This is a genomic window from Citrobacter sp. Cb028 (assembly GCF_030336705.1).
In the GTDB taxonomy this organism is placed as follows: domain Bacteria; phylum Pseudomonadota; class Gammaproteobacteria; order Enterobacterales; family Enterobacteriaceae; genus Citrobacter; species Citrobacter braakii.
The window spans coordinates 117276-216777 of sequence record NZ_JAOWCZ010000035.1 but is presented as its reverse complement, the minus strand read 5'-3'; the positions used below and the strand labels follow the sequence as shown (position 1 = coordinate 216777).

Sequence of the window (99502 nt, the reverse complement as noted above, 5' to 3'; positions counted from 1 at the left end):
GGCTTACAGGTCATGCACCACCCGTTAAGCCCGGTAAGCGCAGCGCCACCGGATGATAACTATACGAATTAACCTATCAGGCACTTTGCGCCAGGGCAAGTTCCTCTTCACGCGTTTCAATACGCTGGTCGCCATTATACAAACGCGCATTTTGCAGCCCAACAAACAGACGTTCGCCGCGGTTCGGAGAATCATCGCCCTGCATAACCACCGTCAGCGGTTCGTTATACCACCCCAAGGGTTGCACAACTAATTGGGTGTAGTGTCCTTTCGGGCTGGCTTCCAGCACCTGTACTGGCAACGGTGAATCCAGACTGGTACGGCGGCTGACGTCCACTTCCCACGGACGCAGGAACAGATCCACCGGGCCCTGATAGCCAGGCGTATAGCCCAACGGCCAGCGATGTGCGCCCACGTGGAATTGTCCACCGCGAATCGTCCCTTGCAGGCGGTTAACTTCACCCATAAATTCCAGGACAAAACGGGTAGCCGGTTCGCGCCATACCTGATCGGGCGCATCGGCCTGCTCGATATGACCCTGGCTCATCACCACCACGCGGTCTGCGACTTCCGTCGCTTCTTCCTGATCGTGGGTAACAAACACGCTGGTGAACTTCAGCTCTTCATGCAACTGACGCAGCCAGCGACGCAGTTCTTTACGCACCTGAGCATCGAGCGCGCCAAACGGCTCGTCGAGCAACAAGATCTGCGGCTCTACCGCCAGCGCACGCGCCAATGCCACGCGCTGCTTTTGCCCTCCGGAAAGCTGTGCCGGGAAACGGTCCGCCAGATGAGCCAGTTGAACCATCTCCAGCAGTTTGGTCACTTTTGCTTTGATCGTCACCGCATTCGGGCGCTCACGCCGTGGCAGAACAGTCAGACCAAAAGCGATATTGTCGAAAACGGTCATATGACGAAACAGCGCATAGTGCTGAAACACGAACCCCACCTTACGGTCGCGGGCGTGCAAACGACTGACGTCAGTGCCGTGGAAACGGATATGCCCGCTGGACTGATGCTCCAGCCCGGCGATGATGCGCAGCAGCGTAGTTTTGCCCGATCCGGAAGGCCCCAACAGGGCGACCATCTGACCTGAAGGAATATCCAGCGAGATATCGTTCAGCACCTGTGTGCGACCAAAAGACTTCTTAATATTGGCAATCTCAATGCTCATGATTTTCCTCCTGCTGCGCGCGTTTCTCCTGGTTTTCCAGACGCCATTGCAACATGCTCTTCAAAAACAGGGTAATAATCGCCATCAGCGTTAATAGCGCCGCGGCGGTAAAGGAGCCGACTGTGTTGTAGTCCTGCTCCAGTAATTCAATCTGTAACGGCAAAGACAAGGTTTCACCGCGAATCGAGCCAGAAACCACCGATACCGCGCCGAACTCGCCAATCGCACGGGCGTTGGTCAGCACCACACCGTACAGCAATGCCCAACGGATATTCGGCAGCGTAACGCGACGGAACATTTGCCAGCCGGATGCGCCAAGCAGAACCGCCGCCTCATCTTCATGGCTGCCCTGGCTTAACATCACCGGCACCAGTTCGCGCACCACAAACGGACAGGTCACGAACACCGTCACCAGCACCATTCCCGGCCAGGCAAACATAATTTGCAGGTTGTGTTCATCCAGCCATCCGCCAAGCGGGCCGTTAGAGCCGTAAAACAGCAGATAGACCAGGCCAGCGACCACCGGTGAAACGGCAAATGGAATATCCAGTAATGTGAGCAACAACTGGCGTCCAGGGAAGTTAAAGCGGGTCACCAGCCAGGCCAGTAACACGCCAAACACCAGGTTCACCGGCACCGCAATCAGCGCAATCAGCACCGTCAGCCAGATGGCGTGCAGCATGTCCGGATCAGCCAGGTTCTGTAATACCGGCATCAACCCCTTGCTGAACGCCTGCACGAAGATGTAAACCATCGGCACCAGCAAAATAAAGGCGGATACCAGCATGCCCGTGCCGATCAGAAACCATTTCCCCCAGTTGATGCGGGGTGCGCCATAACGTTTCAATTGGGTAATGTCTGCCATCAGTGACCTACCACGCGTCGACCAAAGCGACTTTGCAGGGTGTTAATTGAAAACAGCAGCAGCAACGAAGCCCCGAGGATCACAGATGCAATCGCGCTGGCGGCCGGGTAGTCAAACTCCTGCAAACGAACAAAAATCATCAGCGAGGTCACTTCCGTTTTCCATGCGATGTTTCCGGCGATAAAGATAACCGCGCCAAACTCACCGAGGCTGCGGGTAAACGAGAGCGCAACGCCCGCGACTAGCGCGGGAGACAGCTCAGGCAGTACCACTTTACGAAAGCTCTGCCAGCGCGTAGCGCCGAGCGTTTCCGCCGCTTCTTCATACTCCGGACCTAACTCTTCCAGCACCGGCTGCACGGTACGCACCACGAATGGAATGCTGGTAAAAGCCATCGCCACCGCAATGCCAAGCCAGGTGTAGGTCACTTTAATATCCAGCTTCGCCAGCCACTCGCCGTAGAAACCATTGACCGAAAACAGCGATGCCAGCGTCAGACCTGCTACCGCCGTAGGCAGCGCAAACGGCAGATCCATCAGCGCATCCAGCAGCGTACGGCCCGGAAAGCGATAGCGGGTTAAGATCCACGCCATCAGCAAACCAAACACGCCGTTAAAAATCGACGCCACAAACGCCGACAGCAGCGTCACTTTATAAGCCGCCACCACCTGCGGGTTGGTAATCACATCCCAGTATTGCGCCCAGCTCATTTGCGCCAATTGCATCACCAGCGCGCTAAGCGGCAGCAGCAAAATCAGGCAGACAAACAGTAAGCTGGTGCCCAGGCTCAAGGTGAAGCCGGGCAGTACGCGTCGGGAAGAAACAGCAAACATTTACTTACGCCCCGCCGCCAACAGTTTGTCCAACTCACCGCCGCTGACAAAGTGCGTTTTCATTACCTCAGGCCACGAGCCAAACCTGTCTTCCACGCGGAAAAGTTCGGTCTGCGGGAATTTATCCTGCAGTTTGTCCATCACCTGCGGGTTATTCACGCGGTAGTAGAAATCGGTAATGATGGTTTGCGCCTGCGGGCTATACAGCCAGTTCAGGTAAGCTTTTGCCGCTTTTTCAGTACCGTTAGCCTGCACATTTTTATCTACCCAGGCCACCGGGAACTCCGCCAGAATGTTGACCTTCGGCACTACCACTTCGAAGCCCTGGTCTTCATACTGTTTACGGATGTTGTTCACTTCTGATTCAAAGGTGATCAGCACATCGCCCAGGCCGCGTTCCACGAATGTGGTGGTTGCCCCGCGACCGCCGGTATCAAACACTTCCACGTTTTTCAGAAACTGGGTCATGAACTGTTCAGTTTTGGCTTTATCCCCACCATCCGCTTTATCTGCCGCGCCCCACGCAGCCAGATAGGTATAACGCGCGTTACCGGAGGTTTTCGGATTCGGGAAAATCAGTTTCACGTCCGGGCGAACCAGGTCGTTCCATTCGTGGATATTCTTCGGGTTACCCTTACGCACCAAAAATGCCATGGTGGAATAGAATGGCGAACTGTTATTCGGTAGACGGCTTTGCCAGTCGGTCGGGATCAGCTTGCCTTTGTCATGCAGGATCTGTACATCGGTCACCTGGTTATAGGTCACCACATCGGCTTTCAGCCCCTGCAGAATCGCCAGCGCCTGTTTTGATGACCCGGCATGAGATTGTTTAATCGTCAGTTTGTCACCGCCGTTATCCTTCGCCCATTGCTGTTCAAACGGCGGGTTAAGGGCGGCAAACAGCTCGCGAGAGACATCGTATGAACTGTTCAGCAGCTCCGTTGCCTGCGCCTGACCCACCAGCAACAGCATTGCTGCCAGCGTCAGGGTTCTTTTTTTCAGTAAGTTAACGGCCATTGCGCACCCTTATAAATTTAATGACTTTCTTATGGTCATCATATTTATAACCAGTGCTAAAGGAGTAACGGTTTTATATACCGTTTGATGATTTGAAAGTTGAAAAGAGAATAAGGGTACCTCCTCCCCAGCGCACGGGGAGGAGACCGGCATCAATCAGACGCCGACGCTAACGCTTTCAGGCAGGGTGCTGCCACCATCAATCACGTTTTGCGTGCCAGTCAAGTAACTGGACTCATCCGACGCCAGGAATGCCGCCAGTTCACCAACCTCAAGTGGGCAGGCCAAGCGGCGCATCGGGATCGCTTTTGCCATTTCGACTAATACGGATTCAGGATCCTCCGGATTAGACTGACGAGCGATATTTTCCGCCATCGGCGTACGAACGTAGCCCGGGCAAATGGCATTAACGCGAATGCCGGACTGCGCGTATTCCACCGCCAGAGATTTGGTCAAACCGATGATTGCGGCTTTCGACAGCGCGTAGGCCGTTTCGCCCGGATCGGCAACCATATCGCCGGTCACAGATGACATCATCACGATGCGCCCGTCTTTGCGCGCAATCATCTCCGGCAGAACGGCTTTCGTCACGTTCCAGACACCTTTAATGTTGATATCAATGTGGAAATCGCGATCTTCATCGCTCATATCAAGGAAGTTGCCGAGGCGACATACGCCCGCATTGTTGACCAGAATATCGATTTTGCCTTCAATCTTCTTCGCGCGTTTTACCGCTTCCGTGACCGACGCAAAATCTCTGACGTCAGCGTGTACGGCGGTGCAACGGTGTCCGCGCCCAGCCAACTCATCCGCCAGTTTTTCAATCTCATCGGAGATATCCAGCAGGATTAGGTTCGCGCCATGGCGGGCAAATGTTCTGGCGATCCCTTCGCCAATACCCTGAGATGCGCCCGTAATCAATGCTGTTTTGCCCGTGAGTTTTCCCATTTCAATATTCTCCTTTTGAATATGAAGCATTCGCTTCATTCACGCAGAAGATACAGCAATAACAAATAAGTGCTGAGGAATAGCTCACTAAATCAGGTTAATCTCAGGTAAAAAAAGTCCCCGGCATTGCGGGGACCCAACGGTAAACATGCTCTGACCAGGTTAACAGAAGACTTACAGCCGTTTTTCCAGCAAATGGGCTCTCATCAACTCCGATGCCATCTGCGCATCCCCTTTTTTAATATGAAGCAGTATTTCCCTCTGTTTTGCCGCCGTATCAAGAAAATACTGACGATCGTTCGCAGGTAACGACTCCCTTGTTTTCTCAAAATAAGTAATGAGGACATCAGAGAAAACCTGCAGCACCCGGTTGCCACTCGCCTGTAGCAAGAGCAAATGAAAATCTCTATCGTGACGATCGGCCACCTGGGGGTTATCCGCATTCTCTTCAATAAGCCTTAGCTCATTTTCAAGTTTGGAGAGCATCGCCGGGAAAATTCTACGCGTTGCCAGAGGGATAATCGCGCATTCAATCAGGATCCTTGCCTCTGTAAATTCTGTGATATCAAACCCAGACAAATCAAACTGCATTAACAACTGGTGATTTATGTTGTGCTGTTCCAAATTCTTCAAGACGCTGCCACGACGAGGAGATCGTTCCAACATTCCCATCTGCACCAGTGTGCTGAGCGCCTGACGAACTTTATATCTTGATGTATTAAAACGAACGGCAAGCTCAGTTTCAGTTTCAATGCGACCATCAGCATTGCGGTTAGCATCATCAAGCAGATAATTTTTAATATTTTCAAACAGTTCGTTTTTGTTATCCATAAACACTCTCGGATTAAAGTGCTGCAAAACTGATGAGTATAAATAATCTAATAAGTTAGATTGCTTAATATACTGTTATGGTAAGATTATAGCCCCTATTATTCAAATTATACCAAGCCATTTGTTAATAAAAAGGAATTAATTATGGTGTTATTCGTAACTCAGTTTGCGATAGTACTTATATGTATCGGTATAGGTGGGCGTTTTGGTGGGATTGGCCTGGGGGCTGCTGGCGGGTTAGGACTCGCTATCCTGACTTTTGGTTTTGGACTCCCTCCCGACTCACCTCCTTTCACTGTTATTTCTATTATCCTTGCGGTTATCACTTGCATCACAATCCTCCAGGCGGCTGGCGGGCTTGATTTATTCGTTACGATGGCAGAACGGATCCTCAGAAAGTGGCCGGGCGCGATCACTTTCCTCGGCCCCGCAGTCGCTTACCTTTTTACTGCTATCTGCGGAACAGGATATGTTGCCTTTTCGGTTTATCCAGTCATTGCTGAAATTGCAGCAGATGCCAGAGTACGGCCAGAGAGAGCCATGTCGATGTCAGTAATCGCTGCCAATTTTGGGCTTATTGCCAGCCCGGTCAGTGCGGTCGTTACAGGGACAATTGCTGTCCTTGCTGGATTACATGTCTCTGCTTTAGATATCTTGTTAGTCACCGTTCCCGGAACGTTCCTTGGCTGCGTTGTCGGCTGCCTGTTCGTCTTTAAAAGAGGTCATGAGCTTAAAAATGATCCGGAATTCCAACGCAGGGTTGCTGAAGGTGAGTTTGAATCAGTAAAAGCTGAAGAGCGAACAGCCAATATAGTGACAAAAGAGGCGAAGAGAGGATTGCTGATTTTCCTTACCGGTATCATTCTGGTCGTACTTATGGGTTCAATTCCTGAATTACGTCCTGAATGGAATAACGGTACCGGAATGGAGCGTATGAGTATCCCTACCACGCTGCAAATAGTTATGCTGACAACAGCATGTATTATTATGATGGTATGTCGAATTTCTCCGTCAAAACTCGATTCAGGTTCTGTTTTTAAAGCTGGTCTTGTGGGTGTTGTCGCCATATTTGGTCTGTCATGGATGATGAACTCCTTTTTTGAGGCATGGCACGAATTATTTAACACGGCTTTCCACGGTTTCCAGAATCCAGTCTTGTTCGGCATTATTGTTTTTGGTCTTTCAGCCGTAATTTATAGCCCCGCAGCGACTGCCGTAGCGCTACTCCCCGCTGGCGTGTTAATGGGATATCCGGCAGAAACCCTGGTCGCCCTGCTCCCGCTGACTTGTGGATCATTCATTATTCCAGGGGGGGCACAGATTGGCTGTGTGGCGTTTGATCGTACCGGGACAACTCGAATTGGCAAGTATGTGGTTAATCACAGCTACATGCTACCTGGTCTTGTCACCGTTGTAGCATCAACTCTTTTTTGCTTCCTTTTTTCCAAAATGCTGATGTAGTGAGAGAGCAATTTAATTGTGGTAAACCTTTTCTTCATGGCATCCCCCCTGAATGAATTCAGAGAGGATGCCTGGTACTCACTTCTGAATAGCACCACTGCAATTTTCCATAGAATGTACTTTACAGAACAACCTGAGCAATGAGATAAGCAAAAATTACCTGAGAGATAACCATCACAAAGCCCGGACGAATATAGCTATGGTTGACAACAAAGCGTCCAATCTTTGTGGTACCTGTTCGATCAAATGCAACACAGCCGATTTGATTTGCTCCAGGTATAATAAAGTCACCACAGGTACAAGCAAAAATAGCGATAAGAAACGGGGCTGGAATACCTAAGGTAACACCGAGTGGCATGATAGCGGCTACCGTCGCCGCCGGACTCATAATGACCAGCGAGAACAAGAATACAACCACACCAAATAGCATTGGTGCATCATTGACAATGCCACCAAAGACCTTAATCAGTTCTGGCTGATAGGCATCAAAAAACGTCGCCGTCATCCATGAAACGCCGAGTATTGCTACCACTCCCATCAAACCTGCACGGAAGACTGAGCCGCTATTCAAGGTACTACTTGGTACTTTACTGACAATCATAATAAACAAAGCGGCTGTCAACATGACCATCTGAATAACCATTGGGGTTGACAGTCTTTTTCCATCCCAGGAAGGGAGTAACTCAGTAAAAGAACCTAAAATAAGTACCAGTACCACACCAATCGCAAAGATAACGACACCTTTTTTAGCGCCAGTTGAAGCAACAAATTCTTTTTTCTGCTCAGTATGCATGAACTCATATTCACCAGCAGCAACTCTCCTCTGGAATTCCGGATCATCCTCCAGCTCTTTTCCGCGTTTATAAACTGAAAAGCTGGTAACAATAGCAGCCATAAAGAATGATGGGAGAGCAATCGTCAGTATTTGCCCAAGGCTAATCCCGGCATATTCATGCAGAATAGCCAGCATCCCCGCGGTTGCCGCACTCATCGGACTGGCAGCAACCGCGACACTGGCCGCAATAACCGTTGCGGACAACGCTCGCTCCGGACGGACCTTTGCTTCAGCAGCAACTTCAGCGACAACCGGATACAAAGAGAAAGCAACGTAGGTAGTTCCACAGAATAGCGTAAATATGGAAGTTAATATGGGGGCAACAAAAGTAATTGCCTGTGGTTTTTTACGGAGTAATTTTTCAGCCACGCGCACAAGATAATCAAGCCCACCAGCGGCCTGTAATACGCTGACAGCGCCAATCACACAAATAATAATTAGCATTGCAGTAATAGATGGTGCGGAGGGTTTTAGTCCAAAACCCAGAACTAATATTGCAACACCAAGTCCTCCACCAGCACCCAGCCCCATTCCGCCATAACGTCCGCCTATACCAATACAGGCGAGTACAATAAATAATTGTATAAAAAATAAAGCATCCATTTTTCACCTCAAAGCGTCTCCCGGATATTGCATCCGGGAGATATTAATTACTATGCTCGGGATTAGTTTAAATATGATTTAGCAATTTCGATCTGTTTTTTAACAGCATCAGTCCCTGTGCCACCATAAGACATTCTTGATTTAATACATGCTTCGAGAGATATACTCTCATATATATCATTTTCGATTTTATCATCAAATGTGTGGAATTCATTCAGAGTAAGCTCTTCCAACATTTTTCTATGTTTTATACAGTAATTAACAGCGCTGCCAACAATATGGTGAGCTTCTCTAAAAGGAATGCCTTTACGAACCAGGTAGTCAGCCATATCGGTTGCGTTTGAAAATCCTCTTGCCGCTGCGCTGCGAGTATTATCTGAAAGAATAACCATTTTTTCGAGCATCGGCGCCATAATTTTCAGACTGGTCTGTAAGGTATCCATAGAGTCATAGACCTGCTCTTTATCCTCACTCATATCAGTATTATAGGCCAGAGGGATACCTTTCATAATGGTCAACATCGCCATTAGATTTCCGTACATACGCCCCCCTTTACCGCGCATTTTTTCAGCCACGTCGGGGTTTTTCTTCTGTGGCATGATGCTGGAACCGGTACAGAAATCATCTGAAAGCTCAATAAATTTAAAATCCTGACTTGAGAATAAAACCAGTTCTTCTGACAAACGGGTAAGATGCATAAAGCACATAGCAGCGGCGGCAGTGAATTCAACCATATGGTCACGATCGCTGACAGAATCAATACTGTTTTCAGTCGGCTTGTCAAAGCCAAGCTCTTTAGCCGTGAAATCACGATCAATGGGGAAAGTAGTACCGGCAAGGGCTGCTGAACCTAAAGGGCATTCCCCCATGCGTTGATAAAGATCTGCAAAACGAGTCCAGTCACGGCGTAACATCCAATAATATGCCATTATCCAGTGCGACAGCAGAATAGGCTGACCGGTCTGTAAATGAGTATAGCCAGGCATGATCGCATTAATGTTATTTTCAGCTTTGCTGATAATAACTTTTTGTAGATGAACGATATCCTGCTGAATTTCACGAATAGTCGATCTCATGTGCATTTTCGAATCGACAGTCGTCTGGTCATTACGACTGCGGCCGGTATGTAGCTTCCCGCCTACAGGACCAATTATTTCTGTCATACGTCTTTCTATCGCCATATGAATATCTTCATCAACGGTATCAAAAACGAATTGCCCTTCCTCAATCTCTTTATTGACCTGCCTTAACCCGCCAATAATCGCATTCGCTTCATCCTGCGTGATAATCCCCTGACGGCCCAGCATAGTGGCGTGAGCAATACTCCCCTGAATATCAAAAGGGCAGAGACGTTGTTCCAGCATAATTGTCGCATTATAAGATTCGACCAGTTTATTTGTAGGCATATCAAAACGCCCACCCCATAATTTTGTAGACATAAAACCTCCAATGACCCTTTGTTGCAAAATGGTTAAATATAAATTCCGTTATTTTTCGGTCATTTTCAGATTACAAGACAGCCATTTTAATTGTCAACAAATGAAGACATTAAATCAATTTATAGCGAAATTAATTACACTTATTATTTATTTTATTTTCATAAATTGCATTAAAAAATCTGATCTTCCTCACATTTAAATTGTGATTTAATTCAGATATATTCAGAATTTTTAAAGTAATAAATTGGTATTAATAGTTTATTAATTCTAAATAATTCCATTTAATACCGTTCTCATAACCAATAAACTGGCAGGTAAATAATAATGAACGTGGGAGGTGATTTTTCAGGATGAGCGTCAACGCGAGTGCATCATCAGCATAGCGGACGTTGGGTGATTCGGGGGAGAGCTATATTGTGCCAGATGGCGGCATCAGCGCCATCTGGCATCAAAAAATTACAGGGCCAGCAAACGATCCAGCGATGGCGCGAAATAATAGCCGCCGGTCACCGGTTTAGTGAAACGCAGCATCGCATCGCGCTTGCCGTCAGTGTCGCCAAACATGCTCAGCAGTTGCTGCTCGATGTTGTGCAAACGGGCGCAATAGGCACAGAAATAGAGGCCGTGCGTACCGCTGGCGGTGCCGTATGGCAGGCTCTGGCGCACAATTTTCAGTCCTTTACCATCTTCTTTGAGATCGACACGGCTCAGGTGAGAAGTAACCGGACGGTCATCACCGTCGATCTCTTCGTTGGCTTCCTTGGTACGCCCAATCATCATTTCCTGGTCATGAATGCTCATGCGGTTAAGCTGCTTCAGGTTATGTTCCCAACGCTGCACAAACACATAGCTGCCACCAGCATCCACGCCATCTTTAATAACCGCGACTTCACGGCGCGTTTCAACGCCTGCCGGGTTTTCCGTTCCGTCAACAAAGCCGCTGAGATCGCGCTCTTCAACCCAACGGAAACCGTGGATCTCTTCTTTGACTTCAATACAGTCGCCAAAGGCTTCCATTGCCGCCTGTGCAACGGAGAAATTCACGTCATGACGCAAAGAGAGAATATGAATCAGCACATCATACTGGGTGGCTGGCGCAAGACCTTTACCGTAAGGGATAAAGTCTTTTAACTCTTCTGCGCCAACGCCGCCGCTCAGTGTACGCCAGGTGTTGTTGCCAAAAGCAACAACCGCGCCCAGATGCGCATCCGGGAACTTCGCTTCAAAGGTCGCCAGCTTATCGGCGAAGGTTTTGCTGGCCCCACGCAGAGCCTCAACGTCGCCTTTAACATTGGCTTCAATCCAAATCGCCGCACGGCAATGTTCTGGCAAAATGCCACTCTGAACCTGAGACATTGTTCCTCCTGAAAAAAAAGATGCCACGACATCGTGGCATTGATGGGCGCTATTCTACCTGTTTTTTTAACAAGCCGATTTGTTCAGACGCAAATTAACGCCGCCAGATAATTTTGCTTACTTTCCATGCTTTCAACGTATCGTCAGACGGCATTAAGCCCTCAGGCCCGCTCCACTCACCGGAAAAGACGTAGCTAATATGTTGACTTCCTTCAGCTTTGCATTCAACGCCCGCGCTGTCATCGCCAGTCGCCTTCTGACAATTACCAAAGGCTTTAGTGTAAAGGTCGCTAAACGGTGTACCGATTTCGACACCCGCAGAAGAGGGAATATCGCTGTCGACTACATCAATACGGCTAATCGTTCCCTGATTGCCATTGATGACCATCGCCAGCTTGTCATCTTTCATCGCTTCATAAAAGCGCACCACATTACCGTTATCGGTCTTCATCCCGCTACGCAGGCGGTAATCACCGTCCAGCGCATCAGCAATGGTTTTTTCATCCAGCGGCGTAGCGCCAGTCAACGCTCCGACGCCCTGCTCAGTGACCTGCGTTGAAGAACCAAACCAGTTCCACGGATTGGCGGCAGACCAGTTCACCGATGACAACGTTGAACACCCGGTCAATAGCAGCGGCATCGCGCATAAAGTCAAACGCAGTGATTTCATTTCACTTCCTTCCTTATTTATCAACGTTGCTTGGAGTCCGGTTTCGCCAAAAAGTGCCGTTATTCTTTCTCGAGGGAAAAACAGGCGCGCAGACGTTGATTAGTTAACAGCCAGATCAGCGCAACGACATCCGCCACCAGCAGCGCCAGCCCGACGCCGTTGACCGGATCGCCTGCCAGCCACATCACCGGCTGCCAACACAGTAGCACCAGTTGAGCGAGGATCAGTAATCCTCGCAGCCAGCGCCATACCACCGGAAACGCAAAGCGTCGCCCGCTGAGTAAAAATGCTAATACCGCGGGAACGCCGGGAAGCAAACCCAGCCAGAAAGCGTCGTGATCGGGATAAAACAGATTCAGCAACGTGTTGCCCTGCTCACGGGAAGAACCGGCAATCACAAACAGAACCCAGGTGCGCGCCTGCAGCAGCAGCACGCACCAGAAGAGAAAAGGCAGGCGCAGACGCCCATGAGCGTCATAGTCGGCCGGATGAAACTCAGTACTCTTCATCTTCGATCAAACGCTTGCCCAGATTGAGTACATCCGCATGTTCATAACCCAGACGTTCATACATACCCTGTACGACGTCATTATCGTCACGCACCATGATTTGAATCTTCGGACAACCACGGGCAATGAGCTTTTTCTCCAGCCGGTTGAGCAGCGCATTGGCAATGCCGCGACCGCGAAACTCAGGATGTACGCCCAGGTAATAGGCCGAGCCGCGATGCCCGTCATATCCGCCCATCACCGTACCGACCACCTCGCCATTCACTTCAGCGACCAGGAACAAGCTGACGTCATGATTGACTTTACGCTCAATGTCCATTTCAGGATCGTTCCATGGACGCAGCAAATCACAGCGCTCCCAGAGGGTGATCACCTCTTCGAAATCTTCCTGGCGAAAAACGCGTATTTCCATGGTATTGGGTACCTTTTCAGGACGTTAAAAAGCGATTATGGCGCGAACGGCTGATTTAGCCAATATCTGACGCGAAGCGGCGGAAAAAATGGCATAATACGGAATTGTCACGTATTGAAATGAAAAGTAAAACAATTCTTATCCCGATCCGTCGCAACGGACAACGCGATACGATATAACGTTTAGAACCTTTTTTTACAACTCAGGCCGTATGAGCACTTTTAAACCACTAAAAACACTCACATCGCGCCGCCAGGTGTTGAAAGCCGGGCTGGCCGCCCTAACGCTGTCAGGCATGTCGCAAGCCATCGCTAAAGAAGAAGCGCTTAAGACCAGCAATGGACACAGCAAACCGAAAGCGAAAAAAGCCGGCGCTAAGCGCGTTGTTGTCCTTGATCCGGGTCACGGAGGGATTGATACCGGCGCAATTGGTCGCAATGGGTCGAAGGAAAAGCACGTGGTACTGGCGATTGCCAAAAACGTGCGCTCGATTCTACGCAACCAGGGGATTGATGCGCGCCTAACGCGCTCCGGCGATACATTTATTCCGCTTTACGATCGCGTCGAGATCGCACATAAGCATGGCGCGGACCTGTTCATGTCGATCCACGCCGATGGTTTTACCAATCCGAGCGCTGCAGGTGCGTCGGTCTTTGCGTTGTCCAATCGCGGTGCCAGTAGCGCCATGGCGAAGTATCTGTCCGATCGTGAAAACCGGGCCGATGAAGTGGCCGGGAAGAAGACCACCGATAAAGACCATTTGCTGCAGCAGGTGCTGTTCGATCTGGTGCAAACGGATACCATTAAAAACAGCCTGACGTTAGGCTCGCATATTCTCAAGAAGATCAAGCCGGTACACCGTCTTCACAGCCGCAGCACGGAACAAGCCGCCTTCGTGGTGCTAAAATCACCATCAATTCCGTCGGTACTGGTCGAAACCTCGTTCATAACCAACCCGGAAGAAGAACGTCTGCTGGGTACGGCGGCATTTCGCCAGAAAATCGCCACCGCTATCGCCAATGGCATCATCAGCTATTTCCACTGGTTTGATAACCAGAAAGCACACTCGAAGAAACGTTAACCATGAAGCCCGATGCACAGCGCGTAAAACAGTTCCTGCTCAGCCTGCAAGATGATATTTGCCAGCAGTTATCCGCCGTAGACGGCGCCGAGTTTGTTGAGGATAACTGGCAACGTGAAGCAGGCGGCGGCGGGCGCAGCCGGGTGCTGCGTAACGGCGGTATTTTCGAGCAAGCGGGCGTCAACTTCTCCCACGTTCACGGCGAGGCAATGCCGGCCTCGGCTACCGCCCATCGCCCCGAGCTTGCGGGACGCAGCTTTGAGGCCATGGGCGTCTCGCTGGTGGTACATCCGCAGAATCCCTACATTCCGACCAGTCACGCCAACGTGCGATTTTTTATCGCGGAAAAACCGGGCACTGACCCGGTCTGGTGGTTTGGCGGCGGCTTTGACTTAACGCCCTACTACGGCTTTGATGAGGATGCGGTTCACTGGCACCGCACGGCGCGAGATCTGTGCCAGCCGTTCGGCGAAGACGTTTATTCCCGTTACAAGAAGTGGTGCGATGACTACTTCTTCCTCAAGCATCGCAACGAACAGCGCGGCATTGGCGGACTGTTTTTCGATGATTTGAATACGCCGGATTTCGACCACGGCTTCGCCTTTATGCAGGCGGTAGGTCAAGGCTATACCGAAGCGTATCTGCCCATCGTTGAGCGCCGCAAAGCAATGAGCTGGGGCGAACGTGAACGCAATTTTCAGCTTTACCGTCGCGGACGCTATGTGGAATTTAACCTGGTGTGGGATCGCGGCACGTTATTCGGTCTGCAGACCGGCGGCCGTACGGAATCGATTCTGATGTCGATGCCGCCGCTGGTGCGCTGGGAGTATGACTGGCAGCCGGAAGCGAACAGCCCGGAAGCCGCCCTTAGCGCGTTTATTCAGGTTCGCGACTGGGTGTAACCCCAGACAATACCAGCCCCCAGGCCGGATAAAACGCATTTGCGTCACATCCGGCACATTCATCGCATCATGCCCACTGGCGCATGCGCTGATGCAGCGTCAATGAAGGTTTTTCCGCAAACAGCTGCTGGTAGTCGGTGGCAAACTGCCCTAAATGCCAGAATCCCCACTGCATGGCGGCGTCTTTCACCGTCGTACTCTGCGACCACGGGCTTATCAGCTCGCGACGTACGGCATTAAGGCGAATGCGTTTTAACCAGGCATTCGGACCGATACCAAGGATCGCGTGAAAGGCGTTTTGCAACGTCCGGCGGCTGACGTGCAGTTGATTACACAGATCGAGCACGGTCAGCGGTTCTGACATATTTTCCAGCACATATTCCCGCGCACGCGACAGCAGGCGACGATAGCTCTGATGGCTGATGCTCTCAGCCGTGATAATCGGCTGCGCTTCTTCCAGCATAGTGCCCATCGCCAGCAGCAGGTTATCGCCCAGCACTTTGCGTACCGCAGGTTGATGGAGGTTTTCCGGATTTTCGCTAAACGTCGCCAGCGCCTGCTGCACAAAGCCCCATAACGCGGCTTTGTGTTGTTCTTTAACTTCCAGCGCCGACTGGTTGCGCAGCATATGCAGCACTCTTTCCGGGTTATGCAGGAAGTTGGCCTGACGGGCAATCGCCTCTTCCGAAATGACGACACCCAGAATGGTGTAATCATCCGGCGTACTCAGTTCAAACTCTGTCCCGCCAGGGCGGGTGGCAATTTCAGCGTTCCCCAGACACTGGGTGCCAATAAATCCCTGTTCGCCGCGCGTGGCCGGAATACCAAACCAGAAAGAGTTCGGCCAGACAAGACACGACTGACGCAACGCCAGTCCGGTGTATTCACGGAACACCTGAATATCATCGAGCAGGATTTCCGTGAACTCGCCATGAAATTTTCCCGGATGTAACTGGTCGTAGATCTGCTGCCATGCGGTAATCGTCAGCGCATGCTCATACACATCCGTTGTTCGCCGCTGGTGAACGTTGTCCACCTCCACTTTCGGCGTAAGTTTAACGTCTTCGGGTAATACTTCATGATAAAGATGGTGCAGGTTTGCAGTACGGTTCTTTTTCATGATCTTTTAAGCCGGAAGCTTCAACGAAGCCCCCGGCCCTCCGACAGGTTAATTTTTTAAGCGATAGCGACTACTGCGTTTACGCAACGCTCCGTCAGAAAAGAGCTGTTCCAGCGCCTTTCTGGCTTCATCAAGTGACCAGCCAAAGTGGGCAGCCACTTCCCCTGCCGTCATTCCTTGACGGACCGATGCCAACAGCGTCAGAAGTTGATCAGAGGATTCAGGCGTCAACGGGGCGTCCTGCGTCTTCTGCGTTTTTACATCTGTTTTCACTTCTGGCTTCTGTTCTGGTTTCTTCGGCTGGCGCTTAAAACCGCCGATCAGCCACTGGGTATCATCGTCCGGTCGGCCGATTTCCTTACGGCTGATAACACGGCCTGTACGCGCAGCAGCGGCGCTGCCGGCATCCAGCGCTGCGCGGCACGCCGCCAGATCGCCTTCCACCACCAGCGTCAACCGGCCAGGATCGAGCACTTCGTGGCTAAGCAGGCGCACGTTCGCGGCTTTCAGCATGGCATCCGCCGCATCCACGGCAGCGACCATGCCATCCACTTCCAGTAATCCCAGTGCATTGATCATCACAACCTCTCTTACGCGCGCTGGATTGGGTTACGGGCAATATCCAGAACGGCATCGGCAAAGGCGTTACATGCAGCTTTACAAGCGGCCTGGCTACCGGTCATAAACGCAGCCGAATAGTTGGTTTCTGACGGTGGCGGAACGTAAGTCACCAGTTGTACATCGGCCGATTTCAGCGCAGCATCAATACCAAATGTCGCTTCCAGCGGCGGCGCCACCAGATACGCCATCGGATCGCCAAGCCGGCATCCTGCGGTCGCCGAGAGATACGAGCCGGTACGCGAAACCACATGCGCCAGGAAGGCGGTATCTTCTGCGTCATTCGCCCACTGAAACGCCGCGCCGCTTTCAATATTGGCTACCATCGCGTCCAGACCTGCGCGAACTTCTGCCGGGTTGGGTCCACCGAGCATAATCAGCACTTCACCCGAAGTTGGAGAGGGACTGTGCGCCGCGCCGGCATACAGCGAGCGGCCATAAACCACTTCCACCATTGCCTGTTTTGTCGCTTCGTCTGCGGCAATATACGCCACGTCATCAGAATCTGCTGTGATGAGTCCGAGGCTACGTATATGTGGCGGTAATTTAAGTTCACGGGCAAAACCGTCATTTACCGAGGCAATCACGCGCATTGCGGTGACTGAAGGTCTAATCAAATCTAATGCTGGCATGATGCCTCCTTAACGGGTCATATTGATGCCGGATGCTTTTTGCTCCAGCATGCGCTTGGCCAAATCCACAATGACCGCCGCCGCTTCAACCGGTGGCGTACCGCCCTGGTGAATGTTCGAGATACAGGTACGGTCAGCTTCAACGGTCGTCGCCACACGCGGCGAATAGACGGCGTAGCAAGAAAGGCTTTCCGACTGGCCCAGGCCCGGACGTTCCCCAACCAGCAGGATCACCGCTTTCGCGCCCAGCAGTTCGCCGATCTGATCTTCGATTTTCACGCGACCATAGCGAACAAAGAACGGCGTCCCGACCTTCAATCCGGCCTGTTTTAAGCCAGACAACAGCGGCGGCAGGATCTCTTCGTAGTTTGCGGTGATAGCGTCCGTAGACAGGCCATCAGAGATAATCACCTGCACATCCGGGTTCATTACACACTGTGATTTCAGCGCTTCAATGGCTTCCGCACTCAGACGGCGCCCCAGATCCGGACGCGTCAGATACAGGTTTTTGTCACTGATTTCCGAGCGCACTTCTAGCAGCCCCTGGGCTTTTACCCACTCTTCCGGCACTTCTTTCAATACCGTATCTTTCGAACGCGAGTGGTCGGCCAGGAAGCGCAGCAGCGCCTGGGTACGCGGACGTGGACCGGCTCGACCGGTACATACACGCGCCGCAGTGCTGCGACGCAGTTCAGTCAACACCTCTGCGCGGTGCGGATTCTCAACGCCAATCCACGCTTTAGCCTCGGCTGAGCCTAAATCCATCGCACAGCTTTCACCGGTCGGCGCGGCGCACTGGGTGGTGCTGCATTGCGCTTGTACTGCCGGCGCTTGCGCCTGCGGCTGCGACTCACCCATTGACGCCATCACGCTGCGTACAATTTCTTCAATCTGTTTTTGATCCATCGTGTGTCATCCCCGCGTCATCAGAAGAACAGTGACGGATCGCCCGCCCGTTTGGTCAGGCTACCGTTTGCCATAATGCCCATGGTTTCCAGCCAGCGTTCAAACTCCGGCGACGGACGCAGGTTCAGCAACTGGCGCACGGTCGCGGTGTCGTGGAAGGCGGTGGTCTGATAGTTGAGCATGATGTCGTCACCGAGCGGCATGCCCATGATGTAGTTGCAGCCAGCGGTGGCGAGCAGAATCATCAGGTTTTCGTTGAGGTTCTGGTCAGCATCAGCATGGTTGGTATAGCAGCAGTCGCAGCCCATTGAGATGCCGCTCAGCTTGCCCATAAAGTGATCTTCCAGACCCGCGCGAATAATCTGACGGTCGTTGTAGAGATACTCCGGCCCGATAAAGCCGACAACGGTGTTCACCAGGAACGGATCGTAGTGACGCGCCAGACCGTAGTTACGTGCTTCCATCGTCACCTGATCGGCACCGAAGTTAGCGCCAGCAGAAAGCGCAGACCCTTGTCCGGTTTCGAAGTACAGGCAGTTTTCCCCGGCGATACGGTTAAACTCAGCGCCCACTGCACGCGCTTCATCCAGCATGGCCAGCTCAACGCCAAACTCTTTTAAGCCTTTCTCGCTGCCGCAGATACTCTGGAAAATCAGCCCGCCCGGCGCGCCGCGACGAATGGCTTCGATCTGGGTAGTAACGTGCGCCAGGACGCAGCCCTGGGTCGGGATATTGAATTTGTCGATGACGCCGTACACGGTATCAAGTACGCGGCTTAAGTTTTCCACGTCATCGGTTACCGGGTTAACGCCAATCACCGCATCGCCCGCCCCGAAGGACAGCCCTTCGTAGATTTGTGCCGCAATACTCTGCACGTCATCACGGGTGTCGTTCGGCTGTAAACGACAGCTGAAGGTGCCCGGCAGACCAATGGTGGTGTTGGCCTTTTTGATCACCGGCATTTTCTTACCGCCGTAGATAAGGTCCGCGTTAGAGCAGATTTTTGCTACCGCTGCGACCACTTCCGACGTTAATCCTTTGCGCGTAAACGCAATGTCATCAACGGAGGTTTCATCGCTCAGCACGTACTCGCGCAGCTCGCTGATACTCCAGTTTTTGATGCGGTTATAGGCCGTTTCGTTGACGTCGTCCTGAATCAGACGCGTCACGCAGTCCTCTTCATAGGAAATCACCGGGTTGTTGCGGATATCCGCTACCGTCATTTCCGACAGCACCTGTTTGGCCGCCACTCGCTCTTGCGAACTGGTTGCAGCTACCCCTGCCAGCACATCCCCCGAACGCAGTTCGTTGGCTTTTGCCAGCACCTCTTTAACATCCTTAAACTGATAAACATTGCCGAACAATGTGGTCTTTAGTTTCATAAGTCGTTCCCTCAGGAAGGAAATGCGAGTGATTTCACCGTCACCGGCACAACCGATCCGCCAAAAAGAGGCGTACCAATGTCGATATAGTCCCCCGCCCGGACAACCACCTCATCGATGACTGCCAGCGGGTGTTGCTGTAACTGTGGGCGTAACAGCATGCCCAGGGCTTTACCAAAATCCTGCTCGGCTACCACCAGCAGGGGATGCGGATTCGGATGGCGCGCGACAAAGGCCAGTAGCGCATCAATAACCGTTAACAGCGCGGCGTAGCGCACAGGCAGCGAACCGGGTAGCGCCAGCACGTAAGCGTCTGTTTGCGGGTCCAGATCGAGCTGCATCAGCGCTTGTTGCCAGGCGGCCACCAAATCAGCCTCATCAACCGGAATCGCCACCGGCAGATTGCGCAGCGGAAGCGCCACACCTTCCAGCCAGATGGTGCTGCCCGAAAGCGACAGCGTATGCGCACCGGCGCCAATCACCGTGGCACGCACGGTTTGCGCCGGGAACTGCACGTTCATCTCACGCAGGCGCGGATGTTCATGCAGCGCCGTCGCTAACAGCGGCCCAATATCGGAAAAACAGAATGGATCGGCAGGCTGGTTGCGGTAGCACTCGCCCACCCCGCCGGACAACGTAATCACTTCCGGCTTCACACCCGTCGGCAACAGACCGGTTTGCATCAGCGCCTGCGCCAGCGGTGACAGCGTGCCGTCAATCACCTCAACGATCAGCGCCGCCATCCGTCGGGCCACCTGAACAAGCTGCGCCGCATTGAGGGTCCGGGCGTCGGTGCCTGGACCAAATACGTCATCAACAATCATCTGTCCTGGCTGATGCGCATGCACCACCCGCCCCTGACCGTCCGTTTCCAGCAGCCGTCCGCCGACGTTCAGGCAGGCCGAACCGCTGACTTTTCCGGCATCGAACAGGACGTAGTTCGACGTCCCGCCACCGATGTCGATATTCAGTACGCGGCACAACTTCTGCTCTGACAGGGTTTGAGCCCCTGCGCCGTGACCGGCAATCACTGATTCCAGATGCGGACCGGCGCTGGCAACCACGAAGTCCCCCAGCGACTGAGAGAGCGTCATCACCGCAGGTCGCGCGTTGCGGGTTTTGGCACTTTCTCCGGTAATGATGATCGCGCCGGAATCGACGGTCTCAGGCGCAATCCCCGCCGCCTGATACTGGGCGAGGATCAGCGCCTTAAGTTCGGCCTCTTTCAGCCCGCCCTGCTTATCAACGGGGGTAAAGAACACCGGGCTTTGCCAGCTAATTTCGCGTTTGATGAATTCGTAACGCGGCACCTGCGACACTGCCGCACGGTTGACCAGCTCAAGGCGCGAGAAGATCACCTGAGTGGTGGTGGTGCCGATATCGATACCGACGCTGAGTAGCTGGCGAGTATTCACGATTGCGCCTCCGGGTTGGTTTCTGCTGGTGCCGGAACATCTTCGTCTTTCGGTACCAACAGCATAGCCACACCAATCGCCGTCACGCCGCCAATCAGCTTGCCGACAATCATTGGGAAGATCATCGCGTTCATGTTGGCCGCGGCGAAACCTAAGTGGTCACCCAGAGCGAAGGCTGCGGAGACCGCAAAAGCGCAGTTGATCACTTTGCCGCGGGTATCCATATTCTTCATCATGCCGAACATTGGGATGTTGTTCGCCAGCGTCGCCACCATGCCCGCAGCCGCAATATTATTGATTTTTAACAGGTTACCGACGCTCATCAGCGGCTTTTCAAACCAGCGGGTCAGCAGCAGTACCATTGGGTACGCACCCAGCAGCACGCAGGAGATAGAACCGATAACTTCGATGGCGCGCATCACTTCACCCGGCTTGTCACCCGGTGCCATGAAGATAGGATCAAGACCCGGAATCAGTTCCCAGCCGAGCAGGAATTTGATCACCGCTGCCGCCAGACCGATGGTGATCAGCGCCACCAGGAATTTCGCGAAGATCTGGAAGCCGTTGATCATTTTTTCCGGGATGAATTTCAGTCCCAGCGCCACCAGCACGGCAACGATCAGCACCGGGATCATGTTCATCAGGATCAGCGCGAAGGTGAACTCCACCGGCTGTCCGTTGATTTCGACACCGGAGTACATCGCGATCAAACCACCCGCAATACAGCCAATCGGAATGGTGACGATCCCAGCCAGCACGCCCAGCGCCAGATAACGACGGTCGGACGGCTCAATAATCCCCAGCGCAACCGGAATAGAGAAGACCAGCGTCGGCCCCATCATCGCCCCGAGGATCAGGCCAGAGTACAGCCACGCCGCAACGTCGCCGCCCGCCAGTTCTTTCGCCAGGAAGAAGCCGCCCATATCGCACGCCAGCAGCGTTCCGGCAAACATCGACGGGTTAGCGCCCAACATTTCGTACAGTGGAATAATCACCGGCCCGAGCACATGCGCCAGTACCGGTGCCAGCGCGGTCATACCGACCATCGCCAGACCCAGCGCGCCCATCGCCATAAAACCTTCTTCAAACTGGCCGCCCGATCCCTCAATACTCTTCCCGAACTTACCGAGGAAGCGTGCCGAACCGCCGAACTGCGACAGGATCCTGTCCACGGCGGCAATCAGCATAAAGAACATCATGATGTACATGATGATTTCGTTAATTCCCATAACCTTCACTCCCTGTCATATGTGTATTTATTGTGCCGCCGCATACAACGCGATAATGTCGGCCTGCGTGGCGGTGCGTGGGTTACTGCGAATACAAATATCCTCCAGCGCGGCGTGAGCCCATGCGCTGTAATGCTCGGGCTTTGCCCCAACGTCAGAGAGTCGTTTGGTCTGGCCCACTTCGCTAATCAACTCGCTGACGGCGTTGATGGCATCGCGATCGTCCGACTTCTTGTTGGTTAACGCCCGTCCGATATGGCTGAAACGCTCACGACACACCATGCGGTTGAAACCCATTACTGTGGGCAGCAGCATGGCGTTAGCCTGTCCATGTGGGATGTGCAGCGTCGCACCCGGCTGGTGCGCCATCGCGTGACACAGGCCCAGTCCCGCGCTGGAAAACGCCATCCCGGCCATACAGGAAGCCAGTAGCATGCTTTCTCGCGCCGCCAGATCCTGACCATAGCCAACGGCCTTCGGCAGCGATTTACCTATCATCGCAATCGCGCCAATCGCCAGACTGTCGGTAAACGGCGTCGCGTTCAGAGCGCTATACGCTTCAACAGCGTGCGTCAGCGCATCGATCCCGGTCATCGCCGTTACGTGTGCGGGCACACCTTCCGTCAGCGCGGCGTCAAGAATCGCCACATCCGGCATCAGGGTTGCGTGGGCCAGCACTTTTTTAAGCCCGGTCGCGGCGTCGATAATCACCGTGACATTAGTGGTTTCTGAACCCGTTCCGGCGGTAGTCGGTACGGCAATCAGCGGCAGACGCGGGCGTAACGCGCTGCTCTCATCCATGTCTGCCAGCGTCTGGGTAGGATTGGTCACCAGCAACGCCACAGCCTTTGCGGCATCCAATACGGAACCGCCACCAAAGGCCACTACGCCATCGCACTTCGATTCACGCAGTTGCGCGACCGCCGCGCAGACGTCCGTAATGCACGGTTCGCCCACCGGACATGGCCACAGCGTCATCGCCACGCCTTTCATCGCCAGGCTGCGTTCCAGTGCGGCGGTCATCCCCGCCTGGTGCAGGAAACTGTCGACCATGACGAACATATGCGTCAGGCCGCGCGTTTGTGCTTCCTGTCCGCAGGTACTGAGCGCTCCCAGTCCACACAACGTAACCGGTGGAACGCTAAACGTTTTTACGCGTTGCAGATTCAGGGTATCGAATGCCTGAAAGAGCGCGGTCTGCAATTCAGCTTGCATAGATTCCTTCCGCTTTTTCTTTTCCGCTATTTGCAATCGCCAGCGGGGTCATAAACAGGCTGTGCTGGGGTAAATGCACCTGCAGTTCCGGGAAACGCTTACGAAACAGTTCATCAACGCCCGGCTGCATACAGGAACCACCGGCCAGCCATAAATCTGCCACGCCCTGTCCGGCAATATGGTGAGCCACAATTTCCGCCATTTTTTCGTAGACCGGCTTAACCACCGGCCAGATTTCTTTACCGTTGCTGCGTTTGTACTGCTCCGCCTCTTCCAACTGGATGCGACGGTTCCCGGCAAGCGTCAGAGAAATGTGGTGCCCGCCGGTCGCTTCATCGGCGGAGTAAGTCACCTTGCCTCGCTTCACAATCGCAATCCCGGTGGTACCGCCACCGATATCCACCACGCCAGCGTTATCAAGCTGCAACAGGTCCGCCACCGCGGTCGGTTCGTCGAGCACATGACTGACTTCAAGCCCGGCAGATTCCAGCACGTTGATCGAGATCCGTGGGTCAGTTCCCGGTGGAAACGAGGTTGCCGCGTGGGTAAAGCGGCAACCCAACTGTTGTTCGAGCGTATCGAGATGGCGACGAACGATAGTCACCGCACCGAAGAAATCCCAGACGATGCCATCGCGCACGACGTCGGCCCAGTCCAGGCAAACCGCAACCGGCTGTCCGTCACTGTCGACAACCATCGACACCACATCACACGTCCCCAAATCCACGCCCAGCCACAGCGGTGAATCGCTCTTTACGGGCGTCTGGTTACATAGCGTTGCCGCTTTTAGCAATCTGGGTGTCAGCCAACGTTGTTCGTCGTGCGCCATGTCGTTCACTCCTTATACAATTCTGAAGGCGTCCACCAACACACAGCGACGCAGACGCACAAATGTGCGTGCGCTGGTCACCCCTTCCCCGGTTGGCGTGGTAATGGTCATCGTGGTCCAGCCTTCGCCGCCGAGTCCAAGACCGGCAATGCACGGTCCGTTCTTAACGAAAATGCTGGTATCAATGGCGTTTGCCATGCGGTTCATGTTGTCGATATTGCGCGAGTGCATCGCCGCCGTATGGTGACAACCGCCCTCAAGCTTGACCGCCAGTTCAATGGCCTCATCGACGTTGGCGACCCGCACGACCGGCAGAACCGGCATCATCAGTTCGGTTACGGCAAACGGGTGAGTCGCAGAGGTTTCGACGAACAACAGCCGGGTTTGCTCCGGTACGTTCAGACCAATCGCCGCAGCGATTTTTCCTGCGTCGCGGCCAACCCAGTCACGACTGACCGTGCCTTTACCGCGTTCATCGACATTTTTAAGCAGCACCGGTTGCAGCTGTTCGGCCTGAGCCGTGGTCAGCTTGACTGCATGCTGGCTTTCCATCAGACGCATCAGCTCATCAGCGACGCTATCGACCACGATCAGCACTTTTTCGTCGGCGCAGATAATGTTGTTGTCAAACGAAGCGCCTTTGACGATCGACTGGGCTGCGCGTGCCAGATCAGCCGTTTCATCAACCACCACCGGCGGATTTCCCGCACCGGCGGCAATCAGACGTTTGTTGGTGTGCTTACGCGCGGCATCCACTACGGCTTCACCGCCGGTCACCACCAGCAGGCCGATGCCTGGGTACTTAAACAGACGCTGGGCGGTTTCGATATCCGGATTGGCCACGGTAACCAGCAGGTTTGCCGGTCCGCCTGCTGCAACTACCGCCTGGTTAAGCAGAGTGATAGCGCGCTGAGACACGCCCTTGGCAGCCGGATGCGGTGCGAAGACCACGCTGTTGCCAGCCGCAATCAGGCTGATGGCGTTGTTAATAACGGTCGCAGCCGGGTTGGTGGACGGTGTCACCGAGGCCACCACGCCCCACGGCGCATTTTCAATCAGCGTCAGGCCGTTATCACCGGTCAGAACCTGTGGAGACAGGCATTCCACGCCCGGCGTGGCGCGTGCCTGCGCCACATTTTTGGCAAATTTATCTTCAACGCGTCCCATGCCGGTTTCTGTGACGGCAAGTTCCGCTAATTCTCGGGCATGTTTTTCGCCCGCCTCACGTAGAGCCGTGATAGCCAGTTGGCGCATGGCAACGCTTTTCAGCCCTTGCTGGGCCAGTTTTGCTGCCGCCACTGCGTCATCCAGGGAGGCAAAAACGCCCATTTCTTGAACGGCACTGACGGGTTGGCTGCTGTCTTTCATTTTCAGCAGTACCGCTTTCACGACCTGTTCAATATCCTGTTGATTCATGATTTTCTGCCTTATTTATGGAAGATCACCTGACCACCTGCCACCACTTCATCAACAATGCCAATCACGCACAGATCGACAGGTGATGATTCGTTACGGTGCGCCTGACGGGCTGAGCTTCCGCTGACCAGCAGCACCCACTCTCCGGTTCCCGCCCCAATGCTGTCGATAGCAACAGCACATTGCCCGTCGGGATTTCCGCAGGCATCAATCATTTCCACCATCAGCAACTTGTCGTGCGCGAGCCCCTGATGGCGTACGGTACAAACAATTTGTCCTGTGACGATTGCCAGTTTCATACGCGCCTCCGTGGCATATTTCAGGTAAAACCTCCCCCTACCCTCCGCAGAAGGTAATGTGAAAAGGAGAGAGGGTGACGCCAGCAATGAAGTCTGTGGCGTCACATGGACGACTTACATGTCGTTGCTGTCGCCTTTAAAGCTGATCGGGAACACTTCTTCCAGATCGCCATGCGGACGCGGGATTACGTGTACGGAAACCAGCTCACCAATACGCTGTGCAGCAGCAGCACCAGCATCCGTTGCGGCTTTACATGCCGCTACGTCGCCACGGACCATTGCAGTAACCAGACCGCCGCCGATCTGCTTCACGCCGACCAGTTTCACGCGTGCCGCTTTAACCATTGCGTCAGAAGCCTCAATCAGTGCAACCAGGCCCCGGGTTTCAATCATTCCTAATGCTTCCATTGTGTTTTCCTCTCATTAAGGGGTCCAGAACGGGACCTAAACAACCAGTGTGTGTGAGGCGTTTTCACGACTCATGTCAGTCTGACGCGGCACTGCTGCCACCAACGCCAGTTCGATAATTTCCTGTACGCTACAGCCGCGAGAGAGGTCATGAAGCGGTGCGGCAAGCCCTTGGATCAACGGACCTACGGCACGATACCCTCCCAGACGCTGGGCGATTTTGTAGCCAATATTGCCTGCCTCCAGCGATGGGAAGACCATCACATTGGCATTGCCCTTTAACGGACTGGCGGGCGCTTTTTGCGCGGCGACATCCGGAACAAAGGCGGCATCAAATTGCAGTTCCCCATCCACGGTAAGCTGCGGGGCACGCTCATGAACGATCTCCGTAGCCTGCTGCACGTTAGCGACGTTGGGATGACGAGCGCTGCCTTGACTTGAAAACGACAGCATGGCCACGCGCGGTTCTTCACCGGTGATCGCCTGCCATGTCTGCGCGCTGGCAATCGCAATATCCGCCAGCTGTGCGGCTGTGGGCTGCGGCACGACGCTGCAATCGGCAAACCCTAATGCCGGCCCGAGGTACTGCGGCAGCATCAGGAAAATTGACGACAGCGTTTTACAGCCTGGCTGTAGCCCAATAATGCGTAACCCAGCGCGCAGCACGTTTGCTGTCGACGACAAATTGCCCGCAATACAGACGTCAGCTTTACCCGCGCTAACCATGGCGGCGGCGAACATCAGCGGATCGTTGAGTTTTTCCAGCGCATCTGCAGGCGTTTTATCTCCCGCGCGGGCCAGCCAGCGCAGCGCAAACTCTTCACGCATGGACTGGTTGCTTTGCGGGTCGATAACCTGAATGCCATCCATCGCCACCCGATGGCTGAGGGCAAACTGGCGCAGCGCAAACGGACTGGCGACGAGAACAGGATGTGCCAGACCGTGCTGATGCAGGTAATTTGCCGCTTTCAACACCCGAACATCCAGCGCATCCGGGAACACCACCCGTGCAGGTGAGCGCTGGGCGAGTTGACGAGCACGTTCAATGATCATTGCTTCTCCCCCAGTCGCTGTTGAATTTGGCTAACCGTCAGTGGATGCTTCGCTACGCTCAGAATCATCATCACGTAGACCGTACTGGAAAGGCGATTGAGCGCCTGCATGATGTCCGGTCGCATCACGTCAAAACTACGGGTGATGAATACCTGGGCCGCCACCGTCTCCGTTTCACGAACTTTGGTACGCAGCAGATTAAGCAACGCGCAATCACGGCCATGACTGGCTTCAGGCACCAGATGGTCGTGGTCCAGATAGCGCAGCGGCTGATGCGAAAGCCGGTGTAAATCTTCGTCGCTTAAACCGACGATAGCTTGTGCTGCCAGCGGCTCGTCGATAGCGTCGGCGCGCATAATGTTGCCCAGACGCGAACGGATATCCGCCAGCCATGGCTGCCACGGTTCCGCCAGCTCTATCTGCAACCACACGGCCAGGGCGATGGTGCTGTCCAGCGCGGCGCGAAATCCCAGCCGCGGGTCACTTTTAGCGACCATCTTGTCCGCTGTCAGATGCGTCAGCGTGTCTGCTTTCTTCACCACCGGTTGATGACACAGTTCGCAACTGGCCTGTGGATGCGTATCGCTGCTGGTTAAACCATGCACCGGCTGCGGCTGCTGTGCTTCGTCATCAATAAACAGGCTGCCCTGCTCGTCGATAAACTTAATGCGCAGATGTCGGCTTTCCAGTAATTCCCGGGCAGATGGCGTCAGGCGAGCATCAGCGGGGAGATGAATTTCAGCCCCTTCGCTGAGCGTATGATTCGCTCTGAGCCATGCTTCGGTAATGAAATCCTTCATACATCCGCCTTAGCAGGACTGCCAGTTCGCAGGCCAGGCTACATACAGAAATTTCACCGTCGATGGCGTACCAAATTCGATGCTGGAGCCTTTCGGGATAAACATCACGTCCCCAGCTTTAGCAATCATGGTTTCGCCTTCGTGGCGAACGTGCAGCTCGCCTTCCAGAATCATGTCGATTTCGTCGTAGTTCAGCGTCCATGGGAAAAAAGCGTTATCCCACTGCATGAACCCGGCGGCCATGCTGCTACCGTCCTGGTCGGTCACCAGATCGGTTAAACCCACGCAGTGCGGCTGTGCGCCGTCAAAACGACCAAACTTCACGCTGCTGCCGTCGATGACTTTGACGCCGCCTTTGCCGGTCACCCAGTTAAAGCTCGGCTGCATTCCGCCCTGCTCCAGCGACTGTTTCTCCTTCATGACTTTGTCCATCAGTTGGGCGACCAGGCTTTCGGTAAACTGCCCTTCCGGTAACTGCGCAATGATGGTTTCGCGAATGCGCTGGCTTTCCGTTTTGCCATCATCCACCGCAACCGGTGCAGCAGCAGCGGTTGGCGCGGATTCATCGCATTCACTGATGGTGACGCCCAGCAGCTCCGCAACTTCGCGCGCCTCCGGGGTGATGATGCTGGCGCGCAGAACAACCGACATTTCCTGTTCGCCGCGTGCGTGGGCCGCACGAATATCGTTAGCTGTGATGAGTTTTTTCACCTGCCCTTTCCTCCTTTTGGCTGAGCTCAGTCAGATAATCCACCAGGTGCTGCACGCTGCGCGGGTCATGGCTGTTGAGTTCGAAAATCGGCTCCTGGAACCCTATCCCGCGAAGTAGTTGTCGCGTTGCGGCGACGTCGGCATCCGGCATGTCCGTTTTGCTGATAACGGCGATTTGTCGTTTACTGGCGCCGATATCCAACAGCCCGGCAGGTAAGCGACTTTCTTTATCATTTGCCGCGTGTATATAAATCAACGTATCAACATCCTGCAGCGTAGTAATTAAGGCGTGATACCAGCGCGGATGGCTAAAATATTCTCCTGGCGTGTCGATATCGCCATTTTCATTAAACTCCACGGCCTGTGTTTTTCTGGCGAGGGAATAATTTCCCTGTAGCGCATTAAAGAGCGTTGTTTTCCCCGCCCCCACCGTACCGACAAACGCAATACGTTTCATCGCCGCCTCTGATTAACTTTTTGTCAGGTTGCACAAAGTGAAATTTAATAACCGACCCAGACCGCTTACCGTCTGTAATAACGCTTCTTCTACCGCGCCTACCGAGCCGTAGATGACCAGCGCACCGCTGAATCGATCGAGAAAGCCGATATGTACATCTGCCGCCTTCATAGCTAAGTCACCGGCAATCATCGCGGTTTCGCCTGGCGTCAGCGTCATGATGCCGATAGCGCCCGCTTCGGGAACGCCGATCTTTTTCGCCAGTTCCTCACCAGGGTGCGCAATGAGATGCGCCAGCGTAACCTGTTTCCCCGGCACAAATTCCTGAATAATGCGTTCTTTTTCCATTGCTCACCGCCTCCGCTAAAACTGCCCTCATCGTGGCAATTTTTTGTCAGAGTAAATAACAAAATTCGGCAACCATGTTTAAAAGGTGAAGTGGATCACTAAGAAAGGGGAAATAAAAAGGCGCGGGAGAAACCCGCGCCGGAAATAAATTAAAGTGAAATTACAGCGGTTGAGTTTGGGCTTCTACGACCGCCAGCGCCACCATATTAACGATACGACGAACAGAAGCGATCGGCGTTAATACGTGAACCGGTTTCGCAACCCCCATCAGCACCGGGCCGACCGTTACGCCTTCAGAGCTGGAAACGCGTAGTAAGTTGTAACTAATACGGGCAGCTTCCATATTCGGCATCACCAGAATATTCGCTGAGCCTTTCAGCGGACTGTCCGGCATGCGGTCATGACGGATGCTTTCCACCAGCGCGGCATCGCCGTGCATTTCGCCATCAATCATCAACTCTGGCGCACGCGCCTTAATCAGCTCCAGCGCTTCGCGCATTTTGCTGGCCGACGGACAGTTAGATGAGCCAAAGTTGGAGTGCGACAGCAGCGCTACCTTTGGTTCGATACCAAAGCGACGCACGGTTTCTGCCGCCATCACGGCGATTTCCGCCAGTTGCTCCGGCGTAGGATCGTCGTTAACGTAGGTATCGGCGATAAAGGTGTTACCGCTTGGCAGCAGCAAGGCGTTCATCGCCCCGGCAGTATGCACGCCATCGCGATGACCAAACACCTCTTTCACCACGCTGAAGTGCTCATGGTAGTCGCCTATCGTACCGCAGATCATCGCATCCGCTTCGCCGCGCTGCACCATGATCGCGCCGATCACCGTGGTGTTGGCAATTACCGCACGCTGCGCCTGCTCCTGGGTAATACCACGACGTTTCATAATCTGGTAGTACTCGCTCCAGTACTCTTTAAAGCGCGGATCTGACTCATTGTTGACGATCTCAAAATCGACGCCCGCTTTGATCTGCAGACCCAGTTTCTGGATACGCATTTCGATAACGCTCGGACGACCGATCAGGATCGGTTTCGCCAGACCTAAAGTGATCAGCTCCTGCGTGGCATGCAGTACACGCGCCTCTTCCCCTTCAGTCAGCACCACGCGCTTCGGCGCTTTGCGTGCCAGGGAGAAAATCGGCTTCATGAACAGGTTGGTTTTGTAGACGAATTCGGTCAGCTTATCGATGTAAGCGTCAAAGTCGGCAATCGGACGCGTTGCCACACCGGAATCCATCGCCGCCTTCGCCACCGCAGGGGCGATTTTGACGATCAGACGCGGGTCGAACGGTTTCGGAATAATGTATTCCGGCCCGAAGCTCAGGTCCTGGTCGCCATAGGCGGAGGCCACCACTTCGCTCTGCTCGGCGTGCGCCAGCTCAGCAATGGCGTGTACCGCAGCCAGTTTCATCTCTTCGTTGATGGCAGTAGCGCCGACGTCCAGCGCGCCGCGGAAGATGAACGGGAAGCACAGAACGTTGTTAACCTGGTTCGGGTAGTCGGAACGGCCGGTGCAAATGATGGCGTCAGAACGCACCTCTTTCGCCAGCGGCGGCAGGATTTCCGGTTCCGGGTTGGCGAGGGCCAGGATCATTGGCGCACGCGCCATCTTCTTAACCATTTCCTGCGTCAGCACTTTCGGACCCGAGCAACCGAGGAAAATATCCGCGCCGTCAATGACATCATCCAGCGTACGCTTACCGTCATCCACCACTGCGTAAGCCGCTTTGGTTTCCGCCATGTTTGGTTCACGATCTTTGTAAATCACCCCTTTGGAGTCACAGACCACAATGTTGTGTTTCTGCATACCCAGCGCCACCAGCAGGTTCATACAGGCAATCGCCGCCGCACCTGCACCGGACACCACCATGCGCACATCAGAGATATTTTTCTCAACCACCCGCAGACCGTTAAGGATTGCGGCAGTACTGATGATTGCCGTACCGTGCTGGTCATCGTGGAATACCGGAATATTCATGCGCTCACGGAGTTTTTGCTCAATGTAGAAGCACTCCGGCGCTTTGATATCTTCGAGGTTAATGCCGCCAAACGTTGGTTCAAGCGCCGCTACCACGTTGATAAATTTATCCGGATCGAGTTCATCAACTTCGATGTCGAACACGTCAATCCCGGCGAATTTCTTAAACAGAACGCCTTTACCTTCCATCACTGGTTTACCGGCCAGCGCGCCAATATTACCCAGGCCCAGAACCGCAGTACCGTTGGAAATAACCGCAACCAGGTTGCCGCGTGCGGTGTATTTGTAGGCTGCCAGCGGGTCCTTTTCAATTTCAAGACACGGTGCAGCCACGCCCGGCGAGTAGGCCAACGCGAGGTCGCGCTGGGTTGCCAGAGGCTTGGTCGGAGAAACCTGGATTTTACCGGGTACCGGAAATTCGTGGAAATCGAGGGCGCTTTGTTTTAACTGGTCATCCATCTTGTTGTTCCTTTCACGTATCTATCAAAAAAGTGGCGCGGGTAACCATTCTACTGAGCCGCACATTATCACCTCAGTCAACGGCACAAACTTTGAAGGTCCCCATACTCTCACCATTCAAAGAAAGAATTTGTTATCAATTTATAACATCTATGTTACCTGCTTAAGCCAGCAATACCATGCTTGTCTGCTATGCTTTTTGCTGACAACGCCCGCAATTATCTCAAAAGTGTGAATCACAACACGCATCTAACACTTTACTTTTCAAGGAGTATTTCCTATGACCCGTAAAGAGCTTGCCAATGCCATTCGTGCGCTAAGTATGGATGCCGTCCAAAAAGCTAACTCTGGCCACCCTGGCGCACCAATGGGGATGGCTGATATCGCCGAAGTACTGTGGAACGATTTCCTGCGCCATAACCCGTCCGATCCCACCTGGTACGATCGTGACCGGTTTATTTTGTCCAATGGCCACGCCTCAATGCTGCTTTACAGCCTGTTGCATCTTTCCGGCTACAACCTGCCGCTCGAAGAGTTAAAGAACTTCCGCCAGCTCCATTCGAAGACGCCAGGACACCCGGAAATTGGCTATACGCCGGGCGTGGAGACCACCACCGGACCGTTGGGTCAGGGTTTAGCCAACGCTGTTGGAATGGCGATTGCAGAACGCACGCTGGCGGCGCAGTTTAACCAGCCAGACCACGAGATTGTTAATCACTATACCTGGGTCTTTATGGGCGACGGCTGTCTGATGGAGGGCATTTCTCACGAAGTGTGCTCGCTGGCGGGCACCCTGGGACTTGGCAAACTCATCGGCTTTTACGATCACAACGGCATCTCAATTGATGGCGAAACCGACGGCTGGTTTACCGACGATACCGCGAAACGCTTTGAGGCCTATCACTGGCATGTAGTGCACGAGATTGACGGCCATGACCCTGAGGCGGTGAAAAAAGCGATTCAGGAAGCACAGGCCGTTACCGATAAACCGTCGCTGATTATCTGCCGCACGGTGATTGGTTTTGGTTCACCGAATAAAGCCGGGAAAGAGGAAGCGCACGGCGCTGCGCTGGGTGAAGAAGAAGTGGCGCTGACCCGACAGAAGTTGGGGTGGCATCATCCTGCCTTTGAAATCCCCAAAGAGATTTACCGGGCGTGGGACGCTCGTGAAAAAGGCGAGAAAGCCCAACAGAGCTGGAATGAGAAATTCGCCGCTTATCGACATGCGCATCCGGATCTGGCGGCAGAGTTTACCCGCCGGATGAGCGGTGGACTGCCGGAAGAGTGGGAAGAAACGACCCAGAAATATATCACCGAGCTGCAGGCCAATCCGGCCAAAATCGCCACCCGTAAGGCCTCGCAAAATACCCTGAACGCTTACGGGCCGATACTGCCTGAGCTGCTTGGCGGTTCGGCGGATCTGGCGCCCAGCAACCTGACCATCTGGAAAGGCTCCACTTCTCTTAAAGAGGATCATGCAGGAAACTACATCCACTACGGCGTGCGGGAGTTTGGCATGACCGCAATTGCCAACGGTATCGCTCACCACGGGGGCTTCGTACCGTACACCGCAACGTTCCTGATGTTTGTCGAATATGCCCGTAATGCCGCACGCATGGCGGCGCTGATGAAAGCCCGACAAATCATGGTTTATACCCACGACTCGATTGGCCTTGGGGAAGATGGTCCCACGCACCAGGCCGTCGAACAGCTCGCCAGCCTGCGTCTGACGCCTAATTTCAGCACCTGGCGACCCTGCGATCAGGTTGAAGCGGCGGTAGGCTGGAAGCTGGCGGTCGAACGCCATGACGGGCCAACGGCGCTGATCCTCTCGCGGCAAAATCTGGCGCAGGTTGAGCGGACGCCTGAGCAAGTGCAGCAGATTGCCCGCGGCGGCTATGTGCTGAAGGATGGTGGTGGTAAGCCGGATGTTATTCTGATTGCTACCGGTTCAGAAATGGAAATCACGCTGCTGGCGGCGGAAAAACTGACCGGTGAAGGTCGTAACGTGCGAGTGGTTTCTCTGCCCTCAACCGATATCTTCGACGCCCAGGATGAAGCGTATCGGGAATCGGTCCTCCCCTCAAACGTCAGCGCGCGCGTGGCGGTAGAAGCAGGAATTGCCGACTACTGGTACAAATATGTTGGGCTGAAAGGGGCGATTGTCGGTATGACGGGTTATGGGGAGTCGGCTCCGGCAGACAAGCTGTTCCCGTTCTTCGGCTTTACGGTGGATAACATTGTCGACAAAGCGCATAAGGTGCTTAACGTGTGATCCACAGCGTGGGCCAGGCATCTGGCCCATGCCAGTTATCGCAGCTTGGCTCTTGGGCATAGCGCACCAGACGAAAACGCTGGCCGTCGTAGCGCCAGCGGGTCTGGATACCGCAATCTGCCAACCCTCGTCCTTTAGCGAGGGTTACCAGCTCGCGCGACTTCTCATCAAACGTGGCGTTGGTCAGCTCCATATCGCGACTTTCCGCATCCGTTTTAAAAGGCAGGCTTAGCCGTACCGCCCGTGACGTCAACGGGGTAGTACGTGAAACCACCCACGCCAGATCGATGGTGTTATATGCCCCGGCTTCACAGCCGATCATAAGCAGCGCTTTATCATCCGTTAAGGCCGTGACGCGCATCTCGCGACGCAGCGGATCGATCGAACAGCGAATACCGTTGATCCGCCAGTTACCGTAATCCAGCAATTCACTGCGCTCTTGTTGCGTGAGAGGCGTTGGCGTTGGGTTAATCACAGCCACGCCTTTTAAAGCGGGAGCGGGAGGTACGCTGAGCGGAGGCTCGTCGCCTTTTTCGATCCATGCGGTTTCGCTGCCGACCCGTTTTTGCTGGGCGTCGATAAAAAGCAGCGCGGCTTTTAGCCCGACCAGGGACAGGTTTTGCGCCCCTTTTTGCAGGGTTATCGCCTTCGCGTCCTGTACGGTTGTTAAAAATGCGCTGATGGTGGCCGGATCATCGGTCATCAGTTGCCAGGGGGTAATACGCCAGTGTTCGCCGCGAAGCGGGAGCGCTGAGCCATCCAGTAGCAGACGTGGAGCAATATCGCTCTCTTTGGCTGTGGGCGATTCCAGCCCACCCAGTTCAATACGCAACACGGCGTCGGTATGTGCCCCGGCACTGCGGCTCAAGGTCATGACCAGGCCGTGATGTTCTCCGGTATTGCGCGCCACGCAAAAGTTTTGGTTATTGCACGTCACCTGCCAGTCAGAAAACGTCTGTTGCGCGGGCGCGGCCCACAGCAAACGGACGGGTAACAACCCGAGCAGGAAAAGTAAAATAACGCGATAGCGCATGGACGGTACAACCCCGAAGTCAAAACACACAGCCTAAGCGGTATCTTCCTTGCGCGACTGATGTGGCTCAATAAGAATCGTCGGATTGGCCGAAAATTTGTAAAGAAATATAAATCCCGCGCATTAGTCCATGAGATGCGACGACTGCAAATAGTTCAGCAATAGCACCGTCTTACCGTCACGGATTTCACCCGTTTTAATCATTTCCAGCGCCTGGGTGAACGGCAGCTCCAGAACCTCAATATCTTCATCTTCCACCCCTCCGCCCGCATTTGCCCGCTGGCTGTCGCTGTATTGCGCAATAAAGAAATGAATTATCTCCGTCACGCCGCCCGGCGACATATAGAGCTCAAACAGCTTACGCACTTCACCCACTTCAAAGCCGGTCTCTTCAATGGCCTCTTTCCGAATGCACGCTTCCGGTTCGTCGTTATCCAGCAGCCCGGCGCAGGTTTCAATCAGTTGACCGCTTTCATTACCATTGACCCAGGTGGCGACGCGAAACTGGCGGATGAGCACCACCGTTTTCTTCTCCGGGTTATACAGCAGGATAGTGGCGCCGTTGCCGCGATCGTAAACCTCGCGTTTGTGGCGAATCACCTCACCATTGCTACAGGTCAGGTCATAGGTAATATTGCGCAGGATGAAGTAGTTATCGGAAAGGACTTTATCTTTGATGAGGGTAATTTTTTGCGACATACCGGCTCCACAGCAAGAAGTGAGAAATAATACTACGCCGTGAAACCGGGTTTGTCTTGGTGCAATGTCGGCCTGATAAGCGAAGCACCATCAGGCAATTATGCGGCACAGAGCCGGATAGCAACGCTAACGCGCCTTATCCGGCCTTCTTAGCGACTTAGTGAGATTTGACTGATTTTACGCCCAGCCAGTCGACGATCCCCTGGGCGGCATGCCGTCCTTCCGCCATGGCCGTAACCACCAGATCCGCACCGCGTACCGCGTCACCACCAGCGAAGATTTTCGGGTTACTGGTTTGATAACGGTATGCGCTTTCAACATTGGCGGCTATGCGCCCCCAGTTATCGACCTTAACCCCATGCGTCTCCAGCCACGGCATGCCATGTGGGTGAAAACCAAACGCCATGATCACCGCATCTGCGGGCATGACAAACTCACTCCCGGCGAGGGGAACCGGGCGACGACGCCCCTGCGCGTCTGGCTCGCCAAGCTGGGTACGTAAAAAACGCACGCCGCTGACTCGCCCATCATCATGTAACACCAGCTCAACCGGCTGGACGTTAAACTCGAAGTTCGCCCCCTCTTCCCGGGCGTTCTTCACCTCTTTTTTCGAACCGGGCATGTTGGCTTCATCACGACGATAAGCGCAGGTCACCTGGCGTGCGCCGTGACGCAGCGCGGTACGCACGCAGTCCATCGCCGTATCGCCTCCGCCCAGTACAACCACGTTCAGTCCGGCGGTATCGATGAACGGCTCTTCAGGCAGTTCATCCAGCCCCATCACCTGCTTGGTGTTGGCAATCAGGAACGGTAACGCGTCATAAACGCCAGGCGCGTCTTCATTCGGCAGATCCGCCTTCATGGAACGATAGGTTCCTACGCCCACGAACACGGCATCGTAATCCTCCAGCAGCGCCGACAGCGCCACATCCTTACCCACTTCACAGTTAAGTTCGAAATGAATACCCATGGCGCTGAAGATTTCACGGCGGCGGGCCAGCAGCGATTTGTCCAGCTTGAAGGCCGGAATGCCGAACGTCAGCAAACCGCCGATTTCAGGGTGGCGATCGTATACGGTGGCGCTGACTCCGCTGCGCGCCAGCACATCCGCGCAGGCCAGACCCGCCGGACCCGCGCCGATGATAGCAACGCGCTTATCCACTTTCTGCACGTGGCTTAAGTCCGGTCGCCATCCTTTGCTCAGGGCCCGATCAGAGATGTAACGCTCAATATTTCCGATAGTGACCGCCCCATGCTCGCTACGCACCGTACATGCCCCTTCGCAAAGTCGGTCCTGCGGACATACGCGCCCGGTCACTTCCGGCAGGCAGTTGGTCTGGTGAGAAAGCTCAACCGCCGCGTCGATATTCCCGGCTTTGACCAGTTCAATCCACTGCGGAATATGGTTATGCAATGGGCAGGTCCATTCGCAAATACTGTGGTCGCCGCATTTCAGGCAGCGGGACGCTTCCCGTTCCGCCTGCGCCGTACGAAACGGCAGATAGATCTCCTCAAAGCTGGTTTTACGGGCCTCAATTGCCAGCTTATCCGGCTCACCACGCGCAGGCGTCGCCTGCATTTGCTCACGTTTGGTAATTGCATGCGAAACGAAATCGGTGGCGTTGGCATGCCAGGGCTGGCTTTCCAGACTGGCGGTGCGTAGCCTGCGCGCTTTTGACAGACCGGTAAGCGAATTTTCCGTCACCAGTTGTAACGCTTGCGCCGGACAGTTCTCTACGCAGGCGGGTCCTTGTTCGCGTCCCTGACACAAATCGCATTTGTGCGCAGTGGCTTTCACCTTCCCTTTAGCGACAGGAGTGAGTACGATCTGCATCGTGCCGAAAGGACAAGCAACGACGCACGATTTACAGCCAATACACTTTTTCGGGTTCACCTGAACGCTGTCGTTATCATGGCTGATTGCCCCGTTCGGGCAGCTTCTGGCGCAGGGCGCATCTTCACAGTGATGGCAGGTTACCGCACTGCGCTGCTGCTGATGCTTGATGACGGTAATTCGGGGCTGGAAATGCCGTTGACTCAGGACATGCTGCTCGCCATTGTGAGCCATGACGCAGGCGACCTCACAGGCATGGCATCCCAGGCACTGCTGGCTATTAACCATAATAAAACGATTCATGGCTTCCTTCTTTTTTGGTTGCAAAAACCTTATTCTTTATATGAGTGTTGTTATTAACCGACACGGAAGGAAGCGGCAATGTTCATTTGCCCAGGAAGCACAACTATTTATCCAGAACCTGTGGCAGATCAATTTATTTCATCGCATATGAAATTGTGTTTCAGTTACCATCCAGTTTCATGGCGTTTTATTAACATTTATCAAATACACCGCATCGTTCGGGCTGTTTTAAGGCGCGACGTGTATTGTGTGAGGATGCACAAGTGACGGTAAAGCGTCCGGTCTCGGCCAGTCTGGCTAAAGCTTTTTTCTACATAGTGCTGTTGTCGATTCTCTCAACGGGTATTGCTCTGCTCACGCTGACCAGCAGCTTACGAGATGCCGAAGCCATCAACGTGGCTGGCTCATTGCGCATGCAAAGTTACCGTCTGGGTTACGATCTGCAAAGCCAAAGTCCACAGCTTAACGCTCACCGCCAGCTTTTCCAGCAGGCGCTAAATTCGCCAGCACTACAGAACCTGAACGCGTGGTACGTGCCTCAAGCGGTAAAAAGTCGCTATGGACGTCTACATGCAAACTGGCTGGAAATGAACGCCCGTCTGATCGATGGCGATTTAAATTGGTACCAGAGCAATATCAATAACTATGTCGATCAAATCGATCTCTTCGTGCTGGCGCTGCAACATTATGCCGAACGCAAAGTGATGCTGGTTTTTGGTATTTCACTGGCAGGCGGGATCGGCATTTTCACCCTCGTTTTCTTTACCTTGCGGCGTATTCGCCAGCAGGTGGTGCGTCCGCTGAATAAGCTGGTGGTGGCCAGCCAGCACATTGAACACGGTCAGTTTGACATCCCGTCGCTGGATACTGATTTGCCCAACGAACTCGGGTTGTTGGGCAAGACCTTCAGCCAGATGTCGAGTGAATTACACAAGCTGTACCGCTCGCTGGAAGCGTCTGTCGCTGAGAAGACCCACGATCTCCACGAAGCTAATCGTCGTCTGGAAGTGTTGTATCAGTGCTCTCAGGCGTTAAATACCAGTCAGATTGATGTGTACTGCTTCCGCCATATTTTACAGATCGTCCGCGAGCATGACGCCGCCTATTTCCTGGAACTCACCGTCGGAGATAACTGGCGAATTAGCGAAGGCGCAAAAAGCCCCGAGCTGCCGATGCAGATCCTGCCGGTCACCATGCAGGAAACCGTCTACGGTGAACTGCACTGGCAAAGCCCGAACGTCAATGCTTCTACCCCTCTGCTCAACAGCGTCTCCTCGATGCTGGGTCGCGGGTTGTACTTCAACCAGGCGCAAAAACATTTTCAGCAGCTGTTATTAATGGAGGAACGGGCGACGATTGCGCGCGAGCTGCACGACTCGCTGGCGCAAGTGCTCTCTTATTTACGCATTCAGCTCACGCTGCTGAAGCGTTCGATTCCCGAAGATAACGCCCCAGCGCAAAGCATTATGGCGGATTTCTCTCAGGCGCTGAACGATGCCTACCGCCAGCTACGCGAACTGCTCACCACCTTCCGCCTGACTTTACAGCAGGCCGATCTCCCCTCCGCCCTGCATGAAATGCTGGAAACGCTGCAAAATCAGACATCGGCTAAACTGACGCTTGATTGCCGGTTACCGACGCTGGCGCTGGACGCGCAAATGCAGGTGCATCTGCTGCAGATCGTCCGTGAAGCAGTGCTGAACGCGATTAAACATGCCAGCGCAACCGAAATTGCCGTCAGTTGCGTGACCGCGCCGGATGGTAATCACACGGTTTATATTCGCGATAACGGCATCGGCATTGGCGAGCCGCATGAGCCTTCGGGGCACTATGGGTTAAATATTATGCGCGAGCGGGCGGAAAGGCTGAGCGGCACGCTGACTTTCTCTCAACCCTCCGGAGGGGGAACGCTGGTGAGTATCAGTTTTCGTTCGGCAGAATCCGACGGAGAGCTAACGTAAAGAACCGCAAAGCGCCGTCGGTTCTCGATCCAGGCCTGACGGCGTTGGCACGAAAGGTATGCTGTAAACGGGCATGATAATTTACATTATCTTCTTTTTTTCTCCACGTTTGCCCCGTACCTTGCCGCTAAAGTGAAGCAATTCACACCCATAACGATACGCAGAAACACGAGGTCCCCTTTTAATGGCGAATTTTTTCATCGATCGCCCCATTTTTGCCTGGGTGTTAGCAATCCTGTTGTGCCTGACAGGAGCCCTGGCTATTTTTTCGCTGCCCGTTGAGCAATACCCCGATCTGGCACCGCCAAACGTGCGGGTAACCGCGAACTACCCTGGCGCGTCCGCACAAACCCTGGAAAATACCGTCACCCAGGTTATCGAGCAGAACATGACTGGTCTCGATAATCTGATGTACATGTCGTCGCAGAGCAGCGGGACAGGCCAGGCGTCAGTTACGCTGAGCTTCCTCGCGGGAACCGATCCTGATGAGGCCGTCCAGCAGGTGCAAAACCAGCTGCAATCGGCAATGCGTAAGCTGCCGCAGGCGGTACAGAATCAAGGGGTCACGGTGCGCAAGACCGGTGACACCAATATTCTGACCATCGCCTTCGTCTCCACCGATGGCTCAATGGATAAGCAGGACATCGCCGACTACGTCGCCAGTAATATCCAGGATCCGCTCAGTCGTATAAACGGCGTGGGCGATATTGACGCCTACGGTTCACAATATTCCATGCGTATCTGGCTCGACCCGGTCAAACTTAACAGCTTCCAGATGACCGCCAAAGATGTGACCGATGCTATCGAGTCACAGAATGCGCAGATTGCCGTCGGGCAACTTGGCGGCACGCCTTCGGTGGACAAACAAGCGCTGAATGCGACGATCAACGCCCAGTCGCTGCTGCAGACTCCGGATGAATTCCGCGCGATTACGCTACGCGTCAACCAGGACGGCTCAGAAGTTAAACTGGGTGATGTGGCGACGGTCGAAATGGGTGCGGAAAAGTACGACTATCTCAGCCGCTTCAACGGCCACCCGGCTTCCGGTCTGGGGGTAAAACTGGCCTCCGGTGCTAATGAAATGGCAACTGCGGAGCTGGTTATCGACCGCCTGAATGAGCTCTCTCAGTATTTTCCGCACGGGCTGGAATACAAGGTGGCGTATGAAACTACCTCCTTTGTCAAAGCCTCAATCATCGACGTGGTGAAAACACTGCTGGAAGCGATCGCGCTGGTATTCCTTGTGATGTACCTGTTCCTGCAAAACTTCCGCGCCACGCTGATTCCTACAATCGCCGTTCCCGTCGTCCTGATGGGTACTTTTTCCGTCCTCTACGCCTTTGGCTACAGCGTTAACACCCTGACGATGTTTGCGATGGTGCTGGCGATCGGCCTGCTGGTCGATGATGCCATTGTGGTGGTGGAAAACGTCGAGCGAATTATGAGTGAGGAAGGCCTCTCGCCGCGGGAAGCGACGCGGAAATCGATGGGGCAAATCCAGGGAGCGCTGGTCGGTATCGCCATGGTGCTATCGGCGGTGTTTATCCCGATGGCCTTCTTCGGCGGCACTACCGGGGCTATTTACCGCCAGTTCTCGATTACCATCGTCTCCGCAATGGTTCTTTCAGTTCTGGTGGCGATGATCCTCACCCCTGCCCTGTGCGCCACTCTGCTCAAACCGTTACATAAAGGCGAGCATCACGGGCAAACCGGTTTCTTTGGCTGGTTTAACCGGATGTTTAACCGCAACGCCGAACGCTACGAAAAAGGCGTCGCCAGGATCCTGCACCGCAGCCTGCGCTGGATACTGATTTACGGCCTGCTGCTCGGCGGTATGGTTTTCCTGTTCCTGCGCCTGCCAACCTCCTTCCTGCCGCTCGAAGACCGCGGCATGTTTACCACCTCGATACAGTTGCCCAGCGGCTCGACCCAGCAGCAAACATTGAAAGTAGTTGAGGAAGTGGAGAAGTATTACTTCACCCATGAGAAAGACAACATTACGTCGGTCTTTTCCACGGTCGGTTCCGGCCCTGGCGGGAACGGTCAAAACGTGGCGCGGATGTTTGTCCGCTTAAAAGACTGGGATGATCGCGACACCACCACCGGAACCTCTTTCGCCATCATCGAGCGCGCGACCAAAGCCTTTAATAAGATTAAGGAAGCCCGCGTCTTCGCCAGCAGCCCTCCGGCGATTAGCGGTCTCGGGAGCTCTGCCGGTTTCGATATGGAGCTGCAAGATCACGCCGGTGCGGGCCATGATGCGTTAATGGCCGCGCGCGACAAGCTGATTGAGCTGGCCGGGAAAGACGCGTCTCTGACACGTGTTCGTCATAATGGTCTGGACGACAGCCCGCAGTTGCAAATTGATATCGATCAGCGCAAAGCCCAGGCACTGGGCGTTTCCATTGATGACATCAACGACACCTTGCAAACGGCCTGGGGCTCCAGCTACGTCAATGACTTTATGGACCGGGGTCGCGTGAAGAAGGTTTACGTGCAGGCGGCGGCAAAATATCGCATGCTCCCGGACGACATCAATCTGTGGTACGTCCGCAATAATAGCGGCGGCATGGTGCCTTTCTCGGCCTTTGCCACGTCGCGCTGGGAAACGGGTTCACCGCGTCTGGAACGCTATAACGGCTACTCCGCCGTCGAGATTGTTGGCGAAGCCGCTCCCGGCATCAGTACTGGTACGGCGATGGACATTATGGAATCGCTGGTCCACCAGTTGCCGACCGGATTCGGCCTCGAATGGACCGCGATGTCTTACCAGGAACGGCTGTCGGGCTCTCAGGCGCCAGCTCTGTACGCCATTTCTTTGCTGGTGGTGTTCCTGTGTCTGGCGGCGTTGTACGAAAGCTGGTCGGTTCCCTTCTCCGTCATGCTGGTTGTACCGCTGGGGGTCATTGGCGCGCTGCTCGCTACCTGGATGCGCGGTCTGGAAAACGACGTGTACTTTCAGGTCGGGTTACTCACCGTGATCGGGCTTTCGGCGAAGAACGCAATATTGATTGTTGAATTCGCCAATGAGATGAACGAGAAAGGTCACGACTTGCTCGACGCCACGCTGCATGCCTGTCGCCAACGCTTACGCCCAATTCTGATGACGTCACTGGCGTTTATCTTTGGGGTGTTGCCGATGACCATCAGCAGTGGCGCAGGTTCCGGCGGTCAGCATGCGGTGGGGACTGGTGTAATGGGCGGGATGATTTCAGCCACTGTCCTGGCGATTTACTTCGTTCCTCTGTTCTTTGTGCTGGTACGCAGACGCTTCCCGTTGAAGCCACGCCCAGAATAATCGGACACAAAAAAGGCGACTTACGTTGAGTCGCCTTTTATTATCCTTTGCAGGATATGAATTTCTTCCAGAAAATTATTTACGAAGCATCACTTCGATAAAGTCTTTCCAGTTCCCCAGTTCACGTTCAATCATAACAACCTCTCTTATTATTATGGGCATTCTACGAAATCATCATCATAAAAAGAAGATCATTTAACCAATGGTTGCGATTACATCCTCCAGTGTTCGGGGGTATATGTAATCACTATGCGCTAACCCCATAAATTTTATGTGACTTACTGCAATATTTTGAAATATTCATACATCATCTACGACTTTGGCAATTCTGATGGAAAAACAGGCTGATGCAAACAGGCAAAATCTGATTTTCAGTTCCCCGTGAATTTTGGAACTTTCAGGAATCATTATTCACCATTCAACAACAATGTTATATTTTTCTATAACGGTTCGATGACAATATGTATTATTCATGTTTATAGAACACGAGAATAAATATTCAAATTACGTCAATAAGGATTCAAATGATCACCCTCTACGGCATTAAGAATTGCGATACGATTAAAAAAGCCAGACGCTGGCTGGAAGACAATGGGGTCGACTACCGCTTCCATGATTATCGCGTCGACGGCCTGGACAACGCGTTATTACACGCCTTTATCAGCGAATTAGGTTGGGAGGCGCTGCTCAATACACGTGGAACCACCTGGCGCAAACTGGATGAAGCCACACGTAACCAAATCACCGATGCGTCCTCTGCTGCTGCATTGATGATTGAAATGCCTGCAATTATCAAACGCCCATTGCTCTGCGCGCCGGGTAAGCCTATGCTGCTTGGCTTTAGTGAATCCAGTTATACGCAGTTTTTTAATGAGGTATAGTCTATGTCGTGCCCGGTTATTGAGCTGACACAGCAGCTTATTCGCCGTCCTTCCCTGAGCCCGGATGATGCCGGGTGCCAGGCGTTAATGATTGAACGCCTGCGCGCGGTAGGTTTTACCGTTGAGCGTATGGATTTTGGTGACACACAGAATTTTTGGGCATGGCGCGGCAAAGGTGAGACTCTGGCATTTGCCGGTCACACTGACATAGTGCCTGTCGGCGATGTCGATCGTTGGATTAATCCACCGTTCGAACCGACCATTCGCGATGGCATGTTGTTCGGGCGTGGCGCAGCCGATATGAAAGGCTCACTGGCGGCAATGGTCGTGGCCGCAGAACGTTTTGTCGCCCAGCATCCGAACCATCAGGGTCGTCTGGCGTTTTTGATAACCTCTGACGAAGAGGCCAGCGCCCAAAACGGCACCGTAAAAGTGGTTGAAGCACTTATGGCGCGCAATGAACGACTGGATTATTGTCTGGTTGGCGAGCCGTCCAGCACGGAAATCGTTGGCGACGTGGTGAAAAATGGGCGTCGTGGTTCACTGACCTGCAATCTGACCATTCACGGCGTGCAGGGCCACGTAGCCTACCCGCATCTGGCCGATAACCCGGTACACCGCGCAGCGCCAATGCTCAATGAACTGGTGGCGATTGAGTGGGATCAGGGCAACGAATTCTTCCCGGCGACCAGCATGCAGATTGCCAATATTCAGGCAGGAACCGGCAGCAACAATGTTATTCCCGGCGAACTGTTTATCCAGTTCAACTTCCGTTTCAGCACCGAATTAAACGATGAAATGATTAAGTCCCGGGTGCTGGAGCTGCTGGAGAAACATCAGCTGCGTTATACCGTCGACTGGTGGCTTTCCGGTCAGCCGTTCCTGACCGCACGCGGTAAACTGGTGGATGCGGTGGTGAACGCCATTGAGCACTATAATGAGATTAAACCGCAGTTACTGACTACAGGCGGGACGTCCGACGGGCGTTTTATTGCCCGCATGGGGGCACAGGTAGTAGAACTGGGGCCGGTCAACGCGACCATTCATAAAATTAATGAATGTGTTAATGCCGCCGACCTGCAGCTGCTTGCCCGTATGTATCAACGTATCATGGAGCAACTCGTCGCCTGATGAGTGTTCCTGTAAGAGGAAATGAGCATGGACTGGCTGGCAAAATACTGGTGGATTCTGGTGTTGGTGTTTCTGGTAGGCGTATTGCTGAACGTGATTAAAGATCTCAAGCGCGTCGACCACAAGAAATTTCTTGCCAATAAGCCGGAGCTTCCCCCGCATCGTGATTTTAACGATAAATGGGATGACGACGACGATTGGCCAAACAAGGATCAACCGAAGAAATAAGCCAACGTAGGCCGAATGGCGGTTTCACATCGCCATTCGGCCTGCGGGTTAAATCATCTCAATCACATCATCATCGTGAGGCTTACCGCCGCTCAGCGCTTCATCAAAGTAGTGCTTCGGTACGGTAAAACGCAAGTGGTCGAGCGCAAACTGCATACTGCGTTCATCAATAGCGTGCCCCAGATTTTCGACGATATCCAGCGTCACATCCCCACCGGCGCGAATTAACGCCTCCTGCGCGGCAACGGCATGAGATAACTCAATCACCCGGTCTTCACCGCCGTGAATCAAATGCACCGTCGTCGCGGTGGTTGCAACCTCCGGCAACGTGGCATAGCGACCATTAAAGGCGATGACCCGCGACGCCAGCCCAGGCTCGGCTTTAATACTCTCAAGCGACATAATCGAGCCCTGAGAAAAACCAATCAGCGCGGTCGCCTGAGGCGAAACGCCGCTTTGCTTCTGCCAGTAGCGAACGGTTTCGATAAAGACCGGCATAATCGCGTCAATACGCGCCTGGCGGTTCTCTTCCGTTATCCCCTGTACCGAAAACCACTGACGCCCGGAAGTCGTACCATAAGGCTCTGCCCCGCCAATGCTGACGATTAGCGCATCCGGAAACAGCGGCGCAAACCAGGAGCCAATTTCGCCCATGGCAACCGGGTTATCGCCGACGCCATGAAACAGCAACAAGAGCTGTTGAGCGGGTTTATCGGGACTTTGAACAACAAAATGGTCATGTTTCATGGCGATCTCCTTAACTGATGAGAATCATTCTACGCCGCTTAACCGCAATGACCATGCCAGGAAATTGAAGAAGTTAGTGAAAAAATTGCCATTGCATAATGCGATTATGTAGCCGTTGTTCACGCTCAGCATCCAGCTGTTTTAAGGCCTGCGCCGCCTCGGCGCGCTGAACTGCCAACAGCGCTTTGCGACCCGATATTTTCAGCTGTTGGCACAATTCAGCATCGCTGCGTTGAGCCTGTATACGCCCGCGTAATGCCGGAAGAGGCAACTCGCTGTGCTCAAGCAAACGACTCAGACAACCTAATGATGTAAGTAATGGTCGATGCGCGAAGGCAAACCCAGCCAGCTCACCCCAGTCATCCTCATTAAGCGTAGTCTCTTTCAGTGGTACCAGCGGAATGCGCTCTGCGTTCCACTGAGCAAGAATCTCCGCATCCCGTCGCAGGCGCTGGTGCGCCCGCCAGGCAAGGCGTTTTCCTGCTTCGCTGATGGGCAGCACCGCCATAGCGGTATAACAGCCGCTGCTGGCTTCCCGATGATTACCCATCCGTACCAGGACAAAACCGCAGCGCTGCCAGAAACGCCATAATTCAGCCGTATAACCAAAGCTGACGGACAGATAGTCGCACTGCGTGCAATAGTGCCGGGCCTGCAGAATCAGCTGTTGCCCAATACCTTCCCTTTGACGCGCGGGATGAACCGCAATTCGACTGACCCGCCGCCCGACGAGCGTCGCCGCCAATGGGTCTCCGCCGTGCGCCGCCAGTGACTGCGCAACCAGATTTCCTCTTGGTCGGCGATATCCGGCCCAGACGGCCTGGCTTAATTCTGCGGATAATCCCCCCTCGTCGACCAGCCAGACGGCGCCCGCCACCGAGTCAGCAGCCGAAGCCTGAAGAAAATGCTGACCCGGCGCGTCCATCATTCGCCGCAGATCCAGTGGCGAGGTGCGATAATGCGCACCGGAAAGTAGCTGATATACCGCTAACGGCAGCGCCGGGTTTGTCTGCCATGAGAGTTGATCAAATGCCGAGAAGTTAAGCTCCCCCAAGGGGGCATGCGCAAAGGTTTCGTCGTCAAACACCAGCGCATCGCTGACGATTTTCTCCAGCGGACATCTCTGCGCCCAGCGTACGGGTTGTTGCAACTCATAGCGTCGAAGATGAGGAAAGCGGGCGCAGAATTTCAGCAAAAAGCCTCTGCCGGTTCCCTCGTAGCCCTGTACGGTGGTGGTTAACAGCGTACGAGGGAAACGCGCAACCAGTTGGTGCAGCAGCGGCGCGGGGATCGCGGCGGCTTCATCCACAACCAGCCAGTCTGCGGTTGCAGAACTGCTTAACAGCGCATCGGGGGCCATAAAGCAGTATCGCTCTGCGGCAAATTGCGCCAGCACATCCGTTGCCGCTTTAGCAGGCGCGGCGACAATCGCGGTCCCGTTGATACGTGCTATCAATTGCCCTGCCAGAGCCGATTTACCCCGGCCACGTGCAGCTATGACCACAGCCACGCCGGGAGGCATATCCAGCAACTGGGTTAAAATCATCGCCTGTTCAGGCTGAGGATCACCGGTTGCCGCGTGCCAGACTGCACGAACAGGAAAACGCGGGCTGGAAACTGCGTGATGCTGCTGCCAGTGCAGCGCCTGTCCGTCACGGGAAATCACCCGTTTGACATGTTCAACAAAGTGCGGCGTTGGGATAGGTTCAGCACAGTCGCTCCAGCGCAGTGAATCCACGTCCGGATGCGTGTGCCAGGTATGCCAGGGGGGAGTCAGCAAAACCAGCCAGCTCCCGGCGATCAGCGTTCCGCTTAAGGCGGCAAATGCCGCAGCGTCAAATCCCTGCCCGGCGTCAAAAACCGCATGACGAAACTCGCGGCCTAATAACGTTTGCAGCACCTGTGGCGTACAGTTCGGCTCAGCAGGGGCTTGTGCGCCCACCCATAACCAGTCGCCGGGTAACGTGTCGCGTAGCGCTAAAGCCCGCTCCTGACACCAGTTCCCCTCACCACTGATAATCAGCAGACGACGGATCCCTTCGCGGGCCATCTGTTCGGTTAACGCGCTCAGCGCCGTATTATCAGACATCCCTGCCTCAGTAGCTTAAATGCCTTTACCAAAAGTATTACATTGTCCCGGATCGCCGCTGTCAAAACCGCGTTTGAACCAGCTAAGCCGCTGCTCAGAAGTGCCGTGGGTAAAGCTGTCCGGCACAACGCGTCCTTGTCCCTGCTGCTGCAGGCGATCGTCGCCAATAGCCTGAGCGGCGTTCAGCGCTTCAGCCAGGTCGCCGGACTCCAGCACGCCCTGCTGCTGCATACTGTTGCCCCAGACGCCGGCAAAGCAGTCCGCCTGCAGTTCCATACGTACGGAAAGACGGTTCACCTCAGCCTGTGAGGCATTCTGCTGCATCTGGCGAACTTTCGGTTCAATACCCAGCAGTTTCTGCACGTGGTGGCCCACTTCATGGGCGATAACATAGCCCTGAGCAAAATCACCATCGGCGCCCAGCTTGTTTTTCATGTCATCATAAAATGAGAGGTCGATATACACCGTACCATCCGCCGGGCAGTAAAACGGCCCCATCACCGACTGACCTGCGCCACAGCCGGTACGCGTCGCTCCGCGATACATTACCAGTTTCGGCTGTTGGTAGGTCCGGCCCATTTTTTCAAACTGCTGCCCCCAGGTATCTTCCGTGGTGGCCAGAATCACCGAGGTAAATTTTGCTGCTTCATCATCATTTGGGCTGATGGAGTGTGATGATTGCTGTTGGGAAACTGGCTGGCCGGTCATTAATCCGGTGAGATCCACGCCATAATATCCCGCCACCAGCACCACAATCAGCAGGATGATGCCGCCTTTACCACTGGGCAAACGAAAACCAGGGCCGCCTATAGAAGGGCCGCCACCGGAGCTATTTCGTCTGTCTTCCACATTGTCACTTTCACGACGCCCTTGCCAGCGCATAATCACCTCAACTTTTTATTCATTATGATGATGATCGTAGGCGGTTCGGAACAGGATTACCATAAGAAACAGTAATCAAAATCGGCGGGATTGATGAGCCGGAGAGCGATCGCCGGCTCAGGGGAGGGTTAGTCTAACTTCACACCCAGACGATGCGCGACGGCTTCATAGGCTTCGATCAGGCCGCCCAGGCTCTGGCGGAAGCGATCTTTGTCCATTTTATCCAGCGTTTCTTTGTCCCACAGACGGCTACCGTCCGGTGAGAACTCATCGCCCAGGACCACTTCACCTTTATACAAACCAAACTCAAGTTTGAAGTCGACCAGAATCAGACCGGCATCATCAAACATCTTTTTCAGCACGTCGTTGGCTTTGTAGGTCAGCTCTTTCATACGCGCCAGATTCTCTTTGCTCACCCAACCAAAAGTTTCGCAATAGGAATCGTTAATCATTGGATCGTGCATAGCATCGTTTTTCAGGAACAGATCAAACAGCGGCGGATTCAGTTCAATACCTTCCTCAACGCCTAAACGCTTAACCAGGGAGCCTGCTGCGCGGTTACGAACCACACATTCAACCGGTACCATCTCCAGTTTTTTCACCAGACATTCAGTATCGGAAAGCAGTCGCTCCATCTGGGTAGGAATGCCCGCTTCTTGCAGTTTAGTCATAATGAAATGGTTGAACTTGTTGTTCACCATGCCTTTACGGTCAAACTGTTCAATGCGCGCGCCATCCCCTGCTGACGTATCATTGCGGAATTCGAGCACCAACAGGTCCGGGTTTTCCGTGCTGTATACGGTCTTCGCTTTACCACGATACAACTCAGCTTGCTTTTGCATCTTTATTACTCCTGGGTGTGAATTAACGATAAATATTGCGTTTTTCTGCCGACGCACACGTTTGCGTATCATATCAGAAATAAAGGGCTGGAGTTATCCAGCCCTTTATTTTTACTTACTGAACGCTGCCTGGAAGACGGCGACCAGCGCGTCGTTCTGGCTTTGCGTCAGGGTATGCCCCTTCGGATCGATAAACTGCAAGCTACTGCGGTTGTCTAAATCACCGACCTGCAGTTTATAGTCGCCGGATACCAGACCCGGATCGCTTGCGCCCAGCTCCTGCCAGTTGCTATCAGACAGTGGTTTGTAGGTCACGGCGATGCTGCCCTGAGAACGGGTGCTGTCGGTCACTTTCATCCCCACTTTCTCAAGCGCTGCCGGCAGACGTTGCCATACCACGTTGAACGGTCCACGTACCACCAGCATCGGTAAACCGGTGTCATCGGCAGCACTCTGAACATCCATGGTGGCGGCAGAGCGGTTCTGCGCGGCATTCGCGGCGTCAGTGGCGTTCTTATCCAGACCTGCGGAGATAACGTTCATCATCTCAGCGCTGTAACGCTGCATTGATGCTGGATCAGCTACGGGTTTACCCGCCTGCTCGAGGTTAATCAGTTTCACCGTTACCGCTTGCTGATAGCCCTGCGGTTTAACCGAGATTTGATAACGTCCACGGTACTGCTCGTCTTCATCCAGACGGTTCCAGTTAACCCAGTCGGTGGTCAACGTCTGGCTGGCATCATCACGTTTGGTGATCGTGTAGTTTTTAGACTGAATGACGCTAACGACCTGTGGCCACAGCGTGTTGCCACGACCATTTTCCACCAGCAATGTCGACGTATCACCCGCGATCTGAGTGCGAGCACCAGTGACTAGTGCTAACGGCTGAGCCGGCGGGCGAATGTCCAGCGCTTTACCAACGGCACCGCTGCCGTTGGTGACCGGGATATTATAGTCACCCGACATAACCGGCAGAATCATCCCAGCTGGAGCGTGAAGCTCAGCAAGCGGTGCGGCCTCCAGATAGGATTCATCACCGCTCACCTGGCGCTTATAACGCGAGTCAGAACTACAGGCCGCGAGCAACATAACAAGCGAAACACCCGCAACCTTGGCCAGGCGCGACTTTTGTACTGAGTAAGCCATCAAATCTCCCTAAACTTTACAGCAAACCGGCATGCTTAAGCGCCGCTTTGACGATTTCACGAGCATTATCCGTGATTGGCGTCATCGGCAGACGTAGCGTATCGGTCGCCACAAGTCCCAACTCCTTACACGCCCATTTCACTGGGATAGGATTGGGTTCGACAAATAGTTTGTTGTGTAACGGCATCAGACGCTGGTTAATCACCCGCGCCTCGGCAAAGTTCCCGGCTGCCGCCAGTTTGCACATTTCGGCCATATCGCGTGCCGCAACGTTAGACGTCACGGAAATCACACCATGACCACCGAGCTGCATAAAATCCAGTCCGGTCGCGTCATCACCGCTGAGCAGAATAAAGTCGTCTGAAACCAGCTCTTTGATCTGGTGAACGCGACTTAAGTTCCCCGTGGCCTCTTTAATAGCGATAATATTTTTTACTTTCGCCAGGCGACCAACGGTTTCCGGCAACATATCGCAGCCGGTACGGGACGGTACATTATACAGAATTTGCGGCAGGTCAGTATGTTCAGCGATGGCTTTGAAATGCTGGAACAAACCTTCCTGGGTTGGGCGGTTGTAGTAAGGCGTCACCGTCAGGCAGCCGACAACACCACTGTCGTTGAAACGCTGCGTCAGACTAATGGCTTCCGCGGTCGCATTAGCGCCGGTTCCGGCAATCACCGGAATACGCCCGTCGGCCAGCTCCAGGGTCATCATCACCACATCGCCATGTTCATCATGACTCAGGGTGGCAGACTCACCGGTGGTGCCAACCGAAACGATCGCCGAGGTGCCGCTGGCGACATGATAATCAATCAGTTTTTTCAGGCTCGACCGGCAGACTTTACCTTTCTCATCCATCGGCGTAACAAGCGCGACAATACTTCCCGTGAACATGGGCCATCCTCTGTGCAAACAAGTGTCTCAATGGTACGTTTGGTACGACAATAAAAGCAAGCGACCAGAGCCGTTCTGATTGTTGTATGCATGTTTTTTTTATGCTTTCCTTATGATTACCTCACCGCTCAAAGGAAGAACAGGTTTGACATCGTCATCGCAACACTATCTGGTCATTACTGCGCTGGGTGCTGACCGCCCGGGAATTGTGAACACCATCACACGTCATGTCAGCAGTTGCGGCTGTAATATCGAAGACAGCCGACTGGCCATGCTGGGTGACGAGTTCACGTTTATCATGTTGCTGTCGGGCACCTGGAATGCCATTACCCTAATTGAATCAACCTTGCCGTTGAAAGGTGCAGAGCTGGATTTACTGATTGTGATGAAGCGCACGACCGCACGCCCCCGTCCGGCGATGCCCGCTACGGTATGGGTGCAGGTCGATGTTCCTGATTCTCCGCATTTGATTGAACGCTTTACCGCCCTGTTTGACAGCCACCAAATGAATATTGCGGAACTGGTTTCACGCACGCAACCGGCTGAGAACGAAAAGTCGGCACAGCTGTTTATTCAAATTACCGCACATAGTCCTGCGTCACATGATTCGGCAAATATTGAAGATGCGTTTAAAGCACTCTGTACAGAACTCAATGCGCAAGGCAGTATTAACGTCGTCAATTACTCACAGCATGATGAACAGGATGGAGTTAAGTAATGAACCCACTGAAAGCCGGTGATATCGCACCGAAATTTAGCTTGCCGGATCAAGACGGAGAACAAGTAAATTTAACCGACTTCCAGGGACAGCGTGTTCTGGTTTATTTTTACCCGAAAGCCATGACACCCGGCTGTACCGTACAGGCCTGCGGCCTACGCGATAACATGGATGAGTTAAAAAAAGCAGGTGTTGAAGTGCTGGGAATCAGCACCGATAAACCAGAGAAGCTTTCCCGATTCGCGGAGAAAGAAGTCCTTAACTTCACGCTCCTGTCCGACGAAGATCACCAGGTTTGCGAGCAGTTCGGCGTCTGGGGTGAGAAGTCATTTATGGGCAAAACCTATGATGGCATCCACCGCATCAGCTTCCTGATTGATGCTGAAGGGAAAATTGAGCATGTGTTTGATGACTTCAAAACCAGCAACCACCACGACGTGGTAATGAACTGGCTGAAAGAGAACGCCTGATTTACATTTTGCCGGATAGCGCCTGATGGTGACGCCACGCGTCTTATCAGGCCACCATCCGCATAACTCCGTAGCCGGATAAGGCGTTTACGCCGCCATCCGGCATCAACGTCGTTTATTCAAACGTCCCTTTTACACAGGCTTTTTTCTCTCTGACGACGGCTTTGCCCTTCGCCCACAGGTGATGAACTTCAAGCGCATCATTGAGCACCAGAATGTCGGCATCGCATCCCACCGCCAGACGTCCTTTATGTTCCAGTCCCAAAAATTCTGCGACCGTTCGCGTCAGCGGACACAGCGCCAGTTCCAGCGGTATGGCATGAACCTTCACCAACTGGCGCACTGTTTCAGCCAGTGATTCAAACCCTGCGACACCGATGCCGGTAAGATTACCGTAGTCATCAAATTCCGGCTGGCTACCGTTGCCATCCGAACTCAAGGTAATACGCGACAGCGGCACGTTCTGGCGTAGCGCTGTGGCGATAGCCGTAGCCGGGTCGACGGGTTCATCAATGCTGCTGGTAATGTCGATATAACCGCCTTTGCGGGCATACTCCAGCGCCGACTGAAACAACGGTTCCGCACGATTGACGTGTGTGGGCAGCAGCTTGGTAATCGGTACATCGCAGCTGTCGAGGATCTGATACAACGGCTCCAGCATGCGCGGGCTGTCGCCCATATGGAAGACGCTAATCCCCGGCTTGCGCCCTAACAATCCGCCAACGCGCGACTGCGCCGCCATGTTTGCCAGCGCCGAGGTGTCCGGGGCTGAAGAACGATGGTCCGAAACAGCACATTTCACGCCAATGATTTTATCGATCAGCGCCACATCGCGATCGATACTGCCGGTGATGGTCGGGGAAGGCAGAGAATACGCCCCGGTCAGCATCCATGCGCTGATGCCTTCAAATTCCAGCGCGCGGGTTTTCGCCAGCAGCGATTCAGGGTGACGGGTAATACCATCTGTCCCCAGCAATCCCACCACCGAGGTGACGCCAGCTTCAACCAGCCGCGACAAGCGCACTTCCGGCGTGCGGGTGTGCGGCCCCGCTTCTCCGCCGCCGCCAATCAGATGGACGTGTTGATCGATAAATCCTGGGCACACAATCGCACCGTTAAGATTGATACACTCGCAGCCAGGAAAATCGTCAGGGGAAATCGACGGCGCGATGGCAACAATTTTGCTGTCAGACACCAGTATATCCTGGCGTCCTAAATCTTCCGGCGCGTACACGTGTCCCTGCAGGAACAACGTCAAATTAAGAATGGAACAGTTCATAACCTTCCTTGTCAGGCAATAACCTGCATAACCCAAATAGAGAGCAGCGCATTAATTACGCATACCGCAATAATAAGCGGGTAATAACGGGGATGGACTCCCGCGGTACCCAGACAGCGTCCCACATTTTGCACCGGATTGCCCATCAGGTAGATAGCCGGTAACAGCACCGTAGCATCATGTCCCGAAAGCGTACCGGCGACAACCAGGCTGGCGCAAACACCGACGCCGCCTCCCATACTCATCACCGCCGCCAGCAGTACGGTAGCAGATTCCCCCGGCAGTCCCCACAGCGCCATTACCGGCTCACATACCCGCCCGACAATCTCGAGCAGTCCCGTCACCTTCAGCGCCTGAATAATCACAAACGCCATTACCACGTTAGGCAACAGGCTGGTTGTTGCAATAGTGAATCCGCGCCGTGCGCCATCGATAAACATATCCATGACGTTTTTACGTACTTGCGTTGTCATCTCACGCCTCCTGCTGCGTACGGCGATTTTCCAGCTGCGCAATCCACAAACGCAGCAGGTTCGCACCCACAAATTTGAAGACAAGGATCACCGCCAGCGGCGTAATCACCGGAACGGTAACCATCGTAAACAGCGCGGCACCCGAGGAAAAATAGTTGGTAATACACGCACTGCCGCTGGTTTGCCAGCAGGCAAAAATGGCACGTTCCTGTTCAGTGATAATGCCCTCTTCCGCCATTTCTTTAGTCATCCCTGCCGCAGCATCGGTATTTTGCAAATTCGCAATCAGCGCCAACGAGCAAATACCCGGAATACCGAGTAACGGGCGCAGGACTGGCGTCATCAGTTGCTGTGCCGCACGCAACCCTCCCAGCCCTTCGGTGACGGAAATTATCCCGAGTGAAAGAATGACGGAAGGCGCCAGCTCAAGCGCGAATAAGAAGCCGTCTTTTGCGCCCATACCGCCCGTGCCGCGAAAAGAGACCGCCGTGTCCCCCGCCGCATTAATCTGCCCAAACGCACCGTTGAGAACGGTGAAATCAAAGACTCGCCACCATTCGGTACTTTTCGCAAACATGCCGGAAAAAAGAATAATCGTAATAAAAAAAGCGAGATATCCGCCCCATCCCACCTTCTGCTGCGTGTGTGTGTTGTGACCCATTTTGTTCTCCTGTTGGCCTTATTCCTTGCGTGACTAAAGACATCACGCGGGTTAAGTTAAAGACAAACGCAGAGAAAAACGACACCAGAGGAGATTATTCAGAATGTGTGGATAGAGGTCAGACAAGTTCGGCTCCGGCGACATTGCATCGCCGGAGCAAACAGATTAGGGTTCATCAACGACCTGACCATCCGGCCAGGCATGCATTACCGCTTTGATTAACGTCGCCAGAGGAATAGCAAAGAATACGCCCCAGAATCCCCACAGGCCGCCGAATATCACCACTGAGAGAATAATCACCAGCGGATGCAGATTTACCGCCTCGGAGAACAGCACCGGCACCAGCAAATTACCGTCCAGCGCCTGGATTATCAGGTATACGGCAAAACAGCTCCAGAACTCGGTGCCAAGCCCGAACTGGAACAATGCCACGCCAACCACCGGAATAGTGACCACGAAAGCGCCGATATACGGGATCAGCACGGAGAAGCCTACCAGCACCGCAAGCAGCAGCGAATAGTTGAGGCCAAACAGCAGGAAGCCGAGCCAGGTCGCCACGCCAACCACCACCATTTCCAGCACCTTGCCGCGGATATAGTTGGTGATTTGCTGGTTCATCTCTTTCCACACCTGCCCCGCCAGTCCGCGATTACGCGGCAGCACCCGACGCACAGCGTTCAGCATTTGTCCTTTATCTTTGATCAGGAAGAACACCATCAACGGGACGAGAATCAGATAGACCGCCAGCGTCAGCAATCCGACCAGTGAAGCTAGCGAATATTTCACCACCGAATCGCCCATGGTGAGCATTCGCGAGCGCATATTCTCCGCCATCGCATCAATAATGCCCGCATCCATCAGCGCCGGATAACGCCGCGGTAAGGTGGCGGCAAAATCAGACAATTTATTGAGCATGCCGGGCATATCGCGGATCAGGTAGATCCCCTGTTGCCATGCAACGGGCATTACCACAAACGCCATCAGCAGCAAAATACCGACAAACACCACCAAAACAATCGATGTCGCCCAACGCCGTGAACAACCAATATGTTCCAGCCGTACTGTCGGCCATTCGAGCAGGTACGCCAGCACAATGGCGACCAGCAGCGGCGCCAAAAGACCGCTAAAAAAGAACAGGATGCCAAAACCGGCAACCAGAATAATCAGCAAGGCGATGGCTTCGGGGTCGCTAAAGCGGCGGCGATACCATTGCATCAACATTTCGAGCATAAAACCCTTCCATGAATCCAATAGCGGGATTGCGATCCCGAATTGTATCGAAATGTCACAAAAAAGACTTCGCTTTTTATAGCGGATTACGCAAAGTGAAAAGACATTTTTCCTGGGTGTTCATCGTCAGGTTTCGCAGTTACACTCCCTAAGCTTGCGGAGTGTGAACGATACTTCACGGCATTGGTCAAATGGCTATCTCAAAAAAGAATACAGGACAGAGGTTATGTTCAGGCAGTTGAAAAAAAACCTGGTTGCTACCCTCATTGCTGCACTGACCATCGGTCAGGTTGCGCCCGCATTTGCAGAAACCGCGGACACCCTGCCTGATATGGGAACCTCGGCAGGGAGTACGCTTTCCATAGGACAGGAAATGCAGATGGGCGATTATTATGTACGCCAACTGCGCGGCAGTGCGCCATTAATTAACGATCCGTTGCTGACGCAATACATTAATGCGCTGGGGATGCGTCTGGTCTCGCACGCCGACTCGGTAAAAACGCCCTTCACCTTCTTTTTGATTAACAACGATGAAATCAACGCCTTTGCTTTCTTTGGCGGCAACGTTGTTTTGCACTCCGCACTGTTCCGCTATTCCGATAACGAAAGCCAACTGGCATCGGTTATGGCGCACGAAATTTCCCACGTTACGCAGCGTCACCTGGCGCGCGCAATGGAAGACCAGAAACGTAGCGCGCCGCTAACGTGGGTGGGTGCGTTAGGGTCAATTTTATTGGCGATGGCCAGCCCACAGGCGGGTATGGCGGCGCTGACCGGTACGCTGGCGGGTACACGTCAGGGGATGATTAGCTTTACGCAGCAAAACGAACAGGAAGCAGACCGCATCGGTATTCAGGTACTGCAACGCTCGGGATTCGATCCCCAGGCCATGCCGACGTTTCTGGAAAAATTGCTCGATCAGGCCCGTTACTCTTCGCGTCCACCAGAAATTTTGCTGACTCACCCCCTGCCAGAAAGCCGTCTGTCGGATGCCCGTAACCGCGCCAACCAAATGCGTCCGGCTGTCGTCCAGTCTTCAGAAGATTTTTATCTGGCCAAGGCACGCACCTTAGGCATGTACAACTCTGGTCGCAACCAGTTGACCGATGACCTACTGAGTAACTGGTCGAAAGGCAACATACGTGAGCAACGTGCGGCGCAGTATGGCCGGGCATTGCAGGCAATGGAGGCCAGTAAATATGACGAGGCACGTAAAGCACTGCAACCGCTGCTGGCGGCAGATGCTAACAATGCCTGGTACCTCGACCTGGCAACGGATATCGATCTCGGCCAGAAGAAAACCAGCGATGCCATTAATCGGTTGAAAAACGCCCGCGACCTGCGCACCAACCCGGTACTGCAGCTCAACCTGGCAAATGCGTATTTACAGGCCGGGCAAGCCAAAGAGGCAGCGACCATCCTGAATCGCTATACGTTTAACCATAAGGACGACCCTAACGGCTGGGATCTGTTAGCGCAAACGGAAGCCAACCTGAACAACCGTGATCAGGAACTGGCAGCCCGCGCGGAAGGGTATGCCCTCGCAGGACGTCTGGATCAGGCGATTTCGATGCTCAGCAGCGCAAGCTCACAGGTCAAGCTGGGTAGCCAGCAGCAGGCCAGATACGATGCCCGTATCGACCAGCTACGCCAACTGCAAGAGCGCTTTAAACCGTATACGAAAATGTAATTATCGAACACTTGCCGGATGGCGATATGTAGGCCAGATAAGGTCTTTTGGTCGCCATCCGGCAGGATTGTTATGCAAGGAGAAGTCATGTCAGACGCGATTAAAATCTACCATAACCCACGCTGCTCCAAGAGCCGTGAAACGCTGGAGTTACTGAAGTCTAACGGTGTGGACCCGGAAGTGGTGTTGTATCTGGAAACCCCGGCTGACGCCACAACCCTGCGTGAATTGCTGCAGATGCTGGGCATGTCCAGCGCGCGCGAGCTGATGCGCCAGAAAGAAGATCTCTATAAGTCACTTAATCTGGCGGACGTAAATCTGAGTGAAGATGCGCTGATTCAGGCAATGGTGGAAAACCCGAAATTGATGGAGCGCCCGATTGTGGTTGCCAAAGGCCAGGCGCGAATTGGACGCCCGCCGGAGCAGGTACTGGAAATCATCGGTTAACCTGAAACCTGCCGCAGTCTCTTCGGCTGCGGCGCTTACAGCTTCAGTATCTCTTTTACGAATGGAATGGTCAGCTTACGCTGGGCGGTGATCGATGCATGATCAAGCTGATCCAACGTCATAAACAGCGTACGCATTTCTCGATCCAGACGCTTGAGCAGGAAGCGTCCCACATCTTCCGGCAGTTCAAACCCACGAAGTCTGGCGCGTAATTGCAACGCCTGCAGCTTATCTTCATCGGAAAGCGGCTGCAGCTTGTAGATTTGTCCCCAGTCCAGGCGCGAGGCGAGATCCGGCAACCCCAGATTCAGCTGTCTTGGCGGGCGATCGCCGGTGATCAGCAGACGCGTTTTCCCCGACTCCAGGATGCGGTTGTAGAGATCAAAGATCGCCATTTCCCACAGCGAATCCCCGGCCACACATTCGATGTTATCGATGCATACCAGCGATAAATGCTCCATACCGTCGAGCACCTCGGGGACGAACCAGGTACGCTTGTCGAGCGGCACATAGCCTACCGCATCGCCGCGCGCGGACAGTTCCGCACAGGCTGCATGCAGCAAATGACTACGGCCAGCGCCTTCACGCGACCAGAGATAAATATACCCGCTATGGTCCTGACGCAGCACGTTTTGCAGTGCAGCCAGTAAAGAGGAGTTATCCCCCGGCCAGAAACTTGCGAAAGTTTCGTCGTCAGGAAGATAAAGTGGCAAAGAGAGCTGTGCCGGTGTGTTCAGAGATACCTCAACCCAGGATTTCATAAAATCGCGTTGAGTTTAACACAGAAATACGTCGTGATAGAACCGGGCAGCATCGCCACCCGGTAAGAGATTTACTGTTGCGTACTGTCGGCATCTTCCGCGTCAAGCACGACTTCTTCCGGACGCAGCAGGCTGATAACTTTGAAAATCAGGCTCAGACAAACGCCAACAATGGTCGCCAGCGCCATGCCTTTCAGCTCAGCGGCACCAATGTGAACTTTCGCACCACTCACGCCGATGATCAAAATAACCGAGGTCAGGATCAGGTTTTGCGCCTTGTTGTAATCAACTTTTGACTCGATCAGTACGCGAATACCGGAAGCACCAATCACGCCGTACAGCAGCAGCGATACGCCCCCCATGACCGGCAGCGGAATGATTTGGATCGCCGCCGCCAGTTTGCCCACGCAGGAGAGCAGAATGGCAAAAATTGCCGCGCCGCCGATAACCCAGGTACTGTAAACACGAGTAATCGCCATTACGCCAATGTTTTCGCCGTACGTGGTGTTCGGCGTAGAGCCGAAGAAACCAGAGATAACCGTAGACAGGCCGTTGGCAAACATAGAACGATGCAGGCCAGGATCGCGAATCAAATCTTTTTTCACGATATTCGCCGTTACCACCAGGTGTCCAACGTGTTCAGCGATGACCACCAGCGCCGCCGGCAGGATGGTCAGAATGGCAACCCATTCAAAGCGCGGCGTGTAGAACGTTGGCAGAGCAAACCAGTGGGCCTGCGCAATCGGCGTGGTGTCCACGACCCCCATCACGAAGGAGAGCGCGTAGCCGGCCAGCACCCCAATCAGAATCGGGATAATCGCCATAAAACCGCGGAACAGTACAGAGCCAAATACCGTAACCGCCAGCGTCACCATTGAGATGATGATGGTTTTTGAATCCGGTAATTGCCCCTCTGCTGGCAGTAACCCCGCCATGCCCGCAGCGACGCCAGCCAGCTCCAGACCGATGACGGCAACGATTGCTCCCATCGCCGCAGGAGGGAACATGACATCCAGCCAGCCGGTTCCTGCTTTCTTAACGATGAAAGAAACCAGGCAGAACAGAACGCCGCACATAATGAAACCACCCAGCGCCACTTCATACCCTAACGGCAGCAACAGCAGTACCGGGGAAATGAATGCGAAGCTGGAACCCAAATACGCAGGAATTTTACCTTTACAGATAAAGAGATACAGCAACGTACCAATGCCGTTAAACAGCAGAACGGTAGCCGGGTTGATGTGGAACAGGACTGGCACCAGAACCGTTGCGCCAAACATAGCGAACAGGTGCTGCAAACTAAGCGGGATTGTCTGTAAAAGCGGCGGTCTTTCACTCACCCCGATAGCACGGCGCGTCATAGTGTTTTCCTCTGAGTGTTGTTTGTTATTAGCCTTGGGTTGTTATATTCAAAAAAAAGCCGACTCTTAAAGTCGGCTTCTTTTCACTTATTCGTTTACTTGGTACCAAAAATCTTATCGCCGGCATCGCCGAGCCCCGGAATAATGTATCCGTGCTCGTTCAACCCCTGATCGATGGAGGCCGTGTACAGCTCAACATCCGGGTGCGCTTTTTCCAGTGCCGCGATACCTTCTGGTGCCGCAACCAGGACCAGCACTTTAATGCTGGTGCAGCCTGCATTTTTCAGCAGGTCGATGGTGGCGATAACGGAACCGCCGGTTGCCAGCATCGGGTCAACGATCAGCGCCATACGCTCATCGATGTTAGATACCAGCTTCTGGAAGTACGGAACCGGCTCCAGCGTTTCTTCGTTACGGTACATACCAACCACGCTGATACGCGCGCTCGGAACGTTTTCCAGTACGCCTTCCATCATGCCCAGGCCCGCACGCAGGATTGGCACAACGGTGATTTTTTTACCTTTGATTTGGTCAACTTCAACCGGACCGTTCCAGCCTTCAATGGTCACCTTTTCGGTTTCCAGACCAGCGGTTGCTTCATAAGTCAGCAGGCTGCCAACTTCCGAGGCGAGTTCACGAAAGCGTTTAGTGCTGATGTCGTTTTCACGCATCAGTCCCAGCTTGTGTTTGACGAGTGGGTGTTTGACTTCCACGATCTTCATACTCTTCTCCTTTCCTCAGACGAGTGGCAACCACAAAAAAAATCGCCGGATTATACCGCTTTTCGTCTCTGGCGCAACACTGGATACGCTTGATATGGATCAACCAAAGTCGTTTGCGTCTGGATGATGAGTATAAAACAAGCCCCGCATTATTGGCGGGGCTGGCTGTCAATACTATGAATTTTATAGATATTCAGCATTGGTCTGGATAACGTTTTGATACCATGAAAAAGATTTCTTCGGCGAGCGTGCTAACGTTCCGCTTCCGTCATTATTTTTATCAACATAGATAAAGCCGTAGCGTTTTTTCATCTCCCCCGTCCCGGCCGAGACTAAATCAATGCAGCCCCACGGGGTATAGCCCATCAGGTCCACGCCATCTTCCACTACCGCTTTTTTCATTTCGCTGATATGTGCGGCCATATAGTCAATACGATAGGAATCATCTACCGAGCCGTCGGCCTGCTGCACGTCAATCGCACCAAAGCCGTTTTCGACGATAAACAGCGGCAGTTGGTAATGATCCCAGAACCAGTTCAGCGAATAGCGCAGACCAACGGGATCAATCTGCCAGCCCCAGTCCGATTTCTGCACGTACGGGTTGGAAACCAGGCTTTTCGACTCGTCGTAGTCCAACTGTGGGTTGTCTGCCGTGGCCTGCGTTGCGAAAGACATATAGTAGCTAAAGCCGATGTAATCGACACAACCCTCAGTCAGCGCCTGACGGTCTTCCTCAGTGATATCAAGATCAAAGCCACGCCGGGCAAAGTAGTTGAGAAGATGCCGCGGGTATTTGCCGCGCACATGGACATCGGTAAACCAGTAACGCCGGTGCATGGCGTTCATCGCCATCATCATATCGTCCGGCGCGCAGGTCAGTGGATAGATAGGACACATGGCAATCATGCACCCTATCTGCAATGCAGGGTTAATCTCACGCGCAGCCTTTACCGCCAGCGCGCTTGCCACCAGTTCATAGTGCGCCGCCTGGTACATAACCGGCTCGCGGTCTTCACCGGGCTGGTATTTCAGGCCAGAGTTAGTAAAAGGCGCGAAGTCTTCGTGATAATTTGCCTGGTTGTTAATTTCATTAAACGTCATCCAGTACTTCACTTTGTGCTGGTAACGGGTAAAAACCACTGCGGCAAAACGGACAAAGAAATCGATAAGTTTGCGGTTGCGCCAGCCGCCATATTGCGTCACCAGATGGTATGGCATCTCGAAATGCGACAACGTAATCACCGGTTCAATGCCATATTTCAGGCATTCGTCAAACAGGTCATCATAGAACTGCAGGCCAGCCTCATTGGGTTGCGCTTCGTCGCCTAAAGGGAAAATACGCGTCCAGGCAATCGAAGTACGAAAACATTTAAACCCCATTTCGGCAAACAGTTTAATGTCGTCTTTATAGCGGTGATAAAAATCGATGGCGTCGTGGTTAGGGTAGTTTTTACCGGCAATCACACCGTCAGTGATTTCACGCGCCACGCCATGCGCCCCCGCCGTCATGACATCGGCAACGCTAATTCCTTTTCCACCTTCCTGCCAGCCACCTTCCAGTTGATGAGCGGCTACGGCACCACCCCACATGAAATCTGCTTTAAATCCTGACATACCCTTCCCCTATCGTGATTACTCTGTGCAAAACGCTGTTGATGAAGTCCGCAACAGAAAACAGAAACCGGTTTCAGTACGATACTGTGTATTCAGCAGACAGGTTTCAAGCACAAGACTGTACCCGGTTTCATTTTCGTGGCGCAGTTCAAACAAATAGATAAATGATTGTAAAATGCTGAAAAAATCAGCACATAAAACTTGATGCAGAGCAGGCTCGCAAACGTTTGCTTTCCCTGTTAGAATTGCGCCGAATTTAACTTTTACTGCAAGTAAACATGTGGGGAAGCAGGCAGTGACCGATAAAACCTCTCTTAGCTACAAAGATGCCGGTGTTGATATTGATGCAGGTAATGCTCTGGTTGATCGAATCAAAGGCGTAGTAAAGAAAACTCGTCGTCCGGAAGTTATGGGTGGTCTGGGTGGCTTCGGTGCGCTGTGCGCATTGCCGCAAAAATATCGTGAACCGGTACTGGTTTCCGGCACTGATGGCGTCGGCACAAAACTGCGTCTGGCGATGGATCTGAAACGCCACGACACTATCGGCATTGACCTCGTCGCAATGTGCGTCAACGACCTCGTGGTTCAGGGCGCTGAGCCGCTGTTTTTCCTCGACTACTATGCTACCGGCAAACTGGATGTGGATACCGCAGCCAGCGTCATTAACGGTATTGCCGAAGGCTGTCTGCAGTCTGGCTGTGCGCTTGTCGGCGGGGAAACGGCTGAAATGCCGGGGATGTACCACGGCGAAGATTACGACGTGGCAGGCTTCTGCGTTGGCGTCGTCGAAAAATCAGAGATCATCGACGGTTCAAAAGTGGCTGACGGCGACGTACTGATTGCACTCGGCTCCAGCGGTCCGCACTCCAACGGCTACTCTCTGGTGCGCAAAATTGTTGAAGTCAGCGGTTGTGACCCGGAAACCACCGAGCTTGAAGGCAAGCCGCTGGCCGATCACTTACTGGCCCCGACCCGCATTTATGTCAAGTCCATTCTGGAACTGATTGAGAAGGTTGATGTGCATGCCATTGCCCACCTGACCGGTGGTGGTTTCTGGGAAAATATTCCACGCGTTCTGCCAGATAACACGCAGGCTGTGATCGACGAATCTTCATGGCAGTGGCCAGCCGTCTTCAACTGGCTGCAAACGGCGGGTAACGTCAGCCAGCATGAGATGTATCGTACCTTTAACTGCGGCGTAGGCATGGTTATCGCCCTGCCAGCTTCTGAAGTGGACAACGCCCTTGCTTTGCTCAATGAGAAAGGTGAAAACGCATGGAAAATCGGTATCATCAAAGCTTCTGATTCCGAACAGCGTGTGGTCATTGAATGAAAAACATTGTGGTGCTCATTTCCGGCAACGGAAGCAATTTGCAGGCGATAATCGATGCCTGCGAACAGAATAAAATCAATGGCACCATACGTGCAGTATTCAGTAACAAGGCCGATGCGTTCGGCCTTGAGCGCGCACGCGAAGCGAATATTCCTGCACACTCGCTGGAAGCCGCCCAGTTTGCCAGTCGCGAAGCATTCGACCAGCAACTGATACAAGAGATCGACGCTTATGCCCCCGATCTCGTGGTGCTGGCCGGTTATATGCGCATTCTAAGTCCGACGTTTGTTGCTCACTATTCTGAACGATTGCTGAATATCCACCCGTCTTTATTGCCGAAGTATCCTGGCCTGCACACGCACCGTCAGGTTCTGGAAAACGGCGATGAAGAGCATGGCACCTCCGTCCATTTCGTCACCGATGAACTGGACGGCGGACCGGTTATTCTCCAGGCCAAGGTTCCGGTATTTGAAGGCGACAGCGAAAATGATGTCACGGCACGAGTCCAGGCCCAGGAACATACCATTTACCCGCTGGTGGTAAGCTGGTTTACTGATGGTCGCCTGAAAATGCGTGATAACGCAGCATGGCTGGACGGCGTTCGTCTGCCGCCACAAGGCTACGCCGCCGACGAAGAATAAAATCAACCTGTAAACCGGATCTCACCATCCGGTTTACAGGCATAAATACCTTTTCCGGTTAACATCTCCGGTATTCATCTACGCTCCCCCCTTTCTCTTTCCTATCAGACGGTTTATTGTCATATTTTTCTGGCACTGTTGGACATCTGAGAGCAATGCTCGCCATAATAAATCGGTAGTGTCCCGTGAATGAAACGGAGTAAAAGTGGTAATGGGTCAGGAAAAGCTATACATCGAGAAAGAACTCAGCTGGTTAGCGTTCAACGAACGTGTACTCCAGGAAGCTGCTGATAAGTCAAACCCGTTGATCGAACGGATGCGTTTCTTAGGCATCTATTCCAATAATCTCGACGAGTTTTATAAGGTTCGTTTTGCCGAACTGAAACGCCGAATCATTATTAGCGAAGAACAGGGTTCAAACTCTCACTCCCGCCATCTGTTAGGTAAAATCCAGGCCCGCGTATTAAAAGCCGATCAGGAATTTGACGGCCTGTACAACGAGTTGCTGCTGGAGATGGCGCGCAACCAGATTTTCCTTATCAATGAACGTCAGTTGTCGGTCAATCAACAGAGCTGGTTACGCCACTACTTCAAACAATATCTTCGCCAGCACATTACACCGATCCTGATCAACCGCGAGACGGATTTAGTTCAGTTTCTGAAAGATGACTACACCTATCTGGCGGTGGAAATTATCCGCGGCGATACGATCCGCTACGCGCTGCTGGAAATCCCTTCCGACAAGGTTCCCCGTTTTGTGAATCTACCGCCGGAAACCCCGCGCCGTCGCAAACCGATGATCCTGCTGGACAACATTTTACGCTACTGCCTTGACGACATTTTCAAAGGGTTCTTTGATTACGATGCGCTGAACGCCTATTCGATGAAAATGACTCGCGACGCCGAATACGATTTGGTGCACGAGATGGAATCGAGCCTGATGGAGCTGATGTCGTCCAGTCTGAAACAGCGTCTGACCGCAGAGCCTGTACGTTTTGTCTATCAGCGCGACATGCCCAATGCGCTGGTCGAGGTACTGCGTGAAAAGCTGACGATTTCTCGCTACGACTCGATTGTTCCTGGCGGGCGTTACCATAACTTCAAAGACTTTATTAATTTCCCCAACGTTGGCAAAGCTAACCTGGTGAACAAACCGCTACCGCGTTTGCGCCATATCTGGTTCGATAACGAGAAGTTTCGTAACGGCTTTGACGCCGTTCGCGAACGCGACGTGCTGCTATATTATCCGTATCACACTTTTGAGCACGTTCTTGAACTGTTGCGCCAGGCCTCTTTCGACCCGAGCGTGCTGGCGATAAAAATCAACATCTACCGTGTGGCCAAAGACTCGCGCATCATTGATTCGATGATCCATGCTGCGCACAACGGTAAGAAAGTCACCGTGGTGGTGGAGTTGCAGGCTCGCTTTGATGAAGAAGCCAACATTCATTGGGCCAAGCGTCTTACCGAGGCAGGCGTTCACGTTATCTTCTCCGCGCCGGGCCTGAAAATTCACGCCAAATTGTTCCTTATCTCGCGTAAAGAAGGTGATGAAGTTGTGCGCTATGCACATATCGGGACGGGGAACTTCAACGAAAAAACGGCGCGTCTCTATACCGACTACTCGTTACTTACCGCCGACTCACGCATTACCAACGAGGTTCGTCGGGTGTTCAACTTCATCGAGAACCCGTATCGCCCGGTGACGTTCGATTATCTGCTGGTTTCTCCGCAGAACTCGCGCCGTTTGCTGTACGCGATGATTGACAAAGAAATCGCCAACGCGCAGCAAGGACAGCCTTCCGGTATCACCCTAAAACTGAATAACCTGGTCGATAAAGGCCTGGTTGATCGTCTCTATGCGGCCTCAAGCTCAGGCGTGCCAGTCAATTTATTGATTCGGGGTATGTGCTCTTTGATTCCGAATCTGGAAGGCATTAGCGACAATATTCGCGTGATAAGCATAGTTGACCGCTACCTTGAACACGACCGGGTTTATATCTTCGAAAACGGTGGCGACAAGCAGGTATACCTCTCCTCCGCAGACTGGATGACCAGGAATATCGACTATCGCATCGAAGTCGCCACACCGCTGCTGGACCCGCGTCTTAAGCAACGGGTGCTGGATATTATCGATATCCTGTTCAGCGACACGGTGAAGGCTCGCTTCATCGATAAAGAACTCAGTAATCGCTACGTACCGCGCGGAAACCGCCGTAAGGTTCAGTCACAATTGGCGATATACGACTACATCAAATCACTCGAGCAACCTGACTAACGCTATGCCAATACACGACAAGACTCCACGACCGCAGGAATTTGCTGCGGTCGACCTTGGTTCAAACAGTTTCCATATGGTCATTGCCCGCGTGGTTGATGGCGCAATGCAGATTATCGGGCGACTGAAACAGCGCGTTCATCTGGCGGATGGCCTCGGCGAAGATAACAAGCTGAGCGAAGAGGCAATGGAGCGCGGATTAAGCTGCCTGTCGCTGTTCGCCGAACGTCTGCAGGGCTTTCCCCCATCAAGTGTATGCATCGTGGGAACCCATACTTTGCGTCAGGCGCTAAATGCGACCGAGTTTCTCAAGCGAGCAGAAAAAGTTATCCCCTACCCGATTGAGATTATTTCCGGTAATGAAGAAGCCCGACTGATTTTTATGGGCGTGGAGCACACCCAGCCGGAAAAGGGTCGTAAGCTGGTTATTGATATCGGCGGTGGTTCAACAGAACTGGTGATCGGCGAAGATTTCGAGCCCAAATTGGTGGAAAGTCGTCGTATGGGCTGCGTCAGTTTTGCTCAGATGTATTTCCCGGGCGGCGCTATTAGTCGGGAAAACTTCCAGCGTGCGCGCATGGCGGCAGCGCAAAAGCTTGAAACCTTAACCTGGCAGTTTCGCATTCAGGGCTGGAACGTTGCGCTGGGCGCGTCGGGCACGATTAAAGCGGCACACGAAGTGCTGCTGGAGATGGGTGAGAAAGATGGTTTTATCACCCCCGAACGCCTGGACAAACTGCGAACCGAAGTGCTGAAGCATGCGTCATTCGATGCGCTCAGCCTGCCGGGGCTGTCTGAAGAACGAAAAGCGGTGTTTGTGCCGGGACTCGCGATTCTGTGCGGCGTTTTTGACGCACTGGCTATCCGCGAACTCCGCCTTTCTGATGGTGCACTACGCGAAGGCGTGCTGTATGAGATGGAAGGTCGTTTTCGCCACCAGGACGTTCGCAGCCGTACTGCGAGCAGCCTGGCGAACCAGTACAACATCGACAGCGAACAGGCCCGGCGCGTACTGGAAACGACGATGCAAATGTACGATCAGTGGCATACGCAGCAGCCAAAGCTGGCCAATCCACAACTGGAAGCGTTGCTGCGCTGGGCGGCGATGCTGCATGAGGTTGGGCTGAACATCAACCACAGCGGTTTACATCGCCACTCGGCGTATATCCTCCAAAACAGCGATTTACCGGGTTTCAATCAGGAACAACAGCTGATGATGGCAACCCTGGTTCGATATCATCGCAAAGCGGTGAAACTGGATGATTTGCCCCGCTTTACGCTGTTCAAGAAAAAACAGTTTTTGCCGTTAATTCAGCTGTTGCGCCTGGGCGTGCTGCTGAATAATCAGCGACAGGCGACCACCACGCCACCGACGCTGACCCTAACTACCGACGACAACCACTGGACCTTACGCTTTCCGCATGACTGGTTTAGCCAGAATGCGCTGGTGCTGCTCGATCTGGAAAAAGAGCAGCAATACTGGGAAGCCGTTACCGGCTGGCGTCTCAAAATTGAAGAAGAGAGTTCACCCGATATCGCCGCATAAGCTCTCAGCAGGTGCCAGTTCTTCTGGCACCTGTTCTTCCAGCATTTCATGCAACGGCTGCGGTTTACCAATCAGATACCCCTGCATGTAATCAATCCCCAGCGAAATTACCGCACTGCGTATTTCTTCGCTTTCGACGTACTCCGCGACCACCAGCATTCTTTTCATCCGCGCCAGATGGCAAATAGAGGCCACGATTTGATAGTCGAGGCTATTCGAAACGATGTTGCGAATAAAGCTGCCATCAATTTTCAGGATATCGGCATTCACATTCTTCAGCCGCGCATAGCTGGCATATCCGGTACCAAAATCATCAATCGCAATCTGACAGCCCAATGATTGCAGCTGCAGTAACGTTGCCTGCGCCTGTTCCGCATTGGTTAAGGCATTACTTTCCGTTACCTCAAAAATCAGCTGCCACGGTTCAACTTTGTACTTAATCAGTAGCTGGTTGATGTCATGCGGAAGCCGGGCCCGGCATACCGATGTGGGAGATAAGTTAATAGCAAACCGACGGGCGGGCATTTTTTCCCGATTCTGCGCCATAAACTTCATCGTATTTTCAATCACCCACAGATCGATGCTGGATGACAATCCAAACTCATGCGCTACCGGTAAGAAGCTGTCAGGACCGATGGTTTTACCATCATCTCCCTCTAGCCGCAGCAGAATTTCGTGATAAACATCGCCGCGCACACCTGAAATCGGCTGCGCCATCAGGAAAAAGCGATGGTGCTCCAGCGCCAGCTGCAGACGATTCATCATCGCAACCTTATCTTTCAGGTCACGTTGCAGGTGCATCACGCCTCGGCGCTGCAAATTCTCTGGCGCATTGGTCGCCAGAGAAAGCTCGGCGATTGTGCTTAACTCCCCCAGTAACAAGTAGATGTGGTTAACAGGAGAACGGACATAGCAAAAACTAATCCCCACCTGCGGCTGTAAAGGCATGCCATCCCAGATAAAACGAAACTGCTTGATATGCCTGTCCAGCGCTTCAATACGCTCCTGATGCGACTCGGTGTTAAAACGCAGAACTAAATCATTACCCGATAACTGATAGACATGCTCATCTTGTTTCAGCAATGGCTTTACCCACTGGGCAAGTTTTTGCTTGTACTGGATACGCAGCATAATGCCATAATTTTTCACCAGCAGTTCCATACCCGGAACACTCAAAAAGCAAAGCACTGACCATGGCGCCTTTCTCAAATCCCGGTTCAAAGCGCGCAAATTCGGAATATGCACCATGGGGTCAAAGAAGGCCAGACGATGAGAATGTCTGGCGACAATTCTCTGGCGCGTTGCCAGTACGGCAATAAAATTCACGATGAAGGAGAAAACCAGGTAACTCGATGAGGTAATGGCAAGCTGCACATCGTAACCCGAATACCAAGGCATATAGCGTTGATAATAATGAATTGCTGTAATGAGTACGAGCATCCATATTAACGAAATAAATTTATAACCGTAACGCATTGCTCCCCATAGCATGACGGGCAGCATCAGTGACAAGGTATAATTCGTGCTAAATATTGAGCTTTTCTCATCTAGCGGCATACACAACAATGTCATTAGTATGGTCAATATAATCAGCCAGACCGCAAACTCTGTTTTGGTAACTTTGGTATCAAACTGCTGCTTTAATTGAGATAAATAGCCTCTGATATACAAAGGATTACGAATCGTGCGAATTATAAAGTAGCACAGTGGAACCCCAACCAGATTCCCGGCCAGCATGGCCTGATAGTTGATCAACGTGCCGGTATTAAGGGGCATAACGCCCACCATGCCGGATTTGCTCTCATAGACGCCCACAAACGCGGCGAAATGGAAGAATAGCAGAAACAGCGTTGCCGGGCAGAAAACCTGCCAAAACATGTGCTGAAACATCAGGTGGGAGTCACCGTAAGAAACGTTATTCCGCCGGGGAGCAAAAACTTTATACCCTCCCCAACTGAGCACTATCGTAACTATAAAGTGCGAAATTATTGAGAGCATTTCAAATAACCCAACCTGCGGATATTTGTACCAGATGATGGAAATGATAATTCCTGGTAATGCCGCCCAGCCAAAAAACAACATCAGGCTAATCATCAGCGCTAAAGGCAGGTAGAAAAGAATTACGTTCCCGGTACTAATATGGGCATAGGTGTTAGCAGTGCTCAATATAGGCAACAGCAAGGAAGGCAAGATGAGAGGTAACGCCCACCATCTATCTCTAATACCAATATAATTTTTATTGAGTTTCATAGATGCTCAGTAGAATCCCGCACATCCTGCAGGGGGTATTCGGACAGGCATCCCACCTGACGTTAAAACGATAAAGTTAAATACATTAAAATGACTCATCAATTTTAGTTGTCAGCAAAGGGTGATGCTTGATACACATCAATAAATAAGTCCCTCATTAATCAATTATTACTCTTTTCATGGTTTTTTATCGTTATCCCATTATTAATGCAAATAATAATATTAATTTCCATAACATAAATAGATAAAACAACTGAAGCAATTTTACATAACGAAAAATTGACCATTCCCTCACAGTATGCCTTAATGTGACTATCGCCCTCAGTTGGGTACACTACAAGGAACCTTTTGTGAGCCAGGTTACCAGCCTACGCAAACGACACCGATTTAACAGTCGCATGATCCGGATCGTACTGCTTATCAGCTTTCTTTTCTTCTTCGGACGCTTCGTCTACTCCGCCATAGGTGCGTGGCACCACCACCAGAACAAAAAAGAAACTCAGCAGATCACCCTGCCGCAACAGGCATCTCCTGCACAAACTGACGTACGCTGATCGCTCGCGCCGAGGATACCCCCAGCATTAAGATTCCTTACCGGATGGCTAATCGCCTGACATTTAACCATCCGGTAAGGGATTTGAGTGATGAAACTTGACGTAGTCTTGCCCGCCCACACGTGCTGATATATCGGATAATCAACCGTGTTTTTCGCACAAATACACCATCTTTTAATCCCACTTCACCGCGCCATTCGCGCTGATTTTTTTACGTTCCAGTGTACTGGATATAAAAAAGAGACACTGCGCTCAAATAGACGCTAATTAATATCGCTAGAAAATATCACTGACTAAAACATTCATATTTAGCATGAAATTAAATGCTTATCTGAATTGTTACCATTATTAAATTCCACAGGGTAATACCATGAGTACTTTTCATTATTTCCGTAAATAAGAAGCGGTGTTGAATGGATCGCAGACGTTAAGTGTGTGATTAACCCTACTATCGAGCAGGACTGTCGCATCGATAAAATTCGCGCAATAAAAAGCCCTCTGTAAACAGAGGGCTTTTACATACTACCGGTTCAGAAACCGCTAAACGGGAGGAATATTATTCCCACTCAATTATTTACGGCAAACATAACTAATTGACTGGTAACAACTTTCCTGAAAACGATTTTTACCGTACCGTTTTATATACCGTCACTGGAAATCAGTACCATGAAAAACGCCATGTCACCTGATCAGCGAATCGTACTGCTTTTCACAGACTCTTCCGGCTTCTGCTGCCCGATCAGCGTACTCTGCCAGTTGTCGGTTTCTCACGAGAGATTTGCTGAGCAAGTCGGCAAGCAAAACACCGGTGTCTGCGGCTGACGGCCCAGCGCCGACAATGGCGTTATACTGCCTGAGCTGCTGACGGATGGCAACGAGCTGTTGCTGCAACCTGCCAGCGCGAGCGGAAGCATCAAGAGCATCATTGCGCGCCTGGTCGATCCTCTGCTGCGCTTCACGTTCATTAGTCGCTTTCTCCTGTTCGTCGTGCTGACGAGCTTTATCATCTTCGGCTTTACGTTCTGTCTTTGCCTGCGCATACCCGGCGGCATACTGCCGGTCACCGTGAACATTCCAGGCAACAATGCCCCCCACCACCAGAGCAGAAAGCATCGCCACGATAAGCAACTGTTTCCAGTACGCTTTGACGAATGCCCAGATCATAACAGTGCCTTACGGGCAGCACCGTAACGCGCGCTCCGGTCGTCGATACCGTTCTGACCACCGTTAATGATCTGCGTGACGCGCACCAGATCGCCTGTATATTTCATGCAGCCTTTGGTGGCGAAGAACCACGCCGCGCTACGGACCGCATACTCATCCTGCGCCAGCAGTTCAGGCTGCGATACCAGATCAACCTTCAGGCCGTTACCGCAATCCCGGTAGTTGTTCAGACCGGTGATCTGGATAAGTCCTCGACCACGGTAGTTCCATCCGTCGCCCGGTCCGTTGTTGCCCATGCGCTTGCTGTACACCAGATTGGCGATCGCGCGCTGGCGTTCCAGCGGAAGAGACTTCTCATACGTTTTACGGCCCAGCGCGCTGGCCTGGTCTGGAGTGATACGCCCGGAACGGATGAAACCTGACAGTCCTGATACGCTGTAGTTGAAGTTTTCCTGCAACCGGGTAAACCCTCCGGACTCATGCCCGACCTGCGCAATAAACATCGCCTGGTCATCAGGCTTGGTAATGCCAAATTCATTCATGGCTGCAGTGATATGTGGGTACCAGCGCGTGGCCAGTTGTTCAGAAATACCGGCTGCGCGCCGGAACTGGTTAATGTCCATGTTGAGACCTCGATATTTTGAATATCTGCACGACGTTACCGCGCGTCTTCAGAACGGCGGCAAGCATGACAGCATTGATGATGACCTCTGATAAATCAGCGGCCATTGGTGTGTGATACCAGATTGCATATGCGGCGCGGACGGGGATGCTGGCTGATGCCACGATAAGGAAGTAGGCTATCCACCCACCCCACCGGCGGTGTTGCGATCCATTACGCCGGAAGGTTCCGACGCGGATTGCTATCGCAGAACAGATAACCGCATTGGCAATCAGTAAAAGCAGCTCATGAGTTGTCATCGTCTTTTCTCCCCGGGATTAAATCGCGTGGATTATCGGAACGGTGATAGAGCCAGATACCAATACGTACTGCGACGATTGCCGACACGAACGCGCCAGCAGAGAAGACGATCCCTTTCTCGAATGAATCCTGCGTGATAGTTGGGATCAGGCTGGCTACGCCGATAAGGATTGATGCAGTTGGTTTGTAGAAGAGAAGCCCGCAGAGGAAGCTGAGCATCGACAGGAGGACCCGGCGGCGTATTGGATACTCAACAGCAGAGGTAATAAATATTACCGCACCTGATAAAGCACCAAGAGCCACCTCGGGAGGAACCCCGGCGATAACCGCAGCCAGAGATCCCATACTAAGCCACTGATTTAACGACTCACTGGTTAACTGGGCTGACATATCAACCACCGTTTACTGTGCATAAAAACCCCCCTTAGTTGGTGAGTTCATCATACACAATAAACCATATATGGGTTAAGAAACCTATAAACGCATTTAACAAAATTACCCAAAAGGTGATAAAATATGCCTAACCATATCAACCCTGTAGAGTTTTAAGTGATCATAGAAAAGAGAAGAAGTTTAGATTACATACAAGCACTGCGTGGTATTGCGGCAATGCTAGTCGTCTTGTGCCATGCGCGGGATTTTTTAAGGCACTCCCCTCTGGAGGGTTTGGCTTACGATCTATTTTGGCCTGGAGCGTTCGGTGTTGACTTATTTTTTATAATAAGTGGATTTATAATAATATACACATCTATTGATTATGATAGAAAAGACACATTTAAATTTATCAGGAAACGCTTTCTAAGGGTTTGGCCTTTATATTTTATATGCACCATTATATATATTGCACTTGTTAATGGATTTGATTTCTCAGGAATGAAGGGGTTTTATTATAATCAAAACGGCTCTCCATTTGAGATTTTAAACATAATAAAAAGCCTTTTATTTATACCGTTAAATTTAGACTCTCCAATTTACCTTGGCCCTCCGACTTTATTTGTTGGATGGACTCTCAATTACGAAGTTTATTTTTATTTGATATGTGCAATTGGGATTGCATGCGGTAGATTCAGATATACCTTTTACATAATTTGGTTCTCAATAACTCTACTTGCCATTCCAGCAATTATTGGTGGGGTAAATTTTGACAGACCCAAAATAATAGGCGCTGGATATCTTAATTTAACAATGCAAAGCATTATATGGGAGTTCGTTTTTGGAGCAGTTGTTGCCATCCTTTACAAAAAAGGAGCGTTGAGCATATCCAAAAGCAATATTGCCATTCCTGTAATTATATTAGGCATATCAGTGCCAGTATATGCTTATGTAACTAAAATTGATGCTGGCCATGGCATAGCTCATTCAGGTAAGTTTTTTTGTTTTATGTTCCTGTGCTTAACCTCTTGCGCTGATTATATTCAAAATAACATTAAGATACCATCATTTATTATTTCAATCGGCGATGCTTCTTATTCACTATATCTTATACATCCTCTTGTTTTTATGTTGTGTTACAAAATAGCATCTTACTTTATAGATTGGAGTATGATGTCTTCATTTTGGTTTATAGGCGTAGTTTTCATTGCGTCGCTATTAGCATCAAATATTTCATACAAATACATTGAATGCAAAATACCAAGATAAAAACCAGCCCGGGAATGCCCGGGCTGTTTAATTATGCTGAAGCATTCATTTTAAGCCATGATGACCCGTTCCACTGCCACCCTACAACAGGATCAGATGGCACGGAAGCGGCATAGTTTCTTATCGCCCTTAATCCTATGGGTAGAACATTTGTTTCAAGTATTGCCGGAGTAGATGGTGTTCTCACCAATACTTTGCTCCATCCACAAAAAGTAGGTAGAACGCTTGCGTTATAACAGCTAAAATAAGAACAACCTAACAACCCAGTCTTTCCTGCATCAACAGTGATTCTTAACCTATATTGTTTAGATTTATCAAGTGTTGGGGCTGAGATTCTGTATAATTTCCAGTTGTTAGTTGTGCCCATTGAGGTATACATATTTACTGGTGCGTATATGATATTCCCACCTGATACATCTTCGATTACTATTTCTACTGGATCATCACCTCTAAAAAAGAAAGCTCCTCTTATATATCCGCTTTGTGTTTTGGTTAGGTTAATTAATAGACGACATCTAACAGAAGCATTATCGACACCAAAATATCTTCCACATCCACCAGGCTCTAAAGTGTCGCTTAAAACTTTAGCTTCTGCAGGGATAGTTAGCAGAGAATAATCTTCAGGATAACCACTTCCATTTAGAATAGACCAGTCTCCACTTGGGCACAGGTTTACTCCTGAGAGACTTATACTGTCTCCTCCCTGTGTTCCTGCGGTAGGATCTGTCCCTAAAACTGTATTCATGTGGCTTACTGTAGAAACCCACCCACCAAATTGAGCGCGAGCACCAAGAATTGTCCAAGGACCTCTAATTCTACCAGTCCCTGTTACCTCTCCGTACAACCCAATAACTGTGTTATGCTGAGCAGGAATAGACTGGTTATCAAGCATGTATGTTGAACTTCCTGATGTATCAACACCTATAAAGGTATTGGCATTACCCTCATAACCAGATCCGGTAATTGGATTGCTGCCTTGTCCAAGAATAACAAGACCACCACCTGCAATTTGGCTAAATGTGTTCTGATTAACAGATCCTTCATATATATTGACATTAAGCTTACCACCACCGGATGTAGTTCCTGTTTTTACCCTTACAATATTATTCCAGTAGCTTCCTCCACCCCACACCGCCATTCCAGGGATGGGGGATGGAGTAGTAGAACCTTTAAGGGTAAAATCTCCAGTTGTGTCTATGTTCTCAATGTGACAAAACTGTACACCTTGCGCTATAAAATCTTTACACGATAAACCTCTTAAATTGATACTTTTAACGTGAAGTAGTGTAAATTCACCATTAGGTACACGCCCCTCGCACCTCAGGTCACACCGTATAATAAATCTGCCAATTATTTTATGATTACCAGTTAGGTTCGCTGTTGAAGTTACATAGTCACCCTCAGGAAGAAACGCTTCACGCCTATATTGCCCATACTGTATTAGCTTCGAATAATCACCATTAACAGCATCAAGCCATGCACACATCTTTGCTGTTACGTCGGTACCATCAGGGAACACACCCCAGCCTCTTGCATCACCTTCATCACGCCAGCGTTGAACTTCGACAGAAGGTATATAGGTATATCCATTTGGTCCAGCCAAAAGAAGCAAAACGTCTGCCGCAGATCCAGATTCAGGGATCAGCATGATAGGTTGGCCAGCAGAATCAAAACCTATAATTTTATTTGCCCTAACATCGAATGCTGGAAGTTGAGATATTTTCTCAGGAGTTCGAAGTGTTCTTCCGAACAACAAATCAGTGTATGATTTATCACCAGCGCTTAACGCATCAACATAGTTTTTAGTTGCTGCATCCTGTGGTCGTGAAGGGTCACGAATATTGCGAATATAATTCCCAAGAGCATCATAGTAATTTGCCACAAAAGATGGCTTGCGAAGAGAAAGGCGCAACCAACTGATCGCTTGCTGAATCAGCATCGTCAGTTTATCAAAAGCATCTTCATGTACTTCTGCGAAGAACTTACCCTGATTTCTGAAATCTGTTTCCTGGGTAACTGGCAACTCTCTGGATATCGAAATTTGATAACCATTAGCAAGAGGAGCAGACAAAACAACATTTCCTCCAGTGTATCCACCGGCACCAGTAACGGTGTAATCAGTATCAAGAATCAGCTCTGTGATGTTCTCATTCAGGTCAACAACCTGCACAACCAGATCAGACTTCTTAAAAATTCGGAAGGTATATGGGAAGGAAGTCGTGACCTCGTTCCCGATGTAGTCGTTATGGTCAACTTCGGTTGAGACCGTCATGTAATTATCTCCAGGTTGCTTATGCGCCCGGCGCGCATGCACTCTGAATCATTGTATTACCATAAAAACCTTATATGAACCGAATGAGGAATGAACACTTGTTTTATTACCTTACAGGTAATTTGCATTCCGTGCTGGATAGTCATTAAATCTTCTGATACTGTATGTTTATACAGTGATTGCATGGAGAAGAAGAGATGCAACGGCAGTATCACCATCCGCTGGAAGAAGGATTTGAAGAAAGAATACACACGCCGGTAGGCGTTAGATCCCTGGTGGAGGACTCGCATCTGATGAAGTTACTGCGGGAACTCGATAAAGATGGCTTCAATGTTGATGGGCCACTGGCTGAACTGGTTGCGCTTGTGAATTACGTCACAAGTTCTCAAATGACTATGCAGGATCTGCAAACGCATCTCGATTACTGTGCCGAACAGTTACGAAAACAAACCACATAAGGTTGAAATATCCTACAACATGCGTTTATTATTACCTTTACGGTAAATTTACAACGCAGAATTCTTGTGCCATAGTGATCAGGCACTGGCAAAATCCAGTGCCGGGATTGGCGTCCCGGATTACTAAAAGGCGCATTCACCGCGCAAGCGGTTTTTTTATGCGTTAAGCACGGCCACATTCGCATTATGGTGGGCTGTGTGGGGGCACCGAAAGGTGCGCCGGGTCCTTTTAGCCGGTTACGCCAACCCTGCACAGCTCACCACCAACCGATTGGCGTCGGTAGTGGTGATTAACCAGACTAAAAGGTAATCACTATGACAACTCAAAGCAAACCATCCCCAGACGCAGTATTTAAATTCGAATCAGCATCCCCTGTACGCATGTTTAATATTGATGGTAACCCATGGTTTTCTGCTAAAGATGTGTCAGATGCTCTTGGGCTGAGAAACTCACGTAAAGCTATTGCGATGCTCGATGACGATGAGAAGGGTGTAACTTCAAGTTACACCCCTGGCGGGATGCAAGCAGTAAACGTTATCTCCGAGTCCGGCCTCTACACTCTGATCCTGCGCTGCCGCGATGCGGTTACTCCAGGCACTATCCCCTACCGCTTCCGCAAATGGGTAACTGGTGAAGTTCTCCCGCAGATCCGCCGCACCGGTCGCTACGTTCGTGAAGAATTATCCCCGGCAGACAAAGCACAAAAGGTTGTGGCCAGCTTTATGCCAGCCATTCTGGAAGCTATGAAGACGGGAGAAAAGCAGGAATACAGCGCTCCCCTGAAGCCGAACTACCGTGAGCACATCCATTCACCTGAAGGTGTTCTTGGCCTGTCTGAGCACTCCCTGATGATGAACCTGCTGCGCCAGTTAGATAGCGACGGACATGACGTTGAAGGTGCTGTAGCAGAGTTCACGGCGATGGTGAGTTACATCGTTGGTGCCAGTAAATGCCTGCGCGATATCCAGACGCACGCGGAGTACATCAACAGCATGGCTGGTAAGTTCTGATAAAATTAAGGCCGCTTCGGCGGCCTTTGTGACATGTCACGCTCTTTTTCTGAATGATAGCCATTCGAAAAATGATGACATTCCACCGCACGCGATAGCAAAGATTAGCCCACCAAAGAATAGAAGACCAGCCTGCCACCACTCCCACCGCCATACGTCGACAGCGCCAACCATTCCAACAATGGACCCGACCAGCGGGATATAACTAGCGATGAAAGCAATCGGCGCAGCTACTATCCAGTGCAGCCCCCACCACGATTCAAGACCTGCCATGATTGCTGCGAGCTGAAAAAGACCTACCACTATGTAAACGATAAAGCCGATAGCTTGCATTTTTTCACCTATCTTTTTTGCCATACCTATCAGAAACGATCTCTGCAAGTGAGCTGTCATATCCTTTCCTATACCTTTGAAGGCAAAGGATATCTAGCTGTTTATGCAGTTTTGTATATTTATCGAAGTGCATCCACCAATATACAATACCACCACCCAAAACAACGCCTTGAATGATTTGTGTTTCATGTGACCATCCAAGTATATTCACCACAATTAATATTACGCCAACAAAGATTATATAAAGACCTATAGTTGCACTACGCTTGTTTTCATAGTATCTGCCCTGAAGCTCAACAATTTTATCTAATTCCATATATCCTCACTGTGGCAGTGTATCCTGAGGTCGCCACCAGTATGTCTGGTTAAATTCTTTCTTCGAACGCTGCTCCATCTTACGCAGATAGCCAGGGGAAAAATATTCCTGCATCTGGTTAAAGATCATATGGTCAATCGCTGCCTTCAGGTACCAGATATTAGCACCAGGCGTCAGGCCTTTACCAAGCTTAACCAGATCACCGCCAGTTTGCTCGCTCTTACCTTCTACCGCATTCAGCGGGATGCCCTGCCCGATCTTAATGACATCATCTACGAGACCAGCCACCGGACCGAGCATCGAAGCCAGCGCTCCGCTTCCGTACCTGGTGTGGTCAGATAGCAAGAAATCACCGTACAGTCCGAGACCACCTCCTTTCAGCAATGCGCCAAGCCAGAATTTCGCGGCATCCTTACCTGCCATATCCCGCGGATTACGGCCTGATGCCATGTCATTTAGTTGCTGAGAAAGTGCGCCAAGTATTGTAGTACTGGCGATAAACGTCGCGATGTATGCAGCACGGCCACCAGCCGACGGCATGCCCATAGCACGAGACCAGTGACGCATGACAACAGATATGGGGAATGACTTGAAAAGGAATACGCTGCGGGTTAATTCCCCTTTCCAGGTTCCACGCTGGATTCCTGATCCGGTAATCATCTGTTCACGCGCACCTGGGGTTATAACAGCCATATCAACTTCTTCGTTGACGGCACCGAGCAACTTACGCATAGCCTCGAATTTCACACGCTCTGGTGCTCCAAGGTGCTGCACAGTAGAATCAGAAATGCGCATGATACTTTCCGGAGTAAGCATCGTATTGTTGCCTTTTCCCCAGTCCTCCTGCTGAGCCAGTTTCCACACGCTCCAGTCTGTATCGGTGATCCCTTTACTTTTCAGAATGCGAAAATCGTCATTTGAAGGACTTTTCAGATCTGGCGTTCTGTTAACAACATCGCCCAGACTACCCATCATTGTCACGCCATAGGCGCGCTTATGGGCGTCTGACCATGCAGTTAATCCACTGGCACGCATCACAGCCGTTGCAGCCCACCGGGAGACAGACGGCCCCATATTATCCATCGCCCAACGGTTCACGCTACCGAGCAGGGATTCCATAGCCAGACCAGCCCTGCGCGCCCTGGCCAATTCAGTACGGTTCGTTGGGTCCATAGCCTCAAGCTGGTTACGGAAAAGCTGATTCATCGGAAGGTTAGTAACCTTCGCCGAAAGATACATGGTGCCAAGGTCAGAGAAAGACGAAAGCAGTGCAGAACCAAGACGGCTGGCAACCATCCAGTTTCTGATGTTGTCAGACCAGCGCGCAATATGCGGGTTTGCAACAGGCTGAGTTTTACCAGAAATAAAGTTATACAGGTTCTCAGTATTGTTTGCCTGGCGCTCTATGCGACCGGTATCCTGGGGGTTTGCCGTGGCTGTCTCTGACTTCGTCTGATCCAGCAGTGAGCGGAACACATGATCCGGGTTTGGCCCGTATGTCTCCACCAGCGCGATATCTTTACTTATCCCTTCCAGATGTCCGACCATGATTTCCCAGAGTGACCTGTCGCCGTACATCTGCTGGTACTGAAGGTATGAATCAGCGTCTTTGAAGTGTATCTGGCGGGATGCGTTGCCACGGTTTCCGCGTGCGCCAGAAATACGCATACCGGTATCAGTAAGTTTATTCAGACCACCAGTGGCGATGGTGTTATATGCTTCACCAAGAAAGGCAGTAAGCTCAGAATCGCTCATCAACTGACCGTCGGCGCGGGTGTAATATTTTCTGTCAAGTTTGCCGATCACGTCACTGACCCATTTATCTTTCGATACCGCCCCAACCTTTTCCATAGAGTGATGTTGAGGTATGCCCCAGTTTTCCAGATATCCGATATCGCCACCGGCATCATTGAAGCGGCGGCGAAGTAGTTCTGTTACTTCACCCCAGGCTTTCGCCCCTTTTCTGGCCTTCGCATTGCCAGTTTTCTGTCCGCGCATTTCAAAGACAAGATCTCTAACACCAGCCTCATCTTCAAACAGCCCGAAGAAACGAGGATCAACAGCCTCGAACGCCTCCTGTAACTGGCTTAATGCGTAATCACGTGTCGCTTTCGTGCGTGACTCAACAGACAGAAAGTTTGATTTCCCGTCAGCGCTGAAGGCGATAGTGCGGTTGAGTGCGCCTAGCTTTCCGTCAGCACCCTGATAACTGTTAATGAATTTGTCCAGGCGCTGACGCGCTGCGATGGTAAGCGCGACACGGCGTTTTTTCAGTGCTGCCTCTCGCTGCAACTCTTCAGCGGCCAGTTGCCCGGCGCGGCGCAGGCGCTCAGCGTCGTTAAGTTGACGCCATGACATCGGATCGTCACGGGCAATAGATCGCATATTGCGGTAAATGCGGTCTTCGATATTCTGTATTTCTCTGGCTGTAAGAGTGCGCTGTGCTGCCTGTTGCACGGCCTGAATACATTCCTGTCTCATTCAATTATCCTCTCAAGAAACACGCTACAGCCACGTCAAAAAGGCTGGAATCCTGTATTGCCTGCTCATTCTCTTTGCTCGCTTCGTCCAGCACTTCCCGAGCGCTGCGCGACTGTGGGTTTCCGTCATCATCGAGAATGGTGATCATCATGTCAGGTGACTCAACCAGCGAGTCTTCAGCAATACGCAGATCCATATCTCCGGCCTGCTCCGCTGTTGGCCTTTGCTCTGCCTGCCGCAATATGGCACTAGGTTCAAAAGGTGCAACTTCGTCAGGAGTCCGGACCTCTGCCGTTTTGTAGAATGAAACAGCCTGAGCATTGAGATCGCTTTCTGCCTGCTGACGCCGTGCTAATTCCGCCCGCGCTTCAAAGTTAACTCCACCCTCAACATTCGCCGCCAGATTATCCTTTGCCGTCTGTAGTCTGACCGACTCGTCATTGATACGCTGGTCAATATCACGCAGCCTTTCCTGACGCGCTGCGCGTGCACGCGATAACTCACGTCCGCTGCCTGAAGGTTGTTCGTTCAGGACTCCGGAGCGTTCCTGGTTGAGTGTTTCAATGTATCGCTCAATACCGGCGATATCAGTCTGTAACTGATTAACCTGCTCAACGTCTAAAGCCTGTGCTGCCTGCTGCTCAAGCAATCTGGTGTCAACTGCAACCTGAGTGCTACCTTCATCTGTGCGATACAGGGTTTCATCGATCGCCTGAGAAATCAGGTTTCTGCGCCATGGAATTTCAGTGAATGAAGCCGGTTCGGCAATGCTGGCCACATCAACTGCACGGCCCTGGCTTACGTCATTCATCGCCTTCTGTAGCGCCTGTATATGCGCATCACGTGACAGAACATTAACCGGAACACCAGGAGCAACATCAATCTCAGCATGATGTGAGGCATTGGCTGCCAGCGCTGCATCCACCTCCGCCGGGGAAAACTCTGGAGTTGCAGCACTTTCACCGCGGGCATTAAGGAACCGGCCAACACCACCAAATGCCACACCAAGAACCGCATCGATGGCGATAGACTGGCGATCAAACACATCGTACTGAGCCGCCATTTCGTTATAACCACCATCACGCAGCGTCTTTGCAGTCAGCCCGCGCTGGGCCATCCCAAAGGCAATGTTAGTTCCGGCTGCGTATGCGATATCTGGAGCTGCGCGAACAGCAGTAGCTGCAACATTACGTACTGCGCTTTCACCTGTCCTCGCCAGTTGTGCGCCAACACTTTCTGCCAGCGCCCCACCGGCACGTAAACCCAGGCTCATAGGGATCAATGTGCCAGCGCCAGCAGTGACACCCTGCACCAGACCAGCCTCCTGAGCAGTCCTGAAATCTACGCCCTGAGCAGTCAAGCGTTCAAACTCAGAGAATCCCTGCAACGCAGTGACGGCCGCAGCGCCACCAGCGGGACCGGCCAGCAGCGTACCAACGACAGCCTGCCCGCCCATATCGAACAGACCATTCAGAACCTGACCAGCAGTTCCTGTTGTGGCGGCGTCAGGAGTCAGGCGCTTAACTTGCTGCTCTGCTAGTTTTCGCTGTTCGCCGATGTATTCAGCCGATGTATCATTGATGGAAGTGTTTTCGTTAACAAACTTAGCGATGGGTGAAACGATCTTATCCATTCCAGCCCAAAGAAGCTGGTCTGGTTTGGCAACCAGTCCAGAGTACAGGCCCGAAACAGCAGCAGTACCTGAGTTATCGAAGAAACCGACATCGGTATTAAACCCTGCTGGGTTAGATGCCGCTTCATCCAGTTGCTGATTCTGGTTAACTGCGTTGAGACCAAAGTAACTCATTGCGGGATCCCCTCTGAGAATCTCTGGCGTTGTTGGGTAAGGTCGATGACGACGGGAGTTCCATCATCTTTCAGCAAATACCCAGTGCCGAGTTTCACCAGATACTGGCTATCTCCATAGCTTTGCAGACCGTACTGGCCTGGCGGTGCTTTAATTCCTGCGCCAGTCACCTGAGTTTTCCATGCCTGATCAACTTGTTTATCAAATTGTTCGGCAGACATCCCCCAAGGCAACAGAACACTGCCCATGCCGTTATAATCGTGCACGCCACCAGTAGCTACGTTAACAGCCTGCTTCCATGTGTCACTGTCAATTTCACCCGAAACCACCCCCTTCTTCGCCATCACCCCAGCGTAATAGTCCTTTGCTATCTCATAGGCCATTGATGCACCCTGCGCGTCACCGGCAAACGCATCCTTCACCATGTCAGAGAACTCTAGTCGCAGATCGTTATCCTTCGGCATTGGGATGCCCTTAGCATCATCAGTTCCTTTACGCGCCGCGGCACCGGACAGGATGGTTTGCGCTGCTGTTTCTGGTGATACAGAAACATCAGGGTTAAACCAGTTTTTCTCAGCTACCACACCTCCTGGCTTATCCATCAGGATCCCAGCTACCGCTGCTGATGGCGCATTGGTGCTTATCTGCTGAAGCGCTGACATGTACACCTGCCCGCCTCCGGTGCTCTGCCGAATGGTGTCGAGATATGCAGACTGCTGAGAAACTGGTGCATCGCGGAAGAAAGCCCCGATCTGATTCGCCTCTTCTTTGGAAAAGAACGTCAGCGGAGTGCCGTATGCTTTTGCCAGATCATTAACCTGTGCAGCTCGCAACGCGATACTCTGACCGAAGTTTGCTTGGTTATTCATGTCGATCGGCTTCGTCTGCCCGGCGGCAAGTGAGAACTGCACCGGATCAGCCTTGCGCTGTTTGATTACCTGATTTGCAGCGGTAACCACATTGTCATAAAGCGCGGCGCGTGCTGCATATCCTTCACCAGTTTCACCGGTATCTGGCTTCAGGTTTTCTACTGCCGCCTGAATGCTGCTGGTCGGCATGTTGCGAAACGATCCGATGTACTGCCCAGCGATCTGCGTGTTGCGAAACTCGGTATAGCGTAGATTTCCCTCTCGCACGCCGTAGGCGGCTAGGAAGTCGTTCTGCGTAGGAGCATCAGGGAAGTCAACGCCGCGCATGTATGCTGCGCTGGCATCACGCACACGAATGTCGATATTAGTGCGATATTCTGCCTGCTGCTGCTTACGGATCTGGTCAGCCTGGCGAAGGAATGTCGCCTGGGCCTCCGGAGATGCAGCGTCAAATGCCGCGTTTCCCGTGTAACGCTTGGTGCTGGTAGGCAGTTGTGACAGACCGATAGCCGCGCTAACACCGGTAGCAAGTTGCTGATCACTGTACGGCTGGCTACCGTTCTCATGTTGGATAATGGAGGCACACAAAGCCTTTAGCGTATCAGGGTTTGATGCGTCAAGCGGTTGGTCAGGAGTCACGCCGAGTTGAGCACATACTGCCTGAATGTATGCTTCGGTGTTGTTATTGTCAGACGGCGGGGCCCAGCGATTAATGATGTCGTTTACAGTATCAATACCCTGACGCTGGTACGAAAGAAGGTTGCGACCAAGCGCCCGAATACCGTGTTCTGGAGTTTCGAATTTGGCAAAGCGACCATCATCACCGGTCTGGCCTACCCACGGATTGGTTTTGCTGTATTCCAGATTGCCGGGGTTATTGTTGCGAATACCACGGGCGCTATCACCAGAACCACCTTCTGATACTGCACGGCGGGAACCAGTAACCGTATCGCTTAACTCGCCGTTGCTCTGGATGAACTCAATCGAGTTGTTTGCCGACCACTGAGAAAGGGAAGCATCGGCGACCTTCTCTTTGAACTCAATCTTTTTGGCCTGAATCTGTTCAGAACTCCAGCCATGAGCGGTGCCATAATCTTCGATCTGCTGGAAAGTCTGCTGGTTGTAGAGAACATAATTGGCATTATCACCATAGGCGGCAGCAGCCAGTTTTCCGTTGTTCGCCAGAGTCGCCTGGAACTGACCTTCTTCATAGGCATTGAGTTGGCTTATCTCATGCCTGCCAGCCTGGGTGGTGAACTGAATGCGCTGCTGCTGAGCCTGCTGCATAAAACCAGCTCTGGCACCTTCCGGCAATGTCATCGCGATCTGCTCTGCCTGAGCATCGAATTGCTGAGTATAAACCTGCCCCTTGCCAAGAGCGTTCTTACCTTGCATGTTGAGCAGACCGGTATCAGGGTTAGTCAGCAGATCGCTGGAAATCTGGCTGAGTTGTAATGAGGCATCCTGAGCCTGAGCAACATCGGCACGCTGCTTTGCCTGAGCAAAAACATCAAGTGCTTTACCGCCTACCTGCGTCAGCGCATCACCAATGTTTGGCTGTTCGAAAGCCTGAAAACCTGGTGACTGAAATCCTCTGCTTTCTACCTGGCGACCGGTGACAGTTGGTACTGTTGGCATTTCGAATTCTCCTTATCGACCGGTTGGTGTGCCGATAGCAGCGCTAATCGGAGCCGCTTTGCTTTGAGTGAATGGTGACCACGTTCCGCCGCCCATCTGGTAAGCGCCGTATGCCTGAAGTGGAGCAGTCAGCAATGTAGTGAATGCACCCATATTCCCCTGCTTGCGTGCTGAGCTGGCCTGAGCTTTGTAGTTTTCAGCCTGAACCTGATAGCCATATGCTTCACGCTGAGCGTTATTAACTGTAGTCAGCGCATCAAGCGCGCCAAACTGAGCTGTATCGCCAAAGATATCAAGCGCTCCACCAGTGGAGAGATCAGCACCAGTTGCGCCCATTGTTGCCGCCTGGGTGCCAGCAGCCTGACGGTTACGACGACGAACCTCATCAGCCTGAGCATTGCCACGGTTGATAGAATCCTGTGCCTGTGCCGTGGCCACTTCTGCATTTTGCTCGGCAACAGCAGAAGAATACTTACCTTGCTGGTACTGGTTGTATGCTGAAACGCCACTTAATGCGACACTGGCGCCAGCGAGAGCGATAGCCGGGCTGCACATTATTTTCTCTCCATGTGGAAACGGTGAAACGGTAGGTTTTTAATGCCGTATGGCTGAGGTTCATCGATGGTGAATCCCAGCCAGTGAAGCCAGATGCGCGCTGTGTGGTTGCGTGCATCAACATAATTTTCAAGATACGGGTAAACAGTCAGCATTGCATTGACCACTTTTCCGCACCGACGCAGGAAAGTACGCTGGTATTTCTCCAGTGCGTCAGTGCCCACCAGCCATGGGATACCACTGCCGCCGATCATCGATGCTGGTGCTATGCCAAAGACAGTCACTACTTCACCGTTTATCAGCCCGGCGCAGCAGAATGTTGATGTACGCAGACCGGTTTCCAGAACGCGGCGCGGACTCCATCCATTGGTCGCCAGAAATTCATCGATATCAGCCTGGCGAACAAGCGGAATAATGGCTTCGATATGCTCTGCTGTAGCAGGTACGATCTGAGCTTTAATCATCAGAAGCCTCCGACAGTAAGGCGAGGCAATACAGCAAGAACAGAAAGCGGAAGCGGGTCGAGTTGCCGAACCTTAACGCGTCCGTTTTTATCCCAGTTGCTGTCAAGTTTCACTTCAACCTTGCCGGTAGCGTCATCAACAGGATCATCGTAGAACTCAAATTCACGCTGCGGGTATTCGTACCACGTCCCACCAGGAGTAGTGGCCCAGATTCCACGGCTTGCGTTGACTACCATCGTGACAGTAGGAATGACCTGCTTTTTATCCAGCAGTGTTTCCTGCCCGTTGATATTGATGTCCAGAGTTTCGAATTCAGCGGTGATAGGTAGCCCGATGTGCACCACTGCACCTGGTGACTCCAGCGTGACTGAACCACCAGTGACAACCTTCTGAGGCTCAACGCTGGCATCTGACAGGATATTTACTGTCTGACCTTCGAGGTGCGACAGGCCGCTGAACGTCTGGCGGGCCATCTGCCAGTTAGTTGTGGCCGCGCTGCGCAGCACTGCTGGAACGTTACGGTTAAAGCGCACCACCACCGCCGTGGTGCTGGTTATGGAGATAATGTCTCCGCGCAGCTCTTTCGCCACCACCTCAACAGTGTCGGGATCCGTCTCTGAATACGGGAACTGAATCTGAGCACCAACATCGGTATTAACGAAATAAGCACCACCGCTTACTGTAACCGGGTAATCAACCTGATAGCTCCAGTCACCTGTTCCCCCGCTGATGGTCATTGTACGTGATGATGTATTGCGCCCGTCATAGCTCAGACCACAGTCGACAAAGAACGCATCTTCATCGTGGGTGAACAGGCGACTGGACAGGCGTTCGATGTAACGTTTTGTTTGCCCGTTGATGGTACGGTTAACCACGAAGTAAACAGCATCCTCGCTTCCTTCACTGATAGAGCAGGTACTTTCGTACTTACCGGCGCTGGATTGTGGCGCCCATGCGAAAACCTGTTGATCGCGTAAATAGGTCAACACCAGCAATTTACCGTCATCACGAATGCAGAACGCGCTGCTGTACGGAACAATGCAGAATGACCAGTCAACAATGCTATGCTTCTGGAAAAGGTGGTTTGCCAGTATGGTCAGGTCGGTTCCCTGATACCCGTCTACATCGAAGGAGTAGGCCAGATCACGCACAACGCTACCTTTCTCCTGGATGAACAACGCGATGTTGGCCACGGCGATAGGTGGCACGTTACTTGATCCGTTATTCCCCTGAGAGCTGAACGAGAACGCCGATGGCGTGAGGACCTTATTCTGGTCCCCGGATATCGTATATTCCCCGCCAGATGTCAGAGCGACCAGGTTACCAACATCAATAAGGTGGCGGATCTCATTCACCTGACGCCCGGCGTAGGTGTAGATAATCCGATCATCATCCTGAATAGGGTTGTTCTTACCGAAGTCTTTATAGTCTCCGGTGCGGCTTGCCCAGATGGTTTGTGGATATGCGGTAGACGCGGCAAAGTACAGGCGCTGCTGGTAGTAAACAACGGTACTAGGGTAGCCGTTAACGCTGTTCCACGCATATTTAGCCCACTTATAGCTGGAGTTAGCGGAGCCAACAACCTGAGATGGAATGAACGAGATCACATCGGCGGTTGCGGTAAGCCCATCACCAGCCACTGCTGTGATTTTTGCAATGCCGAAACCGCTGTGCAGGTATTCCCACTGGATCCCGGTATCATCTGAACCGGTACCGCCCCAACCATCCCACGACATACCTTCAGTATGAGAAGGTCGAAGTGTTCCGGTCTTGCCAGCAGTATTGGCGCGATAGTAGTTGCTGTCTGCACGACGAACGTCGTTTATTGCTGTGGTTTTACTGGTTTCCCATACCGGGACGGAATCAACCGCAGGCTGCTCGAGATAGAACAGTTTTCCGACCTGCTCAGCACCGAAAATTGCAGAACTGGACGTCAGTGTAATTGTTCCGGTGCTGGCGCTGGCGTAGACCTTCACAGTATCGTCAACGTTGATATCTTCGAACGGTCCGTTTTTGGTGGTAACGTCGACGATCTGCCAGTTGTCGTGCGCATAGCGGCGCAGTTCTTTCGGCGGGTATGCAGGATGCACCAGCGTCAGAACATCGGCGCTCTGCGTGAATTTAATGCGGAAAAGGTCAGTGTCAGCATACGGCATCGCCAGCTCATAAATCACATTGCTGGTCGTCAGAACATAAGCGCCATCTTTGATAACGCGCATATAGTTGTGCCCGAACTCCAGAGCATAGGTCTGTACAGTCGAGAACTGAAACGGTATTAACCTGCACTTGCGATCAGGATATTTAGCCGGGCCAACGAAGCGCGTTCCAGGGCGATTCTCCACCCCGCCATACTGACGAACAATGAAGTTATCGCACTTGCGAAGCGCCACCTGATACTTTGACATATCAATGCGGCCGTACAGTGACGGACCAATTTCACCACCGGCAAAGCTCGGTTGAATCCAGCTAAAAGCCATTATGACAACCTCGCTGCTGTGAACTCATCTACCGGTGGTTGTGGCTCCTGCGATTCGTTCTGGCTATGTGAGCCAGCACTCAGGATCACGCGGTTGTACATCGTCAGTGCATTGTTACCGAGATCTGCGCTACCGGTCAGCGCCATGTTGATGGCAGCAGCCAGACGCCAGGAAAGCGCCTCCATAAAAATGGCGTCATACATATTGACGTCAGTTACTCGAGCTACGTACTTCAACCACGCTTTCGGCTGATCGGTGTAAATGAGCTTACCTGTCAGATCCTCATTGGAACCAACAACATATTCAATGCGCTGCGCAGCCGTAGGATTTCGTAGGCCGGGCGGCATGATCTCGGCTATGCGAACACAATCAGATGGGTACTGGTAAGCGTATTGCCAGTCAGGTGGCGGATTATTCGTATCAGCCAGCGCCACGCGCTTGGTAGCAAAGTTCCAGTCAAAGTCAGCCAGAGTAGCATCGCGGCAAGCATCAAAATGCAGGGAGCATTGCCCAGCCTCTTTACTGGCTTCATTCAAACTGTTTATGCTGCGGCTGTTGCCGATATTGCTCAGCGCACGGTTGCAGATCTCGATAACGGATGCCATTAATCATCCTCCCCACCGTAGAGAGTTTGCGCTGCTGTCTTCTGCTGTTCACTGGAATCAGGAGCAATACCCATATCGGTGATCTGCAATTCAGCGCGTCGATAGGTTCCATCGTCGTCCTGACGTTCTGATGTTGATTTGACGATCGCTTTGGCCATAATCATCACCACCCCGCCGACAGTAGGGGTAGCGACACCCAACTTGCTGAGCGTTTCATTATCAAGGCTGATGCACAGCCCCCACGGATAATCATCGCGGGTATGCGTCTCGCCCTTCTCGTCCTGAAAACTATCGGTGCCGGTTTTTAGGTTTACCAGATCCATAACTGACTCCTGCAATAAAGGGGCCGAAGCCCCTTGTTTGATTAGCGAGGCTTAAACGCCAAGTTCTTTACGCTTATCTGCGATCTTCTCGCGGAGCGTTTCGGCTTTGGCGTTGTGATGCGGTTTCTCGTTGAATAGGAACTCATACTCTTCGCGGAGTTTATCCAGACCATCATCAGCGCTATCCGCATCGTTCAGCGGCTCATGCTCAGCAACGACAACCGTTGGTTCTCCTTTGTGCTTTGCTTTAGCCTTTGCTGCACGTGCAGCATCGTTCAGCGGCTCCAGCGCCGTGCCCGGCTCACCGTCATACTCAACTTCAGAGCCTTCAGGCCATAGGTTGTTATGAATGTGTGATAAACGCAGGACTCGGTATCTTGCTTTTTCACCTGACATCGATATCCCCTTAGCCAGTCACTTTTGAACGAATCGGGTAGTACGGGCTGTTGTTATCAACATCCAGGTTAATTCCCGAGGTGAACGCGCCAGCCGTCAGTGGGCCAGTACCTACCGTGTAGTTCACGCGCAGATAGCGCTGAACACCAGCAGGAACCTTCGCAGAGAACAGGCGCTTGCCAGCAGTCAACGCAGCGAGTGCCAAAGCACCGCTATCGTAGATAGTGGTCCATGTGGAGTTGTCCGGGCTGGTCTGTAGTTGAACGTTAAGAGTCGCAGCACCGGCAGCGGTCGCTGTGGTGTCAACGGTTGCCCAGAACTCCAGCGGATAACCCACACCGATATCGCGGCGGGTGCCGTCGATAGGTCCAAGGTCAATCACATCCGTAGAAGAAGCAGAAGCTGTAACCGCCTGCTTCTCGGAGAACATCAACAGTTTGTCGAGGATCATTTTCTTTCTCCATTCATGGGCCGGTTAAGGCCCATTAGTTAATGACAGGCGTTAAACAACGCGCGCTTCTGTTTCCAGAATCGCATCGGTTTCACGGATTGGGATGCCACGGAAAGTGGTCCACCATTCGCCCTCAGTCTCTTTGACGGACAGGGCCAGAGAAGCTTTATCCAGAGATTGCAGATCGAGCGCCTGGGCAACGGTGCGGTTCATGTAGAAAGCCGCGCGGCCCATCTTCAGGTTAGGTACACGGTGAAGCGCTTTAACCATCATAGTGACGATGTTTGCAGCAGAAGCCGGAACAGACAGATCGCTAACATCGATGTTGGCAATGCGAACAACGTAACGCCAGTCGCGCAGGGCCAGACCGTTATCCCACTTGTAGTGGGTGCGATATCCCTGATATTTACCACCAGCAGAATCAGTAAGAGTCTGTTCGCCCAGGTTCTGAGTCTGCAATCCTGCCTTCTGGCCTTTAGGGAAAATACCGTGAACGGTGTTTTCACCCCATACCACCAGCCAGATAGAAGTGTTATCAGTGCCGGTACCGCCAGCATCGATAATGTTCTGACCGTTACCTGCAGATTTGCTGGAATAACGAGAAGACAGGCCCATGAACTGCTGAGGGTTAACGCTGGTATCGCCATAGAACAGCGTCTGAGCCATCTGCTGGTTCATTCCTTCGATGAATGCACGGTCTTCAGAAAGACGGAATTCAGGGGTGTTGCCGTTCAAATCTGCCAGTGACTTGTCAACTTCGGCATAAGTTTCCAGCATCCCGCAGGAGTCGGTTACCTGTACTGTAGTTGATTTGCTTGGCTGCACGCCGTAGTTAAGCAAACGCCAGGTAGCAGATGGCAAACCAGAGCGCACGGTAGTGCGGTGTCCGGTTGGCAGGTTACCCTCAACGAACATCATGTCCGTCAGGATTTCGTTGGTTTGGGAAAGGAGTTCGACGATCTTATCGACCTTCCCGTTTGGATCAGTACGCTTAGCCCAGTCAGCCAGCGTCAGCGCATTTACGCCTTTAACAGCCATGGTTATATCCTCTCTTATTAGCCATAAAGCACTTCGGCCGCACTACGCTGGCCTTGATTACTGCCATCGACCATGCCGTCTTCTGACATGGCTTTACCGATTTTGATGAAGGCCTTCACCAGTTCAGGGTGGTTACCCAGGCCAGTGCCTTCCAGATATTCTTTCAACTCAGGCGTACCGAACTGAGCAAGAGCACGCTGTGCAGCGCTCAGGTTACCGGTGAGCTTGTCGCCACCGATCTCCTTGTCTGCTTTAACATCAGCAGCCCACTGCTCGGTGGTCTTCTGCCAGGCTTCCGCCTGCTGCTGCTGGACCATTGGCATGATCTTGGTGCCGTACAGATCGACCATCTTCTGCGCCTGCTCATTGGTCAGGTTCAGTTCACGGGCGATAGGCTCGAACTGCTCCAGAGCTGCAGCATCAAGTTCCTGGCCTTCAGCTGGTTTGAAATCGTATTTCTCCGGCGCGCCTTCCTGCTTCTGCTCTTTTTCTTCGCCAGGCTTTTCCTCTTCTGGCTTATCACCATCAGCAGGTTTTTCTTCCTGAGGCTTGTCGCCTTCAGCACCAGGTTGTGGCTTATCGCCTTCTGATTTAGCCGGATCGCCAGCGGGCGCCGGATTATCACCAGTTGATGCTGCTGGTTCAGATGCAGCAGGAGCAGCGCCACCATCAGCAGGTTGTTCGTTGCAAAGGCGACGATGCAAAAGACGTTCAAAAAAATTCATTAGTTATCTCCTTAAACCGGGATCGTTTTGGCTTTCAGTTGAGCCAGAACAGCGGCAAGAGTGGTGCGCATTGCCGTGGTGTCAGTCAGCAGCGCGTTGTATTTGGAAACCAGGTCGTTGTGGTCTGCGAGAAGACCAGCAACATCAGACGCCGAAGAGGCTGTGTCCGCTGTTGCAGTCATGGCTGCTGGCGCCGCTATTGTCGCGCCCAGTTTTACGCCGCCGTAATCAGTTGTGGTTGGAGCGCCAATTACTGCCGGAGCAGGATCCGGAACCTCAACTAACTGGCTGGAACCATCGAGGCGCACGACGCGCTGGGTTTGTACCTGTGTCATAAATTGTCCTCTCCGGCCTCTGCTGCCATCTTCAGATACTGATCGGGGCAGTGCGCCATGACGCGCTGAAACAGAACCAGAGCCAGGTTGCGCTGCCCTTCGTTGAATGCTGTGATTTGCGGATCTACGTTGAAGCAAGCTCCAAATACCTGACCTTTCTCAAGCAGTGACCAGATCACGCGGCGGCCCTGCTCGCTACCCATAACGAACTGGATGTCGTCGATATCGCGCTGCGCCAGAAGTTGCTGTTTGGCGTCAAGCTCTGCTTTGCGGCCTTCGTCGTCGATATCAGTCATTGCTGCGGTGCTCCTGCTGCATTAGCGATAGCGGTTAATGCGCTAGGGTCAGTTGTCTGCGTTTCGCTGAGAGTCTTGGCTCCCTGCGCTGCGGCCTGCCCCATTGCCATTGCCTGTGCGGCTTGTGCCTGTTTGGCGCGCTCTTCACGAATACCCTGCACCTGCTCCTGCGGAACGATGACGGTAGGTGATACGCCTGACATTTCGGAGAACGCGTCGATAGCCTCATCAACATCGAGCTTGTCGAGTGCTTCAGGTTTGAACTGTGCCAGTTGACCGATGAAACCAACGGTCTGCGATAGGCTGGTGAGGCCGATAGACTTCTGTGCCTGCGCCATCACGGATATGTATTCGATACGCAGCGGCATACCCTGCATAACGTCAGGCGGTTCTGGCAGCATGTTCTTGCGCGCCATGATGGAGAACACGCGGTCAATAAGCGGGTTAAGTGCTTCGTCGTTCAGGCGCTCCAGCACCGGGCCAAGCATCAACAGCTTCTCTTCCTTCATCTCGATCACCGCTTCCACCGGCATAGAGCGGGTGTTGATGTTCTGCAGCATCATGAAGAGATCTACGAAGTAGGCGCTGTTGATGGTCTGGCGGGTGTCCTGAATGTCAGCAAGCAGGTCGGCGGTATTCGGGTTGACCAGGTATGCAGGCTTGAAACCGTCCTGACCGCTCAACACATCGAGGTACGTCACATCACCAGGCAGCAGGGAAACACGCTGTGTTTTTAGCGAGGTAGGTGCAACCATAGGCGGGTTAGTAGCTTTATCGATGAGCTGAGCTTTACGCTTCTGCTCAACCTGAAGGGCTTTAACCTGACCGAGTGCCAGCATACCTGGGCAAGATGAGGCGTAAACATCCTCACCGTTCACTTCCCAGCGCGGAGCCAGGATAGGGAATTCATCGAAGCCTGACTCACGCAGCAGCTTGTCGGAGTCGCCGCCAGTCTCAAAGTACACTGAGCGAAACGGCTTGTTCTTGCTGTCCATCTTCCCGCTGTCGCGGTTGACGTTAGGCGTGATGCAGTGGTTAACCTCCACCCATGTTTCATACGTGCCGTTTTCCCACATGCCTTTTACGGACGTGCTGACGTTATCCAGACCGAATTCCTGCACCATCTGGCGCACGGTCATGGAGAACTGGCGAATGCAGGTATCGACACTGCCGCGCGGACTGTTAGCCAGGTAGTAACTGCCAATAGGGAAAGGCATTGTGCGAATCACGTCCTGGTCATCTTCCAGAACAGCCATAGCACCGGTGCCGAAAGTACCCAGGCTTGCGTACATTACAGGCAGTGACTGATACAGATTCGATTTGTTGAACACTTCGTTCATGCGGCGCTGCACGACTTCCAGCCAGATTTTCACCGGGCCGTAGTCCATCATGTCAGGGTCAGGCGTTGCCAGCTTGAACCACGGACGGGCCGGACTGGTGATGCCTGACATCATGCCGCTGGACAGAATGCGCTGAGCCATTGAGCCAGTAGGATCAACAATCTTGGTGTTACGACGATCATCACGGTTTACATCAGACGTCAGAAAGCGAGAACCGCGCGGATTGATGAAATCACTCAGGTCGCGCCAGTGCGACTCGAACGATGTGCGCTCACTCTTCAGCTGTGCTAGCTGCTTCAGCAGACGCTCTTTTTCGGTTTCCGCCATCTCTGCCTACTCCGTTACTGACCGAGCAGCGTTTTACCGCTGGTGTTTGCGGTTGAGGTGTCGCCCTGCGCACCAGTCAGCAGAGTAGAACTGCGACCAGCAGCTGCACGGCGGCGGCGCTCTTCGTCATCACGAGAACTGACAACTGCTGCATCCTGCTCCTGTGGCGCGGCCTGTACTTCTGGTGCTGCTGGCACTGATGGCTTGCTGCCGATACACATAGCAATAGCTCCGTACGCAATTAAATTATTACCAATTTAACCACATATGATTTATTTAGCGTAGGCTATTGACACCTATAACATCAGATATTACCTTTTAGGTAATTGATGTTGATGTGACGCAGTGGATGTACGGCATATGGCACATGTGCCGCAGCGGTCCGGATGGGTTCCCTTGATGCTACTTCCCCAGCCGGGTAGCCGGAATGTGCAAGCCAGTGATCGGTATGCACGGACATACGACTCACCATCGTGGCGATACGGTGTGACACCTCGGAAGAGACGAGGATGCAACGATGAGAGCATTGGGGTGACCGGTTAAACCCGTGACGCTAACCGATACAGGCGCAGTGCTCTCTTCGTTGTGGTTAGCTCAGATAGGTTAGAGCTCCATCCATGCTTGCCATTGCTGCATGGGCGGGAAATGGGTTCCGAAAGGATCGCCGCGCAGGTTCGAATCCTGCACCACAACCCAATCACGCCTTAGGATCGTGATGCCCGTAGTACCAGTAACGATAGCTGTGTGATGTTTGGCGATGGCAGTTTCTTCCATGATGGACTGGCCACCGCCCTTTTTACAGCAGAACGCCATTGCGATGACGTTGCGCTGTAAACCCGTAAGCCATGGAAGGCGCCCTTGCTTCCAGTTCGCCCACTTCGGTGGGCATTTTTTTAAGGTGAGATTATGAAAACAGTTGATATGTTGGCTAAGTATCTAAATGAATGGCCATTAAAATATTCCCGTATCGTTCAGGCTAACGACTGTATTTTTTATGGCGTTTTTGCTGGCAATGAAATGCATTACGAAGTAATTCAGGGTGAGAAACTGGCCGGGTTAACTCTTAGCGAAGACCATGGCACTAGCGTTACGGTCCATGAATGGATGGCGGCACAACGTTCTGAAATGGAAAAAGGCAATGTGTTTGATATTTCTCGCGCTGCTTACGCTAAAGAAAAAAGTGATGATGATTACATCAGCGAACACTTATACAACATGAAGTTACAATGCCTGCATGCGGCGCTTATTCAGAATGGACAATTCGATAAAAAAAATGCCACCAATATTGCGGAAGCCATCAACGCTGGATTTGATGCCATTAAGTAACGCCGTGACATGTCACAATCAGCCCGCGCATCGGCGGGCTTTTTCATGCATAGGGATCGTACTCTGTGAGAGCCTTACCCTGCTGGCTTTGCTGTCCTGGTATATTTATGCGCTTCGACACCGGGAAAGCAAAGGTCAGCAGCAGCGCGTCACCCTTGCCAGGCGAGCGCCCTAACCGGTCTTTGATATCTTCCTTCGGCTCAATGACGATCTTGCCGTCAACCCTGACTTTGTACTCTGCTGCCGACAGGTCATCAGCCGTCTCCTGGTCATCCAGCATTCCGCCAAGTTTCAGCCACGTCTTGCAGCTGTTGAACATCTCGCCGCGCTTGTTGAGCATCTGCGGATCGGTCGAGCCTCCGCCAAACGGAATTAGCTGCCACGTCCGGCCCCAGCCGTCACCGATGGATTTCAGCCCGGTACCGTAACCGAAGTCGATGAACACCGCGTCAGCCTGGTACTGGTCCTCAAAGTCGGCGATGCGCTTCGCCATAATCAGATCGTCAGTGGTCTTGTTTCCGGTCCAGAGTACTTTGCTGTGCAGCCCCTGCCGCAGATATATCACTGCGTCATCCACGCCGGAATATGCTGGGTCGACACCGATAATCACCGGTGCGTGAGCAACCTGCGCGGCGGTCACTACGCGTTTCATCGCCTCGTCAGTGAGTCCGGTTGGGATAAACTGAAGTTCTGACGCATCAGGGAAGATCCCCCGCACTCGGACCTTTACAAAGTCGCTGTCTTCGCCGTGGTCTTCAATCCATTTCTGGATCTGCTCTTTGTTCGTTCCTTCGACGGTCCGGCTGTCGATCTGCTTCGTAACCCAGCGATGTTTGTACTTGCGGAAGCATTCGCGGAAACGCCCGGTGTTACGCGTCGGGTTACCGAACGCTACCCAGATGATTTCGGTGTCTTCGTCCGTCAGCGCCCCCTCAGCTACCTCCCAAACCTTGTCAGCAATGTTAGACGCCTCATCGAATACCACGATGATCCGCTTACGCTCGTTGTGCAGACCGGCAAATGCCTCGGTATTATGCTCAGACCATGGGATAGCATCTGCGCGCCAGCGCTTGTCATGACCAGAGTCATTGCTGTACATGGCTGTTGCTGGAGTAGAGAACCAGTCTTTCGTGATGGACAGGTTTGCCCACTTAATCACTTCAGGCCATGTCTTGGTGCGAAGCTGATTTTCGGTGTTGGCAGTCACTACTGCTTTGCAGTCTTCACAGGTGGACATACCCCAGTTCAGGAGCATGGAAATACCCGCACTTTTCCCTATGCCGTGACCTGAAGAAACGGCAATCATCAGCGGCTGGTGACGGGTGTCTGGGTTTCTAAGGTGCTCACCAACCGTATCGAGCATCCAGCGCTGCCAGTTTCTTGGACCAGCTGCGTGCGCCAGTTCTGTCCCCTCCTCGCCCCACGGAAATGCATAAAGCGCATAGC

95 protein-coding genes and 1 pseudogene (1 of these 96 running past the window's edge) are annotated in these 99502 nt (G+C 52.5%); 23 read left to right on the top strand and 73 right to left on the bottom strand.

What is annotated here, in order from left to right; translation table 11 throughout:
* Window positions 1-76: 76 nt before the first annotated feature.
* The 6 genes from cysA to OGV75_RS19850 form a co-directional block, all read right to left on the bottom strand.
* Window positions 77-1174 carry a sulfate/thiosulfate ABC transporter ATP-binding protein CysA gene (cysA, locus tag OGV75_RS19875; protein WP_137366955.1) on the bottom strand — a complete coding sequence of 366 codons (1098 nt, stop codon included), beginning with the start codon at window positions 1172-1174 and terminating at the stop codon, window positions 77-79.
* Window positions 1164-2039: a sulfate/thiosulfate ABC transporter permease CysW gene (gene cysW / locus OGV75_RS19870; RefSeq protein ID WP_053388614.1), complete on the bottom strand. Its 876-nt coding sequence runs from the start codon at window positions 2037-2039 to the stop codon at window positions 1164-1166. The genes cysA and cysW overlap by 11 nt, the downstream gene beginning before the upstream one ends.
* Window positions 2039-2872 carry a sulfate/thiosulfate ABC transporter permease CysT gene (gene cysT, locus OGV75_RS19865; RefSeq protein ID WP_003038061.1) on the bottom strand — a complete coding sequence of 278 codons (834 nt, stop codon included), beginning with the start codon at window positions 2870-2872 and terminating at the stop codon, window positions 2039-2041. Before cysT ends, cysW begins: the two co-directional genes overlap by 1 nt.
* Window positions 2873-3889: a sulfate ABC transporter substrate-binding protein gene (locus OGV75_RS19860; RefSeq protein WP_047358217.1), complete on the bottom strand. Its 1017-nt coding sequence runs from the start codon at window positions 3887-3889 to the stop codon at window positions 2873-2875.
* Window positions 3890-4045: 156 nt separating this feature from the next.
* The gene (gene ucpA, locus OGV75_RS19855) at window positions 4046-4837 is read right to left on the bottom strand and encodes an SDR family oxidoreductase UcpA (protein WP_016153934.1); all 792 of its coding nucleotides are present in this window, start codon (window positions 4835-4837) and stop codon (window positions 4046-4048) included.
* A 174-nt stretch (window positions 4838-5011) separates the two neighbouring features.
* A complete protein-coding gene (locus OGV75_RS19850) occupies window positions 5012-5668 on the bottom strand; it encodes a FadR/GntR family transcriptional regulator (RefSeq protein WP_103766601.1) in 657 nt (218 codons plus the stop codon).
* 144 nt (window positions 5669-5812) lie between these two features.
* Here OGV75_RS19850 and OGV75_RS19845 point away from each other — a divergent pair, with 144 nt between their 5' ends.
* Entirely contained in the window at window positions 5813-7129 is a 1317-nt protein-coding gene (locus OGV75_RS19845) for an anaerobic C4-dicarboxylate transporter family protein (protein WP_016153936.1), read from the top strand.
* Between the two features lie 121 nt (window positions 7130-7250).
* Here the strand turns inward: OGV75_RS19845 and OGV75_RS19840 are convergent, their stop codons facing one another.
* The 6 genes from OGV75_RS19840 to OGV75_RS19815 form a co-directional block, all read right to left on the bottom strand.
* Complete coding sequence (locus OGV75_RS19840; RefSeq protein WP_286481092.1) at window positions 7251-8567, bottom strand: anaerobic C4-dicarboxylate transporter family protein; 1317 nt, start codon at window positions 8565-8567, stop codon at window positions 7251-7253.
* Window positions 8568-8629: 62 nt separating this feature from the next.
* Window positions 8630-10006: an argininosuccinate lyase gene (gene argH / locus OGV75_RS19835; RefSeq protein WP_049041042.1), complete on the bottom strand. Its 1377-nt coding sequence runs from the start codon at window positions 10004-10006 to the stop codon at window positions 8630-8632.
* A gap of 456 nt (window positions 10007-10462) precedes the next feature.
* Window positions 10463-11362 (bottom strand): porphyrinogen peroxidase, encoded by a 900-nt coding sequence (gene yfeX / locus OGV75_RS19830; protein WP_016153939.1) that lies wholly within the window; start codon window positions 11360-11362, stop codon window positions 10463-10465.
* 94 nt (window positions 11363-11456) lie between these two features.
* On the bottom strand, window positions 11457-12032 hold the full coding sequence (locus tag OGV75_RS19825; RefSeq protein WP_016153940.1) for an RpoE-regulated lipoprotein: 576 nt from the start codon (window positions 12030-12032) through the stop codon (window positions 11457-11459).
* Window positions 12033-12091: 59 nt separating this feature from the next.
* Window positions 12092-12541 carry a DUF2919 domain-containing protein gene (locus OGV75_RS19820; protein WP_016157098.1) on the bottom strand — a complete coding sequence of 150 codons (450 nt, stop codon included), beginning with the start codon at window positions 12539-12541 and terminating at the stop codon, window positions 12092-12094.
* Window positions 12528-12953 (bottom strand): GNAT family acetyltransferase, encoded by a 426-nt coding sequence (locus OGV75_RS19815; protein ID WP_003038048.1) that lies wholly within the window; start codon window positions 12951-12953, stop codon window positions 12528-12530. The genes OGV75_RS19820 and OGV75_RS19815 overlap by 14 nt, the downstream gene beginning before the upstream one ends.
* A gap of 211 nt (window positions 12954-13164) precedes the next feature.
* On the opposite strand from OGV75_RS19815, the gene amiA reads away from it, so the two are divergent.
* Both amiA and hemF read left to right on the top strand, forming a co-directional pair.
* The gene (gene amiA, locus OGV75_RS19810; RefSeq protein ID WP_016153942.1) at window positions 13165-14034 is read left to right on the top strand and encodes an N-acetylmuramoyl-L-alanine amidase AmiA; all 870 of its coding nucleotides are present in this window, start codon (window positions 13165-13167) and stop codon (window positions 14032-14034) included.
* Between the two features lie 2 nt (window positions 14035-14036).
* Window positions 14037-14936, top strand: coding sequence for an oxygen-dependent coproporphyrinogen oxidase (gene hemF / locus OGV75_RS19805; RefSeq protein WP_200013507.1), 900 nt, complete (start codon window positions 14037-14039; stop codon window positions 14934-14936).
* A gap of 67 nt (window positions 14937-15003) precedes the next feature.
* Here the strand turns inward: hemF and eutR are convergent, their stop codons facing one another.
* The 18 genes from eutR to maeB form a co-directional block, all read right to left on the bottom strand.
* Window positions 15004-16056, bottom strand: coding sequence for an HTH-type transcriptional regulator EutR (gene eutR, locus OGV75_RS19800; RefSeq protein WP_200013506.1), 1053 nt, complete (start codon window positions 16054-16056; stop codon window positions 15004-15006).
* A gap of 48 nt (window positions 16057-16104) precedes the next feature.
* Window positions 16105-16635: an ethanolamine utilization microcompartment protein EutK gene (eutK, locus tag OGV75_RS19795; protein ID WP_016157100.1), complete on the bottom strand. Its 531-nt coding sequence runs from the start codon at window positions 16633-16635 to the stop codon at window positions 16105-16107.
* An 11-nt stretch (window positions 16636-16646) separates the two neighbouring features.
* Window positions 16647-17306, bottom strand: coding sequence for an ethanolamine utilization microcompartment protein EutL (eutL, locus tag OGV75_RS19790; protein WP_016153946.1), 660 nt, complete (start codon window positions 17304-17306; stop codon window positions 16647-16649).
* A 9-nt stretch (window positions 17307-17315) separates the two neighbouring features.
* Window positions 17316-18212 carry an ethanolamine ammonia-lyase subunit EutC gene (eutC, locus tag OGV75_RS19785; protein WP_016153947.1) on the bottom strand — a complete coding sequence of 299 codons (897 nt, stop codon included), beginning with the start codon at window positions 18210-18212 and terminating at the stop codon, window positions 17316-17318.
* A 20-nt stretch (window positions 18213-18232) separates the two neighbouring features.
* Window positions 18233-19594: an ethanolamine ammonia-lyase subunit alpha gene (eutB, locus tag OGV75_RS19780; RefSeq protein ID WP_286481090.1), complete on the bottom strand. Its 1362-nt coding sequence runs from the start codon at window positions 19592-19594 to the stop codon at window positions 18233-18235.
* Window positions 19595-19605: 11 nt separating this feature from the next.
* Window positions 19606-21009, bottom strand: coding sequence for an ethanolamine ammonia-lyase reactivating factor EutA (gene eutA / locus OGV75_RS19775; protein ID WP_016153949.1), 1404 nt, complete (start codon window positions 21007-21009; stop codon window positions 19606-19608).
* Complete coding sequence (eutH, locus tag OGV75_RS19770) at window positions 21006-22238, bottom strand: ethanolamine utilization protein EutH (RefSeq protein WP_016153950.1); 1233 nt, start codon at window positions 22236-22238, stop codon at window positions 21006-21008. The genes eutA and eutH overlap by 4 nt, the downstream gene beginning before the upstream one ends.
* 27 nt (window positions 22239-22265) lie before the next feature.
* Window positions 22266-23453: an ethanolamine utilization ethanol dehydrogenase EutG gene (gene eutG, locus OGV75_RS19765; RefSeq protein ID WP_016153951.1), complete on the bottom strand. Its 1188-nt coding sequence runs from the start codon at window positions 23451-23453 to the stop codon at window positions 22266-22268.
* Window positions 23443-24282 carry an ethanolamine utilization protein EutJ gene (eutJ, locus tag OGV75_RS19760; RefSeq protein ID WP_016153952.1) on the bottom strand — a complete coding sequence of 280 codons (840 nt, stop codon included), beginning with the start codon at window positions 24280-24282 and terminating at the stop codon, window positions 23443-23445. The genes eutG and eutJ overlap by 11 nt, the downstream gene beginning before the upstream one ends.
* 12 nt (window positions 24283-24294) lie before the next feature.
* Window positions 24295-25698: an aldehyde dehydrogenase family protein gene (locus tag OGV75_RS19755; RefSeq protein WP_016153953.1), complete on the bottom strand. Its 1404-nt coding sequence runs from the start codon at window positions 25696-25698 to the stop codon at window positions 24295-24297.
* Window positions 25699-25709: 11 nt separating this feature from the next.
* Window positions 25710-25997: an ethanolamine utilization microcompartment protein EutN gene (gene eutN, locus OGV75_RS19750; RefSeq protein ID WP_016153954.1), complete on the bottom strand. Its 288-nt coding sequence runs from the start codon at window positions 25995-25997 to the stop codon at window positions 25710-25712.
* A 114-nt stretch (window positions 25998-26111) separates the two neighbouring features.
* On the bottom strand, window positions 26112-26405 hold the full coding sequence (eutM, locus tag OGV75_RS19745; RefSeq protein ID WP_003835054.1) for an ethanolamine utilization microcompartment protein EutM: 294 nt from the start codon (window positions 26403-26405) through the stop codon (window positions 26112-26114).
* A gap of 36 nt (window positions 26406-26441) precedes the next feature.
* Window positions 26442-27458, bottom strand: a complete 1017-nt coding sequence (gene pta, locus OGV75_RS19740) for a phosphate acetyltransferase (protein WP_286481089.1) — start codon at window positions 27456-27458, stop codon at window positions 26442-26444.
* Complete coding sequence (gene eutT / locus OGV75_RS19735; protein WP_080859843.1) at window positions 27455-28258, bottom strand: ethanolamine utilization cob(I)yrinic acid a,c-diamide adenosyltransferase EutT; 804 nt, start codon at window positions 28256-28258, stop codon at window positions 27455-27457. Before eutT ends, pta begins: the two co-directional genes overlap by 4 nt.
* Before the next feature lie 9 nt (window positions 28259-28267).
* The gene (gene eutQ, locus OGV75_RS19730; RefSeq protein WP_286481088.1) at window positions 28268-28969 is read right to left on the bottom strand and encodes an ethanolamine utilization acetate kinase EutQ; all 702 of its coding nucleotides are present in this window, start codon (window positions 28967-28969) and stop codon (window positions 28268-28270) included.
* Entirely contained in the window at window positions 28947-29426 is a 480-nt protein-coding gene (eutP, locus tag OGV75_RS19725; protein ID WP_016153958.1) for an ethanolamine utilization acetate kinase EutP, read from the bottom strand. Before eutP ends, eutQ begins: the two co-directional genes overlap by 23 nt.
* 12 nt (window positions 29427-29438) lie before the next feature.
* On the bottom strand, window positions 29439-29774 hold the full coding sequence (gene eutS / locus OGV75_RS19720) for an ethanolamine utilization microcompartment protein EutS (protein ID WP_003037995.1): 336 nt from the start codon (window positions 29772-29774) through the stop codon (window positions 29439-29441).
* A 160-nt stretch (window positions 29775-29934) separates the two neighbouring features.
* On the bottom strand, window positions 29935-32214 hold the full coding sequence (maeB, locus tag OGV75_RS19715; RefSeq protein ID WP_016153959.1) for an NADP-dependent oxaloacetate-decarboxylating malate dehydrogenase: 2280 nt from the start codon (window positions 32212-32214) through the stop codon (window positions 29935-29937).
* Window positions 32215-32494: 280 nt separating this feature from the next.
* Here maeB and tkt point away from each other — a divergent pair, with 280 nt between their 5' ends.
* Complete coding sequence (gene tkt, locus OGV75_RS19710) at window positions 32495-34489, top strand: transketolase (protein ID WP_016157105.1); 1995 nt, start codon at window positions 32495-32497, stop codon at window positions 34487-34489.
* On the opposite strand, the gene OGV75_RS19705 is transcribed toward tkt, so the two are convergent.
* From OGV75_RS19705 to aegA, 3 genes are all read right to left on the bottom strand, one after another.
* The gene (locus tag OGV75_RS19705) at window positions 34479-35522 is read right to left on the bottom strand and encodes a DUF1176 domain-containing protein (RefSeq protein ID WP_029139621.1); all 1044 of its coding nucleotides are present in this window, start codon (window positions 35520-35522) and stop codon (window positions 34479-34481) included. The genes tkt and OGV75_RS19705 overlap by 11 nt on opposite strands.
* A 123-nt stretch (window positions 35523-35645) precedes the next feature.
* On the bottom strand, window positions 35646-36221 hold the full coding sequence (nudK, locus tag OGV75_RS19700; protein ID WP_094169401.1) for a GDP-mannose pyrophosphatase NudK: 576 nt from the start codon (window positions 36219-36221) through the stop codon (window positions 35646-35648).
* Between the two features lie 157 nt (window positions 36222-36378).
* Window positions 36379-38358 (bottom strand): formate-dependent uric acid utilization protein AegA, encoded by a 1980-nt coding sequence (gene aegA / locus OGV75_RS19695; protein WP_049270080.1) that lies wholly within the window; start codon window positions 38356-38358, stop codon window positions 36379-36381.
* 263 nt (window positions 38359-38621) lie between these two features.
* Between aegA and narQ the strand changes: the two genes are divergently transcribed.
* Both narQ and acrD read left to right on the top strand, forming a co-directional pair.
* Window positions 38622-40319: a nitrate/nitrite two-component system sensor histidine kinase NarQ gene (gene narQ, locus OGV75_RS19690; RefSeq protein ID WP_016157109.1), complete on the top strand. Its 1698-nt coding sequence runs from the start codon at window positions 38622-38624 to the stop codon at window positions 40317-40319.
* Between the two features lie 184 nt (window positions 40320-40503).
* The gene (gene acrD / locus OGV75_RS19685) at window positions 40504-43617 is read left to right on the top strand and encodes a multidrug efflux RND transporter permease AcrD (protein WP_213239483.1); all 3114 of its coding nucleotides are present in this window, start codon (window positions 40504-40506) and stop codon (window positions 43615-43617) included.
* Window positions 43618-43692: 75 nt separating this feature from the next.
* Here acrD and ypfM read toward each other — a convergent pair whose 3' ends face one another.
* Window positions 43693-43752 carry a protein YpfM gene (ypfM, locus tag OGV75_RS19680; RefSeq protein WP_001386977.1) on the bottom strand — a complete coding sequence of 20 codons (60 nt, stop codon included), beginning with the start codon at window positions 43750-43752 and terminating at the stop codon, window positions 43693-43695.
* A 389-nt stretch (window positions 43753-44141) separates the two neighbouring features.
* Between ypfM and OGV75_RS19675 the strand changes: the two genes are divergently transcribed.
* Genes OGV75_RS19675 through OGV75_RS19665 form a run of 3 tightly spaced genes read left to right on the top strand, consistent with a single transcriptional unit; the run spans window position 44142 to window position 45857 of the window.
* Window positions 44142-44498, top strand: coding sequence for an ArsC family reductase (locus tag OGV75_RS19675; RefSeq protein WP_016153966.1), 357 nt, complete (start codon window positions 44142-44144; stop codon window positions 44496-44498).
* Window positions 44499-44501: 3 nt separating this feature from the next.
* Complete coding sequence (gene dapE / locus OGV75_RS19670) at window positions 44502-45629, top strand: succinyl-diaminopimelate desuccinylase (RefSeq protein ID WP_286481087.1); 1128 nt, start codon at window positions 44502-44504, stop codon at window positions 45627-45629.
* Window positions 45630-45656: 27 nt separating this feature from the next.
* Window positions 45657-45857 carry a YpfN family protein gene (locus OGV75_RS19665; protein WP_003835080.1) on the top strand — a complete coding sequence of 67 codons (201 nt, stop codon included), beginning with the start codon at window positions 45657-45659 and terminating at the stop codon, window positions 45855-45857.
* Window positions 45858-45905: 48 nt separating this feature from the next.
* Here the strand turns inward: OGV75_RS19665 and ypfH are convergent, their stop codons facing one another.
* The 6 genes from ypfH to dapA all read right to left on the bottom strand — a co-directional run bounded on the left by ypfH (window position 45906) and on the right by dapA (window position 52458).
* Window positions 45906-46604 carry an esterase gene (gene ypfH, locus OGV75_RS19660; RefSeq protein ID WP_016157110.1) on the bottom strand — a complete coding sequence of 233 codons (699 nt, stop codon included), beginning with the start codon at window positions 46602-46604 and terminating at the stop codon, window positions 45906-45908.
* A 73-nt stretch (window positions 46605-46677) separates the two neighbouring features.
* Window positions 46678-48693 carry a tRNA(Met) cytidine acetyltransferase TmcA gene (locus OGV75_RS19655; RefSeq protein WP_286481086.1) on the bottom strand — a complete coding sequence of 672 codons (2016 nt, stop codon included), beginning with the start codon at window positions 48691-48693 and terminating at the stop codon, window positions 46678-46680.
* 15 nt (window positions 48694-48708) lie between these two features.
* On the bottom strand, window positions 48709-49575 hold the full coding sequence (gene ypfJ / locus OGV75_RS19650; RefSeq protein ID WP_016153970.1) for a KPN_02809 family neutral zinc metallopeptidase: 867 nt from the start codon (window positions 49573-49575) through the stop codon (window positions 48709-48711).
* A gap of 128 nt (window positions 49576-49703) precedes the next feature.
* A complete protein-coding gene (gene purC / locus OGV75_RS19645) occupies window positions 49704-50417 on the bottom strand; it encodes a phosphoribosylaminoimidazolesuccinocarboxamide synthase (protein WP_003835086.1) in 714 nt (237 codons plus the stop codon).
* A gap of 111 nt (window positions 50418-50528) precedes the next feature.
* On the bottom strand, window positions 50529-51563 hold the full coding sequence (bamC, locus tag OGV75_RS19640; RefSeq protein ID WP_016153971.1) for an outer membrane protein assembly factor BamC: 1035 nt from the start codon (window positions 51561-51563) through the stop codon (window positions 50529-50531).
* Window positions 51564-51579: 16 nt separating this feature from the next.
* The gene (gene dapA / locus OGV75_RS19635) at window positions 51580-52458 is read right to left on the bottom strand and encodes a 4-hydroxy-tetrahydrodipicolinate synthase (RefSeq protein ID WP_016153972.1); all 879 of its coding nucleotides are present in this window, start codon (window positions 52456-52458) and stop codon (window positions 51580-51582) included.
* Window positions 52459-52603: 145 nt separating this feature from the next.
* On the opposite strand from dapA, the gene OGV75_RS19630 reads away from it, so the two are divergent.
* On the top strand, window positions 52604-53176 hold the full coding sequence (locus tag OGV75_RS19630) for a glycine cleavage system transcriptional repressor (RefSeq protein ID WP_279273476.1): 573 nt from the start codon (window positions 52604-52606) through the stop codon (window positions 53174-53176).
* Window positions 53176-53646, top strand: coding sequence for a thioredoxin-dependent thiol peroxidase (bcp, locus tag OGV75_RS19625; RefSeq protein WP_003835095.1), 471 nt, complete (start codon window positions 53176-53178; stop codon window positions 53644-53646). Before OGV75_RS19630 ends, bcp begins: the two co-directional genes overlap by 1 nt.
* Before the next feature lie 115 nt (window positions 53647-53761).
* On the opposite strand, the gene iadA is transcribed toward bcp, so the two are convergent.
* From iadA to OGV75_RS19605, 4 genes are all read right to left on the bottom strand, one after another.
* Window positions 53762-54925, bottom strand: coding sequence for a beta-aspartyl-peptidase (gene iadA / locus OGV75_RS19620; protein WP_286481085.1), 1164 nt, complete (start codon window positions 54923-54925; stop codon window positions 53762-53764).
* An 11-nt stretch (window positions 54926-54936) separates the two neighbouring features.
* The gene (locus OGV75_RS19615) at window positions 54937-55398 is read right to left on the bottom strand and encodes a YjiG family protein (protein ID WP_003037948.1); all 462 of its coding nucleotides are present in this window, start codon (window positions 55396-55398) and stop codon (window positions 54937-54939) included.
* A 1-nt stretch (window position 55399) separates the two neighbouring features.
* Window positions 55400-56059 carry a nucleoside recognition domain-containing protein gene (locus tag OGV75_RS19610; RefSeq protein WP_016153974.1) on the bottom strand — a complete coding sequence of 220 codons (660 nt, stop codon included), beginning with the start codon at window positions 56057-56059 and terminating at the stop codon, window positions 55400-55402.
* Between the two features lie 165 nt (window positions 56060-56224).
* Window positions 56225-57289, bottom strand: coding sequence for an AI-2E family transporter (locus OGV75_RS19605; RefSeq protein ID WP_016153975.1), 1065 nt, complete (start codon window positions 57287-57289; stop codon window positions 56225-56227).
* A 226-nt stretch (window positions 57290-57515) separates the two neighbouring features.
* On the opposite strand from OGV75_RS19605, the gene bepA reads away from it, so the two are divergent.
* Window positions 57516-58979, top strand: a complete 1464-nt coding sequence (bepA, locus tag OGV75_RS19600; RefSeq protein ID WP_016157117.1) for a beta-barrel assembly-enhancing protease — start codon at window positions 57516-57518, stop codon at window positions 58977-58979.
* Between the two features lie 87 nt (window positions 58980-59066).
* The gene (gene arsC, locus OGV75_RS19595; RefSeq protein WP_046275209.1) at window positions 59067-59426 is read left to right on the top strand and encodes an arsenate reductase (glutaredoxin); all 360 of its coding nucleotides are present in this window, start codon (window positions 59067-59069) and stop codon (window positions 59424-59426) included.
* A 35-nt stretch (window positions 59427-59461) separates the two neighbouring features.
* Here arsC and OGV75_RS19590 read toward each other — a convergent pair whose 3' ends face one another.
* From OGV75_RS19590 to OGV75_RS19575, 4 genes are all read right to left on the bottom strand, one after another.
* On the bottom strand, window positions 59462-60163 hold the full coding sequence (locus OGV75_RS19590) for a DnaA inactivator Hda (RefSeq protein ID WP_200049399.1): 702 nt from the start codon (window positions 60161-60163) through the stop codon (window positions 59462-59464).
* Between the two features lie 95 nt (window positions 60164-60258).
* On the bottom strand, window positions 60259-61548 hold the full coding sequence (gene uraA / locus OGV75_RS19585; protein WP_047358228.1) for a uracil permease: 1290 nt from the start codon (window positions 61546-61548) through the stop codon (window positions 60259-60261).
* A 95-nt stretch (window positions 61549-61643) separates the two neighbouring features.
* Window positions 61644-62270: a uracil phosphoribosyltransferase gene (gene upp, locus OGV75_RS19580; protein WP_003835110.1), complete on the bottom strand. Its 627-nt coding sequence runs from the start codon at window positions 62268-62270 to the stop codon at window positions 61644-61646.
* A 183-nt stretch (window positions 62271-62453) separates the two neighbouring features.
* On the bottom strand, window positions 62454-63884 hold the full coding sequence (locus OGV75_RS19575) for a 6-phospho-beta-glucosidase (RefSeq protein ID WP_109018231.1): 1431 nt from the start codon (window positions 63882-63884) through the stop codon (window positions 62454-62456).
* Between the two features lie 295 nt (window positions 63885-64179).
* Here OGV75_RS19575 and purM point away from each other — a divergent pair, with 295 nt between their 5' ends.
* The 4 genes from purM (at window position 64180) to ppx (ending at window position 69682) form a co-directional block, all read left to right on the top strand.
* Complete coding sequence (purM, locus tag OGV75_RS19570; protein WP_016157121.1) at window positions 64180-65217, top strand: phosphoribosylformylglycinamidine cyclo-ligase; 1038 nt, start codon at window positions 64180-64182, stop codon at window positions 65215-65217.
* Window positions 65214-65858, top strand: coding sequence for a phosphoribosylglycinamide formyltransferase (purN, locus tag OGV75_RS19565; protein WP_286481084.1), 645 nt, complete (start codon window positions 65214-65216; stop codon window positions 65856-65858). Before purM ends, purN begins: the two co-directional genes overlap by 4 nt.
* A 211-nt stretch (window positions 65859-66069) precedes the next feature.
* Window positions 66070-68136: a polyphosphate kinase 1 gene (gene ppk1 / locus OGV75_RS19560; RefSeq protein WP_003835119.1), complete on the top strand. Its 2067-nt coding sequence runs from the start codon at window positions 66070-66072 to the stop codon at window positions 68134-68136.
* A gap of 4 nt (window positions 68137-68140) precedes the next feature.
* A complete protein-coding gene (gene ppx, locus OGV75_RS19555; protein ID WP_286481083.1) occupies window positions 68141-69682 on the top strand; it encodes an exopolyphosphatase in 1542 nt (513 codons plus the stop codon).
* Here the strand turns inward: ppx and OGV75_RS19550 are convergent.
* The gene (locus OGV75_RS19550; protein WP_286481082.1) at window positions 69662-71932 is read right to left on the bottom strand and encodes a bifunctional diguanylate cyclase/phosphodiesterase; all 2271 of its coding nucleotides are present in this window, start codon (window positions 71930-71932) and stop codon (window positions 69662-69664) included. The two genes, ppx and OGV75_RS19550, sit on opposite strands and share 21 nt — an antisense overlap.
* A gap of 350 nt (window positions 71933-72282) precedes the next feature.
* Here OGV75_RS19550 and OGV75_RS19545 point away from each other — a divergent pair, with 350 nt between their 5' ends.
* Entirely contained in the window at window positions 72283-72486 is a 204-nt protein-coding gene (locus OGV75_RS19545; protein WP_049041558.1) for a YfgG family protein, read from the top strand.
* A 681-nt stretch (window positions 72487-73167) separates the two neighbouring features.
* Here OGV75_RS19545 and OGV75_RS19540 read toward each other — a convergent pair.
* From OGV75_RS19540 to OGV75_RS19525, 4 genes are read right to left on the bottom strand one after another with little or no spacing between them, the layout of a single operon-like run.
* The gene (locus tag OGV75_RS19540; protein ID WP_286481081.1) at window positions 73168-73650 is read right to left on the bottom strand and encodes a DUF2514 domain-containing protein; all 483 of its coding nucleotides are present in this window, start codon (window positions 73648-73650) and stop codon (window positions 73168-73170) included.
* Complete coding sequence (locus OGV75_RS19535; RefSeq protein WP_286481079.1) at window positions 73647-74273, bottom strand: glycoside hydrolase family 19 protein; 627 nt, start codon at window positions 74271-74273, stop codon at window positions 73647-73649. Before OGV75_RS19535 ends, OGV75_RS19540 begins: the two co-directional genes overlap by 4 nt.
* Window positions 74263-74571, bottom strand: coding sequence for a phage holin family protein (locus OGV75_RS19530; protein ID WP_016046623.1), 309 nt, complete (start codon window positions 74569-74571; stop codon window positions 74263-74265). The genes OGV75_RS19535 and OGV75_RS19530 overlap by 11 nt, the downstream gene beginning before the upstream one ends.
* Entirely contained in the window at window positions 74558-74962 is a 405-nt protein-coding gene (locus OGV75_RS19525) for a putative holin (protein ID WP_001275998.1), read from the bottom strand. The genes OGV75_RS19530 and OGV75_RS19525 overlap by 14 nt, the downstream gene beginning before the upstream one ends.
* A 159-nt stretch (window positions 74963-75121) precedes the next feature.
* Between OGV75_RS19525 and OGV75_RS19520 the strand changes: the two genes are divergently transcribed.
* Window positions 75122-76213, top strand: coding sequence for an acyltransferase family protein (locus OGV75_RS19520; RefSeq protein ID WP_286481078.1), 1092 nt, complete (start codon window positions 75122-75124; stop codon window positions 76211-76213).
* A 31-nt stretch (window positions 76214-76244) separates the two neighbouring features.
* Here OGV75_RS19520 and OGV75_RS19515 read toward each other — a convergent pair whose 3' ends face one another.
* The gene (locus OGV75_RS19515) at window positions 76245-78485 is read right to left on the bottom strand and encodes a hypothetical protein (RefSeq protein ID WP_286481077.1); all 2241 of its coding nucleotides are present in this window, start codon (window positions 78483-78485) and stop codon (window positions 76245-76247) included.
* 197 nt (window positions 78486-78682) lie between these two features.
* Here OGV75_RS19515 and OGV75_RS19510 point away from each other — a divergent pair, with 197 nt between their 5' ends.
* Entirely contained in the window at window positions 78683-78943 is a 261-nt protein-coding gene (locus OGV75_RS19510) for a hypothetical protein (RefSeq protein WP_003847193.1), read from the top strand.
* A 315-nt stretch (window positions 78944-79258) separates the two neighbouring features.
* Window positions 79259-79954 carry a BRO-N domain-containing protein gene (locus tag OGV75_RS19505; protein ID WP_286481076.1) on the top strand — a complete coding sequence of 232 codons (696 nt, stop codon included), beginning with the start codon at window positions 79259-79261 and terminating at the stop codon, window positions 79952-79954.
* A gap of 36 nt (window positions 79955-79990) precedes the next feature.
* On the opposite strand, the gene OGV75_RS19500 is transcribed toward OGV75_RS19505, so the two are convergent.
* Genes OGV75_RS19500 through OGV75_RS19415 form a run of 18 tightly spaced genes read right to left on the bottom strand, consistent with a single transcriptional unit; the run spans window position 79991 to window position 96951 of the window.
* On the bottom strand, window positions 79991-80287 hold the full coding sequence (locus tag OGV75_RS19500) for a hypothetical protein (protein WP_286481075.1): 297 nt from the start codon (window positions 80285-80287) through the stop codon (window positions 79991-79993).
* A 4-nt stretch (window positions 80288-80291) separates the two neighbouring features.
* A complete protein-coding gene (locus OGV75_RS19495; protein WP_286481074.1) occupies window positions 80292-80603 on the bottom strand; it encodes a hypothetical protein in 312 nt (103 codons plus the stop codon).
* Between the two features lie 6 nt (window positions 80604-80609).
* Entirely contained in the window at window positions 80610-83084 is a 2475-nt protein-coding gene (locus OGV75_RS19490) for a hypothetical protein (RefSeq protein ID WP_286481073.1), read from the bottom strand.
* A gap of 4 nt (window positions 83085-83088) precedes the next feature.
* Window positions 83089-84891 carry a hypothetical protein gene (locus OGV75_RS19485; RefSeq protein ID WP_286481071.1) on the bottom strand — a complete coding sequence of 601 codons (1803 nt, stop codon included), beginning with the start codon at window positions 84889-84891 and terminating at the stop codon, window positions 83089-83091.
* Window positions 84888-87398: a hypothetical protein gene (locus tag OGV75_RS19480; RefSeq protein WP_286481070.1), complete on the bottom strand. Its 2511-nt coding sequence runs from the start codon at window positions 87396-87398 to the stop codon at window positions 84888-84890. Before OGV75_RS19480 ends, OGV75_RS19485 begins: the two co-directional genes overlap by 4 nt.
* 12 nt (window positions 87399-87410) lie before the next feature.
* Window positions 87411-87953 (bottom strand): virion core protein, T7 gp14 family, encoded by a 543-nt coding sequence (locus tag OGV75_RS19475; protein ID WP_045719038.1) that lies wholly within the window; start codon window positions 87951-87953, stop codon window positions 87411-87413.
* Window positions 87953-88417, bottom strand: a complete 465-nt coding sequence (locus tag OGV75_RS19470; RefSeq protein ID WP_286481069.1) for a hypothetical protein — start codon at window positions 88415-88417, stop codon at window positions 87953-87955. Before OGV75_RS19470 ends, OGV75_RS19475 begins: the two co-directional genes overlap by 1 nt.
* On the bottom strand, window positions 88417-90894 hold the full coding sequence (locus tag OGV75_RS19465) for a phage tail protein (protein WP_286481067.1): 2478 nt from the start codon (window positions 90892-90894) through the stop codon (window positions 88417-88419). Before OGV75_RS19465 ends, OGV75_RS19470 begins: the two co-directional genes overlap by 1 nt.
* A complete protein-coding gene (locus OGV75_RS19460; RefSeq protein ID WP_286481066.1) occupies window positions 90894-91499 on the bottom strand; it encodes a phage connector family protein in 606 nt (201 codons plus the stop codon). Before OGV75_RS19460 ends, OGV75_RS19465 begins: the two co-directional genes overlap by 1 nt.
* Entirely contained in the window at window positions 91499-91822 is a 324-nt protein-coding gene (gp10, locus tag OGV75_RS19455) for a capsid staple protein (RefSeq protein ID WP_286481064.1), read from the bottom strand. Before gp10 ends, OGV75_RS19460 begins: the two co-directional genes overlap by 1 nt.
* Before the next feature lie 51 nt (window positions 91823-91873).
* Window positions 91874-92218 carry a hypothetical protein gene (locus tag OGV75_RS19450; protein WP_028120208.1) on the bottom strand — a complete coding sequence of 115 codons (345 nt, stop codon included), beginning with the start codon at window positions 92216-92218 and terminating at the stop codon, window positions 91874-91876.
* A 10-nt stretch (window positions 92219-92228) separates the two neighbouring features.
* Window positions 92229-92669 (bottom strand): Bbp16 family capsid cement protein, encoded by a 441-nt coding sequence (locus OGV75_RS19445; RefSeq protein WP_286481063.1) that lies wholly within the window; start codon window positions 92667-92669, stop codon window positions 92229-92231.
* A gap of 51 nt (window positions 92670-92720) precedes the next feature.
* Window positions 92721-93707 (bottom strand): major capsid protein, encoded by a 987-nt coding sequence (locus tag OGV75_RS19440; RefSeq protein ID WP_286481062.1) that lies wholly within the window; start codon window positions 93705-93707, stop codon window positions 92721-92723.
* A gap of 17 nt (window positions 93708-93724) precedes the next feature.
* Window positions 93725-94432, bottom strand: a complete 708-nt coding sequence (locus OGV75_RS19435) for a peptidase (protein ID WP_286481061.1) — start codon at window positions 94430-94432, stop codon at window positions 93725-93727.
* 11 nt (window positions 94433-94443) lie between these two features.
* On the bottom strand, window positions 94444-94767 hold the full coding sequence (locus OGV75_RS19430) for a phenylalanyl-tRNA synthetase subunit beta (protein WP_286481060.1): 324 nt from the start codon (window positions 94765-94767) through the stop codon (window positions 94444-94446).
* The gene (locus OGV75_RS19425; protein WP_286481059.1) at window positions 94764-95063 is read right to left on the bottom strand and encodes a Bbp19 family protein; all 300 of its coding nucleotides are present in this window, start codon (window positions 95061-95063) and stop codon (window positions 94764-94766) included. The genes OGV75_RS19430 and OGV75_RS19425 overlap by 4 nt, the downstream gene beginning before the upstream one ends.
* Window positions 95060-96730 carry a portal protein gene (locus tag OGV75_RS19420; RefSeq protein WP_286481058.1) on the bottom strand — a complete coding sequence of 557 codons (1671 nt, stop codon included), beginning with the start codon at window positions 96728-96730 and terminating at the stop codon, window positions 95060-95062. The genes OGV75_RS19425 and OGV75_RS19420 overlap by 4 nt, the downstream gene beginning before the upstream one ends.
* Before the next feature lie 14 nt (window positions 96731-96744).
* Window positions 96745-96951, bottom strand: a complete 207-nt coding sequence (locus OGV75_RS19415) for a hypothetical protein (protein WP_000334867.1) — start codon at window positions 96949-96951, stop codon at window positions 96745-96747.
* Window positions 96952-97313: 362 nt separating this feature from the next.
* Here OGV75_RS19415 and OGV75_RS19410 point away from each other — a divergent pair.
* Window positions 97314-97426: pseudogene (locus OGV75_RS19410) on the top strand.
* A gap of 210 nt (window positions 97427-97636) precedes the next feature.
* Entirely contained in the window at window positions 97637-98056 is a 420-nt protein-coding gene (locus OGV75_RS19405) for a hypothetical protein (protein ID WP_286481057.1), read from the top strand.
* 43 nt (window positions 98057-98099) lie between these two features.
* Here OGV75_RS19405 and OGV75_RS19400 read toward each other — a convergent pair whose 3' ends face one another.
* On the bottom strand, window positions 98100-99502 hold the 3' portion of the coding sequence (locus OGV75_RS19400) for a terminase (RefSeq protein ID WP_286481056.1). It continues 73 nt past the right edge of the window; 1403 of the gene's 1476 nt are visible here — the last part of the coding sequence; its start codon lies off the right edge, out of view; it ends in the stop codon at window positions 98100-98102.

Bases quoted from the DNA above. Each gene is read 5' to 3' on its own strand.
- OGV75_RS19420 (WP_286481058.1), bottom strand. From the start codon at position 96,730: ATGGCGGAAACCGAAAAAGAGCGTCTGCTGAAGCAGCTAGCACAGCTG.
- dapE (WP_286481087.1), top strand. From the start codon at position 44,502: ATGTCGTGCCCGGTTATTGAGCTGACACAGCAGCTTATTCGCCGTCCT.
- OGV75_RS19575 (WP_109018231.1), bottom strand. From the start codon at position 63,884: ATGTCAGGATTTAAAGCAGATTTCATGTGGGGTGGTGCCGTAGCCGCT.
- ypfH (WP_016157110.1), bottom strand. From the start codon at position 46,604: ATGAAACATGACCATTTTGTTGTTCAAAGTCCCGATAAACCCGCTCAA.
- OGV75_RS19460 (WP_286481066.1), bottom strand. From the start codon at position 91,499: ATGGCATCCGTTATCGAGATCTGCAACCGTGCGCTGAGCAATATCGGC.
- eutS (WP_003037995.1), bottom strand. From the start codon at position 29,774: ATGGAAAAAGAACGCATTATTCAGGAATTTGTGCCGGGGAAACAGGTT.
- OGV75_RS19825 (WP_016153940.1), bottom strand. From the start codon at position 12,032: ATGAAATCACTGCGTTTGACTTTATGCGCGATGCCGCTGCTATTGACC.
- dapA (WP_016153972.1), bottom strand. From the start codon at position 52,458: ATGTTCACGGGAAGTATTGTCGCGCTTGTTACGCCGATGGATGAGAAA.
- eutH (WP_016153950.1), bottom strand. From the start codon at position 22,238: ATGGGAATTAACGAAATCATCATGTACATCATGATGTTCTTTATGCTG.
- OGV75_RS19480 (WP_286481070.1), bottom strand. From the start codon at position 87,398: ATGCCAACAGTACCAACTGTCACCGGTCGCCAGGTAGAAAGCAGAGGA.
- eutT (WP_080859843.1), bottom strand. From the start codon at position 28,258: ATGAAGGATTTCATTACCGAAGCATGGCTCAGAGCGAATCATACGCTC.
- OGV75_RS19495 (WP_286481074.1), bottom strand. From the start codon at position 80,603: ATGGAATTAGATAAAATTGTTGAGCTTCAGGGCAGATACTATGAAAAC.
- OGV75_RS19445 (WP_286481063.1), bottom strand. From the start codon at position 92,669: ATGATCCTCGACAAACTGTTGATGTTCTCCGAGAAGCAGGCGGTTACA.
- ypfJ (WP_016153970.1), bottom strand. From the start codon at position 49,575: ATGCGCTGGCAAGGGCGTCGTGAAAGTGACAATGTGGAAGACAGACGA.
- bepA (WP_016157117.1), top strand. From the start codon at position 57,516: ATGTTCAGGCAGTTGAAAAAAAACCTGGTTGCTACCCTCATTGCTGCA.
- OGV75_RS19510 (WP_003847193.1), top strand. From the start codon at position 78,683: ATGCAACGGCAGTATCACCATCCGCTGGAAGAAGGATTTGAAGAAAGA.
- ppx (WP_286481083.1), top strand. From the start codon at position 68,141: ATGCCAATACACGACAAGACTCCACGACCGCAGGAATTTGCTGCGGTC.
- eutP (WP_016153958.1), bottom strand. From the start codon at position 29,426: ATGAAACGTATTGCGTTTGTCGGTACGGTGGGGGCGGGGAAAACAACG.
- eutM (WP_003835054.1), bottom strand. From the start codon at position 26,405: ATGGAAGCATTAGGAATGATTGAAACCCGGGGCCTGGTTGCACTGATT.
- OGV75_RS19535 (WP_286481079.1), bottom strand. From the start codon at position 74,273: ATGGACATTAACCAGTTCCGGCGCGCAGCCGGTATTTCTGAACAACTG.
- OGV75_RS19705 (WP_029139621.1), bottom strand. From the start codon at position 35,522: ATGCGCTATCGCGTTATTTTACTTTTCCTGCTCGGGTTGTTACCCGTC.
- OGV75_RS19440 (WP_286481062.1), bottom strand. From the start codon at position 93,707: ATGGCTGTTAAAGGCGTAAATGCGCTGACGCTGGCTGACTGGGCTAAG.
- nudK (WP_094169401.1), bottom strand. From the start codon at position 36,221: ATGTCGCAAAAAATTACCCTCATCAAAGATAAAGTCCTTTCCGATAAC.
- argH (WP_049041042.1), bottom strand. From the start codon at position 10,006: ATGTCTACAAAATTATGGGGTGGGCGTTTTGATATGCCTACAAATAAA.
- OGV75_RS19490 (WP_286481073.1), bottom strand. From the start codon at position 83,084: ATGAGACAGGAATGTATTCAGGCCGTGCAACAGGCAGCACAGCGCACT.
- iadA (WP_286481085.1), bottom strand. From the start codon at position 54,925: ATGAACTGTTCCATTCTTAATTTGACGTTGTTCCTGCAGGGACACGTG.
- amiA (WP_016153942.1), top strand. From the start codon at position 13,165: ATGAGCACTTTTAAACCACTAAAAACACTCACATCGCGCCGCCAGGTG.
- OGV75_RS19500 (WP_286481075.1), bottom strand. From the start codon at position 80,287: ATGCAAGCTATCGGCTTTATCGTTTACATAGTGGTAGGTCTTTTTCAG.
- bcp (WP_003835095.1), top strand. From the start codon at position 53,176: ATGAACCCACTGAAAGCCGGTGATATCGCACCGAAATTTAGCTTGCCG.
- eutJ (WP_016153952.1), bottom strand. From the start codon at position 24,282: ATGGCGCACGACGAACAACGTTGGCTGACACCCAGATTGCTAAAAGCG.
- eutN (WP_016153954.1), bottom strand. From the start codon at position 25,997: ATGAAACTGGCAATCGTCACAGGACAAATTGTTTGTACCGTACGCCAT.
- ucpA (WP_016153934.1), bottom strand. From the start codon at position 4,837: ATGGGAAAACTCACGGGCAAAACAGCATTGATTACGGGCGCATCTCAG.
- OGV75_RS19665 (WP_003835080.1), top strand. From the start codon at position 45,657: ATGGACTGGCTGGCAAAATACTGGTGGATTCTGGTGTTGGTGTTTCTG.
- pta (WP_286481089.1), bottom strand. From the start codon at position 27,458: ATGATCATTGAACGTGCTCGTCAACTCGCCCAGCGCTCACCTGCACGG.
- OGV75_RS19605 (WP_016153975.1), bottom strand. From the start codon at position 57,289: ATGCTCGAAATGTTGATGCAATGGTATCGCCGCCGCTTTAGCGACCCC.
- uraA (WP_047358228.1), bottom strand. From the start codon at position 61,548: ATGACGCGCCGTGCTATCGGGGTGAGTGAAAGACCGCCGCTTTTACAG.
- OGV75_RS19860 (WP_047358217.1), bottom strand. From the start codon at position 3,889: ATGGCCGTTAACTTACTGAAAAAAAGAACCCTGACGCTGGCAGCAATG.
- OGV75_RS19405 (WP_286481057.1), top strand. From the start codon at position 97,637: ATGAAAACAGTTGATATGTTGGCTAAGTATCTAAATGAATGGCCATTA.
- eutL (WP_016153946.1), bottom strand. From the start codon at position 17,306: ATGCCAGCATTAGATTTGATTAGACCTTCAGTCACCGCAATGCGCGTG.
- OGV75_RS19840 (WP_286481092.1), bottom strand. From the start codon at position 8,567: ATGGATGCTTTATTTTTTATACAATTATTTATTGTACTCGCCTGTATT.
- purN (WP_286481084.1), top strand. From the start codon at position 65,214: ATGAAAAACATTGTGGTGCTCATTTCCGGCAACGGAAGCAATTTGCAG.
- OGV75_RS19505 (WP_286481076.1), top strand. From the start codon at position 79,259: ATGACAACTCAAAGCAAACCATCCCCAGACGCAGTATTTAAATTCGAA.
- cysA (WP_137366955.1), bottom strand. From the start codon at position 1,174: ATGAGCATTGAGATTGCCAATATTAAGAAGTCTTTTGGTCGCACACAG.
- yfeX (WP_016153939.1), bottom strand. From the start codon at position 11,362: ATGTCTCAGGTTCAGAGTGGCATTTTGCCAGAACATTGCCGTGCGGCG.
- OGV75_RS19850 (WP_103766601.1), bottom strand. From the start codon at position 5,668: ATGGATAACAAAAACGAACTGTTTGAAAATATTAAAAATTATCTGCTT.
- OGV75_RS19525 (WP_001275998.1), bottom strand. From the start codon at position 74,962: ATGTCAGCCCAGTTAACCAGTGAGTCGTTAAATCAGTGGCTTAGTATG.
- OGV75_RS19615 (WP_003037948.1), bottom strand. From the start codon at position 55,398: ATGACAACGCAAGTACGTAAAAACGTCATGGATATGTTTATCGATGGC.
- OGV75_RS19485 (WP_286481071.1), bottom strand. From the start codon at position 84,891: ATGAGTTACTTTGGTCTCAACGCAGTTAACCAGAATCAGCAACTGGAT.
- arsC (WP_046275209.1), top strand. From the start codon at position 59,067: ATGTCAGACGCGATTAAAATCTACCATAACCCACGCTGCTCCAAGAGC.
- eutG (WP_016153951.1), bottom strand. From the start codon at position 23,453: ATGCAAGCTGAATTGCAGACCGCGCTCTTTCAGGCATTCGATACCCTG.
- aegA (WP_049270080.1), bottom strand. From the start codon at position 38,358: ATGAATCGTTTTATTATGGTTAATAGCCAGCAGTGCCTGGGATGCCAT.
- OGV75_RS19470 (WP_286481069.1), bottom strand. From the start codon at position 88,417: ATGATTAAAGCTCAGATCGTACCTGCTACAGCAGAGCATATCGAAGCC.
- eutR (WP_200013506.1), bottom strand. From the start codon at position 16,056: ATGAAAAAGAACCGTACTGCAAACCTGCACCATCTTTATCATGAAGTA.
- OGV75_RS19540 (WP_286481081.1), bottom strand. From the start codon at position 73,650: ATGATCTGGGCATTCGTCAAAGCGTACTGGAAACAGTTGCTTATCGTG.
- gp10 (WP_286481064.1), bottom strand. From the start codon at position 91,822: ATGGATCTGGTAAACCTAAAAACCGGCACCGATAGTTTTCAGGACGAG.
- OGV75_RS19755 (WP_016153953.1), bottom strand. From the start codon at position 25,698: ATGAATCAACAGGATATTGAACAGGTCGTGAAAGCGGTACTGCTGAAA.
- OGV75_RS19550 (WP_286481082.1), bottom strand. From the start codon at position 71,932: ATGAAACTCAATAAAAATTATATTGGTATTAGAGATAGATGGTGGGCG.
- OGV75_RS19655 (WP_286481086.1), bottom strand. From the start codon at position 48,693: ATGTCTGATAATACGGCGCTGAGCGCGTTAACCGAACAGATGGCCCGC.
- OGV75_RS19475 (WP_045719038.1), bottom strand. From the start codon at position 87,953: ATGTGCAGCCCGGCTATCGCTCTCGCTGGCGCCAGTGTCGCATTAAGT.
- cysW (WP_053388614.1), bottom strand. From the start codon at position 2,039: ATGGCAGACATTACCCAATTGAAACGTTATGGCGCACCCCGCATCAAC.
- OGV75_RS19675 (WP_016153966.1), top strand. From the start codon at position 44,142: ATGATCACCCTCTACGGCATTAAGAATTGCGATACGATTAAAAAAGCC.
- bamC (WP_016153971.1), bottom strand. From the start codon at position 51,563: ATGGCTTACTCAGTACAAAAGTCGCGCCTGGCCAAGGTTGCGGGTGTT.
- hemF (WP_200013507.1), top strand. From the start codon at position 14,037: ATGAAGCCCGATGCACAGCGCGTAAAACAGTTCCTGCTCAGCCTGCAA.
- OGV75_RS19430 (WP_286481060.1), bottom strand. From the start codon at position 94,767: ATGACACAGGTACAAACCCAGCGCGTCGTGCGCCTCGATGGTTCCAGC.
- purC (WP_003835086.1), bottom strand. From the start codon at position 50,417: ATGCAAAAGCAAGCTGAGTTGTATCGTGGTAAAGCGAAGACCGTATAC.
- eutB (WP_286481090.1), bottom strand. From the start codon at position 19,594: ATGAAACTAAAGACCACATTGTTCGGCAATGTTTATCAGTTTAAGGAT.
- tkt (WP_016157105.1), top strand. From the start codon at position 32,495: ATGACCCGTAAAGAGCTTGCCAATGCCATTCGTGCGCTAAGTATGGAT.
- ppk1 (WP_003835119.1), top strand. From the start codon at position 66,070: ATGGGTCAGGAAAAGCTATACATCGAGAAAGAACTCAGCTGGTTAGCG.
- acrD (WP_213239483.1), top strand. From the start codon at position 40,504: ATGGCGAATTTTTTCATCGATCGCCCCATTTTTGCCTGGGTGTTAGCA.
- OGV75_RS19450 (WP_028120208.1), bottom strand. From the start codon at position 92,218: ATGTCAGGTGAAAAAGCAAGATACCGAGTCCTGCGTTTATCACACATT.
- OGV75_RS19515 (WP_286481077.1), bottom strand. From the start codon at position 78,485: ATGACGGTCTCAACCGAAGTTGACCATAACGACTACATCGGGAACGAG.
- OGV75_RS19435 (WP_286481061.1), bottom strand. From the start codon at position 94,432: ATGAATTTTTTTGAACGTCTTTTGCATCGTCGCCTTTGCAACGAACAA.
- upp (WP_003835110.1), bottom strand. From the start codon at position 62,270: ATGAAGATCGTGGAAGTCAAACACCCACTCGTCAAACACAAGCTGGGA.
- OGV75_RS19815 (WP_003038048.1), bottom strand. From the start codon at position 12,953: ATGGAAATACGCGTTTTTCGCCAGGAAGATTTCGAAGAGGTGATCACC.
- OGV75_RS19415 (WP_000334867.1), bottom strand. From the start codon at position 96,951: ATGTGTATCGGCAGCAAGCCATCAGTGCCAGCAGCACCAGAAGTACAG.
- OGV75_RS19610 (WP_016153974.1), bottom strand. From the start codon at position 56,059: ATGGGTCACAACACACACACGCAGCAGAAGGTGGGATGGGGCGGATAT.
- OGV75_RS19820 (WP_016157098.1), bottom strand. From the start codon at position 12,541: ATGAAGAGTACTGAGTTTCATCCGGCCGACTATGACGCTCATGGGCGT.
- eutK (WP_016157100.1), bottom strand. From the start codon at position 16,635: ATGATCAATGCACTGGGATTACTGGAAGTGGATGGCATGGTCGCTGCC.
- maeB (WP_016153959.1), bottom strand. From the start codon at position 32,214: ATGGATGACCAGTTAAAACAAAGCGCCCTCGATTTCCACGAATTTCCG.
- OGV75_RS19465 (WP_286481067.1), bottom strand. From the start codon at position 90,894: ATGGCTTTTAGCTGGATTCAACCGAGCTTTGCCGGTGGTGAAATTGGT.
- OGV75_RS19530 (WP_016046623.1), bottom strand. From the start codon at position 74,571: ATGACAACTCATGAGCTGCTTTTACTGATTGCCAATGCGGTTATCTGT.
- OGV75_RS19845 (WP_016153936.1), top strand. From the start codon at position 5,813: ATGGTGTTATTCGTAACTCAGTTTGCGATAGTACTTATATGTATCGGT.
- OGV75_RS19425 (WP_286481059.1), bottom strand. From the start codon at position 95,063: ATGACTGATATCGACGACGAAGGCCGCAAAGCAGAGCTTGACGCCAAA.
- eutC (WP_016153947.1), bottom strand. From the start codon at position 18,212: ATGGATCAAAAACAGATTGAAGAAATTGTACGCAGCGTGATGGCGTCA.
- cysT (WP_003038061.1), bottom strand. From the start codon at position 2,872: ATGTTTGCTGTTTCTTCCCGACGCGTACTGCCCGGCTTCACCTTGAGC.